The organism is Rhodococcus sp. USK10 (assembly GCF_019378875.1).
Lineage (GTDB): Bacteria > Actinomycetota > Actinomycetes > Mycobacteriales > Mycobacteriaceae > Rhodococcus_F > Rhodococcus_F pseudokoreensis.
In genome coordinates this window covers 4,495,302-4,609,136 of record NZ_CP076048.1, presented here as the reverse complement: position 1 = coordinate 4,609,136, position 113,835 = coordinate 4,495,302, and the positions used below count along the sequence as shown (strand labels likewise).

Genomic DNA, 113,835 nt, shown 5'->3' with positions numbered 1-113,835 from the left:
CCGGGATGGGGTGTGCGATGGCCGAATTCGATCCGTTTGCCACCCAGCGTGACAACGCCGGGGACATCACGGCAGAGCTGGACGCTGCCGGATTCACCGACCTCGAAGAAATCGGCCGCGGAGGGTTCGGCGTCGTCTACCGATGCCGTCAGCCGCATTTGGACCGCACGGTCGCGGTCAAGGTACTCGCCGCGGACCCGGCGCCAGAGGATCTGGAGCGGTTCCTGCGCGAGCAGCGGGCGATGGGCCGGCTGTCCGGGCACCCCCACATCGTCACCGTTCTGCAGGTGGGCACCACCGCGGCAGGCCGGCCTTACCTCGTGATGCCGTATCACCGGTACGGCTCGCTCGACGCCACGATCCGCCGCACCGGCCCCCTGAACTGGGCCGATACGCTGAATCTGGGGATCGCGTTGGCCGGGGCGCTCGAGGCTGCCCACCGGGCCGGGGTCGTGCACCGCGACGTCAAACCGGCGAACATCTTGCTGACCGAGTACGGCGACGCGCAGTTGGCCGATTTCGGGATCGCCCGAATTCCCGGGGGCTTCGAGACCGGTACCGGTGTGATCACTGGTTCGCCCGCGTTCACCGCCCCCGAGGTCCTCGCCGGGCAGAGCCCCACCCCGGCGTCCGACATCTACAGCCTGGGCGCGAGCTTGTTCTGCGCACTGACCGGGCACGCAGCGTTCGAACGCCGCAGCGGCGAACAGCTCGTCGCCCAGTTCGTGCGGATCACCACCGAGCCGGTGCCGGATCTGCGGGATCCGGCCATTCCCGGTGCGGTGACGGCGGTGATCGGGCACGCCATGGCCGCCGAACCGACGGCTCGCCCACACACGGCTGCGGAGTTCGGGGACGAGTTGCGCGACACTCAGGCCCGGGCCGGAGCGCTCGCCGACGCGCCCGCGGTCGCGCCGGAATCGGTGCCCGTGCCGACCGAGACACCCGCCGGCACGCAACGTGTGCGGCGTGCGCCGCCGACTCCGGCGACGAAGTTCCGGCCACCCACCGCACCGAAGGCCCTGGTCCGCCGGGCACGGCTGCTCGAGGCTCTGCGGGCCGCGAGGCGGCGCCGACTGGTACTCATCCATGCGCCCGCCGGGTACGGCAAGTCCACCCTCGCCGCCCAGTGGCGCGAGGTGCTCGTCGCCGGAGGCACTGCGGTGGCGTGGCTCTCCGTCGACAACGACGACAACAACCTCGTGTGGTTTCTCGCGCACCTGATCGAGGCGATCCGGCGTGTGCAGCCCACCCTGGGTCACGATCTCGGTCAGGTACTGGAGGACCGCGGGGCCGACGCCGACCGCTACGTGCTGACCTCACTGGTCGACGAGGTGCACGACCGAGGGCTGCCGGTGGCGGTGATGATCGACGATTGGCACCGGGTCACCGATTCCGCGACCCTCGCCGCCCTGGGCTACCTGCTCGACAACGGCTGCCACCACCTTCAGCTCATCGTCACCAGCCGGACCCGGTCCGGACTGCCGCTGGGCCGAATGAAGGTTCGCGACGAACTGGTCGAGGTCACCGCCGCCGACCTGCGGTTCGACCTGGACGAATCCACCCGGTTTCTCGTCGACGTGAACGGACTCGCGCTCGCCGATTCCGAGCTCGCCGCGCTGACCCGTTCCACCGACGGGTGGGTGGCCGCTCTGCAGCTCGCGTCCCTGTCGCTCCGCGGCCGATCCGATGCAGGCGAATTGATCGCGCACCTGTCCGGGCGACATCACGCCATCGGTGAGTTCCTGGCCGAGAATGTGCTGAGCGCACTCGAACCCGAACTTCTCGACTTCCTGATGGCCACCTCGATTCCGGAACGAATCTGCGGCGACCTCGCGGGGGTCCTTGCCGACACGACCCGCGGGCAGGTGCTGCTCGAGGAGGTCGAAGAGCGGGATCTGTTCCTGCGCAGCCTCGACGACGACCGGGACTGGTTTCGCTATCACCATCTGTTTGCCGAGTTTCTCCGACGCCGGCTCGAGCGCGACGCACCCGAGCAACTCGCACAGTTGCACCGGAAAGCGTCGGACTGGTTCGCCGACCACCACGCGCTCGGCGAGGCGGTCGATCATGCCCTGGCCGCCGGCGATGACGACCGTGCCGTGGACCTGGTCGAGTCGCACGCGATGAGCCTGATCGAAAGCTCGAAGATGGGGACGGTCCTCGCTCTGGTCGCGAAACTGCCCGCACTGCTCGCACAGAACCGGGCCCGGCTCCAGCTGATCGTGGCATGGGCCAATGTCCTGCTGCATCGCCTCGAGCCGATGCAGGCCGCCCTGGCACGGGTCGAGGCCGCCCTCGACGAGCACACCCTGCCCGAGGCGCAGGTAATCGATCTGCGGGTGGAGGCGGCAGTCATCGCCGATGTCGGTCGGTGCCACGCCGACGTCATCGACGAGGCCGGCGATCAAGTCCGCGAATGCCTCGAGCGACCAGACACCCTGCCGCCCTTCGTCGTCGCCGCGGCAGCCGACGTCACCTCCTTCGCCGACATCTGCACCTTCGACTTCGACGCCGCCCGCCGCCGGCAGGCCTGGGCACGGCCCTACCACCAGCAGACCCACGGCCCGCACTTCGGGATGATCGGGTACTGTTTCGCCGGTATCGCCGCCAACGAACTCCTCGACATCACCGCCGCCGAGGATCACTTCCGGGCCGCCTGGGACCTCGCCGTTTCCACCGTCGGCGTCCACTCGTATGCGGCACAGCTGTCCGGGGCCCTGCTCGGTGACCTGCTGTATCAGCAGGGCACGATCGAAGAGGCCGAGCGCCTGCTGGATGCCAGTTACCGCCTCGGCGCCGAGGGCGGCGTCGTCGATTTCATGCTCGCCAGTTACGGCACCGGAGCCCGGATCAAGGCCCTGCGCGGTGACCTGCCCGCGGCCGCGCAGCGGTTGGACGAGGGCGCCGACACCGCCCGGAAGTTGTCACTGCCGCGGCTCGCCGCGCGGATCGACAACGAGCGGATTCGCTGCGGATGGGAACCGGGCACCGAATTTCACTCTCGGACAGAGCGATCGACGTCAGAACACCGACCTGCCGACCTCAGCATACGAACGACCGAGATCGACGAAGACTCCCAGATCCGGCTGCTCCTGGCCGCCCACGCCTACGACCAAGCTTGTGCCCGGGTGGAGGCGGTGGTCCGGACACTCGAAACAGCGCGGCGACCGCGAGCCCTCCTCGAGGCGAGGATGCTGCTCGCCCGGTGCCTAACCGCCGCGGGAAGGGTCACGGACGCGAAACAGGTCCTCATTCCCGTTGCCGCCGACTGCGCCGAACACGGCCTGCCCCGCCTGGTGGCCGACGGCGGCGAAGCCGTCACCGCACTCCTCACCGGGATCGCCGACGATCAACGCCACGGTCGCTGGCGGCCCGAATGGCCGTCCATCCCGGAGTCCTTCCTTACCCAGACGCGCCCGCGCTAGCGTCGCGGAGTGCGCCTCTCGCCGAAGAAACGCAGGTGGCGGGCCGGTCTGCGCCCCCTGGTCACGCACATCTTCGTCGACGGCGATCCGCAGATCGACATCGGCGACAGCGTCTTCGGGGTCAAGGCGTCACGGATCAAGGAATTCGCGGAGCAAGGAATTCGCGGAGCAACCGCCGGGCACACCCACCCCGGACGGCCGCAGCCGCGGCGACCGTTCCTGGGTGCGAGCGCGTTTCGACATCGTTCGGGCACCCGCGGGCGTCTGACGTCCGATCCCGGATCAGCGGGCCACGTTGCCGAGGTCGACCGTGCTCACATCGACCTCCAGCGGGATGATGTCGCTGCGCACCCACGTTTCGTAGACGTCGTACCGGAGACCTTCGGGCGTCCAGGACGTGGAGCGGATGCACAACATGGGTTCGTTCTCGTCGATCGCCAGCGCCTCGGCGATCTCCGGCGTCGGCCTGGCGGCGCGGATGATGCGGTTGGCGCCGCCCAGGCTGAATCCGGCGTTCCTCAGCAGTGTCGTCAGCGACGCCTCGCCGGCGAGCACCTCGCTGGCGGATGCCAGGACCGGAGTCAGGATCGGCGGGCTGTAGTTGGTACTGAACAGCGCGGGCGTGCCGTCGAGGGAGCGAACCCGCACCAATTCGAAACCCACTGTCGCGCTTGGCAGATTCAGCGCCTGGCAGATGTGGTCGGGGAACGTGGCAGTTCTCGAGCGCAGCACCCGGGTGCTGACCGACCGGTTCTGGTGGCCGATCGCATTCTCGAGGAAGCCCTCCTTGCCCTGGATGACCCAACCGGTGCCGTCCTTGGGGGCGCTGGCGAACACTCCGCGGTTCGGGATTCGCTGCGCGACCCCGCGAGATTCCAGGAACTGCAGGGCCTGACGGACGGTGGCCCGCGACAGTTCGAACTGGACGGAAAGCTCGTTCTCGCTGGGCAGCTTGGCTCCGCGGGCGATGGCCCCCGACGAGATCCGACCCTCCAGCACGGACGCCAGCTGCTGGTAGTACGGCACAACCGACTGCCGATCGATCGAACCCTCGGTACTCGTAGTCACGGAGCGGCTCCTTTCGGCTCTCTGATGTCTCGATCGTAGGTGTTGAAACGGCCAGGCGTTGTCCACGACCTTGCCCCTTGCCCATTTGCGACCCACATCCTGCCGAATAGGATTGTACGTACGATAAGTACAATCTAGTTCGGCAGGATCAAGCGTAAGAGAGTCCGAAGATGTCAACGAGCCCGTCGACGCCGTCGGGCAGACCCTGCGCGCCGGCGCCCGCTGAATCATCGTCGGCCGCAACATCTGGCAGCGCGAACGCAGCGAGGGCGAGCGCGTGCTGAAGGAGATAGGCACCCTGACCCGGGGCGTCAGCTTCTCGTCCTGAGCGGCGTGAACGGCAGCGGCGGACGCGGCGGCGAGCGTGCCCGGCTCACCGTCGCCGCCGTGCATATGTCTTGACAAAGAGTGACACTAGAACGTACTAGTTGTGTACGACGTCTCCCGACAGGAAGTGCACAGCGATGAAAATCGGACTACTCACCGACTCGGTCAGCCATCTGCCCTTCGACGCTGCACTGGACCTGGCGCGCACCCACGGACTGTCGTCCGTCGAGGTCGCCACGGGAAACTGGTCGGAGAGTCCGCACGCGGATCTGCCCGCCCTCGTGTCGTCCGACGGGGCGCGGGAGGAGTTCCTCGGCAAGATCACGTCCCGCGGGCTGACCCTCAGCGCGCTCACCGCCAACGGCAACCAACTCCACCCGGTCACCGGGGACCGGCAGGCAACGGTCGTCCGCGACACCATCACGGCGGCCAGTGCACTCGGAGTCCCGACAGTGGTCCTCATGTCGGGATTGCCGGGCGCCGAAGGTGACTCGTCGCCCAACTGGATCACCACGTCCTGGCCGCCGGAGAACTTGGACATCCTCGCCTACCAGTGGCAGGAGGTGGCAATTCCCTATTGGAAGGAACTCGCCGCCTTCGCGCGCGACGCCAACGTGCGTCTTGCCGTCGAAGCCTGTGGCGCCCAACTCGTCCACAACGTGTCGACTCTGCACCGGCTGATCGACAGCGCCGGGGCGGACGTCGTCGGCGCCAATCTCGACCCCTCGCACCTCATGTGGATGGGCGCGGACATCCCCGCCGTCATCCGGTCCCTCGGCGAGTCCATCTTCCACGTCCACGCCAAGGACATCCGGATCAACCGGTGGAACGCCGAGAACGACGGTCTGCTCGACACCGTTCCGATCACCACCCCGCACGACCGCGCATGGAACTACGTCACCCTCGGCCTGGGACATCCGGACGGGCAGCAGTTCTGGGCCGACTTCGTCTACAACCTCCGGTCCGTCGGCTACGACGGCACGCTCAACATCGAGCACGAGGACGCGCTCGTCAGTTCGATCGAGGGCGTCGGCCGGGCGGCCGCACTGCTGAACCAGGTGGTGCTCACCGAAACCCCCGATTGGACACCGGCCCGCGTGTAGGTGGACACCGTATAGACGGACCGCGTGTTCGCCAGGTAACCCTTACTCTATGAGCGACAACGGCGCGGAAAGTGAACCCGCACATGTTCGGGCGCCGTGGGAAACCGGGACACCTAGTAGTACTTTGTTAGGTGGGGAAGGTGTGGTCACAGAGTGGGCAGGTACCGATCCAACGGGCAAGTGCGCGTTGGAGTTCGCGGAGAACGGCGTAGAGGCTCAGTCCTGCCCAGCTGCTTTTGGGTCGGTGAGCCGGAGGGTGGTGAGGAATAGGTGAGCGGCGGTGACCAGGGTGGCGTGGTGATGCCAGCCCAGCCAGGAACGACCCTCGAAATGATCCAGCCCGAGACCGGTTTTCAGCTCCCGGTAATCGTGCTCGACGCGCCAGCGGAGTTTCGCCAGGCGCACGAGTTCTTTCAGTGGGGTCTCGGCGGGCAGGGTGGAGAGCCAGTAGTCGGTCGGCTCGTCGGCGCCGGCGGGCCACTCGGCGAGCAACCAGAGCCGGGCAGGGTGCCGTCGTCGGCGCGGGGAATGTCGCGGTTCGCCGGGCGGATGCGCAGCGCGGCGAACCGCGAGCGCATCGCCGCGGTCGGATTGGTCAGGTCGGCCTTGCTGCCGCGGCGCCAGGTCACCGTCCGCAGGGCCTTCCGTCCGGCGGCCAGGACCAGGTCCTTGCAGCTGGCGGCCGGTCCCGGGTAGCGCGGGGCCGGTTGCCGTCCGCGCCCGCTGTAGGGAGGTGTCTCGGGGACTGCGTCGCCGGGAAAGGCGCTGGTGGACCCCTTGACGGCGACGACGTAGTCGATGCCCCGCTCGGTCAGCGATTCCCGGAAGGCGGTGGTGTCGCCGTAGCCGGCGTCCGCGACCACGACCGGCGGGATCCGGCCCCACTCGATCAGCTCGTCGATCATCTCGATCGCCATTTCCCACTTTGTGCGGTGATGCTCCGCGTCGGGGATCGCGGACCGGCGCCTGCGGGCGGTGATCGCCGCGACCGCATCGGGATCGGTGGTGGACCGATCGTCCCAGCTCTGCGGCAGGAACAGTCGCCAGTCCAACGGGGCCGACGCGTCATCGGTGGCGGCGTGCACGCTGACCGCGATCTGGCAGTTGCCGACCTTGCCGAGGGTGCCCGAGTACTGACGGGCCACACCCGGCGAGCGGTCGCCGTCCTTGACGAACCCGGTGTCGTCGACGACCCACGCATCCGGGGCGATCAGACCGCACGCTTTGCGGGAGAGGGTTTTCCGTACCGGAACCACGTCCCACGGCGAGGTCGTCACGAACTGCTGCAACTGTTGATGGTCGACCTGCAACCGCTCCGCCATCGGCTGCATCGACTTCCGACGCCCGTCGAGCATCAACCCGCGCGCATACAGCCCGGCCTTCGCCCGCTGATCCTTCCGTGCCAGCGACGAGAACACCTCACCGACAAACGTATCCAACTGTTCCCCGACCCGGGCGAGAGCGGCTGTATCCATGCCCGCATGCTCTCGAGAAAACCACGAAAACTCGAGCCGACACGCCGAGCTAACAAAGTACTACTAGGAGCGCGACCATGCCGCTGGCACCGTTCGACCCCATCACCGCGATCTACACGCCGGCGCACGCCTGGATGTACGAGACCATCGTGGCACCGGCCGTCTACCGCTCACGCCGCGTCATCGACGAGTACTTCCTGCCGCATCTCCCCCCGAACGCCCGCATTCTGGACGTCGGATCGGGTGGGGCGCTGTTCACCAAGTACATCGCCGACCAGCGCCCCGACGTGCACATTCTGGGTCTTGATCTGTCCCAGGCGCAGATCAAGCGCGCCACCAAACGCATGCGCAGCTACGGCGACCGGGTGCGCTTCGACGTGGGCGACGCCACGAAACTGGAGTTCGCCGATCAGACGTTCGACGGCGTGATCAGCTATGGCTCCATCAAGCACTGGTCGTCGCGCGAGGCCGGGCTCGCCGAGTGCGTGCGCGTCCTGAAGCCGGGCGGACCGCTGCTGATCACGGATGCGGACCGCAGCACGAGGTTCGAGGACGCCGAGAAGTTCGTCGAGGACTACAAGGCGCCGCGCATTCTCGGTCCGGTCAACCTCGCGATCTTCCACACCTGGATCGCCGGGCGCTCGATCAGTCTCGACGAGGCGCGTGACCTCGCGGACCGGATCGAGCTCGACGACGCGACCGTAGCGCGCATCACCGACATGCCGCTCGTCATGATTTCCGGTCGCCGGCCTGCGTAAACGTCACGGTCGGTCGCCTGCCCGGGCCGGCAGTGACGCGATGCCGTTGACGAATGCGGAGAGCAGCAGCTCCGGCTCGCCCACCGTGTGGAGTCCGGGGTGGGCGGTGAACAGTTCCTCGAGCATGACCCGCAACTCGAACTTCGCGAGGTTCACGCCCAGGCAGTGGTGGATGTCTTTCGCACCGAAACCGAGCTGCTTGCCCGCGTTCGGGCGGGTGATGTCGAACCGGTCCGGATCGTCGAAGACGCGCTCGTCGTGGTTCGCGGACAGGTACCACATGACGACCTTGTCCCCGGCTGCGATGTGGGCCCCGCCGATCTCGGTGTCGACGGTCGCGGTGCGCCGCATGTAGGGCACCGGGGACGCGAACCGGATCACCTCGTCGATCGTGTTGTCGATGTGGCCGGAGAAGTCGGCGAGCAGCAGTTCCTTCTGGCCGGGGTGCTCGCTGAGCAGGTGCAGCGCCCACGCCAGCGCTTGCCGCGTGGTCTCGTAACCCGCCGTGATCAGCAGGATGACGAACGACCCGAACTCCGTCGGCGTGAGGGTCTCGCCGTCGACCATCGTCGACACCAGGCGGGACGTCAGGTCGTCACCGGGGTCCGCCTTACGTTTCTCGCCCAGTTCGAGGGCGTACCCGTAGATCTGACCGAGGCCCGCCGCACCGCCGGGGGCGGTGACGAACTCCTGATCCCCACCTCCGGAAATGACGTCGGCGGCCGCCGCCAGGATCATCGGCCGGTCGCTCTCCGGGATCCCGAGCAGCTCGCAGATCACCTGCACCGGCAACCGGGTCGCGACCTCGGGGACGAAGTCGAACACCGTATCTCGGGGCAGGTCGGCGGCGATCTGCGCGGCGTAACCGCGCACCCGCTCGGCGATGCCCCGCACCGACGCGGCAGTGAACGCCGATTGCACGATCCCCCGCAGATGCTGGTGCCGGGGGTTGTCCATCGCGATCATCGACATGGCGAACTCGAGGATCTCGACGGGGACGTCGTCGATGGTGAAGCCCTTGGCCGAGGAGAAGACCTCCGGATTCCGGCTCACCGCCACCACGTCGTCGTAGCCGACGACCGACCAGAAGCCCGGACCGTCCGTTTCGGTGTGGAACTCGATCGGGGACCGCTGACGGAGCCCCTCGAACAGGGCGCGACGATCCGCGAAGCTGCGGTCCCAGAACACGCGTGCGGCAGGCGAGATGATGCTTTCGGACGCAGAACCCGTCACCGGTCCCCCTCGGTCGGTCGAACAGTCACTGCGACCCTACTGGGCGGGCAGCGGTTGCGCAGGTGAGGAATCACCGCAGGTCAACGGCTATGATCATAGAGTCGGCCCACGGTGCGCCGGAGATGAACCGGGAGGACGACCTGTGACGTTGAGGGTTCGACTCGGCGACTTGCGAGAGATGCGCGATCATCCGTTGGGGACGACCGAAGCAGGGTTCCGGGCCGGCTTGACCCAGCAGGAGGCCTTCACCAGAGGTCGGGGCCCTTTTTGCGGCGACGCCGAGAGCGTCTTCTCCGAACGCGAACTGTTCGTCACCGCCCCCGACGACGAGGTGCTTGCGGTCGCGACGATCGCCGGGGTGCGCGAGTACGACGGCGAGTTGCTCGTCGACGGCGACCTGGTCGTCGACCACGAGCGGGTGGGGACGCGGCTGCTGATCCGGACCCCCGCCGAGAACGTGTTCTCCTGCGCCGACGAGGAATCGGCGTGGGCAGGCTCGGTCGAACGAGCACGGTGGATCTACGTGCGGGCACTGGTCGAGGTCGCAACCGTCAAGACGGCCTCCTACGACCGTCGGCTCGCAGGCGCGGATCCTGCGGCCGACCCCGCAACGACCCTCGCCACCGCCGACGAGACGATGCAGGTGGTGCCCCGGTACGTGATGATCCACCGCAGCGGGAAGCTACGCCTCGGCGGCCCGTACGCCGACGTCGCGGACTGGGACGGGCACGTGGAACCCTGGTCCGACTACGGATACGTCGACTGCCTGCGCCTCGACGACGTCCTGGGCACCAGCGGCGACCTCGACATCGACGCTCTTCGGCCACTCACCTCGCGGGCGGCCGCCGCGGAACTCCTCGAGTCGCTGGGATGGGACAAGGTCGTCCGCCGATTCGTCGAGGCCCGCTGACCGCTGGGCGCGCAGAATCCGACGCAGACGGCTTGGTCTGTTCGGGCGCGATCCGGGTCTGATCGGTGGCATTGTAGGTGTGGGCTGTTATCTCATCGCATGATCCGTTACCACTCGACGGGAGTTCATCGCATGGCCACGCACCTCCACCTCGGACACATCTTCCACATCGCAGGCGCGCCGAAAGTGACCGAAGCCGCGGCCGCCCTGGTTTCGATACCCGACGGCGCCCTGGTGCTGGACGACGATGGGCGAATCGTGTTCTGCGGTGAGCGCGCCGAGCTCCCGTTCGAATACGAGTCCGGCACCGTGTACGACCACCGGCCCGGGTTTCTGCTGCCCGGGTTCGTCGACACCCACGTCCATTTCCCTCAGACCTACGCCGGCGACTCCTACGGCGGCGGGCAACTTCTGGAGTGGCTGACCCTGTGTATGTTCCCATCGGAGGCGAAATTCGCCGACCCGGAGTTCGCCCAGCAGGCGGCCGTCGAGTTCACCAACCGGCGCATCTCGGCGGGCACCACCGCCGCCATGGTGTTCGGTTCGGCGTTTCCGCACGCACAGGACGCGTTGTTCACCGAGACGCAGAAGGCCGGCCTGCGCATCGTCAGTGGCCGCGGAATTCAAACCGTCGGTGACGAAACCGCTCAGCCGCTGATGACGTCCGAAGAGGACGCCATCCGGCTCACCCGCGAGGAGATCGACAAGTGGCACGGCGCCGACACCGGCGACGTCGACACCGCGCTGCTGCATGTGGCGATCATCCCGCGGTTCTCGCTGTCGGTGACGCCGGAGACCTTGAAAAATCTCGGCGAACTCTACGACGAGGTGCGCGACCGCGGGGTGTATGTGCACTCGCATCTCAACGAGAACAACCGTCCCGGCACCGGCGAGGTCGACTCGACCAAGGAGACGTACCAGGTGAACTCGTACCTGGACACCTACGACGGGAAGTTCCTGCCCGGCTCGGCGGTCGGCGGAAAGAGCCTGCTCGGCCGGCGCACGATCCTCGCGCACTGCGTGCACTGCCAGGACGTCGAGCTCGAGCGGATGGCCGAGACCGGTACGTCGGTCTCACACTGTCCGATCTCGCAGCTGTTCCTGGGATCCGGAACGATGCCGTGGAAGCGCACGGTCGCGTCGGGTGTCACGATCTCCGTGGGAACCGATTTCGGCGGCGGCGACGAATGGCTGATTCCGCGGGTGCTCGGCGACGCGTTCAAGGTGCACATCACCGAGCCCGGTGACGACGGGGTGTCGATGCATCCCGCCGAGATGCTGTTCGTCGGCACCCTCGGCGGCGCCCGGGCACTGGACATGGAGAACCGGTTCGGCAACTTCGACCTCGGGAAGGAGGCCGACTTCGTCGTCGTCGACCCGTCGGGCACACCCGCACTCGACGGGTTGCTGCGCAACGCCTTTCGATCCCCCGATCCCGATCTCGCCCGCGATCAGACCCTGTTCGCGCTGCTGATGGGGATCCGCGAGACGTCCATCACCGAGGTGTACGTCGCGGGCAAACGCGCCAAGTCGACCTGAACCGACAGTGGTGGCCGGCCTCGCGGGTCGGCCACCACCGCGTTGCCTCAGCTGGGGTTCACCGACGAATGATGGTTTGCGATCAGCCACTTTCCGTCTTCGTACCGGTACACCCACGTGACCCTCGCCGCCACATCCTGGCCGTTGGCGTTGATGACCCAGCGGCCCACGTTGTAGGCGAGGTTGCAGTCCGAATACTTGTAGCTTTCTTCCATCCGGGCCGTGGGATCGGCCTTGATCAGATTGACGAAATACTCCGTTATCTCCTCCGGGGTGTCGGCGATGGGCACCGACAGAGTCGGCAGCAGTATCGCGTCCGGCCGGTACAGCGCGGCCACCCGACTCGCGTCGCCGGAGACCAGTGCATCGTTCCAACTCGTGAAAAGCGCATCCAGCTCACTGTCACTCGCGCGGACGCAACTGTCCTCGCTGTCGGAGGAAGTATCCGACGAACACGAAGCCACCGAAATCGTCAACGCGAGAATCGCAATGCCTGTGCCGAACGGTTTGGCATTCATACCAACCTCCGCGGAGAAGGGCGCGTACGGGAACGACCCGCCAACCGATCAAGCGTAACCCCGCGACCACACGGCGCGGATCGGATCAGTGCACCCCGACCCACGCACCCGATGCGACCGATGCCGTGATGGCGTCGAGGGTTTCGGCCGCGGCGACGGCGTCGGCGATCGTTGCGCCCTGGGGCTTTCCGTCGATGATCGACGTGATGAAGTTGTTTCCCTCGATGACCTTGAGGTCGTCGTAGCTCATCGAGGACGCGGACCCCGGCTGGAAGCGGGCGTATGCCCCGGCGTCGGGCCCCACCCAGACCGTCGTGACCGGCTGGTCCTGGTACCTGCTGCCGAGACTAGTGCCGAGTTCGTTCATCCGGCGGAAGTCCCAGTACACCGCACCTTTCGTGCCGTGGATCTCGAACCCGTAGTTGTTCTGCTCGCCGACGGCCACACGGCTGGCGTCCAGCGTCACCCGTCCGCCCGATGCCAAACGGACCAGCGCGCTGACGAAGTCGTCGTTCTCCACCGCCCCCAACTTGCCGCCGGTGGCGCGCGCATGCCCGCTGGTGGCCCCCGTCGGGACGGCGCGCTGCGGGATGAAGACGGCGGTGTCGGCCACCACGGCGTCGATGTCCCCGAGCAGGTACCGGACCAGGTCGACGCCGTGCGAGGCGAGATCGCCCAGCACGCCCGACCCACCGCGCGCGTTCTCGTAACGCCAGCTCAGCGCGCCGTCCGGATGTGCGGCGTAGTCGCTGAGGAAGCGGAACCGTGAATGTGTGATGGTGCCCAGTTCGCCCGAGGCGATGAGATCGTGTGCCATCGCGACGGCAGGTGCGTGCCGGTAGTTGAACCCGACGGTCGACTGGACGCCGGCCTTCTCGACGGCGGCGGCAACAGCCTTCGCGTCCTCCGACGACAGCCCGACCGGCTTCTCGATCCAGATATGTTTGCCCGCCTCGGCCATCGCGACGCCGATCTCGCGGTGCAGGAAGTTGGGTGCGGTGATGCTGACCGCGTCGATGTTCTCGTCGGCGGCGATGTCGCGCCAATCCGTCAACGCTGCGCCGAACCCGAACTGGGCGGCGGCTTCCTCGGCGCGACCGGGTACCTCGTCGGCGACGGCGCCCAGCCGGATCGTCGGGGCTTCCGGGAAGTGGTGGCGCTGCCGCAGATACGCGTTGGTGTGCACTCGGCCCATCCAGCCGAATCCGGCCACTGCAACTGCGATCTCGGTGGGGTGGGCGTTGGTCAAGGTCGACTCCGGAACTACTCGGTGCGGCGGGTGTCTCTACGACAGTGCTGTGCGCCGGCAGCGAAGTCAACCGTTTGTGCGGACAAAGTAGCTCTCGAGGGGAATTTGATGGGTTTCGCTCGGCGCAGGGCGGGGAACGCCGGCCCCCGGACCAGCGTTCCCCTCGCCTTCCTCGACGGCTATGCGTCCGCGCGTCGCACCAGCGTCGGGACGCCGGCATCGACCCGAATCACACACTGATCGAGCGACTCGAACATCTCCTCCGCCGAACCCATGGAAACGGAGACATCATGCAACACTTGCCCTTCCGAGGCGAGAAGCGAGACCTGGGGTGCAACGTCCTCACCCGAGTCCGGGATCGAGTCCGTCCCCGCGGTCCGCATGACGGCGGCCAGAATGCTGCCGCTGTCGTCCGCCAGGACCTGCACGTGGGACACCTTCGGTGATTCCTGTGTCGTCATGCGAGTACGCCTCCTTCGAGATGGAACCAGATGCCCGAATTCGAGCTGTTGTGAATACCGAGCACGTACCACTGCTTGCTGGGACCGCCGAATACCGGCTGATTGGCGGTGCCCTGCCACTGAGTCACCAGGACCTTCGTGCCGCCACCACCCTGGCTGGCATCGAGTTTCGGCGTCGCCAACTGCGGCCCCTTCCAGATGTCCCCGAACGAGAAGGAGAACTGATTCGCCTGACCAGCGGCGAGAAAAAGCCCCTGCGGCGTTGTCGACCAAGCCATTTCGGTGTCCTTTCGTCGATTCGCGAATGCGATACAGGACCGACCGTACGGCGACCTGCGCCGGTTGGACCGAGTAGTCGACTACGCGGATCTCGCGCCGGACGCGGCGGTCGGTGCGGACGCGATGCCGACGAGGCTGAAGGGGGGCAGGACGGCTCTCACGTCGCCGCAGGAGATCGTGTTCGTACATGGCCCGCGCTCCGGCCGCGAGGTAGTCCTCTGGCCCTCACGGCTGGACCAGCGCAGCGATCCGGTCAAACCATGGTGACCGCGAGGTTCGTCGTGCTTGGCTGGATGCACGCGACCCGATGAGGAGCCAAGGCCATGACCGAGCCGTTCACTGGCGAACCCGCGCTCGACGAGGTGGGATCCGCCGCGGTGGCCTCGCCGCCCCGCCGTGCCGGGGTAGCGACGCGATGACCTGGGCGATACCGGCGATCGCCGCGATGCTGCTCGCCTTCGCCGCGATCTCCCGGAAAGTTGCGGGTACCCCGCTCACCGCGCCGATCGCCTTCACGGTGGGTGGACTCGCGCTGGGAGCGGAAGGGGTGGGCCTGATCGAGGTGGACGTCACGGGCGAGATCATCAAATTGCTCGCCGAGGTGACGCTCGCACTCGTGCTCTTCACCGACGCGTCGAACGTCGACCTGACCGCGCTCCGTCCCGAGATTGCGCTCCCGGCACGACTTCTCGGATTCGGACTACCGCTGACGATCGCCGCGGGCTTCGGCGCCGCGGTGCTCGTGTTCGACGATTTCGGCTGGCCGGAGGCGTTGCTGCTGGCGGTGATCCTGGCGCCGACCGACGCGGCGCTCGGACAGGCGGTCGTGACGCTGCCCTCTCTACCGACGCGGGTGCGGCAAGGCCTCAACGTCGAGAGCGGACTCAACGACGGCATCTGCGTGCCACTGTTCCTGATCGTCCTCGCGATCGCCCGCGCCGAATCGGGGGCGATCGGTGGTGGCTCCGCCGCGATCCTGGTCGCCGAGCAGATCGGCTACGGCATCCTCGCCGGCTTGGGCGCTGGGGCGGTCGCGGCAGCAATCGTGGTCGTCGCCGGCGGGCGCGATGCGATCGACCCGCTGTGGATCCAGATCGTTCCGGTCGCCGCCGCCGTGCTCGCGTACACGATCGCCGTTCCGCTCGGCGGGTCGGGTTTCATCGCGGCGTTCGTCGGTGGCCTCGCCTTCGGTGCCATTCGGCGGCGGGCGGGGGGCGAGCTCTCGCACATGATCGAGGAGTCCGGCGATCTCTTCAACGCGGTGACCTTCATCGTCTTCGGTGCGGTGCTGCTCGGCCCCGCGCTCGGTCACCTGTCGTGGCAGGTGCTCGTCTACGCGGCGCTCAGCCTCACCGTCGTGCGGATGGTGCCGGTGGCGCTCTCTCTCGTCGGCCTGCACGCACGGGGGCCGACCATCGCCTTTCTCGGCTGGTTCGGCCCGCGCGGGCTCGCCACCATCGTCTTCGTGGTCCTGATCGTCGAGGAGTCGGGCGAACTCCCGCACGAAAATCTGCTGCTGACGACCGCGCTGGTCACCATCGGCGCCTCGGTCCTCGCCCACGGACTCACCGCCGCGCCGCTCGCCGATCGTTACGCGGCCTGGTTCCGGGGGCATCCCCGGCCGGAGACCCTCCACATCGAAGCGTCTGGGGAGAGGCTGGGCGATGTCCGTCCTCGAGTGGACGACGGCGGCTAGCAACAGCGGAACCATCCGGTGGGCAAAATGAGGGCCGCCGGCACCTTCCCCGGTGTCAGCGGCCCCTCATCCGCTCCGGGAACGCCACGCAATGCAGCTCAGCGACGGGTTGCCCACCAGCGGGATGATCATTACACTGAACGAACAGTTCACTTTATCGAACGCAATGATGGGCCGAGTCCCAGTGACGGTTGCCAGATCGAGGTGTGAGTATGCCCGAAGCCGAGGGGCAATCGGGCAACGACAGGTGCGCCGCCATCGGTGAACAGATCGTGATGCGCCGAACCCGGCGGGGAATGACCGCAGCAGAGCTCGCGCGCCGCGCAGGGATCAGCAAAGCGACCTTGTCCGGACTCGAATCAGGTACGGGGAACCCGACGATCACTACCTTGGATTCGCTTGCGGTGGCACTCAGAATTCCGCTCACGGACCTCATTACCGGCGATCGAGATCCTGGACCACTCCATCTGCGAGGAACCGGCGTCGAGTCGGGCGAGGTGAAGCGTGAACTTCTCCGCAGGATCAGCGGCGGGCATTCGGTCGAAATATGGCGGATGCGACTACCGGCGAACCACTCCAGCACAGGCCTCCCTCACGCAGGCGGCACAGTCGAGCAGCTCTATGTCTCGTCTGGGCACCTTCGTGCAGGACCCGTGGACAACCCCACCGCGCTGGGACCGGGCGACCTACTCGCCTTTGCCGGCGACGCGCCGCACGTGTACGTCACGTCGAACGAGCCAGTTGACTTGACCGTGACATTCATTGTCCCAATATCGAATTGAAAGGTCATCCATGACCTCGACCGCCACGCCCCTGCAGGGATACCTCAGTGACAACGCTGCAGGCGCGTCCCCCCAGATCCTCGCCGCGATGACGGCAGCAGCCGAGGGCCCGGCCGCGCCGTACGGCAATGACGAGCTTTCGCAGTCGGTGCGGGCGAAGTTCGCCGACGTTTTCGACCATCACGTCGACGTCTTCCCGGTCGGCACCGGTTCGGCGGCGAACGGACTCGCGTTGGCCGCTCTGACGCCTCCGTGGGGCGCAGTCCTGTCGCACCCGAATGCTCACATCAACAACGACGAGGCAGGCGCACCGGAGTTCTTCACGAATGGTGCGAGATCAATCCTGGTGGACGGCCCGGATTCCAAGATCGACGCGGACTTGTTCCGCGCAGCAGTGGGCCGGAGGAGAGGAGATGTCCATAGCGTGCAGCCCTCCGTCGTCAGCCTCACGCAGGCAACCGAGTCCGGCAGCGCATACAGTCTGGACGAACTCGCGGAACTGTCGTCGATCGCGCACGAGGCGGGTCTTCGTGTCCATATGGACGGTGCTCGTTTCGCCAACGCCTTGATCGCGATCGGGGCGACCCCGGCCGAAATGAGTTGGAAGGCAGGAGTGGACATCCTGTCGTTCGGTGCCACGAAGAACGGCGCGATGACCGCGGACGCCGTGATCTCGTTCGACGGCCGGCTGGCTACGGAACTGCAGTTCCGCCACAAGCGTGCAGGTCAACTCACTTCCAAAATGCGCTTCCAGACAGCGCAACTCGGCGCCTACCTCGACGACGACCTCTGGCTGAACAATGCGCGCCACGCGAACGACATGGCGACACGACTGCGCGACGGCCTCGCAGGCCTCCCCGGCGTGAAGATCCTGAGCAAGAGCGGCGCCAACATTCTGTTCTGCCACTTCCCCGATCACCTGTCGGCCGATCTCAGGGCTCAGGGGTACGCCTTCTACGGCGACCGCTGGGAGCCGGGAGTCGTCCGGTTCGTGACGTCTTTCGCCCATCACTCATCGGACATCGACACGCTTGTGTCATCGGTCACCGAACTTACGCGCTAACCGACGGCGCCTCCGGTGCGAAGTCCGGCGATCGCGGTGTCGGTGAGGCCGAGTTCGCTGAGCACGGCGTCGGTGTGCTCACCGAGGGCGGGAACAGGTCCCATGGGCAGTTCGACATCGGTGAACGTCATCGGCGGCAGTACCGCTCGCACTGGCCCGGCGGCGGTGTCGACCTCCCGCCACCGGGCACGCTCGGACAGTTGAGGATGGTCGATGAGGTCTCTCATTCCGTTCAGGCGGGCGGCGGGCACGCCTGCCGCGGCGAGTCGTTTGTCCAGTTCCTCGGTGTCGAAACGGCGGGTGTGCTCGGCGACGACCTGGTCGGTTTCGGGTCGGTGCTCCACCCGCAGGATGTTGGTCGCGAACTTCGGATGCTCCGCAAGATCGGATCTGCCGAACACCTCGGTGACCAGCGCCCGCCAGCCGCGGTCGTTCTGCACCCCGATCAGGATCTGCCCATCAACGGTCGGGTACGCGTCGTACGGTGCGATCGAGGCGTGACTCAGACCCATCCGCTCGACTTGAGTGTCCTGGTACATCTGCAGGTACATGGGGTGCCCGAGCCATTCGACGGTCGCGTCGAACATGGACACATCCACCGCGGCCCCCACACCGGTGCGTTCGCGCCGAAACAGTGCTGCCTGCACCGCAGTCAGCGCATACATGCCGGCGGCGATGTCGGCGGCTGGAATTCCCGTCTTGGTTGCCGTCTCGGGGGTGCCGGTGATCGAGCACAAACCGGTCTCTGCCTGCACCAGCATGTCGTACGCCTTACGTGCCTGCAGTGGGCCTGCGGTGCCGTAGCCGGTCATGTTCACCACGATCAGTTCGGGGCGGTCGCGGCGCAAGGCGTCGGCGCCGAGACCGAGACGTTCCATCGCGCCGGGAGCAAAGTTCTGGACGACGACGTCGGCCCGGTCGAGGAGCCGACGTGTCACCTCGAGCCCCTCCGCTGACTTCATGTCGACGCAGACCGACTCCTTGCCCCGGTTGAGCCACACGAAATGGGAGGCGAGGCCGTGCACGGCGGTGTCGTAGTTGCGGGCGAAATCGCCCTCCCCGACACGTTCGATCTTGATCACGCGGGCTCCGAGATCGGCCAGGTGCCGGGTGGCGATCGGGGCGGCCACCGCCTGCTCGAAGCTGACCACGGTGATCCCGTCGAGAGGAAGGTCCCGGCGCGCCGTCGAAGTCACAATTGAGGTCACGTGAAATTCTCCTGATGATGGACCGCACGCCGCAGACGGAGCGTTCGGTGCCGGCTACCCGGCATGGTGACTCCAGGATCGACCACCGCCCCACGACGCGGGTGTTCCAAAGCGGAACACCCCAGAGTCCGGTTCCGGGGACGCTGTGAGATTCGCGCCGGCCAGTAGCGCAGGAGCCTCGAACCCCTGGTCGGCACTGACCTTCCAGGCTGACCGTCGGTGTGCACTACCGATGCGCCTGCTCGGCTTACTATGACAAGGACATCCGAGATGAGGCCGGGTCGAGTGCAGAGGGCAGCGGGTGACGCCGTGGACAGTGGTGAGCTTCTCGGCTCGAGTGCACCCCCACAGGGCGGAAGTTTCCGATTCTACCTCGACGGCGAACGCTGGCAGTGGTCCGACCCCGTCGCCCGGATGCACGGCTACCAACCGGGTGAGGTCACCCCCACCACCGAACTCCTTCTGTCCCACAAACATCCCGACGACCAACCACAGGTCGCGGCACTGTTCGACAAGATGATCCATGCCGGTGAGCCGTTCAGCAGCAAACACCGCATCATCGACACCGACGGTCGCATCCACCACGTGATCGTGGTCGGCGACCGCATGCTCGACGAGAACGACCGGGTCATCGGCACGTCCGGGTACTACATCGACGTCACCGAATCGTTGGAGACCGACCCGCGCGAATACAACCAGGCGCTCACCGAGGCCGTCGCCGAACTCACCAAATCACGGGCGGTGATCGAGCAGGCCAAAGGTGCCCTCATGCTCGTCTACGGCATCTCCTCCGAACGCGCCTTCGGCATCCTCACCTGGCGCTCACAGGAGACCAACACCAAACTCCGCACCCTCGCCGAACGCTTCGTCGACGCCCTGGCCGCGGAGGCGATCCTCCCCGTCCCGTTCCGCGCCCGATTCGACCACCTGCTCCTGACCGCACACGAGCGCACCAACCCACAGGTGAGGACAACGGACTGATCGTCCGGCCCGGTAACGCCCCGCTATGCGGTGGTGACGTCGGGCGGGTCGGGAAGGTCGACGTCGAGAACGAAGTCGAGCCAGATCAGGGCGTCGGCGAGCGTCTCCGCCCGCATGGTCACGTCGAATTGCTCGGCAGCGGTCAGCGACCGCTGCGCTTCGGCGAGATCCTCGGCGAGGAACGCCGACACCGTCCGCAGCACCCAACGCTCCGACGCCGAGAGGGCGTCTACGTCGACGAACCCGCCGTCCGTGAAGCGCAGGTCGAGGATGAACCTCTCCGCCGGTCGCGCGGCGCCCAAACGCGCGGTGACCACGCCGACGATGGCATCGACGACCCAGGCGAGCACGTCGCCGTACTCCGGTTGCTCTCCGACAGCCGGCGGTTCGGCGCACACCCGGGATATCTCGCCCGAGAACCGGACGACGTCGCGGTCACCGACGAGTTGCATCAGCCGGCCGCCGACTGCCGCGGCCGACGAACTGGTGGGGCTGCCCGCGTTCGATCCCATACTTCGAGAATGCCCGGTGCGGGACATCGCCACACAGCGCGATCCCTCGGTTGGGCGGGCCGGCGGCTCGACGTTCCCGCCGCTGCCCGCCGGCGGCAGCCTCAACCGACGGACCGAATCCGAACGGTGTAGTTTTGCTGTGGGTCTTATCCTCAGGGGACTCTGCGTGAGCACCGTCACGGCGGTCTGACACGGCCGAGAAATCTGCACGAAACATTCACGTTACGTTCCGTTCGTACAGTGTTGCCCCGACGCACCCCCACCTCATCCGCGGGGTACACGCGAGGAGAAACACATGAGTGGGAATGCCGTCCGTCTGCAGGCGATCAAGGACGTCGAGGCGTATGTGCCCCCGGCCGTCAGTTTCGTGGACGACGAGAAGCCGGGCGAGATCTTCGGTCAGAACGTGTTCAGCAAGGCCGTGATGCAGAAGCGTCTGCCGAAGTCGGTCTACAAGTCCGTCATCGCCACGATCGAGAAGGGCAAGCCGCTCGACCCGATGGTCGCCGACGCGGTCGCGTCCGCGATGAAGGACTGGGCACTGGAGAAGGGCGCCACGCACTACGCGCACGTCTTCTACCCCCTGACGGGCCTGACCGCCGAGAAGCACGACAGCTTCTTCGACCCGGTCGGCGACGGCTCGGCGCTCGCCGAATTCGCAGGTAAGACGCTCGTCCAGGGCGAGCCCGACGCGTCGAGCTTCCCCAACGGCGGCCTCCGCAACACGTTCGAGGCACGCGGCTACACCGGGTGGGACGTCACCAGCCCGGCGTACGTGCTGGAGAACCCGAACGGCAACACCCTGTGCATTCCGACGGTGTTCGTGTCGATGACCGGGGACGCGCTCGACCACAAGACACCGCTGCTGCGGTCGCAGCAGGCGATGGGTGTCCACGCGGAACGCATCCTGACGCTCTTCGGCCACGAAAACGTCGAGAACATCGTCTCGTTCTGCGGACCGGAACAGGAATACTTCCTCGTCGACCGGCACTTCTTCCTCGCCCGGCCCGACCTGCTCAACTCCGGCCGCACCCTGTTCGGCGCGAAGCCGCCCAAGGGCCAGGAGTTCGACGACCACTACTTCGGCGCCATCCCCGAGCGCGTTCTCGGCTTCATGATGGACACCGAACGTGAGCTGTTCAAGCTCGGAATTCCGGCGAAGACCCGGCACAACGAGGTCGCCCCCGGCCAGTTCGAGATCGCACCGATGTTCGAACGCGGCAACATCGCCGCCGACCACCAGCAGCTGCTGATGACGACGCTCAAGACGATCGCCAAGAAGCACGGCATGGCCTGCCTGTTCCACGAGAAGCCGTTCGACGGTGTCAACGGCTCCGGCAAGCACGTCAACTTCTCGCTCGGCAATTCCGACCTCGGCAGCCTCCTCGTCCCCGGTGACAACCCGCACGACAACGCCCAGTTCCTCGTGTTCTGTGCTGCCGTCATCCGCGGTGTGCACAAGTACGGCGGCCTGCTCCGCGCCTCCGTCGCGTCGGCGACCAACGATCACCGACTCGGCGCGAACGAGGCTCCCCCGGCCATCATCTCCGTCTTCCTCGGAGATCAGCTCGCCGGCGTGTTCGAGCAGATCGCGAAGGGTGCGGCCACCTCGTCGAAGGGGAAGGGCACCATGAAGATCGGTGTCGACACCCTGCCCGTGCTCCCGACCGATCCGGGCGACCGCAACCGCACGAGCCCGTTCGCCTTCACCGGCAACCGGTTCGAGTTCCGGGCGCCGGGTTCGATGCAGACCGTCAGCGGACCCATCGTCACGATCAACACGATCATGGCCGAGTCGCTCGACTACATCGCGACCGAACTCGAGACCGCGGTCGCGAACGGCACCGACTTCGACACCGCGGTGCAGAACCTGCTCACCGAGATCATCACCAACCACGGTGACGTCGTGTTCAACGGGGACGGGTACTCGGAGAACTGGCAGAACGAGGCGGCCGCGCGTGGACTGCCGAACCTGCGCACCACCCTCGACGCGTTGCCCGAACTGATCACCGAATCGGCGGTCGAACTGTTCGGCAAGTACCAGGTGTTCAACCACCGGGAAATGCACTCCCGCTACGAGATCGGCCTCGAACAGTACGCGCTGACGATCGGTGTGGAAGCACGGCTGACCCTGGAATTGGGACAGACGTCGATCCTCCCCGCCGCGATTCGCTACCAGACCGAGTTGGCGCAGAACGTTGCGGCGCTGAAGGCCGCTGGCGTGGACGCGGACCTGTCCGCACTCGAGACCGTGTCCGCACCCCTGACGAACCTCAGGACCGCGCTCGCCGAGTTGAAGTCCGCGCTCGCCGCTCAGGGTGAATCGGAGGCATTGGCGGAGGCCACGCACGCGAAGGACGCCCTCCTGCCCGCGATGGCTGCCGTTCGCTCAGCAGCAGACAGCCTCGAGGACATCGTGGCCGACGACCTCTGGCCGCTGCCCACGTACCAGGAGATGCTCTACGTCCTCTGACGGACTCGAGTAGATCTGCACGACAGACAGGTCCGGAACCTACGGCGGAAGCTGTGGGTTCCGGACCTGTTCGTCATCTGCGAGATCAGGCCAGATCGCCGAGCGCTTCGACGGATTTCCAATCGACCGCGGCTGCGCAGTTGCGCCGCAGCAGCGCAAGAATCAGCTGGTTCACCACATCGTTGTCGGGGAGTACCGCGACCGCGGCGAGGGTGACGTAGAGTCCGCTGAGTAGTTGGACCCTGTAGTCGGCCGTCGCCTGATCCTCGTCGTATCCGGAGGATTTCTCCGCGAACACGTCGATGTACGTCTTCAGCAATCGTGTTTCGTGCAGTCGGCGTTCGGCGATGTCGACACTGCCCGACATGAAGTACGCGAAGTCGTACATCGGATTGCGCAAGCCGGTGAACTGCCAATCCAGGAGCACGGCCGACACTCCCGCGCCCGACCTCTCGAAGAGAACATTGTCGACCCGAGGGTCGCCGTGGGTCAGTGTCAGGTGCTGCTGCGGCAGCCCGTACCAGGTGCGAACCAGGGCGACCGCATCGCGAATGGCGGCCAGGAATTCCGGCGGAAGGTCCGTGGCGAAGCGTGTCAGCGCGGCCCCGGCCCCGCGTTCCGCCGCATCGCACCAGTAGTCCGAGACCTCGGACATGCGCACCAACCACGCGGGCGCTGCCTCATCGGTCAGCGGAAAGAAGCTGGAGTGCAGGCGAGCGAGTTCCGCGACAAGGGATTCCGCCTCGGCCACGCCACAACCGGCGGCCTGATTGCCGGGCGTCGTCGTTGCCGTCAAGTCTTCCAGGACGAGGTTGATGTTCGTCTCGTCGCCGGCCACCCAGTAGCACTGCGGAATCCGGCAAGCCTGTCGGCCGCCGACTTCCCGGTAGGCGCCGATCTCGCGGTGGTATGCGCCGCTCCGCAGTCCGTGCTCGTGCGCACCCGGCGCGCTCGGACGGAACTTCACCACGACCGCGGCCGGGGAAACGGATTCGGCGCGGGCATACTCGATGCCGATTCGTACGGTGTCGCTCACGTTGCCTGCGCCGATCGGCTGCGCCGAGATCGACGCGACCTCGACCCCGGTGTGGCCTGCGTGCCGCAGCACGGACTGCACCCATGCGGTGTCGATCTCGGTGGCGACATCGAGCACTCTCGGAGTCGGGTGATTCATGACCAGGACCCTTCGAAGTAGTTGGAGTTCCACACATCCGTGATGAGTCCCGCGGTCGCCTTGAAGACCTCGATTCCGCAGAGCCGCTCTCCGGTGGACAGGCGGATCGCGTTCCACGTCAGCGTCGCGAACTCCTCGTTGCCGGAGAGGTTGGCCACCTCGAAGGTCGGTTGGTTCGACGCCAGGTCGGCGCGAATGCGCTCGACTTGCTGATTCCGGCTGAGCGCGACGGTGTTACCCGCTTCGTGTCGAATGACCGGGTCGCCGCATATTTCGTGGACGAGTTCGACTCGTTGCTTGTTGTAGATCTCGAACACATATTGTTCGACGAGTTCGACGGGGGTTCTCATCGCAGCCTCCTGTACGCCTCGACGACCGGTTCGAGTTCCGCCGGCGTCGAGCAGTGCATGATCACGCCGTCGACTCCCAGATCGAGTTGGGCAGAGACCTTTTTCGCGCAGGCCTCGGCCGATCCTGTGGCGGCTGCGTCGAGCCACTCGGCGGGCAGCACTGTGCCGATGTGTTCGATCTCGGACTGGGTTGCCACCGCGTCGCACCAGCCGTTCAATCCGGCGACCACCGGATCTTCTCGAAACCGCTGGAGCGCGTCGGGGTCCCAGTTGTTCGTCTTCACCATCAGATCCCCGTACACCTGCAGATAGGTGGCAAGTCTGGCCACGGTCTTCTTCAGCTGCAGTTCGATGGGAAGGTGATCGGGAACCGTTGCGTAGCACGACCACACCTTGACCGCTGTGGGATCGCGACCGGCCTTCTCCGCGGCGCTGCGGACCGCGTTCACACACCGCACGACGGTGTCGTCCGAGAAGTACGTGTGCAGAACGACGACGTCCGCGGCTCGACCCGCCAAGGCTAGGGTCGCGGGCCCGAACGCGGTCAGCCCGATCGGAATGTTCTCGTCGAATGTCGAGTCGAGGCGCAGTGTCGGATAGTTTCCGGCCGGGCCGCTGTGACCCTCGACGGTCTCGCCCTTCCACAATCGGCGCATCAGACCGATGAAATCCTCTAGTTGCGCGGTGGTGACGGGCGGGAGGCCGAACGCCTTCAGTTGCGGTGCCAGACCACGACCGAGCCCGAGGACGAAGCGGCCGTTCGTCAGCCGGTGCATCGTCGTCGCCCAGGCTGCTGTCACCATCGGGTGGCGGGTGTTGTGGTTGGTCGCAGCAGTGGCGATGTTCAGGCGCTCGGTCACCGCGCCGGCCGCGCCCGTCAGCGACCCGAGTTCCTTGACGTTGAATCGTTCGGAGAAGAACGCGGTGCCCAGGCCGAGACGCTCGGCCAGTGCCAGTTCGCCGTACATCTCTCGGGGCGACTCGACGTGTCCGCCGAGTGCGTAGAAGCCCAGTTCAGGCATCGAATCGTTCACCGAATGCGCCTTTCGTCAGAATTGCAGTCGGGCGCGGACCTACCCACGGTTCACCGCTGCGAGTGGGTGGATCCCGATGTGGCGGGCGCCGTCACGGTCCCGTGCATGTGTCAGGGAGTTGGTGACCATGGACAGAAACAACTCGTCACCACGCTCGGTCCGTTCCACCAGCATCGCAGCCGCAACCCCGATGATGAAGTTGTGGAAGGTCGCGCACGCATAGTCCTGGACGAGACGTTCGAACGGATAGCCGTCGACCCCGAGGTCGACGAGTTCCGAGTGATAGTGGCGGAGTAGTTCGTCCTCGTTCGCTCGACGCGTCGTGGCGTCCAGTGCACCACCGATGAAGTAGGCGACATCGACCACTCCCGGTGCGTACACCACTGTTTGCCAGTCCAATACGACGAGCGGCACTTCCCCGCCGCGCGCGTCGAACAGCACGTTGTCGGGCCGGTAGTCGCCGTGCTGGACGGTGTAGGGCATCCCCTCCAGTGCCTGGTAGTAGCCGGCGATGTTGTCGACGAATTCCTGCCCCAGTGCAATGTCGGCCTCGCTGAGCCGGCCGGCGTAGCGCTGACGGAATCCGTCGTACCATTCGGGCATCATCTCGGCGAATCGCTGCCAGTAGCTCGACGAGATGTCCATCCACGGGTTGCCTCTGAGTTCTTCCGAACCCCAGTAGGGTGCGTGGATCCGCGCTGCCTGCTCGACTGCGAGTCGCGTTTCGGCCACCGTGCAGCCGGTCAGCTGGTTTCCGGGACGTGCGGGAGTGAGATCCTCCAGGAGGAGGACGAATTCCGTATTGTTCGAATCAATTTCGGCGTGGAGGCAGGCCGGGACGCGGACCTGGAGGTGCGGCGCGATCTCGGTGTAGAAGCCGACCTCACGGGCGTAGTTGAGCTCGCTGCGTCCGGCCGCGCGACTCTGCTCGCTGTCGGAAGTCAGTTTCGCGACGAGCGACTCGGGGCCGCCGCCACCGTCGGAGTACGAGATCGTGATCTGATAACTGTCGGCGACCAGGCCGGTGCCGATCGGTTCGATTGCGGTGCCGGTTACCCGGTTGCCGAGGGCGAGTATCCCCCTGTCGTGCAACACTCGGTCCAGCCAGCCCCCGCAAATATCAGCTGCGTGCAATGTCTTCTCCTTGTCGGGGGCCGGCTCAGATCTCGAGCACCGTCACGGCGCCGGTCGTGCCGTCGACCTCGACGAGTGCGCCGTTCGGGATGCGCTTGGTCGCGTCGGTGGCCGAGACGATGCACGGGATACCGATTTCCCGGCTGACGATCGCGGCGTGTGAGAACGGGGCTCCGACGTCGACGACCACCGCGGAGGCGGCGACGAACAGCGGCGTCCAGGACGGGTCGGTGATCGGGGCGATGAGGATCTCCCCGGGCTCGAGGGCGGAGGGGTCGTCGGGGTGGTCAGGACCCGGGCGATGCCCCGGGCGGTGCCGGTGCAGCCGGACACGCCGACCAGAGTCTCGCCCGCGGCCAGCGCAGCGCCGGCGGCGCCCGCACGCAGCGGCCAGTCCTCGAGCGGCGGCACTTCCCCGGAGACGACGAACGGCGGTTTGACGTCGAAGAGTGCGCGGTAGCTCTTTTCCCGCTCGCGCACGATGTCGGTGAACGCAGAGGGATCGGACAGGTAGGCGTCGAGTTCGTCGGCGAAGAGCATGAAGATCTGCTCGACGCTGTCGAGCGCTCCCGCCTCGACGCCGCGGCGGCCGAGCTCCCGTGCCGGAAGCCGGATTTCGTGAATCACCATGGCTGCCGTGGTACGGGCGCGTTCGCGACCGCGGAGCCAGAGAGCGGCGGCGGCGAGGGTGGCCTCGAACTGGGCGGAGGTCTCGGGATCTTCCGCGAGGAGCTGGCGGACCACGGAAGCGGCGGCCTCGCGTTCCTCACTTCGGATGGCGCCCTTGCCTTCCGGTGCCTCGTCGTCGCCGACCTGCCGCATGCGGTCGACGGTGGCCAGCGCCAGTTCCGGTTTGACACCCCACGTCTGGGCGCGGATCTCCCATTCCGCCGGCCCGCGGAAGTCCCAGTCCGACAGGAAGGCGTCGAGATCGGCGCGGAACGCGGTGACCGCCGGGTCGGTGCTCGCCGCCAGCCGATCGTAGAGGCCGGGGACGCCCTCGTCGAACACGGCGGTCACAGCCGGATCCTGGGCGGTGCGGCTGAGGGTCCACATCCGCTTGGAGGGTCCGGTGGAGTCGACGTCGCCGATGCCGCCGACCAGGGTGAGGGCAAGCTCGGGCCTGCCGACCGCGGCGGCGATCTGCGCGACGGCCCCCAGCCCCACGCCCGATTTGAGACTGGCCTCGATGTGGTGCTTGAACAGCGGCCGCAGGATGTAGTCGAAGGAGGTGATGCGCTCGCGCAACTGCTGATCGGTCAACGTGGTCATGTCGGGCCGATCGGCGCGGATGCGCACCACGTCCTGACGGTCGGCATCGTACTCGGGCAGTCCGGTGGCCCCGATGACCTCCTCGACCAGCCAGGCGCCGGCGCGCTCCGCGAACTCCGGGTTCTCGTCGAAGTCCCGCTTCTCGCTCTCGTAGCTGGGAATCCCGGGCATGTCACCGAAGTACTGCAGGTCGACGGCTTCCGGCGACATCCCCGGCACGCGGACGCCGAACAGCCGCATCAGCGACATGTTGATGTACAGGTAGCTGCCGAAGGCCGGGAGGATGTTGTAGTCGACCGTGGCGTCGTAGAGGTCGTGATCCCAGACCTTGCATGCGACGAAGGCGTCCCGCCAGCCCGGTTCGAGATTGTGCTGGAAGCCGGCGGAGGCGTTCAACGGACTGATCGGGTCGGGAAAGATCTCCCCGACGTTCGCGCGGGAGTACAGGGGAAACACCTTCGACACAGTGTCGTTGATGGGCCACTCAGCCATGCGATGCCTTCTTTCAGACAAATGTTTTGGAGTGCCGGTTTCATTCCGGAACGATGCACGCCGCCTGTCGTGTTAGCGACTGTGAATTCACATTCTTATGTGAGTGCCGTCACTCTGTCAAGGCTCCCGGTCCTTGACCGACCACGCATGTCACAACTTTCCGCGCTCACCGGTAGACAAAAGTGTGAATACTGCGTCACAATCCTTGGATACGAGGTCTGAGCTGGCGTCTGGTTTGTGGAGGTCGGCGGAGAAGGAGAGCGCTCACATGCGCATTTTGGTCACCAACGACGACGGCATCGACGCACCCGGACTGCATGCGGTGGCGACAGCTCTGGCAACCGAGGGGTACGAGATCACCATCGCCGCGCCGCGCGGCGAGTGCAGCGGCAGCGGCTCGTCACTGGGCACCCTCGAGCACGGAGCCGAGATCGCGTACACGGAGCGCCGCTTCGGGCATCTGCCTGGAGTGCAGGCGCTCAGCTTCGACGCCCCGCCTGCATTTGCGGTGTTCGCGGCGTGTGCGGGGGTGTTCGGTGCTCCACCGGACCTGGTCGTCAGCGGCATCAATCCAGGCCCGAACACCGGCCGTATGATTCTGAATTCGAGCACGGTGGCGGCCGCACTGACCGCGTCGACCCTCGGCGTCCGCGGTCTCGCCGTCAGCTGCGGGTTTCCGCCGGAGCACCGTTTCGATACCGCCGGCCGGATCGCAGTGTCGGCGGCACAGTGGATGCTCGCCCACAGCGCCCACCGTGCCGTGCTGAACGTCAATGTGCCCGATCTCGACATCAGTGAGGTCAAGGGTGTGCGGATGGCACCGCTGGCACCGCGCGGACTGCTCGGCTTGACCTTCGACAAGACCCCGGACACGGTGCGGCTGTTGCGATTCGCCAATACCGAACGTCTCGGTACCGGAACCGACTCCGCTCTCGTGCGTGACGGCTATGTGTCGATCAGCGCCATCTCGGCCGTGGCGGCCAACTCCGAGGGCTCGGGCGTCGCGGCGCACGTCGAGGCGTGCCTGCCGTTCCCGGCGGCCTCCGAGTCCTAGGCGCAGGATTCTCCTGCGCTGCAACGTGGGTCGGGCACGGGAAGGGGCGGGCCGGTCATCGACCGGCCCGCCCCTTCCGTGTTGTGCGCTCGTTCAGCCTTCGTCGGCGGCGCCCCGGGTCCGCCCGGCGCTGAGGATGAGGTCTTCGTGCAGTTCCATCCAGATGTCGTGGTAGCTGTCGTACATCGGCCGCGCGAACGAGGCGTTGTCGCCGCCGCGGATGCGGTCGAGCGCCGCGGAGAGGCGGGGCAGGTAGCGACCGAACCGCGGCAGCGCACCGACCAGTTCCGGGAGCGACGCCCGCAGTTGCTCGTCGATCTGCGCCAGCGCGCCGACGACCTCGCCGTCGTAGGTCGGGTCGCCGTGATCGTTGGGGGTGTCGTCGCTGCGCATCTGCCAGCGCTGACACACCATCTTGAAGTCGGAGTTGATCGGCAGGAATCGGTCGTAGAAGGCTGTCAGCGCGGTGGCCGCGCCCGTGGTGGCCGGATCCTGCGCGAGTAGCCGCAGATGCTCGGCCTTGCCCGCGGGGGTCAGCATCGCTCCCGGCATCCGGCCCTCCCGGCGCACCACCAGGCCCTGCTCGACGAGCGGATCCAGGGCTGCCGGCAGGTCCTCGACCGGCACGCCCGACAGCGCGCTGAGCACGTTGTCGTTGGCCAGTCCCTTCACGCGGAGCGAATGAAGGACGTCGAAGGTGTGTTGATCTTGCTGGGCGTGAACCATGTCTGGCTCCTGTTCGGGTGATCGGTGGTCAGATGTGTCTTCGTCAGGAAGTCGCGAAATAGTGCGAGCGCAGGGCCTTCTTGTTGAGTTTCCCGGTGGGCAGCCGCGGCAGGCGGTCGACGAAGTCGATCGAGCGGGGCGCTTTGAAGGTCGCCAGGCAGCCGCGGCAGTAGTCGATGAGGCCGGCGGCGGTGGTGGCGTCACCCGATACACCCTCGCGCAATTCCACCATCGCCTTGACCTGTTCCCCGAATTCGGGGTCGGGGATGCCGAAGACCGCGGCGTCGACGACATCGGGATGACGCACCAGGGCGGCCTCGATCTCCTCGGGGTAGATGTTGACCCCGCCGGAGATGATCATGAAACTTTCCCGCCCGGCGAGGTAGAGAAATCCGTCCTCGTCGAGGTAGCCGCGGTCGCCCATGCTCTTCCAGCCGGCACTCGTCGCGGTGTCTCCCGCGTTGACGTAGGCCGTCGCGGCCGGCGGTTCGAACCAGACCTTGCCGATCTCACCCGTCGGCACCGGGGTCCCCGCGTCGTCGGTGACATGCACGCGGGTGTCGCCGAAGGGTCGCCCGACCGACCCGGGGTGGTCGGCCGATTCGGCCGCGGAGATGTAGGTGTGCCCGTAGCCCTCGGAGGCGCCGTAGTACTCGTGCAGGACCGGCCCCCACCACGCGTTGATCTGCTCCTTGACCTCCACCGGGCAGGGCGCGCCGGACGTGACGGCGGTGGTGTGCGTCGGCGACAGCGCGATGGCGCCCCTGTCGGGCAGGGCGAGGATGCGCAGCAGCATCGTCGGCACCCACTGCGAGTGGGTGACCCCGTGGGCGGCGATCGCCGTCATGGCCGCGGACGCGTCGAACCGTTCCATACATACGACCGTGCCGCCGGCGGCCATCGTCATCAGCTGGAAGGTGAACGGCGCCGCGTGGTAGTTCGGGGCGGGCGAGAGCAGCACCGTGTCCGAATCGATGCCCAGTTTCTCGACCAGACCCGCGTGCCGGGTCGGAGCCTCGGAGGGGTGGATGTCGAGCAGTTTCTGCCGGAACGCCTTGGGCCGGCCGGTGGTGCCGCCGCTGTAGAGGACGCGGGCGCCGAAGCGCTCGTCTGCGATGGGAGTCCTCGGGTGGTTCGCGATCGCGGCGGCGAGGTGCTCGACTCCGGGAGAGGGATCGGCGCACAGGGTCAGCGCGGTGTGCCCGCCGGGAAGGGCGTCGGCGACCGCGCCGGCGAGCGAGCCGCTGGTGACCACCGCGGCCGGTGCCGCTTCGGCGAGGAGCGCGGCGAGTTCGGCGGCGCCGAGGTGCCAGTTCACCGGTGTGACATACAGGCCCGCGCGCATTCCGGCCGCGACCACCACGGGCCATTCGATCCGGTTCTCCATCACCAGGACGATGGAATCGCCTGCTGTCACGCCTCTGCTGCGCAGGAGATGGGCGAGCTGGTTGGACTGCTCGTCGAGCTGCCGGTAGGTGAGCGAAGAACCGGAGGCGGCCATCACGAACGCGAGCGAATCGGGATGCTCGGCGGCGATTGAGGGTGGGTACACGAGACCTCTTTTTGTGAATTGTTCGTCACTATCTAGGTCAGGCTACAAGCGACTCGAGTCTTCATACAAGGGGTATTTGCAAATCGGGCGATTTGTGATTTAGTGACACCAAAGTCACAAACGAACGTGACCGTGACGGGAGACATCCAAATGACCACCAGCAGTGGTATCGACCTGATGGACCTGCGGGCATTCGCCTCCGGATACGCGGACGAGATCTTCGCGCAGTTGCGCAACGAGGACCCTCTGCACTGGAACGACGAACCGAATGGCCCGGGATTCTGGTCGGTGACTCGATACGCCGACGTCAAAGCCGTTGCCGCGGACCACGACACGTTCACCGTCACACAGGGGACGCAGATCGCGAGCAGGCGCGCCGAAGGTGAAGGCGCCCGCAGCATTCATCACGTCGACCCACCGGAGCACGGTCCGCTGCGCAAGATCGTCACCCCGCACGTGCGCCCGGCCAAGGTGAAGGCCCTCGTCCCGGACATCGAGGCGGTGATCGACGAACTGTTGGACAAGGCCGTGGGCGCGGGGCCGATCGACCTGGTCGCGAACATCTCCGCCCAACTGCCCCTGGTGATGATCGGCCGACTGCTCGGCGCCCCGCTCGAGGACTGCCCGAACCTGCTGCGGTGGACGAACCAGATGGCGTCGGAGGACCCCGACTACTCCGCGGGCCCAGAGACCGCCGTGCGTGCCCGCGACGAGGTGTTCGCCTACTTCCGGGCCCTCGAGACCGAGCGTCGCGCCTGCCCGGCCGACGACCTGGTCAGCGTGCTGACCGCCGCCGAACTCGACGGCGTCCCGCTCAGCCGCGGCTACCTCGACGCCTACTACCTGATCCTGATGGTCGCCGGAAACGAAACCACCCGGAACCTGCTGTCCGGCGGTGTGCTCGCCCTGCACGAGAACCCGCAATGGTGGGACCTTCTGCGCGAGAATCCAGGCAAGATCCGCTCCGCGGTCGAGGAGATGGTGCGCTGGGTGTCGCCGGTGCTGTCGATGCGGCGCACCGCCACCCGGGACGTCGAGATGCACGGCAAGACCGTGAAGGCCGGCGACAAGGTCGTCATGTGGTTCTGCTCGGCGAACCGGGACGAGCGGGTCTTCGAGGACCCGAACACGTTCCGGGCCGACCGATTCCCGAACGAACACCTGGGTTTCGGGTGGGGCGATCACGCCTGCCTCGGCGCCAACCTCGCCCGCCTCGAGGCGAAACTGTTCTTCACCAAGCTCGTCGAACGCGGCATCGGCATCGACGTGGTCGATTCCCCGAAGCGTTTGCAGAGCAACTTCTTCCGCGGCATCAAGACCCTCCCCGTGCGATTGGAGCCGCGCAATGGCTGACACCTTCGACCGGGCCGGCTGCCTGATCGACGGCGCATGGTTCGTCCCGGGCGGGCCGGCGATCGACGTGATCGACCCCTACACCGAGACCGTGATCGGCGAAGTCGTCGATGCCGGGGAACGGATCGTCGACGACGCCGTCCGCTCGGCGGCGGCCGCTCATGCGGCGTGGCGGGACACCGCCGTCTCCGAACGCGCCGCACTGCTCGACCGGACCGCGGATCTGCTCACCCGTGACGGCGCGGCGATCGCGGCACTGGTCAGCCGCGAAATGGGAATGCCGATCTCGCTCGCGGAGGTCACCCAGGCCCAGCTCCCTGCCGACGTCTTGCGGGCCACCGCCCGCACCGCCCGCGACTTCCCGTGGTCGCAGGACATCGACGGGGCCACGCTGGTCCGACGCGGCAGCGGGGTCGTCGGCGCGATCACGCCGTGGAACATGCCGGTCCACCAGATCATCGCCAAGGTCTCGGCCGCGCTGGCTGCCGGATCGACCGTGGTGCTCAAGGCGTCGGAGATGACCCCGTACGACGCGGACGCGCTCGCCGCGCTCTTCCTCGAGGCGGGACTTCCGGCCGGGGTGTTCAACGTCGTGACCGGGATCGGTGCGGTCACCGGGGCCGCGCTGGCCGCGCACCCGGGCCTCGCGCACGTCTCGTTCACCGGCAGCGTCGTGGCCGGCCGCACGGTTGCCTCCCTGGCGGCGCAGACGTTGACCCGCTGCACACTCGAACTCGGCGGCAAGTCACCAGCAGTGGTGCTGCCGGACGCGGACCTCGAGACCGCGCTCACCGGGGTCGTCGCCTCCGGTCTGGTCAACTCCGGTCAGGCGTGCAACGCCACCACCCGGCTGCTGCTCCCCGAGGCGCTCGCCGCCGATGCCGCCGACGTGCTCACCGCGGCGGTCGCCCGGCACACCCTCGGTGACCCCGCCGACCCGCAGACCCGGCAGGGCCCGCTCGTCTCGGCCCGTCAACGGGACCGGGTCCTCGACTACATCGCCGACGCCGTCGCCGCGGGCGGGCATCTGCTCACCGGCACCGGCAAGCCGTCCGAGGTGTCCCCGACCGGATTCTTCGTCGACCCCACCATCGTCACCGGACTGCCGGAGGACGCCCGGGCGATCCGCGAGGAAATCTTCGGCCCCGTCCTCGCGGTGCAGACCTACACCGACGTCGACGACGCGATCCGGATCGCCAACGACTGCGCGTACGGATTGTCCGCGGAGGTGTGGTCCGGCGACGTCGAACGCGCCCGCGCCGTGGCCGGACGGCTCGACGTCGGTCAGGTCAAGATCAACGGCGTCCGCACCCGCAATCGGCCCACAGTTCCCTTCGGTGGCGTCAAGAATTCCGGCTACGGCCGCGAACTCGGCCACCTCGGCATCGAGGAGTTCACCGACGTGACGGCGGTAATGTCATGACCGGCAACACTTTCAGCGGAAACATCGTCGTCACCGGGGCGGCCTCGGGGATCGGTCTCGCGCTCGCCGACCAATTGAGTGCGGCCGGCGCCACGGTCTACGCCCTCGACCGGCGCGACTGCCCGATCGGGTCGGTGCGGACCCTGCTGTGCGACCTCTCCGATTCCGGATCGATCAGCGACGCCGTCGCGGCCCTCCCCGGCGAGGTCACCGGGCTGGCCAATGTGGCCGGTGTTCCGGGCACCGCTGCCGCGCAGACGGTGCTGGCGGTCAACCTCCTCGGGCCGCGCCTGCTCACCGAACTCGTGCTCCCCCGAATGGCCGAGGGAGCGGCGATCGTCAACGTCGCCTCCGTCGCCGCGTACCGCAACACCGAATCCCCGGAGTCGATCGATGCACTGCTGCGGGTCCGTGACCGCGCGGGCCTGCACGCCTGGCTGCGTGACCACCCCGTGAAGGGGCCCGCCGCCTACGACACCTCCAAACGCGCCCTCGTCGACTGGACGCAACTGCTGTCGGCGAAGCTGACGGCACGCGGCATCCGGGCGCTGTCGGTCAGTCCCGGACCGGTCGAGACACCGATCCTCGCCGACTTCGAAGCCAGCATGGGCGCCGACGCGATGGCACGATCCCACGACGCGGTCGGCAGGCACGGCTACCCCCACGAGATCGGCGCGGTCGTCGCGTTCGCCCTCTCTCCCGCCGCGTCCTGGCTCAACGGCATCGACATCCCGGTCGAAGGTGGCCTGTTCGCCACCCGTGCGGCCGCCAAATCCCCCGTTTTCGAAGGACTCTCGCTATGACCTCCTCCAGTAGCCCGGCCGAGCACGTCATCACCCTCGACGGCACCCATCCCAGCACCCGCGAGGTACTCGGCGGCAAGGCGTACAGCGTCAACAAGATGCGGGCGATGGGACTGCCGGTCCCCCCGGCGTTCGCGCTGCCCACCGGTGTGTGCGCGGTCTACCACGACAACGGCCGATCCCTGCCGGACGAGATCTGGCAGCAGGTCCTCGAACACCTGCGACGGCTCGAGGCGGAGACCGGCCGCCGGTTCGGCGCCGGTCCGTCCCCGCTGCTGGTCTCCGTTCGGTCCGGCGCCGCGCAGTCCATGCCGGGCATGATGGACACCGTCCTCAACCTCGGCCTGACCCCCGAACTGTGTGAGGCGCTCGCCGCCGAGACCGGCGATCAGCGGTGGGCGACCGACACCTGGGAGCGGTTCTGTCACAGTTACGCCGACATCGTCGCCGGGGACCCGAATGCCGCGCCGCCAAGCGATCCGCTCGAGCAATTGCGATCGGCGATCGGCGCCGTCTTCGACTCCTGGACCAACGAGCGCGTCAAGGCGTACCGCGCCCGGCACAACCTCGGCGCCGGCGCCGGAACCGCAGTCACCGTGCAGGCCATGGTGTTCGGCAACCGCGACGAACGGTCCGGGACCGGGGTGCTGTTCAGCCGGGATCCCGCGACCGGCGAGAACACCCTCTACGGCGAATGGCTGGCGAAGGCACAGGGCGAGGATGTCGTGTCCGGGGAGAAGACCCCGAACCCGCTCGTCACCGTCGGCGAGATCCTGCCCGACGTGTACCCGGAACTCGAGCGCATCGCCGAGGTCCTCGAACGTGAGCACCGCGATCTGGTCGACATCGAGTTCACCGTCGAAAGCGGCCGGTTGTTCGTCCTGCAATGCCGGGCCGGGAAGCGTGCGCCGCGCGCCGCGGTCCGGATCGCCGTCGACCTCGTCCGCGAAGGCCTCATCACGGCCGACGAGGCGGTCTCCCGCGTCTCGGCCGAGCAGGCCGCGAGCCTGGCGACAACGCACGCGGTGCACGCCGACCGGACGGTCCTGGCCGGCGGCCTCGGCGCCGGCCCCGGTGTCGCCGTCGGGCAGGCCGTCAGCGACCTCGACCAGGCCCTCGACCTCGCCGCGGCCGGCACACCGGTCGTCCTGGTGCGGCCCTCCACCGCCCCGGACGACGTGCCCGCGATGTTCGAATCGGTCGCCGTCGTCACCGAACTCGGCGGCAGCACCTCCCACGCGGCGCTGGTGTGCCGGGAGATCGGGCTGCCGTGCGTCGTCGGCGCCGGAGTCGGCACCGTCGCGAAGCTGACCGGGCTCACGGTGACCGTCGACGGCGCCACCGGCTCGGTCTACGAGGGCGACGCCCTGCACACCCCGGACGAGAGCGACGTCGACGAGTACCTCACCGAACTCCTCGGCTACCTGCCCGACACCGTCCCGGTGGATCATCCGCTCGCCCAGTTGCGCTCTGCGCACCTGGAACGGGCATAACGCAAGGTCAGAACGATGCGACACCTGCTATCAGTGATATCTTGTTCGCAAACTCGGGCGACGGAGAGGGGGCGGAGATGACCACACAGCGCCAGGTCCCACCGCGCACGCTCGACGACGTCTACACCCACGTCGGCCTCGTCGAACCCGGTGCGGCCACCCCCAAACGACCCAACCGCCGCGGGGAGCTCACCCGGGAACGCATCGTGCAGGCCGCGATCGAATGCTTCAGCGAATACGGGTACACCCGCACCCGGGTCTCGGACATCACCCACCGCGCGAAGACCGCGCAGGGGAACTTCTACCGGCACTTCACCGACCTGGACGACGTGTTCCTCGCCGCCATGCACACCGGGCTCCAGGAGTTGTCCGAGGCCACCAGCCGCAAGACCACGACCAGCGGCGAACTCGAAGCGCTGATCGAGGTCAACATCACCTATCTGCACGCCTACTCCCGGCACCGGCACATCCTGCGACTGCTGCGTGAAGCTGCCGCCGCCAGCGCCAACGAGGGTTTTCAGCAGTTGTGGCTGCAACTGCGTGACGACTTCATCGCACGCACCCGCCGCTGGCTGGAGAAGCTGCACGACCGCGGGGAGATCGGGGACACCAACCTCGATCTGCTCGCCGAGTCGCTCGGCTGCATGACCGAGCAGATGGCCTACGTGCACGTCGGTCTCCCCGCCTCGACCCCCAAACGCGAACGCATCGACGAACTCGGCCGCGCCCTCGGTGAGGTCTGGTTCCGGGCACTGCCCCCGGCCGCGTCGCCCTCCGAGCACTGACCGCATTCGGTTTCCTTCGGCCGCGACTGGCCGATCCGTGTCGCCTTCCCTTTGAGCTGCAACGAAAGATGCACCCATGACCTCCGTCGCACCCGATTCTCTCGGCTACACCGTCCGTGTCGCCGATGTCATCGCCGAGACACCCGACGCCTCCTCCCTCGTCATCGACGTCCCGCAGGAGATCGCCCACCAATTCGCGTATCGGCCCGGGCAATTCCTCACCGTCCGGATCCCCAGCGAACGCACCGGTTCGGTGGCGCGCTGTTACTCCATCGCCAGCTCCCCCAGCACGGACGACCGCATCAAGGTGACGGTCAAGCGCACCGCCGACGGATACGGCTCGAACTGGCTGTGCGACAACATCACCGCAGGCGACGACGTGCATGTGCTGCCGCCGTCGGGCACGTTCACCCCGCACAGTCTCGACGGCGACTTCCAGCTCTTCGCCGCCGGCAGCGGCGTCACCCCGGTGATGTCGATCCTCAAGACCGTGCTGGCGTCCGCGACCGGAACCGTGTCCCTGTACTACGCCAACCGGGATCGGGAATCGATCATCTTCGACGCCGAACTCGCCGACCTCGCCAAGAAGCACGCGGACCGGCTCACCGTCGAGCACCGACTGGAGAGCGAGGCCGGGTTACCGACCCCGGACAATCTCACCCAATTCGCAGACGGCGGCCAGGCCGGCACCGTCTTCGTCTGCGGACCCGCACCCTTCATGGCCATGGTCAAGGAGACACTGACCAGCATCGGGTACGACCGGCACCGGATTCACATCGAGGAATTCCGCTCCCTCGACGGCGACCCCTTCGCGCCGATCAGGCAGGTCACCGCCGACGACGACGCCCAAACGTCGACCGTGGACGTCACCCTGGACGGCGACACCCACACGCTGTCGTGGCCGGCCGACGCCACCCTGATCGACGTCATGGTGGGCGCCGGGATCGACGCCCCCTACTCCTGCCGCGAAGGCGAATGCGGATCCTGCGCCTGCACGCTCATGGAGGGGACCGTCGATCCCGGGGTCACCGACGCCCTCGACCCCGACGACGTCGCCGACGGCTACATCCTCGGCTGCCAGGCGAAGCCGACCAGTCCCACGCTGAAGATCGAATTCTAGGTCGGGGCCTGTCAGCTGGCGGGGTCGTACCCGAACTCGCGCACCTCCTGCGCGCACCGGCAGGCAACCGCGAGTTTCGCGGCCCATTCCAGTGCCGCCTCACGGGACGGCAGTTCCAGTACCGCGTAGCCGCCTTCGAGCTGCGTCGTCTGCGGGTAGGTGCCCTCGGTCACGGTCCCGTCCCCATCGACCATGACGGGCGGAACACTTCCGTCGATGCCGCCGCCGAACACCCAGACGCCGGCGTCCTTCGCCGCCTGGACCACCGCGTGCGACGCATCGGACACTGCCTGCAGATCCCCGTCGGGAACGACCATGGCGTCACTCGGGAACGAGATCAGGTACTTCGTCATCGCGTCGACTCCTTCATCGCGCTCTTCTTCACCGACCTGATTCAAGGCTCTCACGTTCGGCCGCCGCGAGGATCGCATCGATCACCGTGTCGAAGACGATATCCCGGCGATCCCGGCCCGGTCTCACGAGTTCAGTTGCGCCAGCACTTCTGCCGCGGCTCGGTGGCCGGACCGAATCGCCCCGTCCATATAGCCGTTCCAGGTGTCGGAGGTTTCCGCGCCCGCCCAGTGCAGACGCCCGATGGGATCGGAAAGGGCGGCGCCGTACTGCGTCCACACGCCGGCACCGAGTCGGCCGCCGTAGCAGCCGCGGGTGTACTCCTCTGCCATCCAGTCTTGTTCGAGGTAGTCCACAGGTTCACCGGCGGCAGGGCCGAACAGCTTCGTCAGCGTCGCCACGGCCGAGGCTCGGCGCTCGGCGGGAGTCCGGAGCGCAGCGGTGCGGGCGTGGGCGCCCTCGAAGAATCCGACGAGGACACCGCACGAGCCGTCGGCGGGTGAATTGTCCAGGGTGATACTCAGCTCGTCGTCCAAGTTGAAGGCGAACCCGTTGAGTCCCGCCTCCCGCCAGAACGGCGTCGGGTAGGCAATCTGAACCTTGATCACCGATCCCATCGGGATCTGCTGGGTGAGGCCGTCACGCGAACCGGGAAGCGCGGGCCGGTACCGGAGGCGGCCGGCCAATGTCGGGGGGATAGCCACGATTGCCTGTGCAGCGGTAACGGTTCCGCCGTCGAACTCGACGCGGACCCCACTGTCGTCGTGGGTGATCGTGTGAACCGGACTGTTCAGCCGGATCACCTCGTCCCCGAGCTCCGCGGCGAGCCGCTCGGAAATCTGATGTGTGCCACCGACGACACGCAGCTCCTGGGCACCACCCGTGGTGCCGACGAGAACGTCGATCATGCCGCCGGACTTGATATAGAAAAGAAAGTGCAGCAATGACATCTCGGCCGGTTGGGCGGAGAACGGGGCGGGCACGACCGCCGCCCAGAATGCCAGCGCCTCGGGGTCGTCGGTGTGGGTGCGCAGCCATTCGTCCAGAGTCTGGCGGTCCAGTTCGGAGGCGGCGGGTGATGCCCACGGCGACGACAGCGACACCGTGCCGGCCAGCCCCTCGAGTTCCTGCTGGAGCCGGCCGACCTCCACCGCCGCGCCATCGGAGAGACCGAACGTCGCGTCGGAGTACCTGGTGACCTTCCCCTTGTAGAGGGTGACCGCGTCGCCGTCGTCGTAGGTCGGGAACGTCTCGAGTCCGAGTTCGCCGATCAACTTCAACACCTCGGTCTGGGTCCGGCCGATCCACTGACCACCCATCTCCACCGGGACGCCGCCTGCCAGGTGTCCGCCGAGGTTGCGCCCGGCCACCCGATCGCGTGCTTCCAGTACCGTCACACTGCGTCTGGCAGCGGCCAGGGCCCTCGCCGCCGTGAGTCCGGCAAGCCCTGCGCCGACTACGACAACATCACAATCCGTCATCCCAATCCCTCCAAAAGTCGGTCGGTTGTCCGACCGTAATCTAGGTCACAGCATTCCGGTGTGCAAGAGTGGTGTCGAAACGGCGGGTGACATCGAGGAGGAGAGCGGTGGCCTACGTCAAGGCGGCAGAGCGCGAGGCACAGATCATCGCGGCGGCGATCAGGGAGTTCAGCGAGAGGGGCGTGCCCGGAACGACCCTTCGCGCTGTCGCCGGGCGGGCCGGCATCCCCCTCGGCACGCTGCACTACGTCTTCTCCAGCAAGGACCAGCTGCTTCGTGCAGTCATCACGACCGTCATCGCCGAAATCTCCGAGACGCTCCGCGCCGAACTCGATGCAGACAGGGGCGTGGAACACGCACTGCGCCACGGGGTGGGCAACTTCTGGAACAAACTGGTCACGACCAGGGTCGGGCTGCAGATCATGCAGTACGAACTCATCACCTATTCACTCCGGAGCGATTCCGCCGGGGGGCTGGCCCAGCTGCAGTACGAGCGCTACGGCGCGCTCGTCACCGAGTTCTGCGAGCGGGCCGCGCAAGCGGCAGGGGAACGCTGCGCCATCGGCTTCGACACCCTCGGCCGCATGGCGCTGGCCCAGGTCGACGGGTTGATCCTGCAATACATCGCGAAGCCGGATCCCGACCGCGCTCGACGCGACCTCGACCACGCGCTGAACATGCTCGTTCTCTACGCCGACCCGCAGCCGGTCGCGCGCACGAAGCCACTGAAGGCCGACACCGCCTGAGGTTCGGATCCGGGACGCTATTGCGTTCGGGTGGACCTCGCTCTACTTTGATTCGTACGGCTGTCCGACTTAGAAATTACGGTCGCGGCCGCGGCACTGGATCATCGACAACCCCGGAGTGAGACCGATGGCGCACAGCCCGAACGACAAGCAAGCAGCCACTATCGACACCAGCGTCGCCGTGGTCGGCGCCGGAATGTCGGGTCTGATTGCGGCCAGAGCGCTGCATCGACAGGGGATCGACGTGCTCGTTCTCGAGTCTGCGGACCGACCGGGAGGCCGGATGATGGCTGAAACCTCGGCTTTGGGCTCGCGGCTCGATCTGGGTGGGCAGTGGGTCGGCCACGGACACCACCGGTTCTCGGCGCTGGCCGCCGAACTCGGGGCCACCGTGTTCCCCATGCGCACACCGAAACGGCCGACCGTCGTCGGCGACGCCCGCACCATCTCGGCCGTGAGTCCGTCGATGCTGACGGCCGCTGCCGTTCTGCTGTCCTGGGAATTCCGGGCGAAGCGGGGAGCGCCGAAGCGATGGAACTCGACGACCGTGCAGGAGTGGCTCCGCACGGTGCCGACGGTCAAAGCCCGTCGACTCCTCGAAGTGGTCGTCGAGGTGTCGACGACGGCAGACCTCGACCGCCTCTCGATGGATGCGTTGGCCAAAATGATTCACTACCAGGGCGGACTCTCCACGATGTTGTCGACGAACGGCGGCGCACAGGAGAGTCTGATCGTCGAGGGTGCAGGAACCCTGACCGACAAAATTGCCGCCGAACTCGGACCACGGGTCCTCACGAGCAGTCGAGTGACATCCATCAGCCGAGACGACACAGGCGTCGTCCTCCGTACCCACTCGGCTCTCATCCGAGCGTCCAAGGCGATCGTGTCGACGCCGCCACCGGTGTCGGCCGCGATCGCCTTCGACCCTCCCCTTCCGGCAGGTCGGCGGCGCCTCGAGCAAGACATGTACATGGGATCGGTGTTCAAAGCGGTCGCGGTCTACGAGCGTCCTTTCTGGCTCGCTACCACTGATGCCGAATTCCTGTTTCTCGACGGCCCCGGGTTCGCGGTCTTCGATACCTCCCCACCCGGCGGTCCGGGCCACCTGTGTGTGCTGGTGGGCGGTCGGAAAGCTCGCGAACTCGATCGACTCGACGAAGCCGGCCGCAGGCAGGCGATCCTGGGACCCCTCGCCGCTGCGGTCGGGTCATCCGACATCCTGCAGCCGGCAAGCTGGCACGAAAAGTCGTGGCACCTCGACGAACACGCCGGCGGGGGATATCTGGCGCTACCGTCCGCAGGCAGCACGGTGGGAACGTTCCCATTGCCTTCGGATCCGATCGACGACATTCACTGGGCCGGGACCGAGACGGCGAGCGAGCACGCCGGTTACATCGAGGGGGCCATCGAATCAGGCGAGCGAGCCGCTCGCGAAGTCGCAGAAGCCATTCGGCTGGTGGACCACCGCTGACCGCCACCGGACGCGAGCAAGTGCGTCGACAGGCCGAATTCGTCGCGGACGTACCGGGCAATCCAGAAGACTGGGATCCACCACCAGATACGACGAACGGAGGGCCCACGCCTTGCCCGCATCCGTTGGAAGATGGCTCTCCGAGCGCCTCCGCTCCGGCGTCAGCGTGCTCGTGGCTGCCGTCGCGGCGATGCTCCTGGGCCCCGTCGGAATGTCGTCGATCGGTTTCGCCGACGCGAGCGTGATCGTGCTCTTGGTCTACCTCGTGACATATCTCGTGGCCACGGTCGCGGCGTTCTCCCTGGCGCCGGATGCGGTCGTTCAGCAGTGGGCCGAACGCGAGAGCCGCGGGACCGTACTGCAACGCTATGTCCTGGGCACCGCTCCCGGGCCGGGGGTGTCCCTCTTCATGGCGGCGATCGCACTCGCGGTCGCGGTGGTGTGGCTGCCCGGCCGTGGCGGCGGCGCACTGCCCGACCCACTCCGGATCGGCATCGCCGTCGTCCTGGTCGTCGTGTCCTGGACCTGTGTGCTGGTGTCGTTCGCGGTCACCTTCTACGCGGACAACGTCGTCGAGCAGGGCCACGCTCTGGGTTTTCCCGGCGGGTCGCCAAGGTGGGCCGGCTACGTCTACTTCGCCGTGTCCGTGATGACGACCTTCGGGACGACCGACGTCGACGTGACCTCCGATGCCATGCGCCGGACGGTTGCGGTGAACGCAGTGATCGCGTTCGTCTTCAACACCGTGACAGTGGCGACGGTCGTGTCCGTCCTCGCCGCCTCCTGAGGAGGAGTTACGTCGATTGCCGCTCCTCCACGACCCAGGCCGCGACCTGGGCTCGCGAGTTGAATCCGAGTTTGGTGAGTATGTGTTCGACATGTCCCTGCGCGGTGCGTACCGAAATCACGAGCCGGGCGGCGATGGCCTTGTTGGTCAGCCCTTCGGCGATCAGCTCGGCGACCTGTCGTTCACGTTTCGTCAGTTTCACCGATCCGGAGGGTCCGGAATCTTTCTGGAGCCGTTCGCCGAGTGCGTATGAAACGGCCGAATCGAGATCCATCTTCCGGCCTTGATGCTGTGCGTCCTGGTAGTCCTTTTCGGTGAGCATTCGGCGGACTGACCGTTCGCACTCGTCGTGATGAACGAGCAGGTCGGGGACGAAAACCGAAGTGCTTCCCACTGCGTGACCGATGGCTTCGGCGGCTCCCATCAAAATGCAGGCGCGCTTGGGATCGGTGCCGCCGGCGATCCACGCGAGAGCTTCGAGGCTGTTGGCGCAATTGACCGGATCGTCGACGAGACGGCTGAGCCGCAGCCCCTCCTCGAGCAATTCGGTTGCACGACGCCGTTCGCCCTGTCGCCACTGCGCAACCGCCATGACCCACAGGACGTAGGCCCGGTACACGGATTCGCCGTGACGATCAGTGATCGAGAGGGCTTCTTCGTAGCAGTCGACCGCCCGGCGAGGATCGTCGTCGAGCAGCTCGTAGGTCAGACCGAGCAACGTGAGCGTCTCGACGTGTATGACCAACTCGCGCTCCGCTTCTCGAAGCACAGTGAGGGCCCCCTCGAAACCGGTACACGCGCGCACGAGATCACCGTTGAAGATCCCGAAGACGCCGTCCGCGTGATCGACGACGGCGTGCGCGACGGGATCGGGCACATGGTCGGCCAGGGCATGCGCCTGCTCGACGAGGGCAGCAGCTCGCTGATGGTCCCGTTGCTGTTCGGCCATCAGGCAGTTGGCGTAGAGCGCTTTGACCGTCACGATCGTCGGCGGCAGATTCGGTGACAAGAGGAATCGGTCGAGCCATCGCCGTGTCTCGCTGAGCAGACCGCGGGTACTCCAGAGCAGGGACACCGCAGTCGCGATCTGCAAGCCTTCCTCGACGTCGCCCTCGGCCAGGCAGAACTCCATGGCATCCCGCAAGTTCGGCTGTTCGCGGTTGAAGCGGGCGAGCCATTCGATCTGCCGCGGGCCGATGAACTCAGCTTGAGCGGTCCGGGCCAACTGACGGTACCAATCCCGGTGCCGTCGACGCAGGTTCGAATAGTCGCCGGTCTGCTGAGCCTTTTCCCGGCCGTAGTCGCGGAGAGTCTCGAGCAGCCGGTATCGCACCGTGACGCCCTGGTCCTCCCGGTTCAGGATCGACTTGTCGACGAGCGATGCCACCGCGTCCAGGAGGTCCGGTGCGTCGCTGTCTGCACCGCATACTTGTTCTGCCGCATCCAGTTCGAAGCTACCCGCGAATACCGACAGTTGTTCCCATGCGCATTGCTCTCGCTCGGTGCAGAGTTCGTAGCTCCAATCGAGACACAACCTCAGCGTCTGTTGGCGCGAGGGCGCCCCCGCGGCTTCCGCGCGTCAGCAACGCGTAGCGGTCGCTCAGGCGTTGCAGGATCTGCTCGGGTGACATCGCCCGCAACCGCGCCGCCGCCAGTTCGATCGGTAGCGGCAACCCGTCCAATCGACGGCAGATTCGGGTCACCGCGGTCTTGTTGGTCTCGGTCAGCGCAAAGGCCGGTAGCGCGGCGGTGGCGCGTTCGGTGAACAGCGACACGGCGTCGTAGCGGGGAAGACCCTGGAGTGACGGCTCGCGATCCGGGTCGGGGACCGTCAGCGGTGGAACGCGCAAGGTCGCTTCACCGCCGATTGTCAGGGGTTCCCGGCTGGTCGCGAGAACACGCAGGCGGGGGCTCTGTTGCAGCAGTGCCGTCGCGAGGTCAGCCACGGCGTCGACCACTTGTTCGCAATTGTCCAGTATCAGCAGAAGTTCTCGCGAAGAGAGGAAGTCCAGCAGGACTTCACGAAGAGACCGAGCCGTCTGGTCACGCAATCCGAGGGTGGTGGCGACGACGTCGATCACCAGAGACGGGTCGCGAACCTCCCCGAGTTCGACGAGCCATGCCCCGTCGGCGAATTCGCGCTGCATTGCCGTGGCGACGCGTATCGCCAGACGGGTCTTCCCGACCCCGCCTATTCCGGTCAACGTCAGCAGCCGCGATGCTGCCAGTAGATTCTTCGCCTCGGTGAGTTCGTGCCTGCGTCCGACGAAGCTGGTCAATTCCAGAGGTAGGTTGCCCGTCCGGTGGGCGGCGGAACCGAGGGACGTGCGCGACGGAGAACGTGGCAGCGGCTCCGGTGTGGGGGTGTCCGGTGACGCGTTCAGTGCCATGACGTCGGCGGGCAAGCCGCGGCGGAGCTGGACGTCGCGCAGCTTCTCACCGAATGCGGCGGCAGAGGGTGGCCGGTCCTCGGGTCGGCGGGCCATTGCCTCCTCGATCACGACGGTGATGTCGTCCGCGATCCCCTGCTCCCGAAGATCCGGTGTCGGTTCGGTAGTGATACGGACGAACTGGGCCACCAGCTGTTCTCCGCTGCGCCGCTCGAACGCTGCATGCCCGGTGATCGCACAGAACAGGGTCGCACCCAGCCCGTAGATATCCGACGCCGGACTCGCGGACGCGCCGCCGAAGACCTCGGGTGCGGTGAACGCGGGCGAACCCGTGACGATGCCCGTCGCCGTTTCGAAGCCCCCGGACATGTGGGCGATCCCGAAGTCCGTGAGAGCCGGCTCGCCGTATTCGGTGAGGAGGACGTTTGCGGGTTTCACGTCACGGTGGACGATGCCCTGCCGGTGTGCGGTCTCGAGCGCACCAGCGAGCTTGACCCCGAGGTGCAGCACCTCGTCCGCCGACAGCGGGCCGTGCCGTCGGATCCGAGTGTCCAGGGAGCCCTGCGGGTGGTAGGGCATCACGAGAAACGGATCGCCGCTTCCCGTGATGCCGACTTCGAGCACGGTCACGATGTTCGGATGGCCGGTCAGACGACCCATCGCGCGCTGTTCCCGGAAGAATCGTTCCCGACTCTCCTCCGCGAGATCCGTGGTCAGAACCTTGACGGCGACGGTCCGGTCGAGCGTGGCCTGCGTGCACCGGTAGACGACGCCGAAGCCTCCGCGCCCGATCTCCTGGGCGTCGTCGAATCCGTCCGCAGTCAACTGCGCGGTGGCCGTCGGGTCCACATCGCGTCGGGTCTCGAACGGATCGTCATCGGCCACTGCTAGGTCGATTCATCCGAGCCATGTCGCCGGTTCAGCACCACTTACCTCTCGAGGACGCCTCCCCAGGATATCGCCGACGACGGGCAACAGCGGTGACGTTTGCGCGCCGGAGACATCGTGAGCGCTCGCTGCGCGACGACGACACGCTGGTGATCACCCGTTTTGGGCGATGCGAGCGGGACCGCGAGTGCCGAGGCTGGAAGCGGGTTCACCGTCAACCAACCCATCGGAGGAAATCATGGCCCTCGATACATTCGCCCTGCTCGCGGCGGTCTATGACTCGCAAGACGCAGCGATCGCCGACTACGACGCCGTGCACGATCTCTACGTCGAGGCGGACCTGATCGATACATACGATGCGGCCGTCATCACCCGGACCGAAACTGGCAAGGTCAAGATCGTCAAGAAACATGAGCAGCCGACCCGGCAGGGAGCGTGGGGTGGGCTCGGCATCGGCCTGGTTGGAGGTGCACTGGTTGCCCTGTTCCCGGCCGTCGGGCTCGGTGCCGGGTTGTTGCTGGGCGGTGCCGGCGGCGCCGGTCTCGGGGCACTCGGCGGGCACGTCGCCGCCGGGATGAGCCGCTCCGACCTCAAGGACGTGGGTGAGCTACTCGACGACGGGGACAGCGGACTGATCGTCGTTGCGGCGACGGACCTCGAGGCGCGGGTCGAGAAGGCGCTCGAACGCGCATCCAAGGTGACAAAGAAGCAGCTCGAGGCGGACACGGAGCGGGTCGGCAAGGAGATCGACGAGGCGTCCAAATCCTGAGATCCGGCGCCTGAACCGCGTATTGCGCGTGGCATCCGGCGCAGCCGACCCACCGTAGTGGCACCCCCGCTCGTAGTGTGCACCACAGACGCAAGGAGGCCCCATGACCAGCACGATGAAGGCCGCGGTCGTCAAAGAATTCGGACGGCCGCTGACCATAGAAGAGGTGCCGATTCCGACGCCGGGCCGCCATCAAGCGCTGGTGAAGGTCGAGACGACCGGTGTTTGCCACACCGACCTCCACGCCGCGGACGGAGACTGGCCGGTCAAGCCCGCCCCACCGTTCGTCCCCGGCCACGAGGGCTACGGGACGGTCGTTGAACTGGGCGAGGGCGTGGACGACCTCGAGATCGGCGAGCGGGTCGGGAATGCCTGGCTGTGGTCCGCCTGTCTGGACTGCCGGTACTGCCGCACGGGTTGGGAAACCTTGTGTGAGAAGCAGATCAATGGCGGATACTCGGTCAACGGATCTTTCGCCGAGTACATGCTGGTGGACTCGCGCTTCGCGGCGCGTATTCCGGACGGTTCCGACCCGGTGGAGGTGGCGCCGATACTCTGCGCCGGTGTGACGGTGTACAAGGCACTGAAGGTCACCGACCTCGAGCCGGGTCAGTGGGTGACGATCTCGGGAATCGGAGGCCTCGGTCACGTCGCGGTCCAGTACGCGGTGGCGATGGGGTTCAGGGTGGCCGCCGTCGACGTGTCGGATTCGAAGCTCGAACTCGCCCGGAACCTCGGCGCGGAAGTCCTCGTGAATGCGACCGAGGAGGATCCGGCCGCTCGAATTCAAGCGGCAACCGGCGGAACCGACGGCGTGCTGGTCACGGCTGTGCATCCTGCCGCGTTCGGGCAGGCCATCGCAATGGCCCGGCGGGGTGGGACGATCACTTTCATTGGTCTGCCACCCGGGGATTTTCCCGCTCCGATCTTCGACACCGTCCTCAAGGGGCTGACCATTCGGGGGTCGATCGTCGGCACTCGGCAGGACATGCGCGAGGCACTCGACTTCTATACGCGCGGGAAGATTCATCCGACCGTGCACACCCGCAGACTCGACGAGATCAACGACGTCTTCGACGAGTTGCGCCAGGGCACGGTCGACGGCCGCATCGTGCTGCAATTCGCATGAATGCGGTCAAGTCCTCTATTCCCGCATCAGCATCAGGGCGGCTTCCCGCTCGAGGTCGAGGTACGGTTCACCGCTGACATCGATCGCGACCCGGTTGATCGTGCCGCCGGTGAAACGATGGGGTGATTCGCCGGGGTAGTCCTCGGTGATCGGCTCGCCCGGGTGCCTGCCGACGTACAGCCCCGCACCGGCGATCGCGAACGCCCCCATCTGGGTTCTGATCCGGCCCTCGCCGACCTTCCGATCCCCATGGAAGAGGGACAGTGTTCCCAAGGTGGCGGCAGGTTCCTGCTCGTCCTTGTCGAAGGACGCGGACAGAATCAGGTCGGTGCCGGTGGGGACGTCCTCGGAGCCGACGATCATTTGTTCGTCGCTGCCCACGAAGTTGTTGACGTAGTGCAGTCGGTTGTCCTTCACGTACAGTGCGTGCCCGCCGAAGCGGGATCCGATCGCGAAGAGCACGCCCTCGGCGCCCGGCTCGGGGATGTCGACGAGCGCCCCGATCACGAAGGACCGCCCGCGGGTGTTGACCGCCTGCCATTCGGACACCGCGGCCACGTCCGGGTAGTACACGTACCGGTCGCGGGCAGCGGCCAGTTGGGGGCGGGGCGTGCCCATGATTTCGACACCCGATCGATCGTCGAGTGGAAACGCCAGGTTCGCGCCGGCCTCGGCGAACCAGATGTTCACCAATTCCCGCAGCTTGTCCGGGTGCTCCGACGCCAGGTTGTTCACCTCTGCCCGGTCGACATCGGTGTGGTAGAGCTCCCACTCGTCTTCGTTGAAGTGGCCCCACCCGGCGATGGTCGGGTGCGTCGTGACGGCCTTCCAACCCTCGTGCCAGATCGATCGCGAGCCGAGCATCGAGTAGAACTGGGTCCGGCGCGCCGAGGGCGCGGACTTGTCCTCGAACGTGCCCCGCATGCTGACGCCGTCGAACTGGGCCTGGGTGTGGCCCTTGATCGTCTCGGGTGGTTCGACGCCGATCAGGTCCAGGAGCGTCGGCACGATATCGATCGCGTGATGGTACTGGTCACGGATCTCGTCACGCGCCTTCGTTCCGGCAGGCCACGAGATGATGCACGGGTCCGCGGTGCCGCCGTTGAACTCGTAACGCTTCCACATCTTGAACGGGGTGTTGAACGCCATCGCCCAACCGTTCGGGTAGTGGTTGTACGTCTTGGGTCCGCCGAGATCGTCGAGCTTCGAGAGGTTCTCCGCGAGGTCGTCCGGGATGCCGTTGGCGAACTTCATCTCGTTGACGGAGCCGTTCGGGCCGCCCTCACCACTCGCGCCGTTGTCGGAGACGACCACGATCACGGTGTTCTCCAACTCGTCGTTCTGCTCGAGATAGTCGAGCACCCGCCCGATGTGATGATCGGCGTGGGCCAGGAAACCCGCGTAGACCTCGGCCATCCGCGCGAACAGCCGCTTCTCGTCGTCGCCCAGCGTGTCCCACGGGCGGGTGTAGTCGAGTTCCGGGAACGGCTGCCCCGCGGGTCCCGACCGGGTGTCGGGGGTGCCGATCGGATTGATCGGCGGCAGCTCGGTGTCCGCCGCGACGATGCCCATCTCCTTCTGCCGGGCAAGGGTCTGCTCACGGACCGCGTCGTAGCCCATGTCGAACTTGCCCTCGAACTTCGCGATCCACTCCTCCGGGGCGTGATGCGGAGCGTGACACGCACCGGGCGCGTAGTAGAGGAAGAACGGCTTCTCCGGCGCGATGACCTTGGCGTCCTTGATGAACTCGAGGGCTTTGTCGGTGATGTCGTCGGTGAGGTGGTAACCGTCCTCCGGCGAGCTGGGCTGGTCGACGGGGTGGTTGTCGTAGACCAGATCCGGATACCACTGGTTGGTCTCCGCGCCGAGGAACCCGTACCAGCGCTCGAAACCACGCCCGGTCGGCCAGTTTCGTCGGGTCGCCGCCAGGTTCATCTCGTCCGTCGGGCACAGGTGCCATTTGCCCACCATGTATGTGTTCCAACCCCGCTCACCGAGGATCTCCGAGAGCATGCCGTTCTCCGGCGGGATCGTGCCACTCGCATTGGGGAATCCGATCGACGCCTCCGTGATGCAGGCCATGCTGTTACGCGTGTGGTTTCGCCCGGTCAGCAAACAGGACCGCGTGGGCGAGCACAGCGCCGTGGTGTGCCACTGCGTGTACCGAACCCCCTTCGCAGCGATCCGATCGATGTTCGGCGTCTCGATCGGCCCGCCGTAACAACCCATTGCCGAAAATCCGACGTCGTCGAGCACGATGTAGAGCACATTCGGCGCTCCGTCAGGGGCTCGAGGGGGCTCGAACGGCGTCCAATCCGGGACCGAATCCCGAATATCGACGTTGACCACACCGTGAAATGGCTTGACCATGATGCGCCTCTCCTCGCCTACACTCCTGGTGCCAGCCTCGACACTCGTGCGCCCGCACACCTCACCCGACACGGGTGAACCCGAACCCACCTACTGTTTGCGGATGACATCCGGGAACCGGTAGGAGTCGTCGAGGATCGTCCGGTCGGGGACGTACGCGCGGATGATCAGGTAGAACTCGCCGTCGGGTTCGGGTAGCCAATTCGCCTGTGCAGCAAGGTCACTCGGCTCCTGGTGCGCCAGGTGCAGGGTGAGTGTCCCGTCGTGGAACACGAGGTCGCCGGCGTCGAGGTCGACGGTACCGAGGTTGACACGACCACCGGGGGGCGCCGGCGAGCATAAACGCGTCCTTGTCGTACATGGTCAACGACCAGAGCCCGCCACGGCTTCGATCGACCGGCGGCAGGTCGAGGAGCGCGCGGTACGACTCCCCGGAGCGGTGCAACGCGACCAGTGTGCGCGCTTGATCGGCCATCGGGGTGTCGGAGTCACTCATCCGGGGGAAGCTGCGCGGAATCACCCCGGCCACATTGGTCGGCATCCGCAGGACGCCGACGAACCCGGCGGGCTCGTTCCCCTCCCAGGTGGGTCCGACGAGCAGGAACTTGCCGCCGGGTGTGCCTGCGGCCGAGCCCAGTTGGTGCACGACGTCGGTGAGAACGTCGACGATCCGGACGGTCCAGTAGTGGCCGGCCGGAACGTCGGTGGGGGTCTGTACGACCACGGCGTTCCGCGTCAGATCGGCGAACCCGACGCCGTAGATCGTGTCGTTGTTCGGTGAGACCACCCACCGTTGCGCAGGACTCATGTAATCAGCCAGCGCTCCGGTGCGGTTCTTCGGTGCGCCCGGCAGGATCCCGAGTGCAGGCCTGCCTTGCCGTCCACGAGGGCCCACATGGACGTGCGGCCGAACGTGTCCACTGCCGGGTATCCCCAGTAATAGACGACACTGGCGAGCGCCTTCACATAGCTTTCGCCCGCCAGTGCGGCAGGAACCCCCGCGGACCGGGCCAGCCCGGCGTGCGCGGGCGTGAACGCTCTGGCGACGTCGTCGAACGAAGTTCCCATCCGAACACCGTGGCCCCGCGGCGTCCGCCCGGCCATCACCCATGCCGGGTGAAAGGTCATTTCATGAAGACGGTGCCCCCGCCACCATCCTTGGTGGTGTCCCGCGGCTGCCCTTGCCACTGCGTGCACCAGTCCCCGAGGGGATTGCTCGGCGCGTCGAAATCCCAGTGCGGGGCGTCCTGGAACGGACCACAGGTAGGTTCCTTGGGCGGCGTGGAGGACGGCGCCGACGGCTGATTGACGACCGTCTGCGCGGGCATCGCCGCCGCCGCGAGCGACATTCCCGGACCGACCAGGGCGAAGCCCGCCGCAACGGATCCGACCACGATGACATTCTTGACGACGTTCATGACGACCTCTCGAGGTTGCTGTCGCTGTCCCACATCACCTCGGCGTGGCGCGCCATCCACACGTGGGACTTCCGCCTACCGCACCGGATGTGACGAGAGCGCCGAGAACGCACACCACGGATGCACGCAAGGCGTGGACTAGGGGTGCTCCCAGCCTTGGGCGAAGCGGGGCACATATCGAACATACTCCGACGCAAGACCGTTCATTTCAGATCCTCAGCGAACACTCAGAAATGGCAGTGAATCACTGACCCACGCGCAGGCGTCTCAGGGCCGGGAAACAGTCCGCGCGTCATCGTCGTAAATCAACTGCACCACTGTACTTTTCGGGAATTCTGAATTGCTGCCAGGAGATTCACAGGTTCATGACAGGCGACCACCAGGATGCGGGCCTGCACTGGGGTGGTGCACACCCCGACCAGAGGGTGCACCAGCCCACCTCTCCGGTGGGTTTGCCGGTGAAAGGATCGATGATGATCACACACTCCCTGGCGACAGGAACACGGCGACGTCTGTCGAGAATCGCCGTCACAGCGGCACTCGCAGCCGTTCCGCTGGCCGCGGTCACCGCGCCGGCATTCGCTGCCACCACTACACCAGCGCAAGTACAGGTGGACCGAGGCTGGCACGACGGGACCCACCACGACAACCAGCGCGAGAACTGGCAGGACACCGGCTCCTGGTCCCCACAGACCGACAATCAGACCCCCGCCCCGACCACCAACCCCTTCGCCGGACTGCTCGCGACCAATCCCTTCGCAGGGTTGTTCGGGTCCAGCTGACGCCTGGTAAGTGGAACACGAAAGTGAGGGGAGGTCCGATGGCTGCTGTGGTGGCTGACGGTGCGGAAATGCGCGCAGCGCCGTCGAACACACCGCCGGTGCGGCGGAATCAGCTGTGGTGCTGTCGAGTTCGGCCCGGCAACGTCTCGATGATCGACCGCACCGCCGCGGCCGACAAGACCTCCCGGCACCCCGGACCCCTCGCGGCGTTACCCGGCCCCGAACGCGAGGTCCGCGGGGATGGTCTCCCCCCACGAACGACGAGCACCACCACGACAACGATGAGGAGGGTCGCGATGCGGGACGAGGCCGAGCGGCTTGCCTGCGCCGATACCACCTCCCGGCGCATAATTACCCCGGTGGACGCCGCTATCTCGTCGCACCTTCGATCGTTTCCGCGGGCAGCCTGGACGTACATCCGGCGGGCACCCGGCACCTACGTCTGGCTGGCGATACTGCTGGTGACAACGGTGGTGGCGAGGCACCTGTCACCGGATGTGCTCCACGCGGTCTTGGGTAACCGCTCGACCAACCTGCACCACCTCGCCGAGGATCCCGTTCGAGTCCTGATCGCGAGCGCCTTCTGGCTCGCCGGCGGCGGGTGGATCACGTACTTCATCGTCTACAACATCTTCCACGTGCCGGCGGAGCGGTGGCTGGGGACGCTTCGGTGGTTGTGCGTGGTCGTGATCGCCCACGTTGGCGCCACCTACATCAGCGAAGGTGCACTGTATGCGGCGATCCGTCACGGCCGCGCCCCCGCCTCGGCGGTCGACACCCTCGACATCGGCGTCAGCTACGGACTGGCCGGGGTGGTCGCGATCCTCACCTACCGGATCGCGGCGCCCTGGCGCTACCTCTATCTCGCCGGCTCGCTGGCCTTCTTCGCGGTACCGCTGTTCGTGCACCTGACCTTCACCGCGATCGGACATTTCGCCGCCGTCCTCATCGGCCTGTGCTGCTACCCGCTGACCCGTGCCCGCACCGGCACCTGGTCGCCCGCCGACACGGTCCGACGGCTGCGCCGAGCTCACGGCGACCCGTAGGCGGCGTCATCACGGACACCGCTGCCCGGCACCGATCCGCGATCGGTGCCGGGCAGCGGGCCGAAACGTCTGCAACGAAGCGTGAGCTAGTTGAGCTTCTGTGGCACACCGTAGGTCGTGACGGTATCGCCCTTGGCCGTCACAGCTGTCGCGTACGGCCGGATGGTGACAGCCCCGAGCGCACCCGAGATGGAACCGTGTATGCCCTGCAACCGCACCGATGCCGCCGGACCGTCGAACGACTGGTTCTCCAGGAGCGGAACTGTGGTGATGCCGCCCGGCGCCAGGTCGATGTCCAGTTCCTGAGACGGAATGATGTCACCCGCAAGGTCGGCGTGGTTCGATGCGTTCAGGCTCAGCGAGGGTGTCGGGACGAGGCCGAGGTCGATTCCGTTACTTGCGCCGATCACAAATCCGAGGCCCGGCGAGTTGAGCACCACGGTGGCGCCGGACAGAGCGATCGGATAGCCGATCTGGTAGCCGATCGTGAGTTTGGTGCCCGTGAACTCCGCGGCATTCGGGCCGGTGATATTCACCCCGGCGTAACCGTTGTGAAAGAACTCGACGGACGTGGGCACGCCGTCCAACGGCGGAACGACCTGAAACTGGGTGTCACCCTGTAGGACCTCGATGCGATTGCCCCTCGCATCGACGACGGAGCTCGAATTATCCACGCCCGCAGACGCGGTCCCATTGCCCAGCACCATCGCAAGCGTCGCAACACCTGCGACTGCGAGGGCGCGGGTAAGACCGGTGTACTTCGAGCGAGATTTGCTGATGTTCGTCATACCGACCCCATTCGTTCGGAATTCTCTACGAAATACGTAGGAGCTGAGGGTAACCGGCGGTTCGACCTGCTGCTCGGGATACGGAGAAAACCGAAAATAACTCCCCACCAGCGCGATTACCCCTCTGCGCGCACGCCGACGGCTCCCGCCGACCTCTGGGGTCGCGGCCGGCGGGAGCCGACGAACCGGAGCTCTTCTCTCGCCTCGGAATGAGAGCCCGGTGCACTGACGTATCGGTTGCATCGATCATCATCAGCGACCGAATGCTATTCCACCGCAACGCTGTCCGCGAACTCTCCAATACCGATTCTCAGCGGGGTCACAGACACGCCCGCGTCCCGGCGCCTCTCAGCGTTCCCACAGGATGTCGCGTGCATACTCACCAGTTGACAGAAGGACCCAACCGGCCAAGGGGGTACGACAGACGCACATCGGAACCGTCCCACCACACCGCGAGCAGATAATGCCTTCTCTCCGAACAGTTTCGGCGCAACACAGCTCGCGAGACAGCGCTGCTTTCCCACGGGACGTCAAGACTCTCCGTCACCTCGGGGCGTGGTCAGGATACGGTGGTCACGTGGTCGATCACAGGTCTGTGCAATGAGGGTGCTGGTCGTCGAGGATGAACCCCGGCTGGCGCAGATGGTCCGTCGCGGCCTCGAGCTGGAAGGATTCGTGGTCGTCACCGCCGCCACCGGACCCGACGGGCTCTGGCACGCCACCGAGGAATCGTTCGATGTGATCGTGCTCGACATCATGCTGCCGGGGATCAGCGGGTATCAGGTCGTCCGAGAGATCCGGGCGAGGCAGAATTGGACGCCGATCCTGATACTGACCGCCAAGGACGGCGAGTACGACGAGGCCGACGCATTCGATCTCGGCGCCGACGACTATCTCACGAAGCCCTTCTCCTATGTCGTGCTGGTCGCGCGGCTGCGGGCGCTGGTCCGGCGCGGCGCACCCACGCGGCCGGTGGTACTCACCGCCGGCGACCTGAGCCTCGATCCCGGCCGCCGCCGGGTCACCCGCGGGACCGAGGAGTTGCAGTTGACCCGCCGCGAGTTCGGACTGCTCGAATACCTGATGCGGAACCCGGACACCGCGCTCACCAAGAGCGAGATTCTGCAGAACGTGTGGGACGCGAACTACGCGGGGGACGAAAACGTCGTCGAGGTGTATGTGGGGTATCTCCGTCGCAAGATCGACACCCCGTTCGGTACCCGCACGATCGACACGGTGCGCGGAGTCGGGTACCGACTCACGACCGGCTCTCCGGACAGCCCTCCTCCACCGGAAGCGTGACCACCACTCGCGTCCCACCGTGCTCGGCCGTGTCGATGAGCACCGAACCCCGATGCGCCGACACGATTTCTGCGACGATCGCCAGTCCGAGTCCGGAGCCCCCGTGGGCGCGGGAGCGGGCGCTGTCGAGTCGCACGAACCGCTCGAACACCCGCGCCCGATCGGACTCGGGAATGCCGGGTCCGTCGTCGTCGACGGTGACGCGCGCCTGGCGGCCGGATCGGGACACCTCGATGGACACGGTGGTGGCGGCGAATCGGACGGCGTTGTCGACGAGGTTGCGCACCGCGCGGGACAGCTGGGCGGCGTCACCGCGGATGCGGACCGGGGTGAGCACGGCGGTCACCGTGACGGTGGTGTCGGCGCGGGAGCGACGGACTTCGGTGTCGACGATGTCGTCGAGATCGACGTCGGCGACCCGCAGCGGCAATCCGAGTTCGTCGGCCCGGGCGAGCAGCACCAGGTCGTCGACGAGTAGCTGCATGCGGGTGGTCTCGGGACGCAGGGTTCCGCGGACCAGGTCGCGGTTCAGGACTTCGGGCCGCGCATCGGCCACGTCGAGGGCGGTGGTCAGCGTGGCAAGCGGGCTGCGCAGCTCGTGGGAGGCGTCGGCGATGAACCGCCGCTGGGCCGCGTGCCCGGCCTGGATGCGGCCGAGCATGTCGTTCATCGTGCGGGCGAGCGCGGCGATCTCGTCGCGTGGCCGCGGTACCGGGACCCGTTCACCGAGGTCGGTGGTCGAGATCGCGGCGACCTGGGTGCGGATGCGTTCGACCGACCCCAGCGATCGGCGCACCAGTTTGTAGGTCACTCCCGCCGCGACGAGGGCGATGACCGGTGCTCCCGCGGCGACGAGCCCGCCGACCGTGGCCAGGGTTGCTTCCACCGACTCCTCACTCGCGGCCACGATCACGGTGTAATCGCCGCCGACCCCGCGCGCCCCTTGCACGGTGGTCCGCAGATCTGCGCCGCCCGTCTCGTGCGAGACCAGACCGCGGACAGGCGCACCGCCCATCGGTGGATTCACCCCGGTGACCGGGAGCCCGAGATCATCCTGTGAGGACCGCACCACCGCGCCGGCGGTGTCGACGACCTGCACCAGGGCGATGCGTTGGTCGGTGTCGAAGAGTTCACTGTCGAGGTCGGCCGGTGGATCGGTGCGCAGTCCGACGGTGAGGTCGGCGGCGCGGCCGGTCGCGGCGTCGTCGAGGGCCGACAACAGGGTCCGGTCCAGGACGAACAACAGGGCTGCGGCGCCGAGCACCAATGCCACCGCAACCACCGCGCCGGCGCTCAGGGCCGAACGCAGGGCGAGCCCCCACCGCGACGGGGTGAGCCACACAGGTGCGCTGTTCATGGGGCCATCCTCCGCCACCGGCCACCCGCGGGCGAGAAACCGGAACGGCGCGCCAGGACCTCATGCTGCCCGTCCCGTCGTCGTCGCGCCGGTGGGGCCGACCGCGTGTGAGGGATCAACCAGTGAGGCACTGTGCACGCGATCAGAGGCTCGCCGCGTCCAGATGCCGTAGAGCGCGGAACCGATCAGGGCTGCGAGGCCGCCGAGAAGAATTCCGCCGATCACATCGGTGAGCCAGTGCTCGCCGAGGTAGAGGCGGGTGACCGCGACCACCACGGTCACCGTGAACGCCCCGGCAAGGAGCAGCCCGCGCCGGGCGGCCGGCAACCCGTGTCCGAGGATGACCGCGACCATGGTGAACAACACCATCGCTCCCGTCGCGTGCCCGGACGGGAACGAGTGGTCGGTCTCGAGGAGTACCTGGGACACGATCGGCGGGCGCGACCGCCCGACAATGGATTTGGTGACAGTCGACGCGAGCGCGGCAGCCCCGACGGTCCCGACGAGAATCAGTCCCGGGACGAGTGATCGTGCCCGCCGGGACAACAGCGCCCCCAGCACCACTGCGATGAGGACGGTCCCGACGGGGCCACCGGCGTCGGTGATCGCGATCGCCGGGCCGGTCACCCACTCCGACCTGTGATCGGCGAACCAGCCCAGCACAACGGGGTCCGCGGTGGTGACCCAGGCGCCGACCCTGACCTCGTAGGCCAACGCGATCAACGCCAAGGCCAGCCCGAGGATCTGCAGGCCGATCAGCGGTGGTGTCGCCGAACGCGGGTTCCTGCCCGCCACGGCCCGCCAAGTGGTTGCGGCCAGGAGCACAGCCGCTCCAGCCACCAGCAGCGAGACTGCAAGGGTGGCGCCGGTGCTTTGGTGCACGTCGGCGGCGGCGTCGTGGGCTCGTCCGATCAGATTGTCGTGGTGTCCATACGCGGATGCTTTCGGAAGCGAGAGAATTGGTGGTGCCTGTTTCACGTTCGCAGTATGGACGCCGGCCGCTGTGGGGGCGCTGAGAGCACAACCTGCGTCAGTCGGCACCACCAGAGGGACAACGCTTCTCAGCGTCCTCACAGCGCGCCGCGTACATACTCGGGCCTGTTGACCGAAATCCTCTGACGAATGGAGCTCCGACGCATTCACCAACCGCCCCCGCAGAGCCGATCGGGGTCACCCTGCGCGGTACGACGATGAGCCTGCTGCGAATCAACTACCGGCTGTCGCGTATCCCGTTGCGGTTCATCGAAGCCGTGATGACCCGATTCGACGAACAGGCGCCGATCCGGCTCGCCTACGAAGAGGCACTGATCGAATGTGATCGCGCCGCCGCCCAACTGCTCGGTGATCAGAACGCGGACAGGCGCGCGAACGACCTGCACCGGCATACCGTCGCTGTGCGGGAGGCGATTACGCGCGCAAACAGCCGGCGCGACCATCACGGCCTGATCCTCCTCGACGAGCAGCGCGATCGGTTCCACCGCCGACGCCGCCAAAGGCAGTTCGAGGGGATCTCCTGATAGCACCCGACCCGATCTCCATCCATTTCGCCGATGCGCGGCGCTGGAGGGCATTCCGGCGCTGAAGAGGACACGCCGACGGCTGCTGTCGCCAGGTGGTCGTGCGGGCCCACTGGTCGGGGCCAGCGGCTGATCACGTTCCAAGGTATGCCTTATAGACTCACGGCGGTGCAGAGTTGCCCATCCGTCCAGGTAGAGCGCCCCGGTGTGCCTTTCGTGCACGAGTTGGGCGGTTTCGGCGACGCCCCGGCACTGATCACGACGGACGAGACGGTCAACTACCGCGAACTGGCCGAACGAATCGCGCGGAAGGTCCCGCAGCTCGGCGCAGGCCGACGCCTGGTGCTGATCTGCGGCACCAATGACGTCGATGTGATCGTCACCTACCTCGCGGCCCTGTTCGCCGGTCACCCGGTGCTACTGGCACCGGGCGACAGTCCCGACAGCCTCGACGGCTTGATCGCCGCATACGGGCCCGACATCGTGATCCGCAGCGTGAACGGGAGCACGGTGATCGAGGAACGATGTACGGGATCCGCGCACCGACTGCACCCCGACCTGGCCCTTCTGTTGACCACCTCCGGATCCACCGGATCGCCGAAGCTCGTCCGTCTGTCGCACCGCAACGTGCAGTCCAATGCCGAGTCGATCGCGGAATACCTCGACATCCGAGGCACCGACCGCGCGGTGACGACACTTCCCATGCACTACTGCTACGGGTTGTCGGTCATCCACAGCCACCTGCTGCGCGGCGCCGCCCTGGTCCTCACGACCGACTCGGTCACCGACCCGGATTTCTGGGACCTCTTCCGGAGGCACCACGGCACCAGCTTCGCGGGTGTGCCCTACACCTTCGATCTCCTCGACCGGATCGGGTTCGACCAGCTGGATCTACCCCACCTGCGGTACATCACGCAGGCCGGTGGCCGGCTCGCGCCGGAGAAGGTGCGAGCCTACGCGGAATTGGGTCGACGCCGAGGCTGGGATCTGGTCGTCATGTACGGGCAGACGGAGGCGACGGCCCGGATGGCCTACCTGCCCCCGGAACTCACTGCCACTCACGCCCACACGATCGGCCGGCCGATTCCCGGCGGATCGTTCCGGCTCGAGCCGGTCTCCGACGCCCCGGTAGGCACCGGCGAGCTGATCTACGCGGGACCCAATGTGATGCTCGGTTATGCGCACACCCCCGAGGACCTCGGTATCGGCGACACCCTCCGCGGCGAGCTGCACACCGGTGATCTCGCCCGACGCAGCGACGACGGATTGTACGAGGTGGTGGGGCGCCGCAGCCGGTTCGCGAAAGTCTTCGGGCTGCGAATCGACCTACCGCACGTCGAGTCGGCGCTGACCGGGCACGGCCTGACGGCCTGCTGTGCGGGCGGTACCGATGAGCTGATCGTCGCCGTCCAGGACAGCCACGACGCGGCCGGTGTCCGGCAGTCGGCGGCACGGGCCTCCGGTCTTCCGGTCTCCGCCGTTCGGGTGTTCCTCGTCGACCAACTTCCCCGCACCTCCACCGGCAAACCCGATTTCCGGGCGGTCGCCGAGCTCGCACGCGCGGATCAGTCCGCGTCGGCCGCGGAACCCACGACGGCAGCTGACACCGCGGCCGTGCGGGCACTGTATGCCGACATCCTGCACTGCACGCAGGTCACCGACGACAGCACCTTCGTGAGCCTGGGCGGCGACTCGCTGTCCCACGTGCAGATGTCCCTGCGGCTCGAGAAGTTGCTCGGCTACCTGCCCGTGAACTGGCATACGACCCCGATCCGGGACCTCGCCCGTGAGCCGAGACAGCGCCGTCGATGGCGGACGGTGGAAACGAACGTCGTGCTGCGCGCGGTGGCGATCGTTCTGATCGCGGGCTCGCACATTCATCTGTTCACGCTGCTCGGCGGGGCCCACGTGCTCCTCGGCGTCGCCGGCTACAACTTCGCCCGGTTCCACCGCGGTGCCGCCGAACGGACCGAACGACTCCGCCACACGCTCGCGAGCGTCGCCCGAATCGCCGTTCCGAGCATGGTGTGGATCGGCGCCGTCATCGCCCTCACCGGGGAGTACCGCATCACCAGCGCGTTGTTACTCAACGGCGTCCTGGGTCCGGACGGGTGGTCCGTCGAGTGGAGATACTGGTTCGTCGAGGCGATCGTGTACATCGTTCTCGTCGTCGCGGCCGTGCTCTGCATTCCGTTCGCCGACCGCATCGAGCGCAGGAATCCGTTCTGGTTCGCGATGGGGTTCGTGGCGCTCGGCCTGCTGACCCGGTATGGCCTGGTCGACGTCGACGACGGCCGCAACCGCATCCTCACCGCGTCGGTGGTCTTCTGGCTGTTCGCCCTCGGCTGGGCCGCCGCCCAGTCGACGACGGTGTGGCACCGACTCTGCGTCACTGCGGTGATCGTGGCCACGGTTCCCGGATTCTTCTTCGGCGAGACACGGCGGGAAGTCATCGTCATCGGGGGACTCTGCCTGCTGGTGTGGGTCAGGTCCGTCCCCTGCCCCACTCTGGTGAGCCGGGTCGCCGGTGTGCTGGCGAGCGCTTCGCTCTACATCTACCTCACCCACTTCCAGGTGTATCTGCCTCTGCGCGACGATCATCCGTGGCTCGCGCTGGCGCTGTCGATTCTGGTCGGTGTCCTCTACTGGCAGGCAGTGACCGTCGTACTCCGGCTCCGGCGCCGACTCCGCTTTCGCCTGCCTGGCACCGCGCAGCCGGGATCGTCCCTACCCTCGAGGGCGTCGGTTCTCGTCTCACATCGACGCGTCGGTCCACCCGGCGCCCGAGTTTAGGTTTGCCAATCCTGCAAGTGGCATCATTTCCCTGGAGACAGCGGGAAAAGTTCCGCGTGGAGGAGGACGGACGATGAGGATTCGGATCGGATTGACGTCGGGAGTGGCACTCGCGACCGCGGCGGTAATGATGGTGTCAGGGTGCTCGAATTCCAGTTCGGACAGCGGAGCTGATTCCGGCGACGCCAACACGATCACGGTCTACAACGCACAACACGAATCGCTGACCCAGGAATGGGTCGACGCCTTCACCGCGGAAACAGGTATCCAGGTGGAAGTGCGCAACGGCAGCGACACCGAGCTCGGCAACCAGTTGGTCGCCGAGGGCGACAAATCACCGGCCGACGTGTTCCTCACCGAGAACTCCCCCGCGATGACGCTGGTGGAGAACGCCGGGCTCTTCACCGACGTGAACCAGGACGTCCTCGACCAGGTCCCGGCCCAGTACCGCCCATCGAGTGGCAAGTGGACCGGCATCGCGGCTCGTTCCACCGTCTTCGCCTACAACAAGGACATGCTGCCCGAGGACCAGCTACCGAAGTCGCTCCTCGACCTGCAGGACCCCGCATGGAAGGACCGCTGGGCGGCGTCCCCCTCGGGAGCCGACTTCCAGGCCATCGTCAGCGCCCTGCTCGAACTGAAGGGCGAAGACGCCACCCGGCAGTGGCTGGCCGGGATGAAGGACAACGTCCGCACCTACAAGGGCAACGGCACCGTGATGAAGGCCGTCAACGCCGGTGAAATCCCCGGCGGCGTGATCTATCACTACTACTGGTTCGGCGACCAGGACAAGACCGGCGAGAACAGCAACAACGTCGCGCTGCACTACTTCAAGAACGAGGACCCGGGCGCATTCGTCAGCGTGTCGGGAGGTGGCGTCCTGAAATCGAGCACCAAGCAGGATGCGGCGCAGCAGTTCCTGAAGTTCGTCACCGGACAGAAGGGCCAGGAGGTCCTGCAGACCGGGACATCGTTCGAGTACACCGTCGGCAGCGGTGTGCCCGCCAACCCGAAGCTGGTTCCCCTCGCCGACCTGCAGGCCCCGCAGGTCGACCCCGCGAAGCTCAACAGCCCGCAGGTCACCGAGCTCATGACCGAAGCTGGTTTGCTCTGAATCTCACACTGATCGGCCGCGGACGGTCGGCGGACGCGGACACCCCGCGCCGCCGAACCGCCCGGTCGAGCATGCCGCTCCCGCTGGCCGCCGCGGCGCTCGCCGTGGTGGCCGCGTCGTTGCTTCCGCTCGGATACGTGATCGTGCAGAGCATCGACACGGGCTGGGACACCGCGTCGGCGCTGTTGTTTCGGCCGCGGGTGCGCGAACTGCTCGGGAACACCGTGCTGCTCGTCGTGGTCACGGTACCGATCTGTCTCGTCGTCGGGGTTGCCGCAGCGTGGTTCGTGGGACGTACCGGCGTCGTCGGCGCCAAGGTGTGGGCTGTGCTCCTCGCGGCGCCGCTGGCCGTTCCGGCGTTCGTGAACAGCTATTCGTGGGTGACCGCGATACCGTCGCTCGGCGGACTGTTCGGTGGCGTCCTCATCTCGACGCTCTCGTACTTCCCGCTCGTCTACATCCCGACCTTCGCGACCCTGCGCCGCCTCGACCCCGCCGTCGAAGAGTCCGCCCGAGCCCTCGGCGCCGGCTCCTGGGCGGTGTTCTTCCGTGTCGTGGTGCCGCAACTGCGCCTGGCCATCGCCGGCGGCGCCTTGCTGGTGTCGCTGCACCTGCTCGCCGAGTACGGCGCCTTCGTCTTCATTCGGTTCGACACCTTCACGACCGCGATTTTCGAGCAGTACCAGTCGACGTTCAACGGCACCGCGGCCACCATGCTGGCCGGCGTCCTCGTGCTGCTGTGTCTCACCCTGCTGGTGATCGAGTCGGTGGTCCGGGGCAGTGCCCGCTATGCCCGGATCGGTTCGGGGGCCGCGCGGCGGGCCGTCCCCGTCGAACTCGGCTGGCGGTACTCGCCGCCCGTTCTGGTGTTCCTCGCCGGCCTGATCGCGCTGTCGGTCGGGGTTCCCGTCATCAGTGTCCTGCGGTGGCTCGTCATCGGTGGCAGCGCGGTGTGGAAGTGGGACTCCGTGTGGGCCGCGGTCGCGCAGACACTCGTCTTCGGGATCGTCGGTGCGGTGGTGACGTGCGTGCTCGCGTTCCCGATCGCCTGGATCTCCATCCGCCATCGTGGCCACTTCAGCCGTTTCCTCGAAGGCACTACCTACATCTCCAGTGCCCTGCCCGGCATCGTGGTGGCGCTCGCATTCGTCACGGTCACCATCCGCTACGTGCATCCGCTCTACCAGACCGTCTCAGTGGTGATTGCGGCGTACGCGCTGCTGTTTCTCCCCCGCGCCCTGGTCAATCTGCGGGCCGGTCTCGCTCAGGCTCCCGTCGGACTCGAGGAAGCGGCCCAGTCTCTGGGGGTGTCGCCGTGGGCGGCGTTCTTCCGGGTGACCCTGCGGCTGGCTGCCCCGGCGACGGCGGCCGGCGGAGCGCTGGTCTTCCTCGGGATCGTCAACGAACTGACCGCCACGCTGCTCCTCGCGCCGACCGGTACACGCACGTTGTCCATGCAGTTCTGGTCGCTGAGCAGTGAGATCGACTACGCAGGTGCGGCGCCGTACGCGTTGATCATGATCGTGCTGTCGCTGCCCATGACCTACGTTCTCTTTTCCCAGTCGAAAAAGGTAGCAGGACTATGACATACGCACTCGAGGTGGAAGGGCTCGACAAGTCGTTCGGTGCCGCGGCGGTGCTTCGCGACGTCGCCCTCACCGTCGAAGCCGGATCGACGACCGCCATCCTGGGACCCTCCGGATGCGGAAAGACCACGCTGCTCCGCCTCGTCGCGGGGTTCGACAAGCCGGACGCCGGCACCATCGCGCTCGGTGGCCGTGTCGTCGCCGGCGGCGGATGGACACCGGCGCACCGGCGGTCGGTGGGCTATGTCGCGCAGGACGGTGCGTTGTTCCCGCACGCCACGGTCGGCGCGAATGTCGGCTTCGGACTCCCCCGTCGGGCCCGCACCCACTCGAAGATCGCCGAACTGCTCGAGATGGTGTCCCTGGATTCGGCGTACGCCACCCGGCGTCCCGATCAGCTGTCGGGTGGGCAGCAGCAGCGTGTGGCACTCGCACGAGCGCTGGCGCGGGAACCCGAACTGATGCTGCTGGACGAACCGTTCTCCGCTCTCGACGCCGGACTGCGGGCCAACACCCGCAGGATCGTCGCCGACGTCCTGGCGAAGGCGGGCATCACCACCATCCTCGTGACGCACGACCAGCCCGAGGCCCTGTCGTTCGCCGACCGGGTTGCGGTGATGAGTTCGGGCCGGCTGGCCCAGATCGGCACGCCCCGCGAAATCTATTCCGCCCCCATCGACGTCCCCACCGCGGAATTCATCGGGGATGCCGTCGTGCTGGGAGCGCACGTCGAAAGCGGGCGTGCCCGCTGCGCACTCGGCAACATCGCCGTGACCGCCAACGGGGTGCGCGGCGATGCCCGAGTCATGTTGCGCCCGGAGCAAATCGAGGTCACGAGCGACGGTGCCGGAGTGTCGGGGACAGTTGTCGATGTCGAATACCTCGGCTCCGAGATGCTGCTCGGCATCCGACTCGACACACCCGACGGGGTCCTCCCCGAGCGAGTCACCGTCCGCCGCTTCGGCGCCACACCGCTCGCCCCCGGTGATCGCGTCGGCATCCGCGTCCTCGGTGAGGCCGTGGCCTACGAACCCTGAATCCCCAGCCCCTACAGCTCGTCATCGCCGACTCCCAGGCCACCGTCACGGCCTCGATCTCCGAGTGCACCGCAGCATTGCCGTCTCGTGTCGTGTCCATGAAACCAGTGTGCTGCCGGATTGTTTCGGTGCAGCCCGAAACGTCCCGGACCTATTCTGGTGCCATGGTCCGCCACTCGTCTGCCGACGGGGTCGCCGGTGACGCCGACGTCGCCCGGGTCGCCGCCTTGATCGGCGATCGGACCCGAGCCCGGGTCCTGATGGCGCTCGCCGACGGGCGCGCACTGCCCGCCGGCGTGCTCGCCTCCGAGGCGGGGGTCACCGTCATGGCCGCGCTACTCGACCAGGGGCTGCTCATCGGTGGGGACGGGCGCCACCACCGTGACGGTGCCGCCGTCGACCGCCTGTCCGCTCCCGGCGGCGACGTCAGTTACCGGCTGACCTCCCACGGCCGCAGCCGGTTGACCACCTTCGGCGTGGACCTGCCCGCGCCGGGCCGGGAACGGCGGGCGATCCGTTACTGCGTGGACTGGTCCGAACAGCGTCATCACCTTGCCGGACCGCTCGGCGCCGCGCTCACCGACCGCATGTTCGACCTGGGATGGCTACGCCGCACCGACCAACGACGGGTCGTGCATCTGACCGACGCCGGACGCCACGGCCTGCACGATACCTTCGGTGTGCCCGAGGACTGGGACGAGCGCGCCTGAATTATTCGACGGATCAACGAGTTCCGCGCCTGTCGCGTGTCACTGCTCCGCATCCGCGGACAGCGAGGCGAGCTGGTGCCGGACCGCGGCGGTGACGCGCTGCCGGTCGTCGGTGGCGAGGAGATCGAGCAGAGCGCCCCGCAGCACTGCCAACGCCGCGGTGCGACGGACCGCACCGGCCTCGCTGTCCTTCTCCGGCTGAGGTTGGCACGCGGCGAGGACGGCGAGCCAGTCGTCGACCGTCGAACGGGCGAACCCGGCCCACGCACCGTCGGGTTCGACGAGTGAGCGGGCGTACGCCTCCGTCCACAACCGCAGCAACGGTCGATGCTCCTCGGCGGCCAGCCACTCCCACACCCGCTCGACCGCCGCGGGCAGCCCGATCGGCTCCGCGCCCGCGGCCTGCCCGAGTCGGTCCAGCATCGCCAGTTCGTCGCTGCGGGCCTTCGCCAGCAGTGCGCGCACCAAGCCGTCCTTGTTTCCGAACAGGAACATCAGCACCCGCGGGCTCGAGCCGATCGCCGCCGCCAACGGACGCAACGACAGATCAGCCAACCCGTGCTCGAGTGCGTAGCGGTAGGCGGCGTCGAGCAACTCGGTCTGCCGCGCGGACGGGGTTGTCGTTTCCCTGGTCACAGCGGTAGCCTACCTCCACTGAAACAGTCGTGTCAGTGAGCGCCGATCATGGCCGCGCTCCGGGAAGGAAACCCATGACTTCGCAACCACCCCAGCGACCGGAAGTCGTGGTGCGCCAGGCCGACCGCCCCGGCGATCCGGGCTGGACCGTGATGGCCCACGGCGAGATCTACCACCGGCAGTTCGGATGGGACGCAAGCTTCGAGGCACTGGTCGCACAGATCGTCGCCGACTACGCCACCGACCACGACCCGGCCCGGGAAGGCGCCTGGATCGCCGAGGTCGACGGCGAACGCGTGGGTTGCGTCCTCTGCGTCGCCGGCGACGAACCCGCGGTCGCCAAACTACGGATCCTGCTGGTCGCCCCGACCGCTCGCGGTCTCGGCGTCGGGTCCCGGCTGGTCGAGCGATGCGTCACCTTCGCCCGCGACGCCGGCTACCGGCAGATCACACTGTGGACCAACGACGTGCTGGCGTCGGCCCGCAGAATCTACGAGGGCGCCGGGTTCGTCCTCACCGACGAAGAACCGCACCACAGCTTCGGCCACGACCTCGTCGGCCAGAACTGGACACTCGACCTGAGCGTGACCACGACGGCGACCGGCAACTGACGACCTACGACGGTGCCGGCAGCATGTCGAGGACGGCCCGGTCGGCGCCGGCGGCCGTCAACGCCGACCGGGTCGCGGTGAGCCACGCATCGGCCCACGCCGGTTCGATGCCGCGCAGCAACTGGTACTGGGCGCGCCAGGACGCGGCCCGGAAACCTGACTGTTCCGGTGGATGCAGACGCAGAGCGATGCGCTCGGACACCGACTCCGCGACCCAGGACACGAACTCGTCCGGATCGGTGGTGTGCCGGTCCGACAGCAACCGATCGCGTTCCCGGACGGTCAGATGCCACCCGCCCTCGGGAGCGGTCCAGCAGAACGGACGCGCGTCCTCGTGCGCCTGCCCGAGCGCCGGCAGGTCCTCCGGGCGCGCACCCATCCGCTCCGTCACCTCCAGGATCCGCCGGCGCATGTCGTGATCGAGCAGATCGCCGTTCAACGGATCAACCACGTGCACGTCACTGCAGCGGGTACACGCTGCGCACATACCCGGCGCACCGCAACCAGCTGACATCGACCTTCGTCCCGCATTCGGCGACCTGCGGCAGCAACTCGGGCACCACCTCGAACTGCGTTCCCAACCCCTGCTGCTCGAACCACGGTGCGATAGGACCGGTGTACAGGGGAAGGGGCTTCGTCACGACGTAGACGTGGTAGTTGCAGAAGTCCGCGGGATCGGACACCAGGTTCACCGGCGGAAGCGCGCGGGAGGTGTAACTCGCGCCGGCCGGGGCCAGGAAGTTGCCGCCTTCGCTGCCGTACCGGTCGATCAGCGTGCCGACATCCAACTGCCCCTGCACCCGCTGAGGATTGCCACTGCCGTCGAGGACGTAACCGCTCTTCGGCGGGTACTTGAAGGAACCCGCCGGAACCACGGCCGGATCCCAATACTTGCTCAGAAACTGATCGGCCGTGAGCTCGCCGGTGCGCTGGTATCCGGCGAGCTGCTCCGCAACCGGGAACAGATCCGACAGCGTCTGCGGCCCGAGCCTCCGGTCACCGTCGAACAACTCCGTCGAACAGCCCTGCCCGCCGAGAAGATCACTGGAACCGGCCGACGACCCCGGCGCCGCACCGGCGACTGCCCCTTCGGCGAACAGAACCGACAACACGAACCCGAGAACAAGGAACAGCTGGCGATAGCGATGCATGATGAACCCTTCCCCCTCGAAAGACGATTCCGATGCGGTCCCATCCGACCGGGCATCGATCACAGCAAGATCATTTACGAAAGAATCGTGACAGATCCGGCCGTGATCGTGACCGAACCTGCGACCGCGCGTCGCCCCCAACGGAATAGGACCCACCACCGGGGATATCCAATCCCGACACCTCGCGGCCGGCGACCCTGACCTGGCCCTTTGCGAGGGCCGTCACACCCCCCGGGCGCACCCCGTGCCGCACGGGGCTCTACCCTGGCGCGGTCAGAACACGCAGATCACGAGGTTGAACAGTTATGGCCACCGATTACGACGCCCCCAGAGTCACCGATTCCGACGAGTCGACGGACACGTCGCTCGAACAGTTGACCGCCAGCAGGAAAGACTCCCAATCACCCGCGGTGGACATCGACGACACCGACCCCGCCGAATCGTTCGAGCTGCCCGGCGCCGACCTGTCCGGTGAGGAATTCACCGTCCGCGTCATCCCGAAGCAGTCCGACGAATTCACCTGCACCAGTTGCTTCCTGGTGCATCACCGCAGCCGGCTCGCCCCGGGCGAGCAGCTCATCTGCCGGGACTGCGTCTGACAGCACCGAAGCGCGCGCGTCTGCGGCAATGACCGGACGCGCCACGGTTTGCGTGCCATCCTCGGGGGATGGCACGAACGTGGTTGTCGGTGACGGTGGAACTGCTCGGCGGGCGTGGCGAGGAACTGTGGCCGTGGCCCGGCCGGGTTTTCGCGGTCGGGCCGTCGCACACCTTCATGGATCTCGCGAATGCCGTCAACGACGCCTTCGCCCGCTGGGACAGGTCTCATCTGTCGATGTTCACCCTCGCCGATGGACGAGTGGTCACCGACGCGGAGACGCGGGCCGAGATGGCCGGGTCGCGCGGAGGGCCATCATGGAGCCGGTGGATATCGAGACGGCCAAGGTCGCTCGGCTCCAGGTGCCCGGAGCGGAGTTCCAGTTCACGTTCGACCTGGGCGATGACTGGACCCACCGTTGTGTGGTCGGCGACGACAAGGTCGACCCCATCGAAGTTCTGGGAATCGCACCGAAGAAGCCCCTGCCTTACTGGGGCTGGGGAAGCATCCCCGATCAGTACGGGCGCCGGTGGGCCGACGACGACGGGCAGAGCCGGGCGCCGAGCAGACCCGCCCATCCGCATCCGATGATGTCGCACGCGTGGCCCGGACTCGAACAGATCGCTCCGCTCGACCTGTCCGAGTTGCGCGGAGCCATCGCGACAGCAGATGCAGCCCGGCTCCCGGGACGGCTGGCGCGACATGGCGGCCTTCGCCGAGCGGCATCACGATGCGGCATTGCGGGATCGGCTGTTGCGGGCGATCGAGGGCAAGGGCGCATTTCACCGGTTTCGCGACCTCATCCACCAGGAGAGCGTCGTCCAACAGTGGTTCACCTTCTCGACCGACCGCCAACTGGGTCGTGCCCGCGAGTTCCTCGCCAGCCAGGGCATCCGTGCTGGCTGACGGATCGGACGTACCCGCGCGGACCGACGGAACACGATTTTCGTCGTTCCGCGATGAGTTCGGCCGGCTCGTCCGGTCTGTCTATTCGTATCCCGGTCCATCCGATCGCTGAAGGAGTCGCCCGTGCCCCGCACCCGCATCCACAACATGAACATCTCTCTCGACGGCTACGCTGCAGGCGAGCACGTGACGTTCGACGCTCCGATCGGCGGTGCCGAGCGGCTGTTCGGCTCGTTCGACGGACGCGTCATCCACGGCGTCGATCGGGTTGACGACCCGATCACCCTGGACCGCGCCGTGACCAGCCTGTGGGGTCAGGGAATCGGCGCGGAGATCATGGGCCGTCGCAAGTTCGGGCCCCAGACCGGCGAGTGGCCCGACGACGGGTGGCGAGGCTGGTGGGGCGACGAACCGCCATTTCGCACACCGGTGTTCGTCCTGAGCCACCACCCACACCCCAGCATCGACTTTCCCAACGGAACCAGCTTCCACTTCGTCGATGCGCCACCCCACGAGGTGCTGCGCCTGGCTCAGGACACTGCCGGCGGTCAGGACGTCCGGATAGGCGGAGGCCCCTCGATCGTGCGGCAGTTTCTGGCAGCCGACCTGATCGACTTCATGCACCTCGTGATCGTGCCCATCACCCTCGGGCGTGGCGTATCCCTCTGGGAAGGCTTGGACGGCATCGAAGACCGCTTCACCATCGAGACCGTCGCCTCCCCCAGCGGACTCACCCATCAGTTCTGGAACAAGAACGTCGGCTGAGGTTGGCGACGGGCCGCCGCTGCCGTCAGAGTCGCGTGGAGTCGGCGAGGGACTTACCGCGGGTCTCGGGCGCCCAGGCGGCACTGACCGCGAGGCCGATCACGGCGATCGCGGCGGCGCCGAGCATGGTCGGGCCGATGCCCCAGCGGTCCAGGGCGATCGGGACCATGTAGGTACCGATCGCCCCACCGACCCGGCTCAGTGACGACGCCAATCCCACGGCACTGCCCCTGATTTCGGTGGGGAAGAGTTCGTTGGGGTACACGAGCTGAAGAACCTGGGCGCCTCCGGTGAAGATCGCGTACGTCGCGAACAGGCACAGGATGACGGGTACCGGACTGCCCGGGAACAATCCCAACAGCAGCAGCGTCAGCCCGGACCACGCGAAGCTGTGGATCAGCAGGGTGCGGCGGCCCAGCTTGTTGATGGCGGTGAGCGCGATGACGCAGCTGACCAGCAGCAGGATCGTGATGGCGGCCGACCCCATGTTCGCGACCCGCCCGTCGAGGCCGAGGCCGGCGAGGATCCTCGGCCCGAAGGCGTACACCGCGAACAGCGGCACCACCGACGCCGTCCAGAAGGTGGTGACGAAGGCGATCCGTCCGAGGTAGCCCGACTTCCGGAGCGGGCCGATTGCCCCGGCGGAGCGCCCGGACTCGATCTCGAGTGCGGCGTGGGGGCCGAAGACTTTCGTGACGATCGCCTCGGCTTCGGCGACGCGTCCCTTGCCGGCGAGCCAGCGCGGTGACTCCGGTGTTCCGGCGCGGGCGAGCACGGCCAGGGCTGCGGGTACCGCGGCGCTGGCCAGCACCCACCGCCACCCCTGATCACCGAGTCCGCTGACGAGGTCCCCGACCAGATAGGCGGACGTGGCACCGAGGAACCACATCACGGTGAGGGAACCGATGAAGGGGCCACGATATTTCTTCGGGGTGAACTCGGTCAGTAGTGAGGCGGCCACGGGGTAGTCCGCCCCGATCGCCACGCCGATCAGAACCCGGAGCAGGAACAACCACCAGAAGCCCTCGACCCAGAACTGCGCGACCGAGAAGACGGCGACGACGGTCAGGTCGAACGCGTAGAGACGACGGCGGCCGAAGCGGTCGGTGAGCCGACCGCCGAGGAGCGATCCGAGGAAGATGCCGATCGTCGCCGAGGCGGCAATGAGGCCCTGCTGCGCCGAACTCAGACCCCACTGCGGCGTGATCTGCACCGTGGCGATGCCGATGATGCTCAGCACGTACCCGTCGAGGAAGGGTCCCCCGCCGGCGTGGAGCGCGAGCCGTTTGTGGAAGGGCAGCAACGGGGCGTCGTCGACGAGGAAAGACGCTGTCCGGGCGTGAGGTGGCTGGTCCATCGGTTCTCCTGAGCTGATTGCGGTGAGTATGCATTCGCCGCCCGTTTGTTGACCATTCGACTCGGGTCGAAACGGTCACCTCGAAGAGATTTGAATCATAAATACCTGAGCAGGCGCACAGCACAATATGCCAGCTCACCCGCACGGAGATCTGCTCTATTATTTGTGAGTCGATCGCGGCGAAGGGGGTGCACACGTGTCACTGTCCGAGGCGGAACGACGGGCCCTCGAGCGCCTGGTGTCGGCGCCGACCACGCCTCAGGCGTTGGCCCTGCGCGCCCGCATCGTTCTCGCGAGTTCCGAGGAGTCGATTTCCACTATTGCTCGCTCCCTTGGGGTCTCGCGCAACACGGTGCTGAAATGGCGGACCCGATTCGACACGGACGGCCTCCCGGGGCTCGCGGACCTGCCGCGGCCGGGTCGTCCGATCGCCGCAGGGGACGACGTGCACCGTGCGATCCTGCGTATGCCGCTGCAGCGACCACCGGACCGGGGGTGGACGACACGCACGATCGCCGACGCACTCGGCACCAATCAGGCGGCGGTGAGCCGGGTTCGGCACCAGTGGTTCGCAGATCGGCCCGACCTCATCTCACGTGCGGTCCTGGACTCGTCGAACTCGATGGTGCTCGCGGCCGTCCTCATCGATCCCCGTGTGCGGGTTCTCGTCTTCCACCCGCCGGCGACGCCCGCCGCGCGACCGCGCAGCAGACAGTCGAGTGCGCTCACCGAATCCGTCCGCGTCCTCCTGTCGGCTCAGTTCGCCTTCCCTCGCGACACCCCGGCCACCGGGAACGACATCTCCCCCACGCTGTTGACCGCGTTGGGTGAGGTCGACGCCACGGTGCCGCCGGATCGGCCGATCACCGTGCTCGTCGATCGTCCGTCACCGCCTCGGGTGCACGGTTGGCTTGAAAGGCATCCCCGCTTCGGTGTGTATGAAGTCGGCCCCGACTCGTGGCTTGCGCAACTGAACTCGATCACCGCAGTCCTCGACCCTCGGCAATCGCCCGGACTGCTCGAACTCGCACACGAGGTGCGGCGGTGGGCGGAGCAACCGACCACACCATTCTTCTGGGTCCGCGCCTCACCCACCCGCGCTTCTCGCCGATCCGCAACCGACGACGACCAGCCGCGTTCCCCCTCGACGAGATTGGCGTCGGCAGTGGTCGACGCGTTACGCGAGTCCCTCGCCACCGGCGCGTTCCGGCCGGGGCAGCGCATCGCCGAACAGCCTCTCGCCACCCGGCTCGGGGTCTCGCGCGGACCGATCCGGGACGCCCTGAAGATCCTCGCCGAGGACGGACTGATCGAACTCGAGCCGCACCGCGGGGCGTACGTGCCCCTCCCCACCCAGCGCGACGTCTACGACACCTACACCGCCCGCGGCCCCCTCGGAGCCCTGCTACTCCGCCGCGTCGCCACGAACGGATCATCCCGTCTGACCGCGGCGAAAGACGCGCTCGACGACCTCGTCCGGCACGCGGAAATGCACGACGTTCCCGGCACCGGCGACGCCGACATCCGGTGGCAGGACACCCTCGCCGCCGCGGCCGACATGCCGAGGATCGAGAAGATGTTCGTCCGCCTGTCGCTGCAGTTACGGATGTTCGTCTCGATTCTCGGTCTCGAATACGCGTACGCGGTCGACGAGATCGTCGCCGACGACACCGCGATACTCCACGCTCTCGAGGCCCAGGATCCCGACGAGGTGACGCGGCTCTGGCGCCGGAAGATCGACAACGCCGTGACCTACATGGTCGGACAACTCGGCCACCTCGACTGACGATCCTCACCGAATCCTGGCCTGATCCCCGCACCGTTTGTCCGGCCGCGGTGGCAGCATTGGAGCTTGTAGCGCTATCCGACCGAAGGAGCGCCGAGAGATGAGAACCATGCGATCGGTCGTTGCCGACACGCTGGGCGAACCGTCCGAGGTTCTGCACCTGCAGACCCGCCCGATTCCGGAGCCGGGTCCCGGAGAGGTCCGGATCAGGATGGCAGCGGTACCTGTCCATGCCAGCGATCTCCACACGATCCGCGGCCGATACGGATTCACCCCGGAGTTCCCCACCGTGCCCGGAATCGAATCCGTCGGCGTGATCGACGAACTCGGGAGCGGTGCAGACGGTCTGACCGTCGGGCAACGCGTCATCACGATCGGAGTCACGGGCACGTGGCAGGAGTATGTCGTTGCCGAAGCCGAGCAGGTGTTGCCCGTTCCCGTCGGAATGAGCAATTCCACTGCTGCCCAGATTCTCGCCAATCCGCTCACCGCCGTGATCTTGACCGGTGACGAACTCGATGTTCGACCGGGCGAATGGCTCCTGCAGACGGCGGCCGGTTCGACCGTGGGCCAGTCGGTCATCCAACTCGGAGCGCACTTCGGCTTCAAGACCCTCAACGTGGTCCGCCGTCGATCCGCTGTCGACGACATCCTCGCGCTGGGGGGCACCGCGGTGATCTGCACGGAGGATGAGGACGTACGCGAACGGATCGCCGACATAGCGGGCCGCGACGGCGTGTCCAAGGCGATCGACTGCGTCTCCGGTCAGCTGGGTGCGGACATCTCGCGTGCGCTGGCACCGCACGGTGAGCTGATCGTCTACGGTGCGCTGTCCACGCACCGCCAAACCGATCCCGACAAACTCACCATCCCCATCTTCGCGCGCTCGCTCATATACGAAACCAAGACCGTTCGGGGGTTCTGGCTGTTCCGCTGGCTGACCGAGACCCCGAGGGATCGGATGGCCGCAACGATCGACCGGACGCTTCAGCTCGCCGACAGCGACGTGCTGCGCGTGCCGGAGGGCCAGACGATCCCCGTCGAAAAGTTCGGCGAAGCCGTCTATTTGGCCGAAGCTCCCGCGCATGGGGGCAAACCGCTACTGGTATTCGAATAATCGGCGGCCCGTTTTGCTGACCTGCCTTTCACGCACCGTTGGGAGGGTATGCGCGGTGAACAAGCCGTCATCGGCTCCGGCGGTTACGATTGCGTCGAATCGTCCGTCCGAGAGCCAGGGGTGCCATGCCGCAGTTGGATCAGGCGTTTGCCGATGCACAGGAGAACGTCAACAAGCTCACTTCGCGGCCGGACAACGATCAGCTGCTGCAGCTGTACGCGCTGTTCAAGCAGGGGTCGAAGGGTGATGTCGAGGGCAAGCGGCCCGGTCGGCTGGACATGGTCAAACGCGCCAAGTACGACGCCTGGGCCAAGTTGGCGGGCACGAGCAGCGCCGACGCCAAGCAGGGCTACGTCGACCTGGTAGCGCGGCTCACGCAGGGCTAGGCGGTAAGTACCAGGTTCGCGTCTTCTGCGGTCTCGGAGCCGCCGATCCGGGTGACGAGGCGATCGATCGCGTCGGCAACCGCTGTCGGTTGTTCGAGGATCACCGAGTGGCCGGCGCCGTCGATGCAGACGAAGTCGGCGCCGCCGACCTGCGCGGCGATTGACACCGAATGGGTGGGCGGCGTCATCAGATCCGCGGAACCGCACAGCACGAGCGTGGGAATCGCCGAGAGGGCCGGCAGTGTCCCGGACTCGTCGTAGGTCGCGAACGAGTTCAGGAAGCTGGTCATCGTCACGATCGGGGTCTGGTCGTGCATCGCGATGGCGAGCTCGGCGGCGTGTGGGCTGACCTTCCGGTCGCCGAATTCGGCCCCGCGGATGACCGGTGCGAATACCTTGCACCCGAGTCGCTTCACCTGCTCCATGGAGGTCGGTGCTCGGCGCACGGCCTCCTGGACCCAGGACAGGACCGGGGCGCGCAGCAGTCGGCCGAATCCCGCGTCGGCCAGCCCACTCGCGGCGGTCGCGATCAAGCCGATCCCGACGATGCGGGTGCCGATCTCGTGCGGATGTTGGCGGGCGAACGTCAGTGCGGTCATGCCACCCATGGAGTGTCCGACCAGAATGACCGGACCGGTGGGGGCGACGGCGTCGAGCACCGCGTGGAGGTCGCGGCCCAACTGCTCGAGGGTGTAGGTCGAAGCGGGCGCCACATCGGAATCGCCGTGTCCGCGATGGTCGTAGCTGACGATCCTGGCGTCGGTGTGCAGTCGCGTCAGCTCCTCCCGCACCAAGCTCCACGATTCGGAACTCAGGCAATGACCGTGCAGAAGGACGATCGTCACGGGGGCGTCGGTGGGGCCGTACTCGCGAACCGCGAGCGAAACACCGTCGTCAGCCGAGACCGTGGTCCTGCGCCGGACCAGGGTGGGGGTGGTGCTCTCGATCGACATGACGACCTCCCTCCTCCGTGCAGTGACAGGGTCTACTGTCCATCGCGCGGGATCGGGAAATAAGCACCCCGAGTGCTGTCCGTAGTCACCCGCGGGTGACCGCCCCGCCACCCAGGGTGGGTGCGGCCGCGCCACTCCGCCGAACCCCTTCCGAAGTGACGCGCGTCACACCGAGCCCGGTCGGCGTAACGTTCCCGGCCCTCTCGGACACCGTTCGATCAGCCGCAGACGCTGGGTCCGCGGCACTCCGGATCGGGAAATACCATGAGCACCACACGGCTTCGCCAGATCACCCACTCCGCCGCAACAACTTTCAGCAGCAGCACCGACCTGACCGGTGCGCTGATCCGCGCAGCGATCGCACACGGCGAACACGAGAAGCGCATCGGCGCAGAGGATCCGAACTGGCCCCACTGGTACGCCGCCTACATGGTCGCCGAGCAGGCCGGGACGGAGTTGCCCGTCTAGCCGCCTTCTGCACCGTCCACCGGTCAACCCCTCACCGTTCACACCCAAACCCAGGAGGACACCATGTCCACGATCCGTCTCCACCAGACCACCACCGCAACCCCGCAACAATTCCTCGACGCACTCACCGACTTCGGGCCCGGCCGCGAGGCGCTCTTCGGCAACAGCGCCGACGCGTACCTGCAGGTACACGAACTCGGCACCGATCATGCCGACGTCACCGAAGGCTCGGGCGGGGCCTGGGAACGCCTGCACTACGACTGGACCGATCCCCACCGCGTCGTCATGACGACCACCGACTCCAACCTGTGGGGCGGCGCGTCGGGCCACACGTACACCCTCACCGCGCGACCCGACGGGACCACCGACATCGACGCCGTCGTGGTCCGGGACGGCAAGAATCTCAGAGGACGAGCACTCGGGGCCGTGCTCGGCGTCTTCGGCACACGCGTCCTGGGCAAGGCGTTCGACAAGACCGTCGCGGCCGTCGAAGCCCGCAACCACACCGCGCGGACTGCGGACAACTCCTAGCGGCCGCCTGCGGCTCCCAGCCACCCGTGGTTTCGTCGGATCTCTACGGCGGCGGCGCCGGCCACGGGTGGTCGGGGCTGATGATCTTCACGATCTCCGTGAAGAAGTTCCACACGCCCAGCGGGTCGGCGTTCGAATTGACCAGCATCACCACGGTCTTGCCCTCGGGGGGAAGGTAATAGGCGTAGGTCTGGTAGCCCGCGATGTTTCCGTTGTGGCCGATCCAGCCGTTCTGGAACTCCACGCCGAGTCCGTACAGCGAACCCGTTCCTTCCGACGGCGCCGGCTGGAACTGCTCCCGTTCGTGCTGGGTGGCCGGCGAGAGCAACGTTCCTTCTGCCAGGTCGCGCACCCACACGCCCAGATCGTCGAGCGTGGAAATCATGTTGCCCGCGCCGAATCCCCACGACGGGTTCCAGTCGGTCGCGTCCACCGTCGCGCCGTCGGGGGTTTTGGAGTAGCCCTGGGCGTGCGGTGACGGGAGGGCCGCAGTGGTGGGGACCGAGGTGTCGCCGAGATTCTCGGGTTCCGTGATGCGCTCGGCGATGTAGGTGTTCAGCGGCAGGCCGGATGCCTTCTCGACCACGAGACCCAGGAGGAGGGTGTTGGTGTTGGAGTAGTCGAACGAGGTTCCCGGCGCGAAGAGGGGTGGACGGCTGAAACTGATCGCGAGCAGTTCCTGGGGTGTCCATTGGCGCTCCGGCTGACTCGGGAGCGCCGGAATCACCACCTCGGAGTAGTCGAAAAGCCCACTGCGCATGGCGGCCAGCTGCCGGAGGGTGATCGCCTCGCCGTTGGGAACGTCGGGTACATACCTGTCGATCGGATCGTCGAGACCGACCTTCCCCTCGTCGACCAGTTGCAGCACGGCGGTGGTGGTGAACGTCTTGGTGAGACTGCCGACGCGCATGAACAGGTCCGGCGTCATCGGGTCGCCGGTGGCGGTGTCGCGTACCCCGAACGCCTGCACGTAGGGTGCGGCGCCGTCCTGCCAGACACCGACGATCGCCCCGGGAATCGCGGCGCGCTCCATCGCCGTCGGAATCGTGTCGGTGAGCTGTGCATCGGGCAGAACCGGTGCGTCGTCCGACTCACCGCATCCCACCAGTCCCGTCGTCAGGACCGCCAGCACGGCGGCCAGTCGCCGCCCCGAGAATGTCCGTGCCACGCCGCACTCCCATCGCCGTCTCGAACCTCGACCTGCTCGAATCTTGCGCGGAATTCTGTTTCCAGTATGGGCGGCCGCCCCCGGCCGAGGAGGCGGTTTACTTCGGTGAACCGTCGCCGACGAGTCGGGTGGCGTGTTAGAACGAATGAGTGGCACTCGGCGAACAGATCGAGATCGACGCTCGGACGCGCATGATCGTGGGTCAGCCCCTCGACATGGCCGCGCACCAACCGGACGTGGGCAACGCGATCGTTCACCGAGCCGACGATCTCCTGGTGCTCGTCGACACCGGGGTGACCACCGCTTTCCGCGACGCGATCCGATCCGCCGCCGACGACCTCGCTCCGTGGTCGAAGATCCTGCTGGTCACCACCCACGGTCACCCCGACCATGTCGGGAACAACGACATCGTCGACGACCTCGGCGACGGACTCGACCGCTCGGACGTGCAGCATTTCGTCAGCGCGCACGACGCGAGCCAGTACCGCGATGACGGCCTTCCCTACTGGATCACGAGTCTCGAGCGTGTGTCCGGCCTGGTGCCGGGGTTCGAGGATCCCGCTGACGCAGCACGTCGGCTCCTCGCCATGTACCGGCCCTACGTTCCCGTCACCGATATCACCCGGACCTACGAGGAACTCCCGCTCGAGCACCTCGTCATCGGCTCTCAACACGTGTCGGGCTGGTCGTTCGGCGACGGTGCCGTTCAGGTCGTCCGTACCCACGGCCACTGCGCAGGCCAGGTCGTCGTCCACCTTCCCGGGGCACGATTGCTGCACCTGTCCGACGAACCGAACGGGCCGTGCGGCGCGATGCACGACGCCAACCAGATGAATATCTTCGCCGCGGCCGCCCTGGCGCTGACGCTGGTCGAGACCGGTGCTGTCGACGTCGTCACCGAGGGCCACGCGTTCGAGGCGTTCGATCGCCGGGCCGCAGCCGAGCGTCTTTCGACATTGCTCGATCAGGCTTCGGCGCTCGACGGCGCCGCACAGGCACTGCTCACCGATCGCATCGACGACCTACCGGCGTTCGTCCACGCCTTCATCGCGCGATCCCAGGAGCTGGGCGTGTCGGGTGCGAATCCGAACCCCATGTTCAACACGATGATGACGATCGCCAAGTTGCGCGAACTCGGCCTCGTAGCGAAAGGTGCGAGCTCGCACCAGACATGGACCCGACCCGTCCTCGACGACTCCACGCTCGCACCCTGACACGACGCGCCGGTCACTGCAGCGTGAGGTGCGTCCTCGCCCAGTCCGCCAGTTCGTCGAGGACCGGCATCAGTGACTGGCCGGCCTCGGTCAGCTGATACGTGACCGACACGGGGGGTCCCTCGCAGACTTCCCGCGTCACGAGACCCGCCCCGGCCAGTTCGACGAGACGGTCGGAGAGCACCGAATCGCTGATGCTTCCGACCGCTCGTCGCAGCCCGGAGAACGTCGCGGGGCCCGACATCAGCGTCGCCAGGATGACGCCGTTCCAGCGCTTGCCCAGGAACGTGAACGCCTTCGCGAGCGCGCCGTCGCACGCGCGCGGATCGTGGTGTTCGACGCCTGAGCTCATACCTCGACCTTAGCAAGGTGCTAGCATCCAACTGTCAACTAGTTTTTTACTAGTAACACTTTTGTTGCTAGTCGATGAGAGGGAAAACCATGAGCTCAGACGTACAGACGCGACCGGAGCTGGACGAGGCGGGTCGCGCACTGCTGTTCAGCGAGGCACGCACGGCCAACAGTTTCGCGCCCACCCCGGTGACCGACGAGGAACTCGCCCAGATCTGGGACCTCGCGAAGTGGGCTCCGACCGCGGCGAACACCCAGCCCCTGCGGATCGTGTTCGCCCGGACCGACGAGGGTCGCGCGCGACTGCTGCCGCACATGAGCGAGGGCAACAAGGCGAAGACCGAGTCGGCGCCCGCGGTCGCCATCCTGGCCGTCGACACCCAGTTCCACGACCACATCCCGGCGTTGCTGCCGTTCCGGCCGGAGTTGCGCGACGTCTTCGCAGGCGACGCGACGATGCGCGAGCGAACGGGCGATTTCAACGGCGCCCTGCAGGCCGGCTACTTCATCCTCGCCGTCCGATCCCTCGGCCTGGCCGCGGGCCCGATGGCCGGCTTCGACGCCGCCGGAATCGACGCCGAGTTCTTCCCTGACGGCCGCTTCCGTTCCATTCTCGTCGTCAACATCGGGCACCCCGGGGAAAACCCGTGGTTCGATCGGCTCCCCCGCCTCGACCCGGCCGACACCCTGTCCTGGGTCTGACTACTCGTCGGAACTCTCACGGCGGTGCGTCCCGCGCCGACCGGATCGAGGGCTGGGATCGACGGTCACCTCGTCCGTGTCGGCGAAGACGAGGCGCCCGTCGTCGAGTGCGATCGCCCACCGGTGCGCCGGCGCCCATTCGTGCCCGGCGCCACCCGGCTCGGTGAGTGCCGCGTAGTCCTCGACGACCTCACCGGTCGCGTCGGCCTCGGCCTTCCTGCGGACCAGCACCCGCGTGCCGACGGTCAGCTCGGGACCGGGCTCCGACCTGTCATCGCTTGTGTCGCCCATCGTGCACCTCTTCGTTCGGCGAACCTGCTCAGGAGCATATGCACCTAAGGCCGCCGGGGCGACCCGAGCAGCGCAATTCGGATGCAGGTGTTACTCACGCCTACAGGCACTTTGACTGCGAAATGGATGCGGACCGATGAATTCCGCGCCGCCGGGTAGTCGACATGGAGTGAACGGCCCTTCCGTATCCGCGGGAGGCCTGAGGCGTCGAGGAGCGTGCCCATCGTGGACCAGGAGAATGTGAGCGCCACCCTGACCGTCGCCGTGCCCGCCGCCACGGTGTTCGCGGTGCTGACCGACCCGAGAACCCATTCGGCGATCGACGGCACCGGCTGGGTGCAGGAAGCCGCCGACCGGGCGCCGCTGACCGAGGTGGGGCAGATCTTCCGGATGGACATGTACCACCCCGACCATCCGAACGGGAACTACCGGGTGGCCAACCAGATCCAGGTCCTCGACCCACCGCGCGCCATCGGCTGGCGCACCGGGGAGGAGAAGGACGACGGCCACCTGGAGTTCGGCGGCTGGAGCTGGCGCTATGACCTCGTGCCGCTCGGCCCGTCCGAAACCGAGATCACGCTCACCTACGATTGGTCGCCGGTGCCGCAGCGCATCCGGGAGTACCTCCACTTCCCGCCGTTCGGTCCCGAGCATCTCACGAACTCGCTCCAGCACCTGGCCGAACTCGCCGCATCGTCTTCGCACACATAGAACACGTGTCAGATCTATCGCCCGAGACGGCTCTCGCTGTAGCATTCGGTGATGAGTCGAGTAGGTAGCTACAGTGACGATGACGTGGCAGGTTGGCTGTCGATCTCACCCGAACTGGGTGGTGCGCTCGGCGCCTTCACGGACGCGGTATACAACCGGAACCGGTTACCGTTACGGGTGCGGGAGATCGCGCGGATGGCGGTCGCGGAGGCCAACGAGTGCGCCGTATGCCTCGGCACCCGCGACAGCAGTGGAGCCGACGCGGGCATCGACGAGCACTTCTACGATCACGTCCTCGAGTGGGAGTCGTGGCCCGGGTACAGCGCGGAGGAGCGGACGGCGGCGGAGTTCGCGCACCGGTTCGCCACCGATCACACGGCGTTGCGCGAGGACGAGGACTTCTGGGCGCGGTGTCATGAGCATTTCACCGACGAGATCCTGACCGATCTGGCTTTGTCGTGCGCGTTGTGGCTGGGGACGGGCCGGGTGCTGCGGGTGCTCGACATCGGTCAGACGTGCAAGCTCACACTCTGAGCGCGCGTCCTCATTCCCATTCCCGCTGCGGCAGGACATCCTCCATGAGCCTGCGCAGCGCGGGGTTCCGGCTGTCCGAGCGCCAGGCCGCATTCATCTGGACGGGCCGGTCGCGGATCGCGGAAACGGGCCGGAACACGACCCCCTCCGGGTGCATCGTCTGCGCGGATTCCGGGACGAGGGCCATGCCGAGCCCGGACCGGACGAGCACCAGCATGGTGTGCACCTGCGTGACGTACTGGACGTAGCGCGGGGAGGCCCCGACGATCGTGAACGTGCTGATGAGCAGTTCGTGGAAATACCGCGCGTCGACAGGCGAGTACATGACAACGGGTTGGTCGTCGAAATCCTCCACCGCCAACCGCTCGGCGTCGGCGAGGGGATGACCCGCGGGCAACGCGGCGACGAGCCGTTCGTGGTGGATGGGGCGGGTGTCGATGCCGGGGCGGGTGAGGATGGGGCGGATCAGCCCGAGGTCCAGTTCACCGCTGATCAGCGATTCGATCTGCACCGACGTGACCATCTCCCGCAGAACGATTTTCACGTCCGGCAGCCGGTCGCGTGCGGCCTCGAGCAACCTCGGCAGCACCGCGTGCGCGGACGCGCCGGTGAACCCGACGACGACGGTGCCGAGATCACCGGCAGGCACCCGCCGCACCGTCAGGGCGGCACTCTCCGACAAACTCAGAATGCGCCGGGCGTCGGGCAGGAACGCCGCCCCGGCGGCGGTGAGGGTGACGGACCGGCTGGTGCGGTCGATCAGCTGCACCCCGAGTTCGCTTTCGAGCTGCTGGATCTGACGGCTCAGCGGCGGCTGCGTCATGTGCAGGCGCTCCGCGGCGCGACCGAAATGCAGTTCCTCCGCGACGGCGATGAAACACGACAGCCGTGCGAGGGAGAACATTCGATCCACTCCTTTGCCTCGAGGTGGAACTCAATCTAGCCCACGGTGAAGGCGCCGACCGCGTGGGCGGTCGGCGCCTTCCGGTGCTACTGCTACCAGCGAGGGCAGGTGTTCTCGAACGTGGGATCGACCGACTTCATGTACCCCGTGTCGTCGCGGTCGCGCACCCCGCAGTCGAGGTACTGCTGGTGCAGGGCGGCGAGGGCGTCCTCGTCGATCTCGACACCGAGACCCGGCGTCGTCGGCACCGCGACCGCACCGTCGACGAGCTTCAGCACACCCGGCTCGACGACGTCCTCGGTCTTCCACGGCCAGTGGGTGTCACACGCGTACGTGAGGTTCGGGGTGGCGCCGGCGAGGTGCACCATCGCGGCCAGGCTGATCCCCAGATGCGAATTCGAGTGCATCGACAGGCCCAGGCCGAAGTTGTCGCAGATCCCGGCGAGCAGCCGCGACCGCTGCAGTCCGCCCCAGTAGTGGTGATCCGACAGCACGACCTGCACCGAATCCTTCAGCACCGCAGCCTCGAGCTGATCGAACGCGACGACGCACATGTTCGTGGCCAGCGGCATCTTCGCCTCACGCGCCACCTCGGCCATGCCGTCGAGACCGGGTGTGGGGTCCTCGAGGTATTCGACGATGCCGTCGAGTTCCGACGCCACCCGGATGGACGTGTCGACGGTCCACGCGGCATTGGGGTCGAGGCGCAGCGGCAGGTCGGGGAACGCGGCGCGCAGCGCTTTGATGCCGGCGATCTCCTCGTCCGGGGAGAACACGCCGCCCTTGACCTTGATGGCCTCGAAGCCGTACTCGCCGATCATCTTCTGCGCCTGGCGGACCAGACCGTCGGGGTCGATCGCCTCGCCCCATTCGTCGGGCTCGGCACCGGGGTGCCCGGCCCACTTGTAGAACAGGTAGGCGCTGAACGGAACTGCGTCGCGCACCTTGCCGCCGAGAAGATCGGATACCGGCCGGCCGAGCACCTTGCCCTGCACGTCGAGGCACGCCACCTCGAACGGGGAGAACACGCGGTCGGTGGTGCTGGCCGTGGTGATCATGCCCGCGACACCGTCACCGCCCGTGACCGTCAGCGTGGCGATCTTCGTGTCGATCGCCGCGCGGATCGCGTTGAGCGCGAACACGTCCAGCCCGACGATCGCCTCGGCGGCCGCCTCGAGCCGGAGCAGGTGGGCCGTGTCGGCGTAGGTTTCACCGAGTCCGACGAGACCGCCGTCCGTGTCGAGCTGGATGATCGCGCGCAGCGCGTAGGGCTGGTGCACGCCGACGGTGTTGAGGAGCGGCGGATCGACGAACGCGACGGGCGTGATCCGTGCGCCGGTGATCCGGATCGGTGCGGCAGTCATCAGACCGCCGCCTGCACTGCGAGAGCGTCGGCGAGAACGGCGCGGCCTGCCGCGGTGATCCGAATGAGATCACGTAGGTGCACGTCGCTCGTGGGGACGAGCGGCGGCCGCACGGGCCCGGCGTCGATACCTTCCATCGCGACACCCGACTTGATCAGCGACACCGCATATCCGGGCACCTGGTCGCGCAGGCGCACCAGGGGGTGGAAGAAGTCGCGGAGCAGTGCGTCGGCGAGTTCCTGGTTGCCGGATTCGAGTGCGTCGTAGAAGCCGAGTGCGAGTTCCGGCGCGAAGGCGAACGTGGCGGACGAGTACAGCGTGACACCGATCGCGCGGTACGCCTGCTGGGTCACCTCGGCGGTGGGCATGCCGTTGAAGAACAGGAACGGCTTGCCGGACGGGGCGAGCGCGTCCTTCACCGCACGGACGATACGGCCCACCTTGTCGAGGTCACCGGTGCCGTCCTTGAACCCGACGACGGTCGGGAACTGCGCGACCTCCACGGCTGCCGCCTCGTCGAAGCGGGCGTTGCCGCGGTTGTAGACGACGAGCGGCAGGTCGGTGGTCTCGGCGACCGCGCGGGTGTACTCCACCAGCCCGGCCTGCGGCATCGTCACCAGGTACGGCGGGAGCAGCAGGATGCCGTCGGCTCCGTTGGCCTTCGCGCTGGCGGCGAACTCCTTGGCCTGCTGCACGGACCCGCCTGCGCCGGCGAAGACGGGGACCCGTCCGGCGACGACCTCGGTGGCCCTGGCGACGATCCTGCCGAACTCCTCCAGCCCGAGGGCATGGAATTCGCCTGTGCCGCAGGCGATGAAGACGCCTCCGGGGCCTGCGTCGACACCCTTGGCGACGTGCTCGGCGAGCCGGTCGTAGTCGACGTCGCCGGATGCTGTGAACGGGGTGACGGGGAAGAACAGGACGCCGTCGAGCATGGGGAACTCCTTCACGAGGGAAAAATCAGGCTTGGGTGAGTCGGCCGTCGATGCGACGCCACAACTGGTCGGGGTTGCCGTCGGCGATGGCGGCGGGGAGTAGCGAGCTCGGAACATCCTGGTAGGCAACGGGTCGCAGGAACCGTTCGATGGCCAGCGAACCCACGGACGTGGTGCGCGAGTCGGACGTCGCGGGGTGCGGGCCACCGTGCACCATCGCGTGACCGACCTCGACCCCGGTGGGCCAGCCGTTGAACAGGATTCGCCCGGCCTTGAGCTCGAGGACGGGCAGCAGGCGGCCTGCCTCGTCGAGATCGGCGTCGTCGACGTGGACGGTCGCGGTCAGCTGGCCTTCCAGCTTCGCTGCCACGGCGCGCACCTGCTCGGCGTCGCGGCAGCGGACGATCAGGCTGGACGAGCCGAACACCTCCTGCTGCAACACCTCCGAGCCCAGGAACGTGTCGGCGGCGGCGCTGAACAGCGCTGCCCGGCCCGTGTTGGGTGCGTCGGTTTCGGTGCCGCGGGCCTCCACGGTCGCAGCTCCGCTGAGCGCGGTGACGCCGTCGGCGTAGCAGCCGGCGATGTTCGGGGTGAGCATCGGGGTGGGCGTGCTCTCGGCGACCGCGGCGCGCGCGGACTCGAGGAACGAGGTGAGGCCGGGACCGTCGACCGCGATGACGAGACCGGGGTTGGTGCAGAACTGTCCGGAACCGAGGGTCAGCGACCCGACGAAGGCGCGACCGAGTTCGGCGCCGCGGGTGGTGAGCGCGTTCTCGAGGAGGAACACCGGGTTGATCGAACTCATCTCCGCGTACACCGGGATCGGTTCCGGGCGTCCCGCGGCGGCTGCGACCAGAGCGGTTCCGCCGGAACGGGATCCGGTGAAGCCGACGGCCTTGATGCGCGGATCCGTGACCAGCGCGGTGCCGAGCCCGCGGCCCGAGCCGAACAGCAGGGAGAACGTCCCCGCAGGCATGCCGGTGCTCGCGACGGCGTCGGCGATGGCGCGCCCGACGAGTTCGGACGTGCCGGGGTGCGCGTCGTGGGCCTTCACGACGACGGGGCAGCCCGCCGCCAGTGCCGAAGCGGTGTCGCCGCCGGCGACGGAGAACGCGAGGGGGAAGTTGCTGGCACCGAACACCGCGACCGGTCCGAGCGGGACCTTCCGCTGGCGGATGTCGGCACGCGGCAACGGGGTGCGGTCGGGCAGCGCGGGATCGATGCGGGCACCGTTCCAGCCGCCGTCGCGCAGGACGCCGGCGAACAGCCGCAGCTGTCCGGAGGTGCGGCCCACCTCGCCGGTGACGCGGCCCTGGGGGAGTCCGGACTCGGCGCACACCCGGGCGATCAGCGTCTCGCCGAGCGCCTCGATGTTGTCGGCGATCGCCTCGAGGAACCGGGCGCGCTCCTCGGACGTCGTGGCGCGGTACGGCGCGAACGCCTCGGCGGCGGCGGCGCAGGCGGCGTCGACGTCCCGGTCGTCACCGTGCGCGAAGCCGGGCTCGAGCTGGTGGCCGGTGGCGGGGTCGATGCCGTGGATGGTCGTGCCGGAACCCTGGACGGGGTTGCCCGCGATGATCATCTGTCCGGTCACGTCGGTCCGGTTCACCGTTGCTGTCATGATGCGATCCTCGAATTCTCGTCTGCGTTTCGTATGGTCCGGTGACGGGTCATGTGGTGGCCAGGGTGTCGTCGGACGCCGCCTCGGCGACGTTCGCGACTTCGTCGATGTCTTCCTTGTCGCGCCGGAAGTACGTCACCGCCGCGGCGGCGGCCAGGGCGAAGAGCGACAGCACGATCAGGCCCATCGTCACCGTGCCGGTCTGCTCCTTGATGACACCGAAGCCGAACGGGGCCACGAAGCCACCCAGGTTGCCGAGCGAATTGATGATCGCGATCGCCGGTGCCAGCACCATCGGGTGGAGCGTGCGCTGCGGAATGGACCAGAAGAGCGGGCTCGCACTCTTGAAGCCCATCGTCGCGAGGCACAACAGCGGCAGGGCCAGCCAGGGCGTGACGAACGCGGCGGCCATCGTGCCGATACCGCCGATGAGCAGCGCGGCCACGAGGTACGGCTTGTGCCGTCCGGTGCGGTCGGCGGAGCGGTTGGAGAAGTACATCGCGAAGATCGCGCAGATCCACGGGAGCGAAGACAGCAGTCCGACGGTGACGTCGGTGGTGCCCGGGATGCGGCGGATGATCGACGGCAGCCAGAACGTGTTGGCGTAGATCGCCATCGTGATCGCGAAGAAGATGCCGCAGCACACCAGGATCCGCGGCTGCAGGAGCAGCTTCCAGCGCGAACCCGACTCGCCGCGCTTCGCGGACGCCTCGCTGCGCAGCACGTCCTCCTCGGCGATGACGGCCTGCAGGTCGTGCTTCTCCGGGGCGGTGAGCCATTTCGCGTCGTCGATCTTCGAGTCGAGCAGGCGGTAGGCGACGCACCCGACGACCACGGACAGCAGGCCCTCCAGGGCGAACATCCACTGCCAGCCGTGGTGCCCGCCGAGCCCGTCGAGGGACAGCAGCGGTCCGGACATCGGTCCCGAGATGGCGGCCGCGATCGAGGAACCGGCGATGAACAGGGCGGTGGCGCGGCTGCGGTGATTGTTCGGCAGCCAGCGGGTGAAGTAGAAGATGATGGCCGGGAAGAAGCCGGCCTCGGCGACACCGAGCAGGAACCGCAGCGCGTAGAACATCTCGGGGCCGTTGACGAACGCCATGGCCGCGGACACCAGGCCCCACGAGATCATGATGCGGGTGAGCCACACCTTGGCGCCGAACTTCTCCATGAGCACGTTCGACGGCAGTTCGAAGATCGCGTAGGCGATGAAGAAGACACCCGCGCCGAATCCGTACGCCGCGGCGCCGATGCCCACATCCGCTTCGAGGTGGGTCTGCGCGTAGCCGATATTCGATCGGTTGAGCTGGTTGCAGATCAACATCACGATGAACAGCGGCACGACACGGCGGAAGATCTTGGAGACCGCGCTGTCGACTGCCGGCGAGACGGCGAGGGGGAGGGTCATCGGTGACTCCTCTCTCTGGATTCGGGTGGGTGACGAAGTTGGGGGACTCTGATCACGCCCCGATCCGGAAGCGTGACCTGAGTCATAGGAATCACGCTAGAGGGACGGTCGATACATGTCCAAGTCAAAAAATCTCGTTTTCGATACCGAAGTTGAATCGACTCGGGTGGTGCTAATTTCCCTACCGTGAGCGCCGACGCAGTCTCCTTCGAGTTCGTCCACACTAGCCGCGAATCCTTCCCTCAACTGCAACGATGGCTCCGCGAACCGCACGTCGCGCGGTTCTGGAACCACGACACCGCGGACGCGGACATCGAGCGCGATTTCGGCGGAAGCATCGACGGCACCGAACCCTGCGAGGACTTCCTCGTGCTGCGGGGCGGCGTGCCGTTCGGCTTCATCCAGCGGTACCGGATCGCCGACTATCCCGAGGACCTCGCACTCCTCACGGCCCTCGTCGAGATCCCACCGGGCAGCATCTCCATCGACTACTTCGTCGGCGACCCCGGGCGGATCGGCCAGGGTCTGGGAACGGCGATGATCCGGGCGTTCGTCGACAAGTGCCGCGCCGACCTGCCGGACGCCACCGCGATCGTCGTCCCCGTGGTCGTCCCCAACCGGGCGTCGTGGCGGGCGCTGGAGAAGGCCGGCTTCCGACGCGTCGGCGAGGGCTATCTCCCACCCGACAACCCGGTAGACGACGGAAGCCACTACGTCAGCAGGCTCGACCTGCTTGAATGAGAAGATGTGCAGGTGGATGGCATACTCCGGCGATCCGATCCTCGTCGAGGACCTCCTCTTCAAGCCGGTCCATTCCCTGATCGACCAGAGCTTGCACTCCCGCATGGGTGCGACCACCACGAACGGTGACGGGTTCGGCATCGGCTGGTATGGGGACGGCCCCACCCCGGCCCTTTTCAAATGCATCGAACCCGCCTGGAACGAACGCAACCTGCAGGAGATCTCCCGCCAGATCCGGACGCCGATGCTCTTCGCGCACGTGCGCGCGTCGACAGGAACTCCTGTGCAGCGCAGCAACTGTCACCCCTTCCGGCACGGCAACTGGCTGTGGATGCACAACGGCGCCCTGCGCGGATTCACCGAGATGAAGCGCGAACTGGCCCTGGCCGTCGACCCGAGTCTCTACCCGCAGATCGACGGATCCACCGACTCCGAGACGCTGTTCTTCCTCGCGCTGACGTTCGGACTCACCGACGACCCGTTCACCGCCGTCGCCCGCGCCGTCGGGTTCGTCGAGGACGTCGGCGCCCGGCACGGGGTCGAGAACCCGGTGCAGGCGACGATCGCCACCACCGACGGCGTCTCCGTCTGGGTGTTCCGGTACTCGACGGAACAGCAGACGCGCTCGCTGTTCTTCTCCACCGCGATGGACAAGGTCCGCGCCCTGCACCCCGAGGTGGAGGTACTGCACGAACTGGGCGACGAAACCCGGTTCGTGGTGTCCGAACCGCTGCGCGACCTCGAGGGCGCGTGGCAGGAGGTGCCCGAGTCCCATGCCGGGGTCATCCGCCCCGGCGACGACGAGATCCGGCCGTTTCTGCCCGTCCCACCCGTCCGCTGAGCCCGCGCCCCACTCCCCTCACTGCGTGCGGGACGCCCGGCGAGCGCGCATCGCGCTCCAGAACAACTCGAGCACAACCGCCAGCAAAACGATCCCGATCATCGCCACGAACGTCTGCGGGGCGGTCAGCAGCGTCTGCACGGCGAAGACGACGAGAACGACGACGGTCAGTACGATTCCGGCGACGAGGATGCCTGCGCGGGAATCCGTTTCGTGGCGGAGCCGGTAGGCCGCGATCGACGTCACGAGAAAGATCGCGAGGGCCACGGCGCTGCCGAGGGAGGCGATGGCGGTGAGATCCACCAGATTCGCCAGGAGCAGGATCAGCGCGACCGAGATGGTCAACCCGCGTGTGCCCCCGACCCAGGCTCGACTACCGAACACCGGTGGAAAGGTCCCCGATTCGGCGAGTTTGGCGGTGGAGCCTGCCGCGGCGTAGACGTTGGCGTTGACCGAGGAGGAGGTGGCCAGCAGCGCCGCGAGAGCCATGATCGCGAAACCGGCGTCGCCGAGAGCGGGTTGAGCCGCAACGGCGAGGGCCGTATCGCCGTTGTCGATTACCTCCTGCACGGTCAGGGTTCCGAAGACTCCGAGGGCGATCAGCACGTACAGGAGGATCGTGATGCCCAGGGCCAGGTACATCGCACGAGGCAGGTTGCGACGGGGGTCGGGAAGGTCGCCGCCGGTGAAACTGATGACGGTGAAGCCCAGATAGGCGAAGAAGGTCAGCGCCACGCTGCCGACGATATCCAGTGTCGGCGGGTACGTGGACGGTGCCAGCAGGCTCGGGTCGAGCTGAGCGAGTGTGACGACGACGAAGACGGCGAACACCGCGAGCAGGATCACCACGATCGCGGTCTGGACCCGGTCGATGAACTTGGTGCCCGCGATGTTGATCGCCGCCACGAGCACGACCACGCCGGAGGTGAGTATGCGACTCCACGCACCCGAATCGTCGAAGAACAGTGCGGCGCCGTAACTCCCGAACGAGACGGCCACCATGGCGGTGACGATGAGCGCCGCGAAGTAGAGCAGCCACGACGTGATTGCGGTGATGTGCCCGCGGCCGTACCCCTGGAGCAGGAATGTCACGATGCCGCCCGAGGACGGGTAGCGCGCCCCCAACTTCGCAACGGCATAGCCCTGCAAGGTGGCAACCACGCCGGCAAGGAGGAACGACAGCCACACCGCGGAGCCGGCCACGGCCCCGGCCTCCCCGAGGAGGGCGAAGATGCCGGCACCGACCATCGAGCCGACGCCGAGGAACGCGGCGCCGCGCACGGTCATGGCCTGAGCGCCCGCGGGGGCACCCTCGCCGGAGTCACGTCCGTCGAGGGGTTCACGGGCCATGTCGTCCATGTCCTTCATGGTGCAACCGCCACGTCTGCGATGGGCCGAGATCGGTCGCATCAGTCCGGTGTCCAACTGGAGAACTCATCCAACTGGAGAACTGCGCCGGCCTCGTCCCCGTTACCAAGATGGCAATTGAATTTTACCGGAATTCTGCTGCGGTTTCGGTCCGGGCAAGCGCACAATTCGATTTGGCGGGCCTTTATGCGCCCGTGGGAGGTGGACCGTGGCGATGCGTTGCCGATCGAGCGGAGTGCCCTGAGCATCCGTCGTCATGCGGTCATGGACGTGGCGAGTTCGCAATGCGAATTCGGTTTCTTTGTCTCGAATTTCGGGTGGCAGTCGAAGATCTCCACACTCACCGGAGGGCTCGATGACATCGATCGCGCATCCGACGCCCACGCCGTTCACCGGCGAAGACTACGCCACCCGAATGGCACGAGTCGTTCACGACGCCGTCGCCGCGGGCTTGGACGGTCTGCTCGTCACGCCGGGACCAGACCTGGTGTGGCTGACGGCGTATCGGCCGACCGCGATCACCGAACGGCTCACGATTCTGGTGCTGCGCCCGGATCGGCAGCCGACCATGGTGGTGCCCGCGCTCGAACGACCCGACGCCGAAGGTGCGGACGGGACGGCTGCGGTGTCGCTCGTCGAGTGGACCGACGGCACCGATCCGTACCAGGTGGCCGGCGCTCTGCTCGACCCCTCGGGTAGATACGGCGTCTCCGACTCCGCCTGGGCGATGCACCTGCTGGGCCTGCAGCGACAGCTGCCGCGCTCGTCGTATGTGGCACTGACCGACGGGATGCCGATGTTGCGTGCCGTCAAGGACCCCGCCGAGCTGGCTCGGCTGTCCGCGGCCGGCGCCGCCGCCGATGCAGTGTACGAGCAGATCGTGCAGACACGTTTCGCCGGTCGGCGAGAAAACGAGGTCGCAGCAGAACTTGCCGGATTGTTGCGCCGATTCGGGCACGAGCAGGTCGATTTCACCGTCGTCGGGTCCGGACCCAACGGCGCGAATCCTCATCACGAGGCCGGTGACCGGATGATCGAACGCGGTGACACCGTCGTCCTGGACTTCGGCGGCCTGATGTTCGGCTACGGCTCGGACACCTCCCGCACGGTCGCGGTGGGCGAGCCGGCACCCGAAGTGCAACAGGTGCACGACATCGTCCGGCGGGCGCAGCAAGCGGCCGTCGAGGCCGTCCGCCCCGGGATCAGCTGTCAGCAGATCGATCGGGTGGCGCGGTCGGTGATCAGCGACGCCGGCTACGGCGAGCAGTTCATTCACCGCACCGGACACGGGATCGGGGTCACCACCCATGAGCCGCCGTACATCGTCGAGGGCGAGGAACAGCTCCTCCTCCCCGGCATGTGTTTTTCGATCGAACCGGGCATCTACCTCGCGGGCAGGTTCGGGATCCGCATCGAAGACATCGTCACCGTCACCGAAGACGGCGGACGCCGCCTGAACAACACCAGCCACGACCTGCGGGTTGTCGACTAGGAGGGCAGTGGGATGACACGCAGCAGCGAGCCCGGGAACGCCGATCGCCGGTTCCGGGACAGGTGGATGTCATGAGTGCACCGGACATACCCGCCGACCAGCCGCCCGCCGAGGCCGAGGCCCGCACCCGCGGTCCGGCGGGGTCGTGGATTTCCTGGCTCGCCCTGGCGTTGATGACCACCAGTTCGGTGGCGAGCCTGCGTCCGTCGCCGACGATGGCCGTGTACGGCCTGGCGTGCGTGTTCCTGTACCTCATCCCCGCGCTGGTGTTCCTGCTACCGACATCGCTGGTGTCGGCCGAGCTGGCTTCGGGATGGGAAGGCGGCGTCTACAACTGGGTCTCCCGCGGGATCTCCAAGCCGATGGGATTCCTTGCGGTGTGGTGCCAGTTCGCCATGACGATCTTCTACTATCCGAGTCTGCTCGGGTACGTCGCAAGCACGCTCGCCTACGTCATCAACCCGGCCCTCGCGAGCAACGGAGTGTGGACCGCGATAGTCATCATGGTGACCTACTGGTCCGGGGTCTACATCTCCTCGCGCGGAACGAAAGGTGTGGCCGGTCTTTCCAGCGCCGGCCTGATCATCGGCACCCTGGTGCCCGGTGCACTGCTGGTGATTCTGGGAACGGTCTTCCTCGGCCAGGGCAATGCCTCCGCCGCACCGATGACCGCCGACCACCTGCTGCCGGCGTGGGCCGGCCTGGCAAGCCTCGTGTTGATCGTCAACAACTTCCTCTCCTACTCCGGCATGGAGATGAATGCGGTGCACGTGTCGTCCCTGCGGAACCCGGGCAAGGAATTCCCTCGTGCGATGTTCCTGTCCATGGGCCTGGTCCTGGCGATCTTCATCCTGCCCGCGCTGGCGATCAGCTGGGTGGTACCGGCCGAGCAGCTGTCCCTGACCGCCGGGGTGATGCAGGCATTCGACGCGGTCTTCGCGGAGTTCGGCTGGCAATGGCTCACGCCGGTGATCGGAATCATGCTGGTGGCGGCGTCGCTCGGCGGCATGTTGACCTGGCTCGCCGGCCCGTCCAAGGGCTTGGTGCTCATCTCCCGGCAGGAAGGCTATCTGCCGCCGTTCCTGCAGCGGGTCAACAAGCACGGCGTGCAGCAGAACATTCTGGTCACGCAGGGCCTGGTCACCACAGTGATCGCCCTGCTCTACGCGTTCATCCCCGACGTGTCGAGCGCGTACTGGATTTTCTCGGTGATCACCACGCAGGTGTACCTGATCATGTACCTGCTGATGTTCGTCGCCGCGGTTCAGCTGCGCCGCAAGGCCCCCGACCACCCGCGCGGATACCGGGCACCGATGCTGGTCGGATTGTGCGGGGTCGGGTTCGCCGCCTCACTCGCCGCTCTCCTCATCGGCTTCATCCCGCCGTCGCAGTTCAGTTCCGGCAATGCCGGCGTGTACGTCCTGATCGTCGCCGCGGGAGCACTCGGCCTCGGCCTGCTCGTGCCCTACCTGTTCTACAGGGCCCGGAAGCCCTCGTGGAAGCAACCCGAGGAGAGCGAGTCATGACCACCGCGAAGGAAGCCTCGAGCCGACGCGACCGCATGATCATCTACGGTCTCGTCACCTTCATCATCGTGACCCTCACGATCATCGCCCTGCTCCTCTTCCCCTACGTCTCGTCGAACCGGGAAGCCGACGACAAGGCGGATCAGCTCATCGCGGCCCTCGACCAGGCCGGTGCCCGGACACCGTCGCACGACCAGATCGTCGGGGTGCTCGGGGACGACGGCGGCGCGATCTGCGCCAACCCCAACGCTCCCCTGGCCCGGGCCACGCTGCTGTCCCAGATGGTCAACGGATCCGGCGGACCGGGAACCCGGCCCGTCGTCGTGGACGAACGGGTGGTGAAGGGGGAACTGTTGATCATCCAGATCTACTGCCCCGACAAGCTTCCCGAATTCCAGCAGTTCGTCGACGACCTCGCAACCAGCGACGTAGCAGGTGAGTGAGCGATGAACCTGAGAGAACGCATCAGCGACCTGATGCCGCAGGCGCGCGAAGAACTGACCGAACTCGTCGCCATGCAGTCGGTGGCCGACCCCCGCCGGTACCCTCCCGAAGAATGCCACCGTGCGGCGGAATGGGTGCGAGCGAAATTCGCGCAGCACGGCTTCACCGACGCCCGTCTGGAAGAAACGTCCGACGGCAGCCACGCCGTGGTCGGGTCACGCCCCTCCCCGAACCCGCACGCCCCCACCGTGCTGCTCTACGCCCACTACGACGTCCAGCCTCCGCTCGACGACACCGCCTGGGAAACACCACCATTCCAGCTCACCGAGCGGAACGGACGCTGGTACGGGCGCGGCACCGCCGACTGCAAAGGCAACATCCTCGTCCACCTGACGGCGCTGCGAGCCCTCGGAGCCGAACTTCCCGTGCACCTGAAACTCGTCGTCGAGGGGTCGGAGGAGCAGGGCACCGGCGGTCTGGAAGGCTTCGTCCTCGAAAATGCCGATCTCCTGCGTGCCGACGCGATTCTCGTGTGCGACACCGGTAACGCCGATGTGGGCGTGCCGGCCGCCACCGTCAGCCTGCGGGGACTGGTCAACGTCGTCGTCACCGTCGAAGCACTCACCTCCGATCTGCACTCCGGCATGTTCGGTGGCGCCGCCCCGGACGCCCTCGCCGCGTTGATCGCGATGCTGGCAACGCTGCGAGACGCCAAGGGCAACACCACCGTCAACGGTGTGGACAACACCCAGACCTGGACCGGAGAACTCTACCCACCGGAACAGTTCCGCACCGACGCCGGCATGCTCGACACCGAATCGTTTCTCGGCGACGGCACCGTCTCCGACATGCTCTGGGCGCGTCCGGCGCTGACCGTCCTCGGCATCGACTGCCCGCCGGTGGTCGGATCGGCGGCCGCGATCGCACCGCGGGCACGCGCACGGCTGAACCTGCGGATACCGCCCGGGCTCGAACCCGCGCAGGCACAGCGAGCGCTGATCGACCATCTGCACTCCGCGGCACCGTGGGGGGTGGCCGTCGACGTCGAGGTCGAGGCCTCGGGGGCGCCGTACCGGACCCGCACCGACGGACCTGCCTACCGGGCTCTCGGTGCGGCCATGGAGGAGGCCTACGGCCGGCCCATGGTCATGCTGGGACAGGGCGGCTCCATTCCGCTGTGCAACGTGCTCGCCGACACGTACCCGGACGCGGAGATCATCTTGATGGGCGTCGAGGAACCCCGGGCACTGATCCATGCCCCCAACGAAAGTGTCGACCCCTCGGAGATCGCGGCGATGTCGCTGGTCGAAGCCCGGTTCCTGCAGAACTACGCGAGTATCCGCTCATGACGTCCGCAGCGGGTCCGGCCCGCACCTCACCGCAACTGGGCGCAGCGGTCCTCCTGGTCACCGTCGGTGTGCTCGAGATCCTGCAGGGCCTCTCCGCCGTGTCCAAGGACGAGGTGCTCGTCGTCGAGGCCGGATACACGTACGAATTCGACGTCACCTCGTGGGGGTGGACCCACATCGTGCTCGGGGCGCTGGTCGCCGCGGCGGGTGTCGCTCTGCTCGCCGGGGTGGCGTGGGCCCGCGGCGCCGCCTTCGTGATCTGCGGTCTGTCGATCGTCGTCAACTTCCTGTGGCTGCCGTACTACCCGATGTGGGCGATCACCCTCATCGCGCTCGACGCGGTCGTGATCTGGGCTGTGGCGTCCTGGCATCCCACTAGGGTCTGACGTCCGCGTGCTCGGCTCGCCATCGGCTCGGGCTGACCCCGAACCGGCCGCGGAACCACCGTGAGAAGTTGCTCGGCGCCGAGAACGCCAGCATGTCCGCGATCTCGGTGAGGTTCAGCCGCGGATTCGCGACCATCCGTTCGGCGAGTTCGGTGCGGGTGCCGTCGAGGACGGTGGAGAACGACTCCCCGCTCTCGGCGAGACGGCGGTGCACTGTTCTCCGGTCGACCCCCAGGCTGCGGGCCACCTGCTCGACGGAGCAGCGGCCGGTGGGAAGCAGCAGTTCGATCAACTCGCGGACCCGGCTCACGATCGTCACGTCGTCCGACGGCTCCCACGACTCCAGCAGTTGCTGGGTGTACGGGCGGAGCAGCGGATCGGACATCTTGTTCGGCGCGTTCAGGTCGCCGGCTTCGAGGACGATTCCTGCGAACTCGTGGTCGAACTTCATCGCAGGCCCGAACAACCGGCGGTGCGTCGCGGCGTCGGCCGGGGCCGGGTGCGGGAAGCAGACGGCGAGCGGTTTCCAGCCGCCGCCGAGGAAGCCCCGCAGCAGCCGGTGCAGCACCCCGACCGCCAGTTCCACCGACTGCCGGATGTCGGTGGCCTCCCCGACGTCGAGTTCGATTCGCAGGGTCACCAGCCCGCCACGCTCCGACATCCGGGTGCGCAGCGCCTCGTTGTACGTGTGGTCGTATCGGGTGAGGACGCGCAGGGCGCTCCGGACATCGGGTTCCTCGCGGACGACGAGGCTGAGCGGTCCGAGGTTGGAGAACTGCCTGCGTTCGGCGAGGCGAACCCCAAAATCCGCGTATCCGGATCTGTCCGCCGACTGCTCGAGCAGTCGTGCGATCGCTGCGGCGGGTATCCAGCGGTCCTGCAGGCCGAGCCCGGACGGGTCGAGGCCGGCGGCACGCAGCAGAGGTGCCGGCTCGAGTCCGAGCGACCGGCACAGTTCCACGTACCCGTTCAGTGACGCGTAACGCGCGAGAGGTTTCATATCCCGTCCCTGCCCTCTCCCGACACCTGACCGTGTCCCGAAATGATAGGCGTCCTGTCCCGTCAAGATAAGCATACGACCGGACGCGGCCCTACTGTTAGGTGCATCACAGAGAGACGGCGCGGAGAGCTACCCCACGGCACCGGATCACCCCGGCCCGCCCCCGCGAGCAGTTCCGCAGCGGTACCGCGCCGATCATCACGTCGAAGAGGAGAAATACTGTGGCACAGGCTGTTCGGTTCTACGAGCACGGCGCACCCGAGGTCATGCAGTGGGAGTCCGTCGAGGTCGGAGAACCCGGCCCGCACGGGGTCCGGATCCGCCACGAGGCGGTCGGCCTGAACTTCGCCGACACCTACTTCCGCACCGGCCTCTACCCGGCCGAACTGCCCGCGGGCATGGGCGTCGAGGGCGCCGGTGTGGTCGAGGCGGTCGGCACCGGAGTGACCCACGTGCAGGTCGGCGACCGCGTCACCTACACGGGCAGTCCGCTCGGCGCCTACAGCACCGAACGCGTGATGCCTGCCGCCCCGCTCATTGCGCTGCCGTCCGCGATCGGCTTCGACACGGCCGCCGCGATGACGATGCGCGGGCTCACGTCGGCCTACCTGCTGCGCCGCATCGCCCCGCTGAAGGCCGGCGACACCGTGCTGCTCCACGCGGCCGCCGGTGGCGTCGGACTCATCTTCACCCAGTGGGCGAAGCTGCTGGGCGTCAACGTGATCGGCACGGTCTCCACCGACGAGAAGGCCGCGATCGCCCGCGCCCACGGCTGCGAGCACGTGATCGTCTACACCCGCGAGAACGTCGCCGAACGGGTCCGCGAGATCACCGGCGGCGCCGGCGTTCCCGTCGTCTACGACAGCATCGGCCAGTCCACCTTCGAGACCTCGCTCGACTGCCTCTCGCGGCGGGGACTGCTCGTGTGCTTCGGCACGGCGTCGGGACCGATTCCGCCGATCAACGCGATGCAGTTGGCCGTCAAGGGTTCGCTGTTCGTCACCCGGCCCGCGCTCGCCGACTACATCGCCGACCCGGCGGAACGCGCCGAACTCGCCGATGAACTCTTCGGCCACGTCGAGGCGGGACGGATCCGCATCGAGATCAACCAGAGCTACGGACTCGAGGACGCCGTCCAGGCGCACCGCGACCTCGAATCCGGCACCAGCATCGGCTCCTCGGTGTTCCGGCTCTGAGCCGCGCCACCTCCCACCAGGACGGAGACACCAACATGAACGACACCGCACAACTGACGTATTCGCCCGAGCGGGACGCGATCCTCTCCCCCTCCGGTTCGTTCCGGCTGACGCCGATGACCTGCTCTCTCGGCGCCGAGTTGTTCGACGTGAACCTCGGTGACGTCTCTCGCGACGACGCACTGTTCGCCGAACTCCGGGAACTGCTGCTCGAGTACAAGGTTCTGTTCTTCCGCGACCAGGACATGAGCCGGGCCGAGCACGTGACGCTCGCCGAGCGCTTCGGGCCACTCGAGGATCATCCCGTCGCCGGCAGCGACCCCGAGCATCCCGGACTCGTGCGAATCTACAAGGACCTCGACAGCCCGGCCGAGCACTACGAGAACGCCTTCCACTGCGACGCCACCTGGCGTGACAACCCGCCCATGGGGTGCGTGCTCCGGGCCGTCGAGACGCCCCCGGTCGGTGGCGACACCATCTGGGTGAACATGGCCCTGGCCTACGAGAAACTCCCCGACCGGGTCAAGGAGCAGATCGGCGGACTGCGCGCCCGGCACAGCATCGAAGCCTCGTTCGGCGCGGCCCAGACGCTGGAGCAGCGGCACGCCCTGCACGACCGTTTCCCCGACGCCGAGCACCCCGTGGTGCGCACGCACCCGGAAACGGGCGAAAAGATCCTGTTCGTCAATTCTTTCGCAACACACTTCGTCAATTACCACACCCCGGACAACATCCGGTACGGCATCGACTACGCGCCCGGCAGCAGCAACCTGCTCAACTACCTGATCAGCCAGGCCGCGATCCCCGAATACCAGGTGCGGTGGCGGTGGACCCCGAACAGCGTTGCGATCTGGGACAACCGGTCCACACAGCATTACGCCGTCCAGGACTACTGGCCCGCCGTCCGCAAGATGGAACGCGCCGGAATCGTCGGCGACCGGCCCTTCTGAATTTCTCACTTCCCCTAGTCATCAGTTCCGATTTCGAAACGGAGAACACCCATGCATTTCCACGACGACGCCCTCTTCCCCGAAACCCAGGAGAAGCTGGTCATCACGTGTGCCCCGTACGGCCCGGAGTGGGAGCCGGACGACTTCCGCGAGGACCTGCCGCTGACGATGGACGAGCACGTCCAGAAGGCGGTCGACTGCTACGAGGCCGGCGCCACCGTGCTGCACATCCACGTCCGCGAACTCGACGGCAAGGGCTCCAAGCGGCTGTCGAAGTTCAACGAACTGCTCGCCGGACTGCGCCAGGCCGTGCCGGACATGATCCTGCAGGTCGGCGGTTCCATCTCGTTCGCCCCCGAGGGTGAGGGTGCGGACGCGAAGTGGCTCTCCGACGACACCCGGCACATGCTCGCCGACCTCGATCCGGCGCCGGATCAGGTGACGATCGCGATCAACACCTCGCAGATGAACATCATGGAGCTGATGACCGCCGACGACATCGCCGGCACCTCGATGCAGCGCCCCGAACTCGCCGAGGCGTACCGGGAGATGACGGTCCCGGCCGGTCCGGCGTGGGTGGAGGAGCACCTGCGGCGGCTGCAGGCGGCGGGGATCCAGCCGCATTTCCAGCTGTCGAGCATCCCGCAGCTCGAGACGGTGGAGCGGCTCATCCGCCGCGGCGTGTACACCGGTCCGCTGAACCTGACCTGGGTGGGCATCGGCGGCGGCTTCGACGGCCCGAACCCGTACAACATCATGAACTTCGTGCAGCGGGTGCCGGACGGTGCGTGCCTGACCCTCGAGACGTTGATGCGCAGTGTGCTGCCGGTGAACGCGATGGCCATCGCGATGGGCCTGCACCCGCGCTGCGGGAACGAGGACACGATCTGGGGTCGTAAGGGCGAGAAGATGACGTCGGTCGCGCAGGTCGAGCAGCTGGTCCGGGTGGCCGGGGAGCTGGGCCGGGAGGTGGCCACCGGGAAGGAGGCCCGCGACATCTACCGGATCGGTCAGACCTACGCCGATGCCGACGAGACCCTCGCCCAGCTCGGGTACGCCCCGAACCGCCGTCCCGGCCAGGTCGGCTTCACCCAGCACGCCTGATTTCCCGCCCGGGGGGATTTCGGTCACGACCGGGGAGGGCGCCGGATGCTCCAGGTGAGCACACCCTGCTCCCTCCCCGCACCCTTTTATCACTCCTGTCGGCCATAGGAGGCCCTCATGGGACTGCCCACCACCACCGCGGACGCGGTCGTCGAGACCACTGCGCCCGCCCGACGGTCCCGGATGTATCCCTGGATCGTCTTCGCGCTCACCTTCGGACTGCTGCTCTCGGACTACATGTCCCGCCAGGTTCTCAGTGCCGTCTTCCCGCTCCTCAAAACCGAATGGGCGCTGTCCGATTCACAGCTGGCGTCGCTCAGCAGCGTCGTCGCACTGATGGTCGGCCTGCTGACTCTCCCGCTGTCGCTGCTGGCCGACCGATGGGGCCGGGTCAAGAGCCTGCTTCTCATGGCCGTCCTGTGGAGCGTCGCAACGCTGCTCTGTGCGCTTGCCACCAACTACGAGCAGATGCTCGGCGCCCGATTCCTCGTCGGTGTCGGCGAAGCCGCCTACGGCAGTGTCGGCATCGCGGTGGTGCTCAGCGTGTTCGCCCCGCGCGTGCACTCCGCGCTCAGCGGCGCCTTCATGGGCGGCGGATCGTTCGGTTCCGTGATCGGTGTCGCCCTCGGCGGCGTCATCGCCGTCAACCTCGGCTGGCGCTGGTCGTTCGCCGCGATGGCCGTCTTCGGCCTCATCCTCGTCGCCCTGTTCCGCGCACTGGTATCCGAGAAGAAACTGACGGACGCCGCCGTCGTCGACGACCCCGCCGACACACCCACCGGTTTCCGGGCCCCGCTCTCGAGCCTCTTCACCACGCCCGCCGTCCTGTTCGCGTACGTCGGTGGTGGTCTGCAGATGTTCACCGCGGGTGTCCTGCTGGCGTGGCTGCCGAGCTTCTTCAACCGGTCGTACGACCTCGCCCCCGACAAGGCCGGTGCGATGGCGTCGATCTTCGTCCTCGCCGTCGGCAGCGGAATGGTGGTGTGCGGCATCATCACCGACCGGGTCAGCAGGGACGATCCCACCAAGAAATGGACCACGGCCGTCGTGTACGGCGTGCTCTCGCTCGTGTTCCTCGGAGCCGGTTTCCAGATGCCGTCCGGTGCCACCCAGCTGATCCTGATCGGCATCGGCGCCTTCTTCTCCGCCGGCTCGTCCGGTCCGATCGCCGCGATGGTCGCGAACCTCACCCACTCCTCGGTGCGCGCCTCGGCCTTCGGCACCCTCACACTCGCCAACAACCTTCTCGGACTGGCACTCGGCCCGTTCGTCGTCGGACTGCTCGCCGACCGCTTCGGCCTCGTCACCGCGCTGCAGATCGCGCCCCTGATCTACGTCGTCGCGATCGTCGCCCTGATTCTCGGCAAACGCGCCTACCCGGCCGGACGCCGCAAGCTCGCCGCCCTTACCGCCATCTCTTAGGAAACTGGAGCCGACCATGACCACCTCCACCGAACCGACCGTGGTGATCGTGCCCGGACTGCGCGATCACGTCGCCGACCACTGGCAGACGTTGCTCGCCGAGCGACTCGACAACGTGCGGACGGTGCCGCCGCTCGAGCGGGACAAGCTCAGTCTCGCCGCGCGGATCGCCGCCCTCGACACCGTTCTCACCGACATCGACGGTGCGGTGGTACTCGTCGCGCACAGCGCGGGCGTGGCGATCACGGTGCACTGGGCCCAGCAGGCGTCCCGTCCCGTTCAGGGCGCCCTGCTGGCCACCCCACCGGACTTCGAGGAGCCACTGCCCGCGGGCTACCCCACACGCGGGGACCTCGACGCGAACGGCTGGAACCCCGTCCCCCGGCGCCGGCTCCCGTTCCCCAGCATCGTAGCGGCGAGCACCGACGACCCGCTGGCCCGGTTCCGCCGGGTCGCCGGGATGGCCGAATCGTGGGGCAGCAAGCTCGTCGACCTCGGCGCCGTCGGTCACCTCAACCCGGCCGCCGGCTACGGGTACTGGCCGTACGCCGAAGAGCTGCTCCGCGAGCTGATCAACTCGACCGCCGCCACCGCCGCGTCGTTCGCGTAGCGCGACGGCACTGCCGCATCGATCGCCTAGCGCTACGACACTGTTCCCCCGACGAGAAAGTTCACCGTGCTCAACCTCTCCGTACTCCTCGAAGACTCGGCCCGCCGATTCCCCGACCGCGTCGCCCTGGTGCTCGGTGACCAGCGGATGACCTACGCCGACCTCGACGCCCAGTCGAACCGGGTCGCGAACCTGCTGGTGTCGGCCGGCATCGAGCCCGGCGACACGATCGCGCTGTCGTGCCCCAACATTCCGCAGTTCCCCGTCGTCTACTACGGCATCCTCAAGGCGGGAGCGGTGGTCGTACCGCTCAACGTTCTGCTCAAGGATCGTGAGATCGCGTATCACCTCGACGATTCCGATGCCAAGGCATACTTCTGCTACGAGGGCACCCCCGAACTGCCAATGGGCGAGTACGGACTGTCCGGCTTCGCGCAGAGTCCACGCTGCCGCGCCCTGTTCCGCATCACCACCGACCCGGCCGCCCCCGCCATGATCGACGGCGTCGGGACGCTCGCCGACGCCCTCGCGCGGCACGACAGCAACTTCGACGCCGTGGTCCGCGAACCCGGGGACACCGCCGTCATCCTGTACACGAGCGGCACCACCGGAAAACCCAAGGGCGCCGAACTCACTCACGCCAACATGGCGCTGAACGCGCTGACCGCCAACCGGCTGTTCGACAGCACACCGGCGACCCACGATCGGTATCTGGTGACGCTGCCGCTGTTCCACTCCTTCGGCCAGACCGTCACCCTCAACGCAGGCATCTCCGTGGGCGCGACCCTCGTGCTGCTGCCCCGGTTCGAGGCCCGGGCCGCACTCGACCTCATCGAGCGAGAGGACATCACCGTCTTCGCGGGTGTGCCCACCATGTACTGGGGTCTGCTCGGCGCCCTCGACGAACATCCCGTCGACATCGACCGCATCGCCCGGAACATGCGCCGTGCCATCTCCGGCGGCGCCGCCCTTCCGGTGGAGATCCTCACCCGGTTCGCCGACCGGTTCGGCGTGCAGATCCTCGAGGGCTACGGGCTGTCCGAGACGTCGCCGCTCGCGACGTTCAGCGATCCCGCTCTCGAACCCCGGCCCGGATCGATCGGCGTTCCCGTCTGGGGCATCCAGGCGCGCCTCGTCGACAAGGAGTGGAACACCGTCACCGGCACCGATCAGATCGGCGAGATCGCGCTGCGCGGTCACAACATCATGAAGGGCTACTACAACCGGCCCGACGCCACCGCGGAAGTGCTGCGCGACGGCTGGTTTCGCACCGGCGACCTCGCACGCGTCGACGAGGACGGCTTCTACTACATCGTCGACCGCGCCAAGGACCTCATCGTGCGCGGCGGTTTCAACGTCTACCCCCGCGAGATCGAGGACGTCCTCATCGGGCACGACGCCGTCTCCCTCGCCGCCGTCGTCGGTGTCCCCGACGACAGCCACGGCGAGGAGGTCAAGGCATACATCATCCTCGAGCCGGGCGCACAGATCACCACAGGCGAGCTGATCGCGTGGTCCAAGCAGCAGATGGCGAGCTACAAGTACCCGCGCACCGTCGAATTCGTCGACTCCCTGCCGATGACCGCCACCGGCAAGATCCTCAAACGCGAACTCGGCAGGAGCCCCGCCGCATGACCACGACACTTGCCCAGACGACCCCCGACGAGCTGACCGCTCCCCTCGACCTCCTCCTCACCCGCGGAACCCGCGGCGTCGCCGCCCGCATGCTCCCCGACAGCTCCTGGAGCCGGTTCGGCATCAGCCTCGCCGGCAGGCCCCGCACGGTCGCCCTGCGCGGCGGCGCCCTCGTCCGTGAACTCGGTGCGATCGTCGCCGGCACGTCCGACCGGGCTCCCGCCAAGGCGGACAAGCGTTTCGGCGATGCCGCGTGGCAGCAGAATCCCGCCCTGCGGCGGGCCATGCAGGCGTATCTCGCCACCTCCCACACCGCCACTGCCCTGCTCGAGGACGCCGACCTGGACTGGCGCGATCACGAACGGATGCGGTTCGTCTTCGACAACCTGGTCGAAGGTCTGTCGCCGACCAACAATCCGTTCCTCAGCCCGCTCGGGTGGAAGGCGATGGTGGACACCGGCGGACTCAGTGCGGTACGCGGCGTCCGGGCCTTCCTCCGCGACATGCAGTCGAGTCCGCGGGTGCCAGCCATGGTCGAACCCGACGCGTTCGAGGTCGGGGAGCACGTGGCGGCGACGAAGGGTGCCGTGGTCTTCCAGACCCGCACATTCGAGCTGATCCACTATGCGCCGCAGACGGAGACGGTCCACGCCACACCGCTGCTGATCGTCCCGCCCGTCATCAACAAGTACTACATTCTCGATATCGCACCGGGCCGCAGCCTGATCGAGCACCTCGTGCAGCAGGGGCAGCAGGTCTTCGCGATCTCCTGGCGCAACCCCCACGCCCGGCACCGGGACTGGGGTGCCGACACGTACGGTGCCGCGATCCTGGAAGCTCTCGACGCGGTGCAGTGCATCGCCGGAACCACGAGCGCGCACGTCCTCGGCACCTGCTCGGGCGGCATTCTCGCCGCCATGGTCGCCGCACACCTCACCGAGATCGGAGAGGGCGACCGTATCGCCGGCCTCACCCTGGCCGTGACCGTTCTCGATCAGACCCGCGCCGGAACGGCGTCGGCCATGATGAGCGAGCGTGCCGCTGCCGCGGCGATCCGGGACTCGGCCGCCAAAGGATTCCTCGACGGTCGCACGCTCGCGGAGATGTTCGCGTGGCTGCGTCCCACCGATCTGGTCTGGCGGTACTGGGTCAACAACTACGTGCAGGGCCGGTCTCCGGCCGCGTTCGACGTGCTGTTCTGGAACTCGGACACCACCCGCATGGCGGCCGCGCTGCACCGCGACCTCGTGCTGCTCGGCCTGCGCAACGCGCTGACGATCCCCGGTGCCGCCACCATGCTCGGCACGCCCGTCGACCTCGGCACGGTGACCGCGGATTCGTACGTCGTCGGCGGGTCCGCCGACCACCTCTGCCCGTGGCAGTCGACGTACCGCAGTGCTCGCCTCCTCGGCAGCAAGGACGCGCGGTTCGTGCTGTCGTCGAACGGACACATCGCCTCACTCGTGAACCCGCCGGGCAACCCGCGGGCGTCCTACCGGTTCGGCGAACCCGTCTCCGAGACGCCGGACGCGTGGCTCACCACCGCGGAGACTGCGACGGACTCGTGGTGGACCGATTACGCGCACTGGCTCGCCGAACGCAGCGGACCCGACATCGATGCACCGCACAGCCTCGGTGCCCGGCAGTACCCGCCGCTGGCGCCCGCCCCCGGCACCTATGTGCACCACTCCTGACCCGCTCGTCACCGACAGAGGAACACCATGACCCTGCATCTCACCCATCCCGCCGAACTCGTCGAGGTGGTCGGCCGGACCATCGGAACCACAGGCCCGTACAAGGTCCTGCAAGAGCAGGTGAACCTGTTCGCGGAGGCGACCGGCGACTTCCAGTGGATTCACACCGATCCGGATCGCGCCGCCGACGGACCCTTCGGCGGCACCGTCGCACACGGCTACCTGACGCTGTCGCTGGCGCCGAGCATCCTCGCGGAGGCACTCACAGTCGACGGCGTCGACGCCGCCCTCAACTACGGACTGAACAAGGTCCGGTTCCCGGCGCCGCTTCCGGTCGGATCCGTCCTGCGCGCCACCGTGGCTCTCACCGCAGCCGAACAGAAACCGGCCGGCGTCGAAGCAGTGTTCCGGCTGACCTACGAGATCGACGGCGGCACCCGTCCGGTGTGCGTCGCCGACGTCGTGGTGCTCTACACGTGACGGTGACCGAACTGTTCGGCAGCCGCGACCGGTTCGAGGACCGGGTCGTTCCGGTGTGCGGGCTGCGGATCCGGGTGCGGATCCGCACCGGCACCGGGGTGCCCCTGGTGCTGTGCAACGGCATCGGGGCCGGTCTGGAAGTGCTCGAACCGCTGGTCGCCGCCCTGGATCCGGCCGCGACGATCATCAGCTTCGACGTCCCGGGCACCGGAGGTTCGCCTGCCTCCCCGGTTCCGTACGCAATCCCGGCCCTCGCCTGCGGTCTGAGCCGGTTGCTCGACGAGATCGGGGTCGGCACCGTCGACGTCCTCGGGTTGTCGTGGGGCGGAGCGCTGGCCCAGCAGTTCGCCCTGCAGCACCCGCGGCGGTGCCGCCGTCTCGTCCTCGTCGCCACCGGCACCGGAGCCCTCATGATTCCGGGTCATCCGCGCGTGCTCTCGAAGATGCTGACCCCGAAGCGGTTCACCGATCCCGCCTACGCGTCGGCCGTCGCCGGCGACCTGTACGGCGGCGCCGCCCGCCGCGCCGGCGGCGACGGTGACGTGGCGCGGATCTTCGGGAAGCAGCGGCAGGCCGGCTCCCGGGTCGGCTATCTCGACCAACTCCTCGCGGGCGCCCTGTGGACGAGCCTCCCCGTCCTGCCGCTGATCCGGCAGCCCACGCTCGTCGTGGCGGGCACCGACGACCCGATCATTCCCGTTCTCAACGCGCGCATCATGAACGCACTGCTGCCACACGCGACGTTGCACATCCACGCCGGCGGGCACATCGACATCGTCACCGACGCATCCGGACTCGCACCGGTCGTCGCCGGGTTCCTCGCACACCCGGAAACAGGTGAATCCACGTAGGACGCCCCCTGCACGTGGGAGACTCGGGTCTGGGAATCACCGCTCGGCGCGACACCGCAGTGGCCGGTCAGCTCAGGAGGTGCCCGTGTCCGAAGACCGAATCAACAGCTCGGGTACCAACCTGGAGGGGTCGCAGCGGCTGCTCGCCCTGCTGCTGGCGATGGCGATGTTCGTGCTCGTCGTCGACACCTCACTGATGAACGTGTCGATCTCAGCCGTGGTCCGCGACCTCGGCACGACCGTCAGCGGCGTCCAGGCGGCGATCGCACTCGAGGCACTGGTGTCGGCCGCGTTCATCCTGATCGGCGGCAAGGTCGGCGACCTGATCGGACGCAAACGGGCGTACGTGATAGGTCTGCTCGGGTATGCCGTGGGCGCATCCGCGATGGCGCTCGCGCAGAGCCTGACCGCGATCATCGTGTTCTGGGCGATCCTCGGCGGAATCGGTGCGTCACTGCTGTTGCCCGCCATGCAGTCCCTGATCCACGGCAACTTCGAAGGTGCTGCGCAGAAGAAGGTCTACGCGCTGGTCGGCGCGGCGGCGGCGATCGCCGCCGCAGTCGGACCGCTCCTCGGAGGTTTCATCACCACCTTCCTGTCGTGGCGCGTCGCATTCGTGCTCGAGGTCGTCATCATCGCGATCGTGCTGTCCGGGATCCGACTCGTCCGCGACGTGCCGTACACCGGGCCCCGGGGAATCGACCCGGTGGGTGCGGGCCTCTCCGTCCTCGGGATGGGCGGCATCGTGCTGGGAATCCTCGTGTGGCAGGAAGGCGGCGAAGCGGTGGCCGCCCTGCTGGTCGTGGGTGCGCTGGCGCTGGCCGGACTGGGGTACTGGCTCGTCCGCCGGAAGCGTCGCGGGGAACCGCCGCTGCTGGACCCCGATCTGTTCCGCTCCACAGTGTTCCGACTCGGAATCTCACAGCAGATGCTCCAGCAGATAGCGTTGGGCGGCACGATGATCGCCCTTCCGATCTACCTCCAGATGGTGCTCGAGTACAACGCGATGCAGGCGGGACTATCGCTCGCCCCCCTCTCGCTCAGCATGTTCGGCGTGGCGCTGCTGGCGGGCAAGAAGGCGGGAGATCGCAGTCCGAGCAGCATCGTCCGCTGGGGATTCGTCCTCGTCACGATCGGCGTCGCAATACTGATCCCGATCGTGCCGAGGGCCGAGTTCGGTTGGGCATTGCTGCTCCCGCTGGCAATCGCGGGCTCGGGGCTGGGATTGCTGGTATCCCAACTCAACAACTACACGCTCGCCCCGATCTCGGAGGAGCACGTCAGCGAGGCGGCAGGCGCGAACTCCGCAGCGGGATCGTTCGGGCTGTCGTTCGGACTGGCGTTTGCCGGCGCCATCATGCTGGCGACACTGTCCATCACGTTCACCGCCATGGCGCAATCGAGCACCGTCCTCCCGCCAGCCGACCAGCAGCACGTGGCGCAGGTACTCGAGGACGACGCCGAGGTCATGAGCAACACCCAACTCGAACAACTCCTCGTCGGCCAGCCACCCGAGATACGAGACGAGGTGGTCCGAATCAACACCGACGCACGGCCACTCGCCCTGCAGGTGGCGCTGCTCGTACCCCTCCTCGCCGGTCTCGCCGGACTGCTCAACTCGTTCCGCATGAGACGAGAACAGGACCCCGCGCCGCCGCAACCGTGACGACGGGTCAGCCGTCGGCTCCCATCTCGGCGAGCACGGTGCGCAATCGCTCGTTGTCCGCCGGGGTCCAGCCGTCCGGCGCCAGGATCGCGCTCCACGCATCCGCGATGTCGACGACGTAGGTATGCCCGTGCCCGTCGGGGACGCCCGTCGACACCGCCATGTCCGCCGCAACTTGGAGGAACGTCACGAACGGGAACCATTGCGTGCTGTCCAGGACGTCGTACCCGCGCTCCTCCTTCAGCCAGTCGGGCTCGCTCACCAGCAGCTCCGGCGACCACCAGACGATCGGGTCGGACGCGTGCTGCAGGTACACCATCCGTGGCTTCCCCCACGGGGTGTCGGGGCGGGGCAGATCCTCCGGCGCCCGCGCACCGAAGCGCACGGTCTCGCCCTGCTCGTAGATCGGAAGCCATTCGGGTGAGCCGGGATCCCGGTTGGTCGTCACGTCGGTCCAGATCTCGTTCGCGTTCGGCGGTCCGGTGAACAGAACGCCGTCGGAACGCGCCTCGACGTCATCGACGCTGCCGAACGCGCTCTCGCCGCCGAAGGAGCCCAGGCTCTCCCCCATCACGACGAGTTTCGGACGGGTCTCCGGTGGCAACTGCTTCCACTTGTCGTACACCGCGTCGAATTGCGCCTCCCCCGCCTGGCGGGCCCGCTCCTTGTCCACGAGGAACGACAGCCAGCTGGGGAGATACGAGTACTGCAACCCGACGATCGCGGTGTCGCCGTTGTACATGTACTCGAGTGAGGAGGCGAGGCTCTCGTTGATCCATCCGGTGCCGGTGGTGGTCGCCACGCCGATCACCGCGCGATCGAACCCGCCGGCCCGTTCGAGTTCGTCCGCTGCCAGTTGGGCGCTCTCCCGGATCGAATCGCCACCGCTGGCGAGCCCGGCGTAGGTCCGGATCGGCTCCAGTGCGGGCCGTCCACCGTTGAAGGCGGACAGTTCCTCGACGGTCGGGCCACGCGAGATGAACGACCGGCCCTGCCTTCCCAGCGAATCCCACGTGACCAGCGATTCCGGTCCGCCCGAACGCAGCGGCGTCGTGGGCGGTTCGTCACCGGCCTTGGTCTCCTGGTTGACCGCGGCGAACGAATTGTTCAGCCCGGTCATGATCACGCGCACCGCCACCCCGTTGAGGAGTGCGAACAGCAGGGCCACCGTGAGTACGCCGATCACCGTCGCCGAGATCCGCCGGGGCACCACCCGGCTGATCTCGCGTTCGACCGACCGCACCGCCCGCAACAGCAGCCGGGAGATCGCAACCAACAGGACGAAGATCAGCACCGCCACGATCACCGTCACGACGTAGCCCGTCCACGGGAACGACGCGGCGCTCATCAGCGCCCGGAGCTCATCCTGCCAATTGGCGAACCACACCAGCATCGCCGCGGTCCCCATGATCCCGATCACCAATGCCCCCCGCCGAACCCAGGTCTTCACACGGTCCGACGGCTCCCGCCGCACGAGATGACGAACCAGAACGGAACCCAGAAATCCGAGGGCGTAGCCGACCGCCGCCGAGACGCCGGTGACCAATCCCTGGAAGAACGGACCCCGCGGCAGCAGCGTCGGTGTCAGCGACAGCCATACGAACAGGACTGCGACGACCAAGCCCCCGAACGCATACCGGTCCGGCAGCCAGCGGCGGTGGCGCGCGGGCGGTCGTGGCGATCCGGAATCGTCGGTCATCTCAACCTCTCGGTGACGGGGCGGACGCGACGATTCCTCGTGCCGCAGTTCGAGCAACGCCCTAGACGCTCTCCTCGTAGCCCGGATGCCACGTCGCCACGGCCCAGATGACGAACACGTCGAGCAGAATGATGACGATCGACCACAACGGGTAGTGGGGCAGCCACAGGAAATTCGCGAGTATCGACAACGCGCAGATCACCATTGCGCCGACACGGGCCCACGTCGCACCGGTGAACAGCATGACGCCGACGAGCGCGACGATCACGCCGAGTACGACGTGGATCCACCCCCACGCCGTCGTGTCGAACTGGTAGACGTATTCCGGCCCGGCCACGACCAGGTCGTCCTTCATCAGCGCCGAGATACCCGAGAGCACGTGCAGTATTCCGATAGTGAGCAAAACTATCGCTGCCACCATGGACGTGGCGGCGGCGACCCCCTGCTTGGCCAACGATTGATCGGACATGACGATCCCCTTCCCCGGATATGTGGTGGGATGCAGACATTGTCTGCCGCCGCGTCGCGCAAGGTCAACATCTGCCGGAGCGGGCATCTCGCTGACAGCAGGCGATCCCACGGAGGATACTTACATTCGCCAGTTCATTTCGTATGTTGACGAAAGAGGAACGGTCATGTCCGATGAATCGCTGGTCAAACAAGGTGTGGCAAAGGGAACCTCGATGGGCGGGGCGGTGCTCCTCGTCACCGTCGGCTTGCTCGAGTTCTTCCAGGGAATCTCGGCGATCGCCAAGGACGACGTCATCGTCGTCGGGGTCGAGTACACCTACAAATTCGACGTCACCGCGTGGGGATGGTTCCATCTCGTCTTCGGTGTGATCATCGCCGCTGTCGGCGCCGCACTGTTCACCGGAGCGACCTGGGCCCGGGTCGGCGCCATGGTGCTCTGCGCCGTCTCGATCTTCGTCAATTTCCTGTGGCTGCCGTACTACCCCCTGTGGGCGATCACGATCATCGCGTTGAATGCGGTAGTGATCTGGGCGGTTGCCACCTGGAACCCAGACGAGGCGTGACCGACCATGAACGAGGCCTCGAGCGCGGACGCACTCGGCAAGGACGAACGCGCCGAACTACTCCGGTTGCGCGACGAAGTCACCACCCTGCGAGCCCAGGCGGCAGGTGAAGCTGCCGGTGTTCCCGCCGAACCGGTTTCCCGCCCACCCCACAACGGGCTGCGCTGGACCGCGGTGACGATCCTGCTCGTGCTGGTCGCCGTCCTCGCGGTCGCGTCGGTCACCGCCCGCTTCACCCGCAGCCAGATCCTCGACACCGACCGCTACGTGAGCACGGTCGCGCCGCTGGGCTCGAATCCCGCACTGCAGACGGACATCACCAACCAGATCACCGACGAGATTTTCGCGCGAGTCGACGTCGAGGGTCTCACCACCGAAGCCCTCACCGCACTGACCGACGTGACGAATCTCGCCGCGAACGCGCCGCGCCTCGACAAGGCGGTCGTCGGCCTCGCACCGGTGCTCACCAGCCAGGCCAAGAACTTCGTCCACGACACCGTCAGCTCGCTCGTCCGATCCCAGCAGTTCGAAGACCTGTGGATCCAGGCGAACCGGGCCGCACACAACGCACTCGTGGCAGTGATGACGGGAAACTACGGCCTCAGCTCCGTAGAGGTCGACCAGAGCGGCACCGTCAGCATCTCCCTCGGCACCGTCATCGACCGCGTGAAATCGGAGCTCGCCGGGCGAGGGTTCGCATTCGCCGACAAGATCCCTTCGGTGGACAAGCAATTCGTGCTCTTCCAATCTCCCGAACTCGTGAAGGCGCAGCGCGCCGTCCGCGCACTCGACAAGGCCTCCGCGATCCTGCCGTGGCTGGGCATCGCCTGCGCCGCCGCCGCCGTGGCCGTCGCACCCACCGGCCGGAGGCTCCGCGCCCTCGCGCTCGTGGGACTTGCGATCGCTCTCGGAATGCTCGCTCTCGCCATCGGGATTCTCGTCGGACGGGCCATCTACCTCGACAGCGTCCCACCCGACGTCCTGTCGCCCGAAGCGGCGACGGCCGTTATCGACACGGTCCTCGTCCCGCTGCGGACGAGCCTGCGCGCGGTGGCGGTCCTGGGCCTGGTGATCGCACTCGGCGCCTACCTCATCGGTGGCTCGTCCTCTGCGACCGCCGTGCGCCGCGGCTACGGGCAGGCACTCGACTTCGTTCGGCGGTCCGGCAGCGGCCGGCCACCGAACGAGGTGGAGCGATGGGCCTACCAGCTCCGCATTC

General features: G+C 67.1%; 105 protein-coding genes and 4 pseudogenes (1 of these 109 cut by a window edge). 64 read left to right on the top strand and 45 right to left on the bottom strand.

Going from position 1 to position 113,835, the window contains the following annotated elements; genetic code table 11:
* Positions 1 to 17 precede the first annotated feature (17 nt).
* Positions 18 to 3,428, top strand: a complete 3,411-nt coding sequence (locus I1A62_RS28195) for a serine/threonine-protein kinase (protein ID WP_219455555.1) — start codon at positions 18 to 20, stop codon at positions 3,426 to 3,428.
* Positions 3,429 to 3,476: 48 nt separating this feature from the next.
* A pseudogene (locus I1A62_RS46585) lies at positions 3,477 to 3,696 on the top strand (hydroxyquinol 1,2-dioxygenase); the annotation flags it as partial.
* Between the two features lie 14 nt (positions 3,697 to 3,710).
* Here I1A62_RS46585 and I1A62_RS28190 read toward each other — a convergent pair.
* Positions 3,711 to 4,496, bottom strand: coding sequence for a GntR family transcriptional regulator (locus I1A62_RS28190; protein WP_219455553.1), 786 nt, complete (start codon positions 4,494 to 4,496; stop codon positions 3,711 to 3,713).
* 464 nt (positions 4,497 to 4,960) lie between these two features.
* Between I1A62_RS28190 and I1A62_RS28185 the strand changes: the two genes are divergently transcribed.
* Entirely contained in the window at positions 4,961 to 5,926 is a 966-nt protein-coding gene (locus I1A62_RS28185; protein ID WP_219455552.1) for a sugar phosphate isomerase/epimerase, read from the top strand.
* 216 nt (positions 5,927 to 6,142) lie between these two features.
* On the opposite strand, the gene I1A62_RS47300 is transcribed toward I1A62_RS28185, so the two are convergent.
* Together I1A62_RS47300 and I1A62_RS28180 are read right to left on the bottom strand one after the other, a co-directional pair.
* On the bottom strand, positions 6,143 to 6,550 hold the full coding sequence (locus I1A62_RS47300; RefSeq protein WP_374710697.1) for a transposase: 408 nt from the start codon (positions 6,548 to 6,550) through the stop codon (positions 6,143 to 6,145).
* Positions 6,550 to 7,401 (bottom strand): annotated as a pseudogene (locus tag I1A62_RS28180) (IS701 family transposase); the annotation flags it as partial. The gene I1A62_RS47300 and the pseudogene I1A62_RS28180, both read right to left, overlap by 1 nt.
* Positions 7,402 to 7,478: 77 nt before the next feature.
* Between I1A62_RS28180 and I1A62_RS28175 the strand changes: the two are divergent.
* Entirely contained in the window at positions 7,479 to 8,159 is a 681-nt protein-coding gene (locus I1A62_RS28175; RefSeq protein ID WP_095865582.1) for a class I SAM-dependent methyltransferase, read from the top strand.
* 3 nt (positions 8,160 to 8,162) lie between these two features.
* On the opposite strand, the gene I1A62_RS28170 is transcribed toward I1A62_RS28175, so the two are convergent.
* Complete coding sequence (locus tag I1A62_RS28170) at positions 8,163 to 9,392, bottom strand: cytochrome P450 (protein ID WP_124391893.1); 1,230 nt, start codon at positions 9,390 to 9,392, stop codon at positions 8,163 to 8,165.
* A gap of 142 nt (positions 9,393 to 9,534) precedes the next feature.
* Between I1A62_RS28170 and I1A62_RS28165 the strand changes: the two genes are divergently transcribed.
* Together I1A62_RS28165 and I1A62_RS28160 are read left to right on the top strand one after the other, a co-directional pair.
* Entirely contained in the window at positions 9,535 to 10,302 is a 768-nt protein-coding gene (locus I1A62_RS28165; RefSeq protein ID WP_124391892.1) for a hypothetical protein, read from the top strand.
* A gap of 132 nt (positions 10,303 to 10,434) precedes the next feature.
* A complete protein-coding gene (locus tag I1A62_RS28160) occupies positions 10,435 to 11,841 on the top strand; it encodes a guanine deaminase (RefSeq protein ID WP_124391891.1) in 1,407 nt (468 codons plus the stop codon).
* 47 nt (positions 11,842 to 11,888) lie between these two features.
* On the opposite strand, the gene I1A62_RS28155 is transcribed toward I1A62_RS28160, so the two are convergent.
* From I1A62_RS28155 to I1A62_RS28140, 4 genes are all read right to left on the bottom strand, one after another.
* Positions 11,889 to 12,359, bottom strand: a complete 471-nt coding sequence (locus I1A62_RS28155) for a DUF4440 domain-containing protein (RefSeq protein ID WP_124391890.1) — start codon at positions 12,357 to 12,359, stop codon at positions 11,889 to 11,891.
* 85 nt (positions 12,360 to 12,444) lie between these two features.
* Positions 12,445 to 13,608 (bottom strand): Gfo/Idh/MocA family protein, encoded by a 1,164-nt coding sequence (locus tag I1A62_RS28150; protein ID WP_124391889.1) that lies wholly within the window; start codon positions 13,606 to 13,608, stop codon positions 12,445 to 12,447.
* 179 nt (positions 13,609 to 13,787) lie between these two features.
* A complete protein-coding gene (locus tag I1A62_RS28145; RefSeq protein ID WP_219455549.1) occupies positions 13,788 to 14,069 on the bottom strand; it encodes a hypothetical protein in 282 nt (93 codons plus the stop codon).
* A complete protein-coding gene (locus tag I1A62_RS28140; RefSeq protein WP_124391887.1) occupies positions 14,066 to 14,347 on the bottom strand; it encodes a hypothetical protein in 282 nt (93 codons plus the stop codon). The genes I1A62_RS28145 and I1A62_RS28140 overlap by 4 nt, the downstream gene beginning before the upstream one ends.
* A gap of 416 nt (positions 14,348 to 14,763) precedes the next feature.
* On the opposite strand from I1A62_RS28140, the gene I1A62_RS28135 reads away from it, so the two are divergent.
* From I1A62_RS28135 to I1A62_RS28125, 3 genes are all read left to right on the top strand, one after another.
* Complete coding sequence (locus tag I1A62_RS28135) at positions 14,764 to 16,044, top strand: sodium:proton antiporter (RefSeq protein ID WP_124391886.1); 1,281 nt, start codon at positions 14,764 to 14,766, stop codon at positions 16,042 to 16,044.
* A 212-nt stretch (positions 16,045 to 16,256) separates the two neighbouring features.
* On the top strand, positions 16,257 to 16,826 hold the full coding sequence (locus tag I1A62_RS28130) for a helix-turn-helix domain-containing protein (protein ID WP_219455547.1): 570 nt from the start codon (positions 16,257 to 16,259) through the stop codon (positions 16,824 to 16,826).
* Positions 16,827 to 16,836: 10 nt separating this feature from the next.
* Complete coding sequence (locus I1A62_RS28125) at positions 16,837 to 17,889, top strand: low specificity L-threonine aldolase (RefSeq protein WP_219455545.1); 1,053 nt, start codon at positions 16,837 to 16,839, stop codon at positions 17,887 to 17,889.
* Here the strand turns inward: I1A62_RS28125 and I1A62_RS28120 are convergent.
* Entirely contained in the window at positions 17,886 to 19,097 is a 1,212-nt protein-coding gene (locus I1A62_RS28120) for a CaiB/BaiF CoA-transferase family protein (RefSeq protein WP_219455544.1), read from the bottom strand. The two genes, I1A62_RS28125 and I1A62_RS28120, sit on opposite strands and share 4 nt — an antisense overlap.
* A gap of 270 nt (positions 19,098 to 19,367) precedes the next feature.
* Here I1A62_RS28120 and I1A62_RS28115 point away from each other — a divergent pair, with 270 nt between their 5' ends.
* Positions 19,368 to 20,078 carry a PAS and ANTAR domain-containing protein gene (locus I1A62_RS28115; RefSeq protein WP_124391882.1) on the top strand — a complete coding sequence of 237 codons (711 nt, stop codon included), beginning with the start codon at positions 19,368 to 19,370 and terminating at the stop codon, positions 20,076 to 20,078.
* 23 nt (positions 20,079 to 20,101) lie between these two features.
* Here I1A62_RS28115 and I1A62_RS28110 read toward each other — a convergent pair whose 3' ends face one another.
* Positions 20,102 to 20,590 carry a hypothetical protein gene (locus I1A62_RS28110; RefSeq protein ID WP_219455541.1) on the bottom strand — a complete coding sequence of 163 codons (489 nt, stop codon included), beginning with the start codon at positions 20,588 to 20,590 and terminating at the stop codon, positions 20,102 to 20,104.
* A 295-nt stretch (positions 20,591 to 20,885) separates the two neighbouring features.
* Between I1A62_RS28110 and I1A62_RS28105 the strand changes: the two genes are divergently transcribed.
* Entirely contained in the window at positions 20,886 to 23,063 is a 2,178-nt protein-coding gene (locus I1A62_RS28105) for a glutamine synthetase III (protein WP_219455539.1), read from the top strand.
* A gap of 85 nt (positions 23,064 to 23,148) precedes the next feature.
* On the opposite strand, the gene I1A62_RS28100 is transcribed toward I1A62_RS28105, so the two are convergent.
* The 5 genes and pseudogenes from I1A62_RS28100 to I1A62_RS28080 form a co-directional block, all read right to left on the bottom strand.
* Positions 23,149 to 24,237 carry a phosphotransferase gene (locus I1A62_RS28100; RefSeq protein ID WP_124391879.1) on the bottom strand — a complete coding sequence of 363 codons (1,089 nt, stop codon included), beginning with the start codon at positions 24,235 to 24,237 and terminating at the stop codon, positions 23,149 to 23,151.
* Positions 24,234 to 24,587: a hypothetical protein gene (locus I1A62_RS28095; protein ID WP_124391878.1), complete on the bottom strand. Its 354-nt coding sequence runs from the start codon at positions 24,585 to 24,587 to the stop codon at positions 24,234 to 24,236. Before I1A62_RS28095 ends, I1A62_RS28100 begins: the two co-directional genes overlap by 4 nt.
* Positions 24,584 to 25,609, bottom strand: a complete 1,026-nt coding sequence (locus I1A62_RS28090) for a TIGR03857 family LLM class F420-dependent oxidoreductase (protein ID WP_219461486.1) — start codon at positions 25,607 to 25,609, stop codon at positions 24,584 to 24,586. Before I1A62_RS28090 ends, I1A62_RS28095 begins: the two co-directional genes overlap by 4 nt.
* Positions 25,610 to 25,660: 51 nt before the next feature.
* Positions 25,661 to 26,755 carry a phosphotransferase gene (locus I1A62_RS28085; RefSeq protein ID WP_219455537.1) on the bottom strand — a complete coding sequence of 365 codons (1,095 nt, stop codon included), beginning with the start codon at positions 26,753 to 26,755 and terminating at the stop codon, positions 25,661 to 25,663.
* A 25-nt stretch (positions 26,756 to 26,780) separates the two neighbouring features.
* Positions 26,781 to 28,519 (bottom strand): annotated as a pseudogene (locus I1A62_RS28080) (PEP-utilizing enzyme).
* Between the two features lie 268 nt (positions 28,520 to 28,787).
* Between I1A62_RS28080 and surE the strand changes: the two are divergent.
* A complete protein-coding gene (gene surE, locus I1A62_RS28075) occupies positions 28,788 to 29,573 on the top strand; it encodes a 5'/3'-nucleotidase SurE (protein ID WP_124391875.1) in 786 nt (261 codons plus the stop codon).
* A gap of 93 nt (positions 29,574 to 29,666) precedes the next feature.
* Here the strand turns inward: surE and I1A62_RS28070 are convergent, their stop codons facing one another.
* Together I1A62_RS28070 and I1A62_RS28065 are read right to left on the bottom strand one after the other, a co-directional pair.
* Entirely contained in the window at positions 29,667 to 30,299 is a 633-nt protein-coding gene (locus I1A62_RS28070; RefSeq protein WP_219455535.1) for a MarR family transcriptional regulator, read from the bottom strand.
* Positions 30,300 to 30,342: 43 nt separating this feature from the next.
* Positions 30,343 to 31,851: an AMP-binding protein gene (locus I1A62_RS28065; RefSeq protein WP_219455534.1), complete on the bottom strand. Its 1,509-nt coding sequence runs from the start codon at positions 31,849 to 31,851 to the stop codon at positions 30,343 to 30,345.
* A gap of 150 nt (positions 31,852 to 32,001) precedes the next feature.
* On the opposite strand from I1A62_RS28065, the gene I1A62_RS28060 reads away from it, so the two are divergent.
* The 6 genes from I1A62_RS28060 (at position 32,002) to I1A62_RS28035 (ending at position 38,828) form a co-directional block, all read left to right on the top strand.
* Complete coding sequence (locus I1A62_RS28060) at positions 32,002 to 33,204, top strand: cytochrome P450 (RefSeq protein ID WP_219455531.1); 1,203 nt, start codon at positions 32,002 to 32,004, stop codon at positions 33,202 to 33,204.
* The gene (locus I1A62_RS28055; RefSeq protein ID WP_219455529.1) at positions 33,197 to 34,627 is read left to right on the top strand and encodes an aldehyde dehydrogenase family protein; all 1,431 of its coding nucleotides are present in this window, start codon (positions 33,197 to 33,199) and stop codon (positions 34,625 to 34,627) included. Before I1A62_RS28060 ends, I1A62_RS28055 begins: the two co-directional genes overlap by 8 nt.
* Positions 34,624 to 35,430: a coniferyl-alcohol dehydrogenase gene (locus I1A62_RS28050; protein WP_219455527.1), complete on the top strand. Its 807-nt coding sequence runs from the start codon at positions 34,624 to 34,626 to the stop codon at positions 35,428 to 35,430. The genes I1A62_RS28055 and I1A62_RS28050 overlap by 4 nt, the downstream gene beginning before the upstream one ends.
* Positions 35,427 to 36,923 carry a pyruvate, phosphate dikinase gene (locus I1A62_RS28045; RefSeq protein WP_219455526.1) on the top strand — a complete coding sequence of 499 codons (1,497 nt, stop codon included), beginning with the start codon at positions 35,427 to 35,429 and terminating at the stop codon, positions 36,921 to 36,923. Before I1A62_RS28050 ends, I1A62_RS28045 begins: the two co-directional genes overlap by 4 nt.
* 77 nt (positions 36,924 to 37,000) lie before the next feature.
* Complete coding sequence (locus I1A62_RS28040) at positions 37,001 to 37,708, top strand: TetR/AcrR family transcriptional regulator (RefSeq protein WP_124391868.1); 708 nt, start codon at positions 37,001 to 37,003, stop codon at positions 37,706 to 37,708.
* Between the two features lie 76 nt (positions 37,709 to 37,784).
* On the top strand, positions 37,785 to 38,828 hold the full coding sequence (locus I1A62_RS28035; RefSeq protein WP_219455525.1) for a ferredoxin--NADP reductase: 1,044 nt from the start codon (positions 37,785 to 37,787) through the stop codon (positions 38,826 to 38,828).
* An 11-nt stretch (positions 38,829 to 38,839) separates the two neighbouring features.
* On the opposite strand, the gene I1A62_RS28030 is transcribed toward I1A62_RS28035, so the two are convergent.
* Complete coding sequence (locus I1A62_RS28030) at positions 38,840 to 39,181, bottom strand: YciI family protein (protein ID WP_219455523.1); 342 nt, start codon at positions 39,179 to 39,181, stop codon at positions 38,840 to 38,842.
* Positions 39,182 to 39,304: 123 nt separating this feature from the next.
* Positions 39,305 to 40,660 (bottom strand): flavin monoamine oxidase family protein, encoded by a 1,356-nt coding sequence (locus I1A62_RS28025; protein WP_219455521.1) that lies wholly within the window; start codon positions 40,658 to 40,660, stop codon positions 39,305 to 39,307.
* Positions 40,661 to 40,767: 107 nt separating this feature from the next.
* Between I1A62_RS28025 and I1A62_RS28020 the strand changes: the two genes are divergently transcribed.
* The 3 genes from I1A62_RS28020 (at position 40,768) to I1A62_RS28010 (ending at position 43,664) form a co-directional block, all read left to right on the top strand.
* On the top strand, positions 40,768 to 41,406 hold the full coding sequence (locus tag I1A62_RS28020) for a TetR/AcrR family transcriptional regulator (RefSeq protein WP_219455519.1): 639 nt from the start codon (positions 40,768 to 40,770) through the stop codon (positions 41,404 to 41,406).
* Between the two features lie 127 nt (positions 41,407 to 41,533).
* Positions 41,534 to 42,877 (top strand): FAD-dependent oxidoreductase, encoded by a 1,344-nt coding sequence (locus I1A62_RS28015; RefSeq protein WP_219455517.1) that lies wholly within the window; start codon positions 41,534 to 41,536, stop codon positions 42,875 to 42,877.
* A gap of 112 nt (positions 42,878 to 42,989) precedes the next feature.
* Positions 42,990 to 43,664: a DUF1345 domain-containing protein gene (locus tag I1A62_RS28010; RefSeq protein WP_257890562.1), complete on the top strand. Its 675-nt coding sequence runs from the start codon at positions 42,990 to 42,992 to the stop codon at positions 43,662 to 43,664.
* A 7-nt stretch (positions 43,665 to 43,671) separates the two neighbouring features.
* On the opposite strand, the pseudogene I1A62_RS46885 reads toward I1A62_RS28010, so the two are convergent.
* A pseudogene (locus I1A62_RS46885) lies at positions 43,672 to 46,939 on the bottom strand (protein kinase).
* Between the two features lie 241 nt (positions 46,940 to 47,180).
* Between I1A62_RS46885 and I1A62_RS28000 the strand changes: the two are divergent.
* Complete coding sequence (locus tag I1A62_RS28000) at positions 47,181 to 47,711, top strand: DUF1269 domain-containing protein (RefSeq protein WP_072943712.1); 531 nt, start codon at positions 47,181 to 47,183, stop codon at positions 47,709 to 47,711.
* A 103-nt stretch (positions 47,712 to 47,814) separates the two neighbouring features.
* A complete protein-coding gene (gene adhP, locus I1A62_RS27995; RefSeq protein ID WP_219455515.1) occupies positions 47,815 to 48,840 on the top strand; it encodes an alcohol dehydrogenase AdhP in 1,026 nt (341 codons plus the stop codon).
* 15 nt (positions 48,841 to 48,855) lie between these two features.
* Here the strand turns inward: adhP and I1A62_RS27990 are convergent, their stop codons facing one another.
* From I1A62_RS27990 to I1A62_RS27980, 5 genes are all read right to left on the bottom strand, one after another.
* Positions 48,856 to 51,210 carry an arylsulfatase gene (locus tag I1A62_RS27990; RefSeq protein ID WP_219455514.1) on the bottom strand — a complete coding sequence of 785 codons (2,355 nt, stop codon included), beginning with the start codon at positions 51,208 to 51,210 and terminating at the stop codon, positions 48,856 to 48,858.
* Positions 51,211 to 51,300: 90 nt separating this feature from the next.
* Positions 51,301 to 51,483, bottom strand: a complete 183-nt coding sequence (locus I1A62_RS46570; protein ID WP_257890559.1) for a DUF1214 domain-containing protein — start codon at positions 51,481 to 51,483, stop codon at positions 51,301 to 51,303.
* Positions 51,431 to 52,018, bottom strand: a complete 588-nt coding sequence (locus tag I1A62_RS46565; protein WP_257890558.1) for a DUF1254 domain-containing protein — start codon at positions 52,016 to 52,018, stop codon at positions 51,431 to 51,433. The genes I1A62_RS46570 and I1A62_RS46565 overlap by 53 nt, the downstream gene beginning before the upstream one ends.
* A complete protein-coding gene (locus I1A62_RS46560; RefSeq protein ID WP_257890557.1) occupies positions 52,015 to 52,278 on the bottom strand; it encodes a hypothetical protein in 264 nt (87 codons plus the stop codon). The genes I1A62_RS46565 and I1A62_RS46560 overlap by 4 nt, the downstream gene beginning before the upstream one ends.
* A gap of 56 nt (positions 52,279 to 52,334) precedes the next feature.
* Positions 52,335 to 52,628, bottom strand: coding sequence for a hypothetical protein (locus I1A62_RS27980; RefSeq protein WP_219455513.1), 294 nt, complete (start codon positions 52,626 to 52,628; stop codon positions 52,335 to 52,337).
* Positions 52,629 to 53,101: 473 nt separating this feature from the next.
* Here I1A62_RS27980 and I1A62_RS27975 point away from each other — a divergent pair, with 473 nt between their 5' ends.
* On the top strand, positions 53,102 to 53,410 hold the full coding sequence (locus I1A62_RS27975; RefSeq protein ID WP_219455512.1) for a hypothetical protein: 309 nt from the start codon (positions 53,102 to 53,104) through the stop codon (positions 53,408 to 53,410).
* Between the two features lie 359 nt (positions 53,411 to 53,769).
* Positions 53,770 to 54,456 (top strand): rhomboid-like protein, encoded by a 687-nt coding sequence (locus tag I1A62_RS27970; protein WP_219461482.1) that lies wholly within the window; start codon positions 53,770 to 53,772, stop codon positions 54,454 to 54,456.
* A gap of 86 nt (positions 54,457 to 54,542) precedes the next feature.
* Here I1A62_RS27970 and I1A62_RS27965 read toward each other — a convergent pair whose 3' ends face one another.
* On the bottom strand, positions 54,543 to 55,244 hold the full coding sequence (locus I1A62_RS27965) for an MspA family porin (RefSeq protein WP_219455510.1): 702 nt from the start codon (positions 55,242 to 55,244) through the stop codon (positions 54,543 to 54,545).
* A gap of 600 nt (positions 55,245 to 55,844) precedes the next feature.
* Between I1A62_RS27965 and I1A62_RS27960 the strand changes: the two genes are divergently transcribed.
* A complete protein-coding gene (locus tag I1A62_RS27960; protein WP_124391857.1) occupies positions 55,845 to 56,546 on the top strand; it encodes a response regulator transcription factor in 702 nt (233 codons plus the stop codon).
* Here I1A62_RS27960 and I1A62_RS27955 read toward each other — a convergent pair.
* On the bottom strand, positions 56,503 to 57,903 hold the full coding sequence (locus I1A62_RS27955; RefSeq protein WP_219455508.1) for a HAMP domain-containing sensor histidine kinase: 1,401 nt from the start codon (positions 57,901 to 57,903) through the stop codon (positions 56,503 to 56,505). The genes I1A62_RS27960 and I1A62_RS27955 overlap by 44 nt on opposite strands.
* Positions 57,904 to 57,963: 60 nt before the next feature.
* Positions 57,964 to 58,881 (bottom strand): phosphatase PAP2 family protein, encoded by a 918-nt coding sequence (locus I1A62_RS27950; RefSeq protein WP_257890556.1) that lies wholly within the window; start codon positions 58,879 to 58,881, stop codon positions 57,964 to 57,966.
* Positions 58,882 to 59,093: 212 nt separating this feature from the next.
* On the opposite strand from I1A62_RS27950, the gene I1A62_RS27945 reads away from it, so the two are divergent.
* The 6 genes from I1A62_RS27945 to I1A62_RS27920 all read left to right on the top strand — a co-directional run bounded on the left by I1A62_RS27945 (position 59,094) and on the right by I1A62_RS27920 (position 66,660).
* Complete coding sequence (locus I1A62_RS27945; protein ID WP_124391855.1) at positions 59,094 to 59,420, top strand: hypothetical protein; 327 nt, start codon at positions 59,094 to 59,096, stop codon at positions 59,418 to 59,420.
* 147 nt (positions 59,421 to 59,567) lie between these two features.
* Entirely contained in the window at positions 59,568 to 62,213 is a 2,646-nt protein-coding gene (locus tag I1A62_RS27940) for an AMP-binding protein (protein WP_219455506.1), read from the top strand.
* 73 nt (positions 62,214 to 62,286) lie between these two features.
* Entirely contained in the window at positions 62,287 to 63,327 is a 1,041-nt protein-coding gene (locus tag I1A62_RS27935) for an iron ABC transporter substrate-binding protein (protein WP_219455504.1), read from the top strand.
* A 71-nt stretch (positions 63,328 to 63,398) separates the two neighbouring features.
* Entirely contained in the window at positions 63,399 to 64,913 is a 1,515-nt protein-coding gene (locus I1A62_RS27930; protein WP_124391852.1) for an iron ABC transporter permease, read from the top strand.
* A complete protein-coding gene (locus I1A62_RS27925) occupies positions 64,910 to 65,950 on the top strand; it encodes an ABC transporter ATP-binding protein (protein WP_219455503.1) in 1,041 nt (346 codons plus the stop codon). Before I1A62_RS27930 ends, I1A62_RS27925 begins: the two co-directional genes overlap by 4 nt.
* A gap of 164 nt (positions 65,951 to 66,114) precedes the next feature.
* Positions 66,115 to 66,660, top strand: coding sequence for a helix-turn-helix transcriptional regulator (locus tag I1A62_RS27920; RefSeq protein WP_124391850.1), 546 nt, complete (start codon positions 66,115 to 66,117; stop codon positions 66,658 to 66,660).
* 39 nt (positions 66,661 to 66,699) lie between these two features.
* On the opposite strand, the gene I1A62_RS27915 is transcribed toward I1A62_RS27920, so the two are convergent.
* Positions 66,700 to 67,296: a TetR/AcrR family transcriptional regulator gene (locus I1A62_RS27915; RefSeq protein ID WP_219455501.1), complete on the bottom strand. Its 597-nt coding sequence runs from the start codon at positions 67,294 to 67,296 to the stop codon at positions 66,700 to 66,702.
* Positions 67,297 to 67,370: 74 nt separating this feature from the next.
* Between I1A62_RS27915 and I1A62_RS27910 the strand changes: the two genes are divergently transcribed.
* Positions 67,371 to 67,907: a GNAT family N-acetyltransferase gene (locus tag I1A62_RS27910; protein WP_219455500.1), complete on the top strand. Its 537-nt coding sequence runs from the start codon at positions 67,371 to 67,373 to the stop codon at positions 67,905 to 67,907.
* A 4-nt stretch (positions 67,908 to 67,911) separates the two neighbouring features.
* Here I1A62_RS27910 and I1A62_RS27905 read toward each other — a convergent pair whose 3' ends face one another.
* On the bottom strand, positions 67,912 to 68,358 hold the full coding sequence (locus tag I1A62_RS27905) for an Imm63 family immunity protein (RefSeq protein WP_219455498.1): 447 nt from the start codon (positions 68,356 to 68,358) through the stop codon (positions 67,912 to 67,914).
* A 7-nt stretch (positions 68,359 to 68,365) separates the two neighbouring features.
* Positions 68,366 to 69,058, bottom strand: coding sequence for a TNT domain-containing protein (locus I1A62_RS27900; protein WP_124391846.1), 693 nt, complete (start codon positions 69,056 to 69,058; stop codon positions 68,366 to 68,368).
* Between the two features lie 305 nt (positions 69,059 to 69,363).
* Here I1A62_RS27900 and I1A62_RS27895 point away from each other — a divergent pair, with 305 nt between their 5' ends.
* The 3 genes from I1A62_RS27895 to I1A62_RS27885 all read left to right on the top strand — a co-directional run bounded on the left by I1A62_RS27895 (position 69,364) and on the right by I1A62_RS27885 (position 71,327).
* Positions 69,364 to 69,657: a DUF4193 domain-containing protein gene (locus tag I1A62_RS27895; RefSeq protein ID WP_124391845.1), complete on the top strand. Its 294-nt coding sequence runs from the start codon at positions 69,364 to 69,366 to the stop codon at positions 69,655 to 69,657.
* Between the two features lie 668 nt (positions 69,658 to 70,325).
* Complete coding sequence (locus I1A62_RS46555) at positions 70,326 to 70,562, top strand: hypothetical protein (protein WP_257890555.1); 237 nt, start codon at positions 70,326 to 70,328, stop codon at positions 70,560 to 70,562.
* A 123-nt stretch (positions 70,563 to 70,685) separates the two neighbouring features.
* Positions 70,686 to 71,327, top strand: coding sequence for a dihydrofolate reductase family protein (locus tag I1A62_RS27885; RefSeq protein WP_124391843.1), 642 nt, complete (start codon positions 70,686 to 70,688; stop codon positions 71,325 to 71,327).
* Between the two features lie 25 nt (positions 71,328 to 71,352).
* Here I1A62_RS27885 and I1A62_RS27880 read toward each other — a convergent pair whose 3' ends face one another.
* A complete protein-coding gene (locus tag I1A62_RS27880) occupies positions 71,353 to 72,684 on the bottom strand; it encodes an MFS transporter (protein ID WP_219455496.1) in 1,332 nt (443 codons plus the stop codon).
* Between the two features lie 196 nt (positions 72,685 to 72,880).
* Here I1A62_RS27880 and I1A62_RS27875 point away from each other — a divergent pair, with 196 nt between their 5' ends.
* From I1A62_RS27875 to I1A62_RS27865, 3 genes are all read left to right on the top strand, one after another.
* Positions 72,881 to 74,470: a helix-turn-helix domain-containing protein gene (locus tag I1A62_RS27875; protein ID WP_219455494.1), complete on the top strand. Its 1,590-nt coding sequence runs from the start codon at positions 72,881 to 72,883 to the stop codon at positions 74,468 to 74,470.
* A gap of 100 nt (positions 74,471 to 74,570) precedes the next feature.
* Positions 74,571 to 75,587, top strand: coding sequence for a zinc-dependent alcohol dehydrogenase family protein (locus tag I1A62_RS27870; protein ID WP_124391840.1), 1,017 nt, complete (start codon positions 74,571 to 74,573; stop codon positions 75,585 to 75,587).
* A gap of 125 nt (positions 75,588 to 75,712) precedes the next feature.
* Complete coding sequence (locus tag I1A62_RS27865; protein WP_124391839.1) at positions 75,713 to 75,973, top strand: acyl-CoA-binding protein; 261 nt, start codon at positions 75,713 to 75,715, stop codon at positions 75,971 to 75,973.
* Here I1A62_RS27865 and I1A62_RS27860 read toward each other — a convergent pair.
* On the bottom strand, positions 75,970 to 76,926 hold the full coding sequence (locus I1A62_RS27860) for an alpha/beta fold hydrolase (protein WP_124391838.1): 957 nt from the start codon (positions 76,924 to 76,926) through the stop codon (positions 75,970 to 75,972). The genes I1A62_RS27865 and I1A62_RS27860 overlap by 4 nt on opposite strands.
* A gap of 264 nt (positions 76,927 to 77,190) precedes the next feature.
* Here I1A62_RS27860 and I1A62_RS27855 point away from each other — a divergent pair, with 264 nt between their 5' ends.
* Both I1A62_RS27855 and I1A62_RS27850 read left to right on the top strand, forming a co-directional pair.
* Entirely contained in the window at positions 77,191 to 77,394 is a 204-nt protein-coding gene (locus I1A62_RS27855; protein WP_124391837.1) for a glyoxalase, read from the top strand.
* A gap of 63 nt (positions 77,395 to 77,457) precedes the next feature.
* A complete protein-coding gene (locus I1A62_RS27850; RefSeq protein ID WP_124391836.1) occupies positions 77,458 to 77,925 on the top strand; it encodes a hypothetical protein in 468 nt (155 codons plus the stop codon).
* Positions 77,926 to 77,968: 43 nt separating this feature from the next.
* On the opposite strand, the gene I1A62_RS27845 is transcribed toward I1A62_RS27850, so the two are convergent.
* Entirely contained in the window at positions 77,969 to 79,093 is a 1,125-nt protein-coding gene (locus I1A62_RS27845) for a serine hydrolase (protein WP_219455492.1), read from the bottom strand.
* 149 nt (positions 79,094 to 79,242) lie between these two features.
* Between I1A62_RS27845 and I1A62_RS27840 the strand changes: the two genes are divergently transcribed.
* On the top strand, positions 79,243 to 80,307 hold the full coding sequence (locus I1A62_RS27840; RefSeq protein WP_219455490.1) for an MBL fold metallo-hydrolase: 1,065 nt from the start codon (positions 79,243 to 79,245) through the stop codon (positions 80,305 to 80,307).
* 13 nt (positions 80,308 to 80,320) lie between these two features.
* Here the strand turns inward: I1A62_RS27840 and I1A62_RS27835 are convergent, their stop codons facing one another.
* Positions 80,321 to 80,659, bottom strand: coding sequence for a helix-turn-helix domain-containing protein (locus I1A62_RS27835; RefSeq protein WP_219455488.1), 339 nt, complete (start codon positions 80,657 to 80,659; stop codon positions 80,321 to 80,323).
* Positions 80,660 to 80,748: 89 nt separating this feature from the next.
* Here I1A62_RS27835 and I1A62_RS27830 point away from each other — a divergent pair, with 89 nt between their 5' ends.
* On the top strand, positions 80,749 to 81,360 hold the full coding sequence (locus I1A62_RS27830; RefSeq protein WP_219455486.1) for a malonic semialdehyde reductase: 612 nt from the start codon (positions 80,749 to 80,751) through the stop codon (positions 81,358 to 81,360).
* On the opposite strand, the gene I1A62_RS27825 is transcribed toward I1A62_RS27830, so the two are convergent.
* Positions 81,361 to 81,651, bottom strand: a complete 291-nt coding sequence (locus I1A62_RS27825) for a hypothetical protein (protein WP_087556743.1) — start codon at positions 81,649 to 81,651, stop codon at positions 81,361 to 81,363.
* A 225-nt stretch (positions 81,652 to 81,876) separates the two neighbouring features.
* Here I1A62_RS27825 and I1A62_RS27820 point away from each other — a divergent pair, with 225 nt between their 5' ends.
* Together I1A62_RS27820 and I1A62_RS27815 are read left to right on the top strand one after the other, a co-directional pair.
* Complete coding sequence (locus I1A62_RS27820) at positions 81,877 to 82,362, top strand: SRPBCC family protein (protein WP_219455484.1); 486 nt, start codon at positions 81,877 to 81,879, stop codon at positions 82,360 to 82,362.
* A gap of 51 nt (positions 82,363 to 82,413) precedes the next feature.
* Complete coding sequence (locus tag I1A62_RS27815; protein WP_072943768.1) at positions 82,414 to 82,896, top strand: carboxymuconolactone decarboxylase family protein; 483 nt, start codon at positions 82,414 to 82,416, stop codon at positions 82,894 to 82,896.
* A 10-nt stretch (positions 82,897 to 82,906) separates the two neighbouring features.
* Here I1A62_RS27815 and I1A62_RS27810 read toward each other — a convergent pair whose 3' ends face one another.
* The 5 genes from I1A62_RS27810 to I1A62_RS27790 form a co-directional block, all read right to left on the bottom strand.
* A complete protein-coding gene (locus I1A62_RS27810; RefSeq protein ID WP_219455483.1) occupies positions 82,907 to 83,800 on the bottom strand; it encodes a LysR substrate-binding domain-containing protein in 894 nt (297 codons plus the stop codon).
* 92 nt (positions 83,801 to 83,892) lie between these two features.
* Entirely contained in the window at positions 83,893 to 85,164 is a 1,272-nt protein-coding gene (locus I1A62_RS27805) for a glucarate dehydratase family protein (protein ID WP_219455482.1), read from the bottom strand.
* A complete protein-coding gene (locus tag I1A62_RS27800) occupies positions 85,164 to 86,099 on the bottom strand; it encodes a 5-dehydro-4-deoxyglucarate dehydratase (protein ID WP_219455481.1) in 936 nt (311 codons plus the stop codon). The genes I1A62_RS27805 and I1A62_RS27800 overlap by 1 nt, the downstream gene beginning before the upstream one ends.
* Positions 86,100 to 86,124: 25 nt before the next feature.
* Entirely contained in the window at positions 86,125 to 87,720 is a 1,596-nt protein-coding gene (locus tag I1A62_RS27795) for an aldehyde dehydrogenase (NADP(+)) (protein ID WP_219455480.1), read from the bottom strand.
* A 49-nt stretch (positions 87,721 to 87,769) separates the two neighbouring features.
* Positions 87,770 to 89,128 carry an MFS transporter gene (locus tag I1A62_RS27790; protein WP_219455478.1) on the bottom strand — a complete coding sequence of 453 codons (1,359 nt, stop codon included), beginning with the start codon at positions 89,126 to 89,128 and terminating at the stop codon, positions 87,770 to 87,772.
* A gap of 186 nt (positions 89,129 to 89,314) precedes the next feature.
* On the opposite strand from I1A62_RS27790, the gene I1A62_RS27785 reads away from it, so the two are divergent.
* Positions 89,315 to 89,869, top strand: coding sequence for a GNAT family N-acetyltransferase (locus I1A62_RS27785; RefSeq protein WP_124391825.1), 555 nt, complete (start codon positions 89,315 to 89,317; stop codon positions 89,867 to 89,869).
* Positions 89,870 to 89,885: 16 nt separating this feature from the next.
* The gene (locus I1A62_RS27780; RefSeq protein WP_219455476.1) at positions 89,886 to 90,710 is read left to right on the top strand and encodes a class II glutamine amidotransferase; all 825 of its coding nucleotides are present in this window, start codon (positions 89,886 to 89,888) and stop codon (positions 90,708 to 90,710) included.
* Between the two features lie 18 nt (positions 90,711 to 90,728).
* Here I1A62_RS27780 and I1A62_RS27775 read toward each other — a convergent pair whose 3' ends face one another.
* Positions 90,729 to 92,069, bottom strand: a complete 1,341-nt coding sequence (locus I1A62_RS27775; protein WP_225858082.1) for an APC family permease — start codon at positions 92,067 to 92,069, stop codon at positions 90,729 to 90,731.
* A gap of 364 nt (positions 92,070 to 92,433) precedes the next feature.
* Between I1A62_RS27775 and I1A62_RS27770 the strand changes: the two genes are divergently transcribed.
* The 5 genes from I1A62_RS27770 (at position 92,434) to I1A62_RS27750 (ending at position 97,275) form a co-directional block, all read left to right on the top strand.
* Entirely contained in the window at positions 92,434 to 93,570 is a 1,137-nt protein-coding gene (locus I1A62_RS27770) for a Xaa-Pro peptidase family protein (RefSeq protein ID WP_124391822.1), read from the top strand.
* 71 nt (positions 93,571 to 93,641) lie between these two features.
* Positions 93,642 to 95,096: an APC family permease gene (locus tag I1A62_RS27765; RefSeq protein WP_124391821.1), complete on the top strand. Its 1,455-nt coding sequence runs from the start codon at positions 93,642 to 93,644 to the stop codon at positions 95,094 to 95,096.
* Positions 95,093 to 95,539 carry a hypothetical protein gene (locus I1A62_RS27760; RefSeq protein WP_219455475.1) on the top strand — a complete coding sequence of 149 codons (447 nt, stop codon included), beginning with the start codon at positions 95,093 to 95,095 and terminating at the stop codon, positions 95,537 to 95,539. The genes I1A62_RS27765 and I1A62_RS27760 overlap by 4 nt, the downstream gene beginning before the upstream one ends.
* Positions 95,540 to 95,542: 3 nt before the next feature.
* The gene (locus tag I1A62_RS27755; RefSeq protein WP_219455473.1) at positions 95,543 to 96,889 is read left to right on the top strand and encodes a dipeptidase; all 1,347 of its coding nucleotides are present in this window, start codon (positions 95,543 to 95,545) and stop codon (positions 96,887 to 96,889) included.
* The gene (locus tag I1A62_RS27750; protein ID WP_124391818.1) at positions 96,886 to 97,275 is read left to right on the top strand and encodes a hypothetical protein; all 390 of its coding nucleotides are present in this window, start codon (positions 96,886 to 96,888) and stop codon (positions 97,273 to 97,275) included. Before I1A62_RS27755 ends, I1A62_RS27750 begins: the two co-directional genes overlap by 4 nt.
* On the opposite strand, the gene I1A62_RS27745 is transcribed toward I1A62_RS27750, so the two are convergent.
* Positions 97,265 to 98,275, bottom strand: coding sequence for an AraC family transcriptional regulator (locus I1A62_RS27745; RefSeq protein WP_072943791.1), 1,011 nt, complete (start codon positions 98,273 to 98,275; stop codon positions 97,265 to 97,267). The genes I1A62_RS27750 and I1A62_RS27745 overlap by 11 nt on opposite strands.
* 221 nt (positions 98,276 to 98,496) lie before the next feature.
* On the opposite strand from I1A62_RS27745, the gene I1A62_RS27740 reads away from it, so the two are divergent.
* From I1A62_RS27740 to I1A62_RS27695, 10 genes are all read left to right on the top strand, one after another.
* On the top strand, positions 98,497 to 99,471 hold the full coding sequence (locus I1A62_RS27740) for a quinone oxidoreductase (protein WP_219455471.1): 975 nt from the start codon (positions 98,497 to 98,499) through the stop codon (positions 99,469 to 99,471).
* A 35-nt stretch (positions 99,472 to 99,506) separates the two neighbouring features.
* Positions 99,507 to 100,421, top strand: coding sequence for a TauD/TfdA family dioxygenase (locus I1A62_RS27735; protein ID WP_219455469.1), 915 nt, complete (start codon positions 99,507 to 99,509; stop codon positions 100,419 to 100,421).
* A 51-nt stretch (positions 100,422 to 100,472) separates the two neighbouring features.
* Positions 100,473 to 101,525: a 3-keto-5-aminohexanoate cleavage protein gene (locus I1A62_RS27730; protein WP_219455467.1), complete on the top strand. Its 1,053-nt coding sequence runs from the start codon at positions 100,473 to 100,475 to the stop codon at positions 101,523 to 101,525.
* Positions 101,526 to 101,642: 117 nt separating this feature from the next.
* The gene (locus I1A62_RS27725; RefSeq protein WP_124391813.1) at positions 101,643 to 102,947 is read left to right on the top strand and encodes an MFS transporter; all 1,305 of its coding nucleotides are present in this window, start codon (positions 101,643 to 101,645) and stop codon (positions 102,945 to 102,947) included.
* Positions 102,948 to 102,963: 16 nt separating this feature from the next.
* Entirely contained in the window at positions 102,964 to 103,557 is a 594-nt protein-coding gene (locus I1A62_RS27720; protein ID WP_219455466.1) for an alpha/beta hydrolase, read from the top strand.
* Positions 103,558 to 103,623: 66 nt separating this feature from the next.
* Entirely contained in the window at positions 103,624 to 105,192 is a 1,569-nt protein-coding gene (locus tag I1A62_RS27715) for a long-chain fatty acid--CoA ligase (RefSeq protein WP_219455465.1), read from the top strand.
* Complete coding sequence (locus I1A62_RS27710; RefSeq protein ID WP_219455464.1) at positions 105,189 to 106,886, top strand: alpha/beta hydrolase; 1,698 nt, start codon at positions 105,189 to 105,191, stop codon at positions 106,884 to 106,886. The genes I1A62_RS27715 and I1A62_RS27710 overlap by 4 nt, the downstream gene beginning before the upstream one ends.
* 27 nt (positions 106,887 to 106,913) lie before the next feature.
* A complete protein-coding gene (locus tag I1A62_RS27705; RefSeq protein WP_219455462.1) occupies positions 106,914 to 107,366 on the top strand; it encodes a MaoC family dehydratase in 453 nt (150 codons plus the stop codon).
* Positions 107,363 to 108,217 (top strand): poly(3-hydroxyalkanoate) depolymerase, encoded by an 855-nt coding sequence (gene phaZ / locus I1A62_RS27700; RefSeq protein WP_219455460.1) that lies wholly within the window; start codon positions 107,363 to 107,365, stop codon positions 108,215 to 108,217. The genes I1A62_RS27705 and phaZ overlap by 4 nt, the downstream gene beginning before the upstream one ends.
* Before the next feature lie 85 nt (positions 108,218 to 108,302).
* Positions 108,303 to 109,883, top strand: a complete 1,581-nt coding sequence (locus I1A62_RS27695; protein WP_257890554.1) for an MFS transporter — start codon at positions 108,303 to 108,305, stop codon at positions 109,881 to 109,883.
* A gap of 7 nt (positions 109,884 to 109,890) precedes the next feature.
* Here I1A62_RS27695 and I1A62_RS27690 read toward each other — a convergent pair whose 3' ends face one another.
* Positions 109,891 to 111,582, bottom strand: coding sequence for an alpha/beta-hydrolase family protein (locus I1A62_RS27690; protein ID WP_219455458.1), 1,692 nt, complete (start codon positions 111,580 to 111,582; stop codon positions 109,891 to 109,893).
* A gap of 61 nt (positions 111,583 to 111,643) precedes the next feature.
* Positions 111,644 to 112,051, bottom strand: a complete 408-nt coding sequence (locus I1A62_RS27685; protein WP_219455456.1) for a hypothetical protein — start codon at positions 112,049 to 112,051, stop codon at positions 111,644 to 111,646.
* Positions 112,052 to 112,217: 166 nt separating this feature from the next.
* Between I1A62_RS27685 and I1A62_RS27680 the strand changes: the two genes are divergently transcribed.
* Together I1A62_RS27680 and I1A62_RS27675 are read left to right on the top strand one after the other, a co-directional pair.
* The gene (locus tag I1A62_RS27680; RefSeq protein WP_219455455.1) at positions 112,218 to 112,616 is read left to right on the top strand and encodes a hypothetical protein; all 399 of its coding nucleotides are present in this window, start codon (positions 112,218 to 112,220) and stop codon (positions 112,614 to 112,616) included.
* A 6-nt stretch (positions 112,617 to 112,622) separates the two neighbouring features.
* On the top strand, positions 112,623 to 113,835 hold the 5' portion of the coding sequence (locus I1A62_RS27675) for a hypothetical protein (protein ID WP_219455453.1). It continues 185 nt past the right edge of the window; only the first 1,213 of its 1,398 coding nucleotides appear in the window; it begins with the start codon at positions 112,623 to 112,625; its stop codon lies beyond the right edge, outside the window.

Bases quoted from the DNA above. Each gene is read 5' to 3' on its own strand.
- I1A62_RS27880 (WP_219455496.1), bottom strand. From the start codon at position 72,684: ATGGACCAGCCACCTCACGCCCGGACAGCGTCTTTCCTCGTCGACGAC.
- I1A62_RS28175 (WP_095865582.1), top strand. From the start codon at position 7,479: ATGCCGCTGGCACCGTTCGACCCCATCACCGCGATCTACACGCCGGCG.
- I1A62_RS27920 (WP_124391850.1), top strand. From the start codon at position 66,115: ATGGTCCGCCACTCGTCTGCCGACGGGGTCGCCGGTGACGCCGACGTC.
- I1A62_RS27790 (WP_219455478.1), bottom strand. From the start codon at position 89,128: ATGACCCTCCCCCTCGCCGTCTCGCCGGCAGTCGACAGCGCGGTCTCC.
- I1A62_RS27865 (WP_124391839.1), top strand. From the start codon at position 75,713: ATGCCGCAGTTGGATCAGGCGTTTGCCGATGCACAGGAGAACGTCAAC.
- I1A62_RS28100 (WP_124391879.1), bottom strand. From the start codon at position 24,237: ATGAATCACCCGACTCCGAGAGTGCTCGATGTCGCCACCGAGATCGAC.
- I1A62_RS28155 (WP_124391890.1), bottom strand. From the start codon at position 12,359: ATGAATGCCAAACCGTTCGGCACAGGCATTGCGATTCTCGCGTTGACG.
- I1A62_RS28015 (WP_219455517.1), top strand. From the start codon at position 41,534: ATGGCGCACAGCCCGAACGACAAGCAAGCAGCCACTATCGACACCAGC.
- I1A62_RS28055 (WP_219455529.1), top strand. From the start codon at position 33,197: ATGGCTGACACCTTCGACCGGGCCGGCTGCCTGATCGACGGCGCATGG.
- I1A62_RS27860 (WP_124391838.1), bottom strand. From the start codon at position 76,926: ATGTCGATCGAGAGCACCACCCCCACCCTGGTCCGGCGCAGGACCACG.
- I1A62_RS28040 (WP_124391868.1), top strand. From the start codon at position 37,001: ATGACCACACAGCGCCAGGTCCCACCGCGCACGCTCGACGACGTCTAC.
- I1A62_RS28140 (WP_124391887.1), bottom strand. From the start codon at position 14,347: ATGGCTTGGTCGACAACGCCGCAGGGGCTTTTTCTCGCCGCTGGTCAG.
- I1A62_RS27930 (WP_124391852.1), top strand. From the start codon at position 63,399: ATGCCGCTCCCGCTGGCCGCCGCGGCGCTCGCCGTGGTGGCCGCGTCG.
- I1A62_RS28110 (WP_219455541.1), bottom strand. From the start codon at position 20,590: ATGGGATCGAACGCGGGCAGCCCCACCAGTTCGTCGGCCGCGGCAGTC.
- I1A62_RS27835 (WP_219455488.1), bottom strand. From the start codon at position 80,659: ATGAGCTCAGGCGTCGAACACCACGATCCGCGCGCGTGCGACGGCGCG.
- I1A62_RS27795 (WP_219455480.1), bottom strand. From the start codon at position 87,720: ATGACAGCAACGGTGAACCGGACCGACGTGACCGGACAGATGATCATC.
- I1A62_RS27925 (WP_219455503.1), top strand. From the start codon at position 64,910: ATGACATACGCACTCGAGGTGGAAGGGCTCGACAAGTCGTTCGGTGCC.
- I1A62_RS27830 (WP_219455486.1), top strand. From the start codon at position 80,749: ATGAGCTCAGACGTACAGACGCGACCGGAGCTGGACGAGGCGGGTCGC.
- I1A62_RS27850 (WP_124391836.1), top strand. From the start codon at position 77,458: ATGTCCACGATCCGTCTCCACCAGACCACCACCGCAACCCCGCAACAA.
- I1A62_RS27980 (WP_219455513.1), bottom strand. From the start codon at position 52,628: ATGAACGTCGTCAAGAATGTCATCGTGGTCGGATCCGTTGCGGCGGGC.
- I1A62_RS27690 (WP_219455458.1), bottom strand. From the start codon at position 111,582: ATGACCGACGATTCCGGATCGCCACGACCGCCCGCGCGCCACCGCCGC.
- I1A62_RS27705 (WP_219455462.1), top strand. From the start codon at position 106,914: ATGACCCTGCATCTCACCCATCCCGCCGAACTCGTCGAGGTGGTCGGC.
- I1A62_RS27770 (WP_124391822.1), top strand. From the start codon at position 92,434: ATGACATCGATCGCGCATCCGACGCCCACGCCGTTCACCGGCGAAGAC.
- I1A62_RS28000 (WP_072943712.1), top strand. From the start codon at position 47,181: ATGGCCCTCGATACATTCGCCCTGCTCGCGGCGGTCTATGACTCGCAA.
- I1A62_RS27910 (WP_219455500.1), top strand. From the start codon at position 67,371: ATGACTTCGCAACCACCCCAGCGACCGGAAGTCGTGGTGCGCCAGGCC.
- I1A62_RS27825 (WP_087556743.1), bottom strand. From the start codon at position 81,651: ATGGGCGACACAAGCGATGACAGGTCGGAGCCCGGTCCCGAGCTGACC.
- I1A62_RS27945 (WP_124391855.1), top strand. From the start codon at position 59,094: ATGAGCCTGCTGCGAATCAACTACCGGCTGTCGCGTATCCCGTTGCGG.
- I1A62_RS28050 (WP_219455527.1), top strand. From the start codon at position 34,624: ATGACCGGCAACACTTTCAGCGGAAACATCGTCGTCACCGGGGCGGCC.
- I1A62_RS27775 (WP_225858082.1), bottom strand. From the start codon at position 92,069: ATGGACGACATGGCCCGTGAACCCCTCGACGGACGTGACTCCGGCGAG.
- I1A62_RS28105 (WP_219455539.1), top strand. From the start codon at position 20,886: ATGAGTGGGAATGCCGTCCGTCTGCAGGCGATCAAGGACGTCGAGGCG.
- I1A62_RS27760 (WP_219455475.1), top strand. From the start codon at position 95,093: ATGACCACCGCGAAGGAAGCCTCGAGCCGACGCGACCGCATGATCATC.
- I1A62_RS27900 (WP_124391846.1), bottom strand. From the start codon at position 69,058: ATGCATCGCTATCGCCAGCTGTTCCTTGTTCTCGGGTTCGTGTTGTCG.
- I1A62_RS28090 (WP_219461486.1), bottom strand. From the start codon at position 25,609: ATGCCTGAACTGGGCTTCTACGCACTCGGCGGACACGTCGAGTCGCCC.
- I1A62_RS28125 (WP_219455545.1), top strand. From the start codon at position 16,837: ATGACCTCGACCGCCACGCCCCTGCAGGGATACCTCAGTGACAACGCT.
- I1A62_RS27805 (WP_219455482.1), bottom strand. From the start codon at position 85,164: ATGACTGCCGCACCGATCCGGATCACCGGCGCACGGATCACGCCCGTC.
- I1A62_RS27965 (WP_219455510.1), bottom strand. From the start codon at position 55,244: ATGACGAACATCAGCAAATCTCGCTCGAAGTACACCGGTCTTACCCGC.
- I1A62_RS28185 (WP_219455552.1), top strand. From the start codon at position 4,961: ATGAAAATCGGACTACTCACCGACTCGGTCAGCCATCTGCCCTTCGAC.
- surE (WP_124391875.1), top strand. From the start codon at position 28,788: ATGCGCATTTTGGTCACCAACGACGACGGCATCGACGCACCCGGACTG.
- I1A62_RS27745 (WP_072943791.1), bottom strand. From the start codon at position 98,275: ATGAAACCTCTCGCGCGTTACGCGTCACTGAACGGGTACGTGGAACTG.
- I1A62_RS28145 (WP_219455549.1), bottom strand. From the start codon at position 14,069: ATGACGACACAGGAATCACCGAAGGTGTCCCACGTGCAGGTCCTGGCG.
- I1A62_RS46565 (WP_257890558.1), bottom strand. From the start codon at position 52,018: ATGAGTCCTGCGCAACGGTGGGTGGTCTCACCGAACAACGACACGATC.
- I1A62_RS27975 (WP_219455512.1), top strand. From the start codon at position 53,102: ATGATCACACACTCCCTGGCGACAGGAACACGGCGACGTCTGTCGAGA.
- I1A62_RS27780 (WP_219455476.1), top strand. From the start codon at position 89,886: ATGGCATACTCCGGCGATCCGATCCTCGTCGAGGACCTCCTCTTCAAG.
- I1A62_RS27750 (WP_124391818.1), top strand. From the start codon at position 96,886: ATGACGTCCGCAGCGGGTCCGGCCCGCACCTCACCGCAACTGGGCGCA.
- I1A62_RS27800 (WP_219455481.1), bottom strand. From the start codon at position 86,099: ATGCTCGACGGCGTCCTGTTCTTCCCCGTCACCCCGTTCACAGCATCC.
- I1A62_RS28095 (WP_124391878.1), bottom strand. From the start codon at position 24,587: ATGAGAACCCCCGTCGAACTCGTCGAACAATATGTGTTCGAGATCTAC.
- adhP (WP_219455515.1), top strand. From the start codon at position 47,815: ATGACCAGCACGATGAAGGCCGCGGTCGTCAAAGAATTCGGACGGCCG.
- I1A62_RS27960 (WP_124391857.1), top strand. From the start codon at position 55,845: ATGAGGGTGCTGGTCGTCGAGGATGAACCCCGGCTGGCGCAGATGGTC.
- I1A62_RS28195 (WP_219455555.1), top strand. From the start codon at position 18: ATGGCCGAATTCGATCCGTTTGCCACCCAGCGTGACAACGCCGGGGAC.
- I1A62_RS27725 (WP_124391813.1), top strand. From the start codon at position 101,643: ATGGGACTGCCCACCACCACCGCGGACGCGGTCGTCGAGACCACTGCG.
- I1A62_RS27810 (WP_219455483.1), bottom strand. From the start codon at position 83,800: ATGTTCTCCCTCGCACGGCTGTCGTGTTTCATCGCCGTCGCGGAGGAA.
- I1A62_RS27855 (WP_124391837.1), top strand. From the start codon at position 77,191: ATGAGCACCACACGGCTTCGCCAGATCACCCACTCCGCCGCAACAACT.
- I1A62_RS28135 (WP_124391886.1), top strand. From the start codon at position 14,764: ATGACCTGGGCGATACCGGCGATCGCCGCGATGCTGCTCGCCTTCGCC.
- I1A62_RS27895 (WP_124391845.1), top strand. From the start codon at position 69,364: ATGGCCACCGATTACGACGCCCCCAGAGTCACCGATTCCGACGAGTCG.
- I1A62_RS27710 (WP_219455464.1), top strand. From the start codon at position 105,189: ATGACCACGACACTTGCCCAGACGACCCCCGACGAGCTGACCGCTCCC.
- I1A62_RS28030 (WP_219455523.1), bottom strand. From the start codon at position 39,181: ATGACGAAGTACCTGATCTCGTTCCCGAGTGACGCCATGGTCGTTCCC.
- I1A62_RS28060 (WP_219455531.1), top strand. From the start codon at position 32,002: ATGACCACCAGCAGTGGTATCGACCTGATGGACCTGCGGGCATTCGCC.
- I1A62_RS28025 (WP_219455521.1), bottom strand. From the start codon at position 40,660: ATGACGGATTGTGATGTTGTCGTAGTCGGCGCAGGGCTTGCCGGACTC.
- I1A62_RS46560 (WP_257890557.1), bottom strand. From the start codon at position 52,278: ATGGGAACTTCGTTCGACGACGTCGCCAGAGCGTTCACGCCCGCGCAC.
- I1A62_RS27685 (WP_219455456.1), bottom strand. From the start codon at position 112,051: ATGTCCGATCAATCGTTGGCCAAGCAGGGGGTCGCCGCCGCCACGTCC.
- I1A62_RS28070 (WP_219455535.1), bottom strand. From the start codon at position 30,299: ATGGTTCACGCCCAGCAAGATCAACACACCTTCGACGTCCTTCATTCG.
- I1A62_RS28160 (WP_124391891.1), top strand. From the start codon at position 10,435: ATGGCCACGCACCTCCACCTCGGACACATCTTCCACATCGCAGGCGCG.
- I1A62_RS27870 (WP_124391840.1), top strand. From the start codon at position 74,571: ATGAGAACCATGCGATCGGTCGTTGCCGACACGCTGGGCGAACCGTCC.
- I1A62_RS28115 (WP_124391882.1), top strand. From the start codon at position 19,368: ATGAGGCCGGGTCGAGTGCAGAGGGCAGCGGGTGACGCCGTGGACAGT.
- I1A62_RS46555 (WP_257890555.1), top strand. From the start codon at position 70,326: ATGCAGCCCGGCTCCCGGGACGGCTGGCGCGACATGGCGGCCTTCGCC.
- I1A62_RS27730 (WP_219455467.1), top strand. From the start codon at position 100,473: ATGCATTTCCACGACGACGCCCTCTTCCCCGAAACCCAGGAGAAGCTG.
- I1A62_RS27990 (WP_219455514.1), bottom strand. From the start codon at position 51,210: ATGGTCAAGCCATTTCACGGTGTGGTCAACGTCGATATTCGGGATTCG.
- I1A62_RS27815 (WP_072943768.1), top strand. From the start codon at position 82,414: ATGAGTCGAGTAGGTAGCTACAGTGACGATGACGTGGCAGGTTGGCTG.
- I1A62_RS27955 (WP_219455508.1), bottom strand. From the start codon at position 57,903: ATGAACAGCGCACCTGTGTGGCTCACCCCGTCGCGGTGGGGGCTCGCC.
- I1A62_RS27765 (WP_124391821.1), top strand. From the start codon at position 93,642: ATGAGTGCACCGGACATACCCGCCGACCAGCCGCCCGCCGAGGCCGAG.
- I1A62_RS28130 (WP_219455547.1), top strand. From the start codon at position 16,257: ATGCCCGAAGCCGAGGGGCAATCGGGCAACGACAGGTGCGCCGCCATC.
- I1A62_RS28045 (WP_219455526.1), top strand. From the start codon at position 35,427: ATGACCTCCTCCAGTAGCCCGGCCGAGCACGTCATCACCCTCGACGGC.
- I1A62_RS27935 (WP_219455504.1), top strand. From the start codon at position 62,287: ATGAGGATTCGGATCGGATTGACGTCGGGAGTGGCACTCGCGACCGCG.
- I1A62_RS28035 (WP_219455525.1), top strand. From the start codon at position 37,785: ATGACCTCCGTCGCACCCGATTCTCTCGGCTACACCGTCCGTGTCGCC.
- I1A62_RS27755 (WP_219455473.1), top strand. From the start codon at position 95,543: ATGAACCTGAGAGAACGCATCAGCGACCTGATGCCGCAGGCGCGCGAA.
- I1A62_RS27680 (WP_219455455.1), top strand. From the start codon at position 112,218: ATGTCCGATGAATCGCTGGTCAAACAAGGTGTGGCAAAGGGAACCTCG.
- I1A62_RS27720 (WP_219455466.1), top strand. From the start codon at position 102,964: ATGACCACCTCCACCGAACCGACCGTGGTGATCGTGCCCGGACTGCGC.
- I1A62_RS27735 (WP_219455469.1), top strand. From the start codon at position 99,507: ATGAACGACACCGCACAACTGACGTATTCGCCCGAGCGGGACGCGATC.
- I1A62_RS27940 (WP_219455506.1), top strand. From the start codon at position 59,568: ATGCCTTATAGACTCACGGCGGTGCAGAGTTGCCCATCCGTCCAGGTA.